At 34.1% G+C, this 115,343-nt stretch carries 84 protein-coding genes (2 of these 84 running past the window's edge); 35 read left to right on the forward strand and 49 right to left on the reverse strand.

Annotation, left to right across the window (positions count from 1 at the left end):
* A protein-coding gene (locus VB776_RS00775) for an AEC family transporter (protein ID WP_323325047.1) crosses the window boundary here: on the reverse strand, positions 1 to 225 show its beginning. 705 nt of this gene lie to the left of the window's left edge; only the first 225 of its 930 coding nucleotides appear in the window; it begins with the start codon at positions 223 to 225; the stop codon falls past the left edge of the window.
* Between the two features lie 35 nt (positions 226 to 260).
* Positions 261 to 1,442, reverse strand: a complete 1,182-nt coding sequence (locus tag VB776_RS00780) for a hypothetical protein (protein WP_323325049.1) — start codon at positions 1,440 to 1,442, stop codon at positions 261 to 263.
* Positions 1,443 to 1,754: 312 nt separating this feature from the next.
* Here VB776_RS00780 and VB776_RS00785 point away from each other — a divergent pair, with 312 nt between their 5' ends.
* Together VB776_RS00785 and nspC are read left to right on the forward strand one after the other, a co-directional pair.
* The gene (locus VB776_RS00785; RefSeq protein WP_323325051.1) at positions 1,755 to 2,969 is read left to right on the forward strand and encodes a saccharopine dehydrogenase family protein; all 1,215 of its coding nucleotides are present in this window, start codon (positions 1,755 to 1,757) and stop codon (positions 2,967 to 2,969) included.
* 147 nt (positions 2,970 to 3,116) lie between these two features.
* Complete coding sequence (nspC, locus tag VB776_RS00790; protein ID WP_323325053.1) at positions 3,117 to 4,253, forward strand: carboxynorspermidine decarboxylase; 1,137 nt, start codon at positions 3,117 to 3,119, stop codon at positions 4,251 to 4,253.
* A gap of 85 nt (positions 4,254 to 4,338) precedes the next feature.
* Here the strand turns inward: nspC and VB776_RS00795 are convergent, their stop codons facing one another.
* The 4 genes from VB776_RS00795 to VB776_RS00810 all read right to left on the reverse strand — a co-directional run bounded on the left by VB776_RS00795 (position 4,339) and on the right by VB776_RS00810 (position 10,224).
* A complete protein-coding gene (locus VB776_RS00795) occupies positions 4,339 to 6,021 on the reverse strand; it encodes a RagB/SusD family nutrient uptake outer membrane protein (protein WP_323325055.1) in 1,683 nt (560 codons plus the stop codon).
* 72 nt (positions 6,022 to 6,093) lie between these two features.
* A complete protein-coding gene (locus VB776_RS00800; RefSeq protein ID WP_323325057.1) occupies positions 6,094 to 9,174 on the reverse strand; it encodes a SusC/RagA family TonB-linked outer membrane protein in 3,081 nt (1,026 codons plus the stop codon).
* 34 nt (positions 9,175 to 9,208) lie between these two features.
* Positions 9,209 to 9,436 (reverse strand): hypothetical protein, encoded by a 228-nt coding sequence (locus VB776_RS00805; protein WP_323325059.1) that lies wholly within the window; start codon positions 9,434 to 9,436, stop codon positions 9,209 to 9,211.
* A gap of 206 nt (positions 9,437 to 9,642) precedes the next feature.
* The gene (locus VB776_RS00810) at positions 9,643 to 10,224 is read right to left on the reverse strand and encodes an RNA polymerase sigma factor (RefSeq protein ID WP_323325061.1); all 582 of its coding nucleotides are present in this window, start codon (positions 10,222 to 10,224) and stop codon (positions 9,643 to 9,645) included.
* Positions 10,225 to 10,532: 308 nt separating this feature from the next.
* On the opposite strand from VB776_RS00810, the gene VB776_RS00815 reads away from it, so the two are divergent.
* Both VB776_RS00815 and VB776_RS00820 read left to right on the forward strand, forming a co-directional pair.
* Positions 10,533 to 13,601, forward strand: a complete 3,069-nt coding sequence (locus tag VB776_RS00815; protein ID WP_323325063.1) for an amidohydrolase family protein — start codon at positions 10,533 to 10,535, stop codon at positions 13,599 to 13,601.
* Between the two features lie 114 nt (positions 13,602 to 13,715).
* The gene (locus VB776_RS00820) at positions 13,716 to 15,020 is read left to right on the forward strand and encodes an amidohydrolase family protein (RefSeq protein ID WP_323325065.1); all 1,305 of its coding nucleotides are present in this window, start codon (positions 13,716 to 13,718) and stop codon (positions 15,018 to 15,020) included.
* Between the two features lie 72 nt (positions 15,021 to 15,092).
* On the opposite strand, the gene VB776_RS00825 is transcribed toward VB776_RS00820, so the two are convergent.
* Both VB776_RS00825 and VB776_RS00830 read right to left on the reverse strand, forming a co-directional pair.
* Positions 15,093 to 15,770, reverse strand: a complete 678-nt coding sequence (locus VB776_RS00825; RefSeq protein WP_323325067.1) for a uracil-DNA glycosylase family protein — start codon at positions 15,768 to 15,770, stop codon at positions 15,093 to 15,095.
* 70 nt (positions 15,771 to 15,840) lie between these two features.
* On the reverse strand, positions 15,841 to 16,941 hold the full coding sequence (locus VB776_RS00830) for a Fic family protein (protein WP_323325069.1): 1,101 nt from the start codon (positions 16,939 to 16,941) through the stop codon (positions 15,841 to 15,843).
* Between the two features lie 211 nt (positions 16,942 to 17,152).
* Here VB776_RS00830 and VB776_RS00835 point away from each other — a divergent pair, with 211 nt between their 5' ends.
* Entirely contained in the window at positions 17,153 to 19,546 is a 2,394-nt protein-coding gene (locus VB776_RS00835) for an alpha-L-rhamnosidase-related protein (RefSeq protein WP_323325071.1), read from the forward strand.
* 64 nt (positions 19,547 to 19,610) lie between these two features.
* On the opposite strand, the gene VB776_RS00840 is transcribed toward VB776_RS00835, so the two are convergent.
* The 5 genes from VB776_RS00840 to VB776_RS00860 form a co-directional block, all read right to left on the reverse strand.
* Positions 19,611 to 20,507 carry an Rpn family recombination-promoting nuclease/putative transposase gene (locus VB776_RS00840; RefSeq protein ID WP_323325073.1) on the reverse strand — a complete coding sequence of 299 codons (897 nt, stop codon included), beginning with the start codon at positions 20,505 to 20,507 and terminating at the stop codon, positions 19,611 to 19,613.
* A gap of 135 nt (positions 20,508 to 20,642) precedes the next feature.
* Positions 20,643 to 23,351, reverse strand: coding sequence for a T9SS type A sorting domain-containing protein (locus tag VB776_RS00845; RefSeq protein ID WP_323325075.1), 2,709 nt, complete (start codon positions 23,349 to 23,351; stop codon positions 20,643 to 20,645).
* Between the two features lie 14 nt (positions 23,352 to 23,365).
* Complete coding sequence (locus VB776_RS00850) at positions 23,366 to 23,599, reverse strand: hypothetical protein (protein WP_323325077.1); 234 nt, start codon at positions 23,597 to 23,599, stop codon at positions 23,366 to 23,368.
* 155 nt (positions 23,600 to 23,754) lie between these two features.
* Positions 23,755 to 25,275, reverse strand: a complete 1,521-nt coding sequence (locus tag VB776_RS00855) for a DUF4394 domain-containing protein (RefSeq protein WP_323325079.1) — start codon at positions 25,273 to 25,275, stop codon at positions 23,755 to 23,757.
* A 277-nt stretch (positions 25,276 to 25,552) separates the two neighbouring features.
* Positions 25,553 to 26,902: an FAD-binding protein gene (locus tag VB776_RS00860; RefSeq protein ID WP_323325081.1), complete on the reverse strand. Its 1,350-nt coding sequence runs from the start codon at positions 26,900 to 26,902 to the stop codon at positions 25,553 to 25,555.
* Positions 26,903 to 27,063: 161 nt separating this feature from the next.
* On the opposite strand from VB776_RS00860, the gene yidD reads away from it, so the two are divergent.
* From yidD to VB776_RS00875, 3 genes are all read left to right on the forward strand, one after another.
* Complete coding sequence (gene yidD, locus VB776_RS00865; RefSeq protein ID WP_323325083.1) at positions 27,064 to 27,315, forward strand: membrane protein insertion efficiency factor YidD; 252 nt, start codon at positions 27,064 to 27,066, stop codon at positions 27,313 to 27,315.
* 61 nt (positions 27,316 to 27,376) lie between these two features.
* Entirely contained in the window at positions 27,377 to 29,899 is a 2,523-nt protein-coding gene (locus VB776_RS00870; protein ID WP_323325085.1) for a M14 family zinc carboxypeptidase, read from the forward strand.
* A 242-nt stretch (positions 29,900 to 30,141) separates the two neighbouring features.
* Entirely contained in the window at positions 30,142 to 30,753 is a 612-nt protein-coding gene (locus tag VB776_RS00875; RefSeq protein ID WP_323325087.1) for an HPP family protein, read from the forward strand.
* 52 nt (positions 30,754 to 30,805) lie between these two features.
* Here the strand turns inward: VB776_RS00875 and VB776_RS00880 are convergent, their stop codons facing one another.
* Positions 30,806 to 32,437, reverse strand: a complete 1,632-nt coding sequence (locus VB776_RS00880; RefSeq protein WP_323325089.1) for a M1 family metallopeptidase — start codon at positions 32,435 to 32,437, stop codon at positions 30,806 to 30,808.
* Between the two features lie 140 nt (positions 32,438 to 32,577).
* Positions 32,578 to 33,516 carry a hydrogen peroxide-inducible genes activator gene (locus tag VB776_RS00885; RefSeq protein ID WP_323325091.1) on the reverse strand — a complete coding sequence of 313 codons (939 nt, stop codon included), beginning with the start codon at positions 33,514 to 33,516 and terminating at the stop codon, positions 32,578 to 32,580.
* Between the two features lie 193 nt (positions 33,517 to 33,709).
* Between VB776_RS00885 and VB776_RS00890 the strand changes: the two genes are divergently transcribed.
* Both VB776_RS00890 and VB776_RS00895 read left to right on the forward strand, forming a co-directional pair.
* Positions 33,710 to 34,252: a peroxiredoxin gene (locus tag VB776_RS00890; protein ID WP_309922808.1), complete on the forward strand. Its 543-nt coding sequence runs from the start codon at positions 33,710 to 33,712 to the stop codon at positions 34,250 to 34,252.
* Positions 34,253 to 34,315: 63 nt separating this feature from the next.
* Positions 34,316 to 34,900, forward strand: coding sequence for a carboxymuconolactone decarboxylase family protein (locus tag VB776_RS00895; protein ID WP_323325093.1), 585 nt, complete (start codon positions 34,316 to 34,318; stop codon positions 34,898 to 34,900).
* 58 nt (positions 34,901 to 34,958) lie between these two features.
* Here the strand turns inward: VB776_RS00895 and VB776_RS00900 are convergent, their stop codons facing one another.
* The 9 genes from VB776_RS00900 to rpe all read right to left on the reverse strand — a co-directional run bounded on the left by VB776_RS00900 (position 34,959) and on the right by rpe (position 48,575).
* Complete coding sequence (locus VB776_RS00900; RefSeq protein WP_323325095.1) at positions 34,959 to 35,999, reverse strand: hypothetical protein; 1,041 nt, start codon at positions 35,997 to 35,999, stop codon at positions 34,959 to 34,961.
* Positions 36,000 to 36,174: 175 nt separating this feature from the next.
* Positions 36,175 to 37,578, reverse strand: coding sequence for an MBOAT family O-acyltransferase (locus VB776_RS00905; protein ID WP_323325097.1), 1,404 nt, complete (start codon positions 37,576 to 37,578; stop codon positions 36,175 to 36,177).
* 1 nt (position 37,579) lies between these two features.
* Positions 37,580 to 40,231: a hypothetical protein gene (locus VB776_RS00910; RefSeq protein ID WP_323325099.1), complete on the reverse strand. Its 2,652-nt coding sequence runs from the start codon at positions 40,229 to 40,231 to the stop codon at positions 37,580 to 37,582.
* A gap of 27 nt (positions 40,232 to 40,258) precedes the next feature.
* Positions 40,259 to 41,362 (reverse strand): UDP-galactopyranose mutase, encoded by a 1,104-nt coding sequence (gene glf, locus VB776_RS00915; protein WP_323325101.1) that lies wholly within the window; start codon positions 41,360 to 41,362, stop codon positions 40,259 to 40,261.
* Positions 41,363 to 41,376: 14 nt separating this feature from the next.
* Positions 41,377 to 42,117 (reverse strand): glycosyltransferase family 2 protein, encoded by a 741-nt coding sequence (locus VB776_RS00920; RefSeq protein ID WP_323325103.1) that lies wholly within the window; start codon positions 42,115 to 42,117, stop codon positions 41,377 to 41,379.
* A gap of 250 nt (positions 42,118 to 42,367) precedes the next feature.
* Positions 42,368 to 43,489: an acyltransferase family protein gene (locus tag VB776_RS00925; RefSeq protein ID WP_323325105.1), complete on the reverse strand. Its 1,122-nt coding sequence runs from the start codon at positions 43,487 to 43,489 to the stop codon at positions 42,368 to 42,370.
* Positions 43,490 to 43,605: 116 nt separating this feature from the next.
* Positions 43,606 to 45,627, reverse strand: a complete 2,022-nt coding sequence (locus VB776_RS00930) for an OmpA family protein (protein WP_323325107.1) — start codon at positions 45,625 to 45,627, stop codon at positions 43,606 to 43,608.
* Between the two features lie 177 nt (positions 45,628 to 45,804).
* The gene (locus VB776_RS00935; protein WP_323325109.1) at positions 45,805 to 47,817 is read right to left on the reverse strand and encodes an OmpA family protein; all 2,013 of its coding nucleotides are present in this window, start codon (positions 47,815 to 47,817) and stop codon (positions 45,805 to 45,807) included.
* Positions 47,818 to 47,918: 101 nt separating this feature from the next.
* Positions 47,919 to 48,575, reverse strand: coding sequence for a ribulose-phosphate 3-epimerase (rpe, locus tag VB776_RS00940; protein ID WP_323325111.1), 657 nt, complete (start codon positions 48,573 to 48,575; stop codon positions 47,919 to 47,921).
* A gap of 256 nt (positions 48,576 to 48,831) precedes the next feature.
* Here rpe and ligA point away from each other — a divergent pair, with 256 nt between their 5' ends.
* The 4 genes from ligA (at position 48,832) to VB776_RS00960 (ending at position 52,904) form a co-directional block, all read left to right on the forward strand.
* A complete protein-coding gene (gene ligA, locus VB776_RS00945; RefSeq protein WP_323325113.1) occupies positions 48,832 to 50,835 on the forward strand; it encodes an NAD-dependent DNA ligase LigA in 2,004 nt (667 codons plus the stop codon).
* A 159-nt stretch (positions 50,836 to 50,994) separates the two neighbouring features.
* Positions 50,995 to 51,876: a 4-hydroxy-tetrahydrodipicolinate synthase gene (gene dapA, locus VB776_RS00950; RefSeq protein ID WP_323325115.1), complete on the forward strand. Its 882-nt coding sequence runs from the start codon at positions 50,995 to 50,997 to the stop codon at positions 51,874 to 51,876.
* 256 nt (positions 51,877 to 52,132) lie between these two features.
* Entirely contained in the window at positions 52,133 to 52,435 is a 303-nt protein-coding gene (locus VB776_RS00955; RefSeq protein ID WP_184135611.1) for a Dabb family protein, read from the forward strand.
* Entirely contained in the window at positions 52,416 to 52,904 is a 489-nt protein-coding gene (locus tag VB776_RS00960) for a hypothetical protein (RefSeq protein WP_323325116.1), read from the forward strand. The genes VB776_RS00955 and VB776_RS00960 overlap by 20 nt, the downstream gene beginning before the upstream one ends.
* Positions 52,905 to 52,997: 93 nt before the next feature.
* Here VB776_RS00960 and VB776_RS00965 read toward each other — a convergent pair whose 3' ends face one another.
* The 3 genes from VB776_RS00965 to VB776_RS00975 form a co-directional block, all read right to left on the reverse strand.
* The gene (locus VB776_RS00965; RefSeq protein ID WP_323325119.1) at positions 52,998 to 53,678 is read right to left on the reverse strand and encodes a hypothetical protein; all 681 of its coding nucleotides are present in this window, start codon (positions 53,676 to 53,678) and stop codon (positions 52,998 to 53,000) included.
* A gap of 389 nt (positions 53,679 to 54,067) precedes the next feature.
* Positions 54,068 to 54,568 carry a peptide-methionine (R)-S-oxide reductase MsrB gene (gene msrB / locus VB776_RS00970; protein ID WP_323325121.1) on the reverse strand — a complete coding sequence of 167 codons (501 nt, stop codon included), beginning with the start codon at positions 54,566 to 54,568 and terminating at the stop codon, positions 54,068 to 54,070.
* A gap of 403 nt (positions 54,569 to 54,971) precedes the next feature.
* Positions 54,972 to 56,261 (reverse strand): MFS transporter, encoded by a 1,290-nt coding sequence (locus VB776_RS00975; RefSeq protein ID WP_323325124.1) that lies wholly within the window; start codon positions 56,259 to 56,261, stop codon positions 54,972 to 54,974.
* A 351-nt stretch (positions 56,262 to 56,612) separates the two neighbouring features.
* Here VB776_RS00975 and VB776_RS00980 point away from each other — a divergent pair, with 351 nt between their 5' ends.
* Positions 56,613 to 57,329 (forward strand): SDR family oxidoreductase, encoded by a 717-nt coding sequence (locus VB776_RS00980; RefSeq protein WP_323325126.1) that lies wholly within the window; start codon positions 56,613 to 56,615, stop codon positions 57,327 to 57,329.
* A gap of 65 nt (positions 57,330 to 57,394) precedes the next feature.
* Here the strand turns inward: VB776_RS00980 and VB776_RS00985 are convergent, their stop codons facing one another.
* The 7 genes from VB776_RS00985 to VB776_RS01015 form a co-directional block, all read right to left on the reverse strand.
* Positions 57,395 to 64,336 carry a T9SS type A sorting domain-containing protein gene (locus tag VB776_RS00985; protein WP_323325128.1) on the reverse strand — a complete coding sequence of 2,314 codons (6,942 nt, stop codon included), beginning with the start codon at positions 64,334 to 64,336 and terminating at the stop codon, positions 57,395 to 57,397.
* 88 nt (positions 64,337 to 64,424) lie between these two features.
* A complete protein-coding gene (locus tag VB776_RS00990; protein ID WP_323325131.1) occupies positions 64,425 to 65,492 on the reverse strand; it encodes a hypothetical protein in 1,068 nt (355 codons plus the stop codon).
* 138 nt (positions 65,493 to 65,630) lie between these two features.
* Positions 65,631 to 66,005, reverse strand: coding sequence for a LytR/AlgR family response regulator transcription factor (locus VB776_RS00995; RefSeq protein WP_323325132.1), 375 nt, complete (start codon positions 66,003 to 66,005; stop codon positions 65,631 to 65,633).
* A gap of 365 nt (positions 66,006 to 66,370) precedes the next feature.
* The gene (locus VB776_RS01000) at positions 66,371 to 67,138 is read right to left on the reverse strand and encodes a response regulator transcription factor (protein WP_323325135.1); all 768 of its coding nucleotides are present in this window, start codon (positions 67,136 to 67,138) and stop codon (positions 66,371 to 66,373) included.
* A gap of 295 nt (positions 67,139 to 67,433) precedes the next feature.
* Complete coding sequence (locus VB776_RS01005; RefSeq protein ID WP_323325137.1) at positions 67,434 to 69,764, reverse strand: glycoside hydrolase family 65 protein; 2,331 nt, start codon at positions 69,762 to 69,764, stop codon at positions 67,434 to 67,436.
* Between the two features lie 282 nt (positions 69,765 to 70,046).
* Positions 70,047 to 70,694 (reverse strand): beta-phosphoglucomutase, encoded by a 648-nt coding sequence (gene pgmB, locus VB776_RS01010; RefSeq protein WP_323325138.1) that lies wholly within the window; start codon positions 70,692 to 70,694, stop codon positions 70,047 to 70,049.
* A 128-nt stretch (positions 70,695 to 70,822) separates the two neighbouring features.
* Complete coding sequence (locus VB776_RS01015; protein ID WP_323325139.1) at positions 70,823 to 72,727, reverse strand: alpha-amylase family glycosyl hydrolase; 1,905 nt, start codon at positions 72,725 to 72,727, stop codon at positions 70,823 to 70,825.
* 237 nt (positions 72,728 to 72,964) lie between these two features.
* Here VB776_RS01015 and VB776_RS01020 point away from each other — a divergent pair, with 237 nt between their 5' ends.
* Genes VB776_RS01020 through VB776_RS01030 form a run of 3 tightly spaced genes read left to right on the forward strand, consistent with a single transcriptional unit; the run spans position 72,965 to position 77,121 of the window.
* On the forward strand, positions 72,965 to 74,872 hold the full coding sequence (locus VB776_RS01020; protein ID WP_323325140.1) for an alpha-amylase family glycosyl hydrolase: 1,908 nt from the start codon (positions 72,965 to 72,967) through the stop codon (positions 74,870 to 74,872).
* A gap of 58 nt (positions 74,873 to 74,930) precedes the next feature.
* Positions 74,931 to 76,232 (forward strand): MFS transporter, encoded by a 1,302-nt coding sequence (locus tag VB776_RS01025; protein WP_323325141.1) that lies wholly within the window; start codon positions 74,931 to 74,933, stop codon positions 76,230 to 76,232.
* Positions 76,233 to 76,239: 7 nt separating this feature from the next.
* Entirely contained in the window at positions 76,240 to 77,121 is an 882-nt protein-coding gene (locus VB776_RS01030) for an N-acetylmuramoyl-L-alanine amidase-like domain-containing protein (protein WP_323325142.1), read from the forward strand.
* 24 nt (positions 77,122 to 77,145) lie between these two features.
* Here VB776_RS01030 and VB776_RS01035 read toward each other — a convergent pair whose 3' ends face one another.
* Complete coding sequence (locus VB776_RS01035) at positions 77,146 to 78,522, reverse strand: aldehyde dehydrogenase family protein (protein WP_323325144.1); 1,377 nt, start codon at positions 78,520 to 78,522, stop codon at positions 77,146 to 77,148.
* Between the two features lie 279 nt (positions 78,523 to 78,801).
* Here VB776_RS01035 and VB776_RS01040 point away from each other — a divergent pair, with 279 nt between their 5' ends.
* Together VB776_RS01040 and mog are read left to right on the forward strand one after the other, a co-directional pair.
* Entirely contained in the window at positions 78,802 to 79,380 is a 579-nt protein-coding gene (locus VB776_RS01040) for a TetR/AcrR family transcriptional regulator (RefSeq protein WP_323325146.1), read from the forward strand.
* Between the two features lie 267 nt (positions 79,381 to 79,647).
* Entirely contained in the window at positions 79,648 to 80,181 is a 534-nt protein-coding gene (gene mog / locus VB776_RS01045; protein WP_323325148.1) for a molybdopterin adenylyltransferase, read from the forward strand.
* A 37-nt stretch (positions 80,182 to 80,218) separates the two neighbouring features.
* On the opposite strand, the gene VB776_RS01050 is transcribed toward mog, so the two are convergent.
* Positions 80,219 to 81,196, reverse strand: coding sequence for a helix-turn-helix domain-containing protein (locus tag VB776_RS01050; protein ID WP_323325150.1), 978 nt, complete (start codon positions 81,194 to 81,196; stop codon positions 80,219 to 80,221).
* A 242-nt stretch (positions 81,197 to 81,438) separates the two neighbouring features.
* The gene (locus tag VB776_RS01055) at positions 81,439 to 83,061 is read right to left on the reverse strand and encodes a S8 family peptidase (protein WP_323325152.1); all 1,623 of its coding nucleotides are present in this window, start codon (positions 83,059 to 83,061) and stop codon (positions 81,439 to 81,441) included.
* A 499-nt stretch (positions 83,062 to 83,560) separates the two neighbouring features.
* Here VB776_RS01055 and VB776_RS01060 point away from each other — a divergent pair, with 499 nt between their 5' ends.
* From VB776_RS01060 to VB776_RS01085, 6 genes are all read left to right on the forward strand, one after another.
* Positions 83,561 to 84,808: an MFS transporter gene (locus tag VB776_RS01060; protein ID WP_323325154.1), complete on the forward strand. Its 1,248-nt coding sequence runs from the start codon at positions 83,561 to 83,563 to the stop codon at positions 84,806 to 84,808.
* 4 nt (positions 84,809 to 84,812) lie between these two features.
* Positions 84,813 to 85,955, forward strand: coding sequence for a MalY/PatB family protein (locus VB776_RS01065; protein WP_323325157.1), 1,143 nt, complete (start codon positions 84,813 to 84,815; stop codon positions 85,953 to 85,955).
* 139 nt (positions 85,956 to 86,094) lie between these two features.
* A complete protein-coding gene (locus tag VB776_RS01070; RefSeq protein ID WP_323325159.1) occupies positions 86,095 to 87,813 on the forward strand; it encodes an IlvD/Edd family dehydratase in 1,719 nt (572 codons plus the stop codon).
* 446 nt (positions 87,814 to 88,259) lie between these two features.
* Positions 88,260 to 90,242 (forward strand): S9 family peptidase, encoded by a 1,983-nt coding sequence (locus tag VB776_RS01075; protein WP_323325161.1) that lies wholly within the window; start codon positions 88,260 to 88,262, stop codon positions 90,240 to 90,242.
* 123 nt (positions 90,243 to 90,365) lie between these two features.
* Complete coding sequence (locus VB776_RS01080) at positions 90,366 to 91,454, forward strand: carboxypeptidase-like regulatory domain-containing protein (protein ID WP_323325163.1); 1,089 nt, start codon at positions 90,366 to 90,368, stop codon at positions 91,452 to 91,454.
* A 34-nt stretch (positions 91,455 to 91,488) separates the two neighbouring features.
* A complete protein-coding gene (locus VB776_RS01085; RefSeq protein ID WP_323325165.1) occupies positions 91,489 to 92,256 on the forward strand; it encodes an SDR family NAD(P)-dependent oxidoreductase in 768 nt (255 codons plus the stop codon).
* Between the two features lie 109 nt (positions 92,257 to 92,365).
* Here the strand turns inward: VB776_RS01085 and VB776_RS01090 are convergent, their stop codons facing one another.
* Positions 92,366 to 95,167 (reverse strand): outer membrane beta-barrel protein, encoded by a 2,802-nt coding sequence (locus VB776_RS01090; protein WP_323325167.1) that lies wholly within the window; start codon positions 95,165 to 95,167, stop codon positions 92,366 to 92,368.
* 300 nt (positions 95,168 to 95,467) lie between these two features.
* Between VB776_RS01090 and VB776_RS01095 the strand changes: the two genes are divergently transcribed.
* Positions 95,468 to 96,694: an alpha/beta hydrolase family protein gene (locus VB776_RS01095; RefSeq protein ID WP_323325169.1), complete on the forward strand. Its 1,227-nt coding sequence runs from the start codon at positions 95,468 to 95,470 to the stop codon at positions 96,692 to 96,694.
* Positions 96,695 to 96,904: 210 nt separating this feature from the next.
* The gene (locus tag VB776_RS01100; protein ID WP_323325171.1) at positions 96,905 to 97,315 is read left to right on the forward strand and encodes a hypothetical protein; all 411 of its coding nucleotides are present in this window, start codon (positions 96,905 to 96,907) and stop codon (positions 97,313 to 97,315) included.
* A gap of 45 nt (positions 97,316 to 97,360) precedes the next feature.
* Here VB776_RS01100 and VB776_RS01105 read toward each other — a convergent pair whose 3' ends face one another.
* Entirely contained in the window at positions 97,361 to 98,263 is a 903-nt protein-coding gene (locus VB776_RS01105) for a histone deacetylase family protein (protein WP_323325173.1), read from the reverse strand.
* Between the two features lie 23 nt (positions 98,264 to 98,286).
* Positions 98,287 to 99,207, reverse strand: a complete 921-nt coding sequence (locus tag VB776_RS01110; RefSeq protein ID WP_323325175.1) for a LysR family transcriptional regulator — start codon at positions 99,205 to 99,207, stop codon at positions 98,287 to 98,289.
* Positions 99,208 to 99,301: 94 nt separating this feature from the next.
* Here VB776_RS01110 and VB776_RS01115 point away from each other — a divergent pair, with 94 nt between their 5' ends.
* Positions 99,302 to 99,898: an NAD(P)H-dependent oxidoreductase gene (locus tag VB776_RS01115; protein ID WP_323325178.1), complete on the forward strand. Its 597-nt coding sequence runs from the start codon at positions 99,302 to 99,304 to the stop codon at positions 99,896 to 99,898.
* A gap of 12 nt (positions 99,899 to 99,910) precedes the next feature.
* Entirely contained in the window at positions 99,911 to 100,201 is a 291-nt protein-coding gene (locus tag VB776_RS01120; RefSeq protein WP_323325180.1) for a putative quinol monooxygenase, read from the forward strand.
* Positions 100,202 to 100,274: 73 nt separating this feature from the next.
* Here VB776_RS01120 and VB776_RS01125 read toward each other — a convergent pair whose 3' ends face one another.
* The 6 genes from VB776_RS01125 to VB776_RS01150 all read right to left on the reverse strand — a co-directional run bounded on the left by VB776_RS01125 (position 100,275) and on the right by VB776_RS01150 (position 106,544).
* Positions 100,275 to 101,057, reverse strand: a complete 783-nt coding sequence (locus tag VB776_RS01125; RefSeq protein WP_323325182.1) for an L-fucose dehydrogenase — start codon at positions 101,055 to 101,057, stop codon at positions 100,275 to 100,277.
* 41 nt (positions 101,058 to 101,098) lie between these two features.
* Positions 101,099 to 101,926, reverse strand: coding sequence for an amidohydrolase family protein (locus tag VB776_RS01130; RefSeq protein WP_323325184.1), 828 nt, complete (start codon positions 101,924 to 101,926; stop codon positions 101,099 to 101,101).
* Between the two features lie 155 nt (positions 101,927 to 102,081).
* A complete protein-coding gene (locus VB776_RS01135) occupies positions 102,082 to 102,936 on the reverse strand; it encodes a fumarylacetoacetate hydrolase family protein (RefSeq protein WP_323325186.1) in 855 nt (284 codons plus the stop codon).
* A gap of 6 nt (positions 102,937 to 102,942) precedes the next feature.
* Complete coding sequence (locus VB776_RS01140) at positions 102,943 to 103,611, reverse strand: SGNH/GDSL hydrolase family protein (protein WP_407653771.1); 669 nt, start codon at positions 103,609 to 103,611, stop codon at positions 102,943 to 102,945.
* 16 nt (positions 103,612 to 103,627) lie between these two features.
* Positions 103,628 to 104,392, reverse strand: a complete 765-nt coding sequence (locus tag VB776_RS01145; RefSeq protein ID WP_323325188.1) for an SDR family NAD(P)-dependent oxidoreductase — start codon at positions 104,390 to 104,392, stop codon at positions 103,628 to 103,630.
* Between the two features lie 475 nt (positions 104,393 to 104,867).
* Positions 104,868 to 106,544, reverse strand: coding sequence for an amidohydrolase (locus tag VB776_RS01150; protein WP_323325190.1), 1,677 nt, complete (start codon positions 106,542 to 106,544; stop codon positions 104,868 to 104,870).
* 816 nt (positions 106,545 to 107,360) lie between these two features.
* Between VB776_RS01150 and VB776_RS01155 the strand changes: the two genes are divergently transcribed.
* Complete coding sequence (locus tag VB776_RS01155) at positions 107,361 to 108,131, forward strand: TerC family protein (RefSeq protein WP_323325192.1); 771 nt, start codon at positions 107,361 to 107,363, stop codon at positions 108,129 to 108,131.
* A gap of 140 nt (positions 108,132 to 108,271) precedes the next feature.
* Here the strand turns inward: VB776_RS01155 and VB776_RS01160 are convergent, their stop codons facing one another.
* The 3 genes from VB776_RS01160 to VB776_RS01170 form a co-directional block, all read right to left on the reverse strand.
* Complete coding sequence (locus VB776_RS01160) at positions 108,272 to 109,594, reverse strand: DEAD/DEAH box helicase (RefSeq protein ID WP_323325194.1); 1,323 nt, start codon at positions 109,592 to 109,594, stop codon at positions 108,272 to 108,274.
* Between the two features lie 321 nt (positions 109,595 to 109,915).
* Positions 109,916 to 111,640: a GMC family oxidoreductase gene (locus VB776_RS01165; RefSeq protein WP_323325196.1), complete on the reverse strand. Its 1,725-nt coding sequence runs from the start codon at positions 111,638 to 111,640 to the stop codon at positions 109,916 to 109,918.
* A gap of 54 nt (positions 111,641 to 111,694) precedes the next feature.
* Positions 111,695 to 112,243 (reverse strand): gluconate 2-dehydrogenase subunit 3 family protein, encoded by a 549-nt coding sequence (locus VB776_RS01170; protein WP_323325198.1) that lies wholly within the window; start codon positions 112,241 to 112,243, stop codon positions 111,695 to 111,697.
* Positions 112,244 to 112,566: 323 nt separating this feature from the next.
* Here VB776_RS01170 and VB776_RS01175 point away from each other — a divergent pair, with 323 nt between their 5' ends.
* From VB776_RS01175 to VB776_RS01190, 4 genes are all read left to right on the forward strand, one after another.
* Positions 112,567 to 113,100, forward strand: coding sequence for a 30S ribosomal protein S16 (locus tag VB776_RS01175; RefSeq protein WP_323325200.1), 534 nt, complete (start codon positions 112,567 to 112,569; stop codon positions 113,098 to 113,100).
* Positions 113,101 to 113,232: 132 nt separating this feature from the next.
* Entirely contained in the window at positions 113,233 to 113,760 is a 528-nt protein-coding gene (gene rimM, locus VB776_RS01180; protein WP_323325202.1) for a ribosome maturation factor RimM, read from the forward strand.
* 15 nt (positions 113,761 to 113,775) lie between these two features.
* Complete coding sequence (trmD, locus tag VB776_RS01185; RefSeq protein ID WP_323325204.1) at positions 113,776 to 114,462, forward strand: tRNA (guanosine(37)-N1)-methyltransferase TrmD; 687 nt, start codon at positions 113,776 to 113,778, stop codon at positions 114,460 to 114,462.
* A gap of 401 nt (positions 114,463 to 114,863) precedes the next feature.
* Positions 114,864 to 115,343 carry the 5' portion of a glycosyltransferase family 2 protein gene (locus VB776_RS01190; RefSeq protein WP_323325206.1) on the forward strand. The gene runs 516 nt beyond the window's last position, so only the first 480 of its 996 coding nucleotides appear in the window; it begins with the start codon at positions 114,864 to 114,866; its stop codon lies off the right edge, out of view.

Here is a 115,343-nt window from a genome sequence, read left to right on the forward strand (position 1 = left end):
CGTAAGCAATGAAAAGCAAAAAGAAATAACTGGCAGTAATAAGAGGTTAAATTCAAAATGCACACGTTTCATCGTTAAAAACATCAACGCTGGAAAAGTAGTGTGCATTAATAATTTAGAAACAATTTTTCCTTCTTTTTCAGAAACAATATTTTGGCGTTTCAAAAAATATCCGACCAAAATGATACTTAACGCAGTAATAAAAACAGTATTGGTTTGATTCATGGAAATAAGAAAGAAAATAAAGCGTATTTAGTGAATTAATATTTCTGAGAAAAATGAACAAACCAACTAAAAGCTTCTATTTTATATAAACTCAATAATAATGAATAAGTTGGTGTTAAAATATTAACAAAAGCAATGAAATAAATAAACCTACTTGCTTTCTCTTCGATTTGTCCAACCATTAAATACACCACAAAAACAAGTAAAAAAGCATAAGCCAAACTTCTTGTAACATCTTCAACAGCTGTACTTACTAAAAAACAAGTAATAAAAATTCCAATAAACCACAAAGCTACAAAATAATATTTCTTTTTGATTAAGTAAAAAGACGCTGCTAGAATCAGTAATATATTCAACTTTAATGAAGAAAAAATGGCAAAAGGAATTTTTGCCCCATGAATAAAACCTAATCCTAATGAGACACCACTATCTTTTCCAATGGGAGTATTTAAATGATAATTCTTGTAAAACAAGATTCTAATAAAAACATAAATCAACACACTAATACAAACCATCCAAAATGATTTATTCTCGGTAATGAATTTCCGAAACGTGGTTTTAAAATCTTGTGCAGTTTTCTGTAAAGGAAAATTGGTTAATCCAGCAAATAAGGGAATAATTAAAGAGGGAGCAATACTTCTTTCATCAACAAAATAGCTTGCTAATAAAAATAAAATACTTGCTGGACTTTTGTAAAAGTACAGTGCAATCAATAAACCAAGATAGGCGTAAGAATCGTAAAAAAGCGTATCGTAATTAAACGAATTTCCGACATAAGAAAACAGTAATGCAATAGTTCCCCAAAAACTAACAGCAGCATTCTTTGTGACTCGGTTAATTATTTTGATTGAAAACCAGATAAAAACTGGGAGTAATAAAATCTGAAGATAAAATAATCGAAGGGAATTTAAGCTAAATACATTTGCCAACAAATATGGCGTAATTCTGAGATCTCGCTTTCTAAAATGATCTTCAGGAGGAAAATTCAAAGTAGGTTGTAAAGGTTTTTCAATTTTATTATTAACAAATTCTTGCACTGAAATGTCAATAACTGTCCAATCGTCATGCACTCTTTTCCTGATAATTTCTGGAAAATATATAAAAGAAAAGATGAGAAAAATCAGTAGGCAAATGACGACGTACCAATACTTATTTTGCAAATACTTGATGACAAAATAATTGAATTTAGTAAAGAGGAGGCTAATATTTGGAAGCATATTGTAGAGGAGGTTAAAATTTTTAATGATAAAAATCAAGAAAATGAAAACTTACACGTACAAAACTTTTAATACTGACATAGGCTATACTTAACAAAAATAAACTTTTTAAGTTAAAAACTACTCATTTTGTCAAACATTAACATTTAAATGTTGAAAGACAATTCATACAATTGCAATAACTCACCACAAATTTAATCTATATATCTCCCATAATTTCTCAGCTTTAACTAATTTTGCAGATATATTCTTGTTTGGCGTGAGTACATTAACGTATTTACGAATAACATCTAACAGATAACATCAAAAATAATGGGTAAGAAAGTTTTAATTATTGGTGCAGGTGGCGTAGGAAATGTAGTAGTGAAGAAATGTGCCATGAATCCAGAAGTATTTTCTGAAGTAGTTTTAGCAAGCCGTACAAAACGTAAGTGTGATGCTATTGCTGAAGAATGTGCTAAAATAGGTTTACCAACCAAAGTAGAAACTGCACAAGTAGATGCTGACAATGTTCCAGAATTGGTTGCTTTGATTAAGCAAGTAAAACCATTTATGGTTATCAATGTGGCTCTTCCATATCAAGATTTAACCATCATGGATGCTTGTTTAGAAACAGGAGTACATTACATGGATACTGCTAATTATGAACCTAAAGATGTTGCTAAGTTTGAATATTCTTGGCAATGGGCTTATCAAGAGCGCTTTAAAGAAGCAGGTTTAATGGCTTTATTAGGTTGTGGATTTGATCCAGGTGTTACACAAGTTTATACAGCTTATGCCAATAAGCACCATTTCGATGAAATGCACTATTTGGACATCATCGACTGTAATGCTGGCGACCACGGAAAAGCTTTTGCGACTAACTTTAACCCTGAAATTAACATTCGTGAGATTACTCAGAAAGGACGTTATTGGGAAAATGGTGAATGGGTAGAAATTGATGCTATGTCAATCCACAAACCAATTGAATATCCAGGAATTGGCCCTAAAGAATCTTATGTATTATATCACGAAGAATTAGAATCCTTGGTGAAAAACTTCCCTACTTTGAAGCGTGCAAGATTCTGGATGACTTTCGGTCAACAATATATTACACATTTACAAGTATTGGAAAATGTTGGAATGACTTCAATTACTCCAATTAAATTCCAAGGAATTGATATTGTTCCATTAGAATTCTTGAAAGCGGTACTTCCAGAACCAGGTTCTTTGGGTGAAAACTATACTGGAGAAACGTCAATTGGCTGCCAAATCAAAGGTATCAAAAATGGTGTAGAAAAAACATATTATGTTTGGAACAACTGTAAACACCAAGATTGTTGGAAAGAAGTACAAGCACAAGGCGTAAGTTATACAACTGGTGTACCTGCAATGATTGGAGCAATGATGATGATAACAGGCGAATGGATGAAACCAGGCGTTTGGAATTGTGAAGAATTGAACCCAGATCCATTCATGGCAATGTTGAATATTCATGGTTTATCTTGGAATGAAGAAATCAACGGAACACTTCCGCACGAGTATTAATAATACTCATTTTTTGAAGAAATAATAATTACATCAAAATGATAAAATCCATTGCCCGTGTTGAAAAATGCGGGCAATTTTAATAATTAAGAATTATACAATCAACGGCAAGTAAACTACTTTCCTGATAATCAATTTCAATTTAATATGATTGATTTCTCACAAATTCCTTCTCCGTGTTATGTACTCGAAGATAGATTATTACGAAAAAACTTAGAACTCTTACAATACGTTCAACAACAAGCTGGCATCGAAATCATCTGTGCATTGAAAGGCTTTTCGATGTTCTCTACTTTTCCAATGGTTCGTCAATATTTGGCAGGAGCTACGGCAAGTTCTTTACACGAAGCCCGATTGGCCTTTGAAGAAATGGGATCTAAAGCACATGTATATTCGCCTGCTTATTTAGAAAAAGAATTTGATGAGTTACTATCCTACTCTTCACATATTTCTTTTAACTCTTTGAATCAATTTGAAAAGTTCAAAGAAAAATCAATCGCAAACGGTATTAGTTGTGGACTTCGTATCAACCCTCAATATTCTGAAGTAGAAACAGATATGTACAATCCTTGTATTGCGGGTTCACGTTTGGGAATTACACGTAACCAATTAGGTGATACTTTACCCGAAGGTATTGAAGGTTTACATTCACATACATTGTGTGAAAACGATTCTTATACTTTAGAACGTACTTTGAAAGCGATTGAAGAACGTTTTGGCGACTTATTAAAACAAGCAAAATGGTTGAATTTAGGTGGAGGGCATTTAATTACTCGTGCTGACTACGAACCTGAACATTTAATTTCAGTATTAAAAGGATTGAAAAGTAGATTCCCGAATCTGAAGATTATTTTAGAGCCTGGCTCTGCGGTGGGTTGGAGAACAGGTTATTTAACTTCAACAGTCCTTGACATTCTTGATTCACAAGGAATTAATGTGGCAATTTTGGATGTAAGTTTTGCTGCACACATGCCAGACACTTTAGAAATGCCTTATAAACCAAAAATTTTGGGTGCGCATCAAGAACCAGTAGCTGAAAAACATACTTATCGTTTTGGTGGAATGACTTGTTTAGCAGGTGATTTTTATGGGGATTACTCATTTGATGAACCTCTAAAAATTGGCGATTCAATCGTTTTTGATGATATGATTCATTATACGATGGTAAAGACGACAACTTTTAATGGTGTAAATTTACCTTCAATTGGCATTTGGAGAGAAGATGATACTTTTGATTTGGTAAAGTCATTTGGTTATGAAAGCTTTAAAGACAGATTAAGTTAAAAGTATTGAACTTTCAGCTACTGAAATCAATAAAAAAACCTGATGCTTTCACATCAGGTTTTTTTACGTAGATTCAATTCAAAAATTAATAGCCAGGATTCTGAGAAAAACCTGTATTTCCTCCCTCTGAACGGTCAATTTGTGTTTGAGGAATTGGACGAACCAAGTTTGAAGCTTTCACGTTTGCCGCTGCTTGTGGATTGTATTTTTGAACACGCTCAACTAGATTACCCCAACGTTTCAAATCCATCCAACGAGTTTGCTCGCCTACTAATTCTCTTGCTCTTTCTTCTACAACCAAATCAAAAGTCATATCATTAGATGTTACTTCCATAGCACTTTGTTTACCAGGCCATGCAGCACGACGACGTACCATATTGATTGCATCAGTGGCAGCTTGTTTATTACCTGCTCCTAATTGAGCTTCAGCCAACATCAAATAAGTATCTGCTAATCTGAAAACGAAGTAATCACGGCTACCAGATTCATAAGTCATATCTGGACGTTTTGTATCAAAAAACTTACGTAAAGTTGGGAATAATGCTTCAGAGTATTTACTTGGCACTAACACTTGGTATTTCTTCTTAGCTCTATCTGCTTTAGACATTTCATAACCTGGAATAAAAATCGCCGTATCACCTGATGCAAAAGTTACACTCGTTTTCGAATCATCAAATGCAGTATTGTACGTTCCCGGTTTATTCGAATACCAAGTATCTTTGAAAGTTTTCTTATAACGTGAATCGTTTACTCTTTCACCAAACACAACATCTGTACAATAAGTAGTAGGGCGTAAACGCTTAAATGGACGACCATTTACGATGTCACGTTGCATACCTGCTTGTACGTCATACTGCATACCGTAAAATAAATGTAGGTTGTTTCCACCATTTACTGAACCTGTATTATTTGTTAAGTTTGTTAAAAGATCTGAAGTATATTGTACAGCAAAAACGATTTCAGAATTTTTCTGATTGTTTTCATCAAATACACTTGCAAAATCATCTAACAATTTGAACCCGTAGTTATTTATTACGCTAGTACACAAAGTAGCAGCTTTAGAAAAATCGTCCGCAGCTTTTTGTGCAGAATATGCTTTCGCTAAATAAACTTTGGCTAATGCCATTTCAGCAGCAGGCTTGGTCGCTCTTCCGTACTGCGTTGACGAATTTGGTAAATCTGCAATTGCTTCCGTTAAATCTTTAATAATAGCACTATACATTTCAGCCTCTGTTGCTCTTTTTGTAGTTTTAGTCGGACTCAAAGTTTCAGTCAATCTTAAGTCAACACCACCCCATTGTTGGAACAAAATAAAATAATAATGTCCTCTCAAAAACTTAGCTTCTGCTACTCTTACTTTTTTAATCGCATCAGTTACTGTTGCAGCAGGTGCTCTTCCAATAATGGCATTGCAAGTATTAACTCCACGATAAAGTTCATCCCAAGTATTTGCTAAATAGTCAACCGTTGGGTTAAGTTGTGTATCATAAAAGTGGAAACCTTTATAACCACCATCAGCACCAGTTGCGTAAATATCAGTACCGTACTCAGTCATGGTTAATCCTTGCTGTGTACCATAATAATATCTGAGTGTTGAATAAGCTGCACTTACTGCATCTTCAAAACCTTTAGGAGTATTGATATAATCGTTACCAATACCTGAAATCACTTTTTCATCCAATAAATCAGAACACGATTGCCCAGTTAGCATTAAAGTGGCAATACCTAAGATTCTTGCATGTTTAAATATTTTATATTTGATATTCATCTTTTTTTTCATTTAATGTTTAATACTTTTTTAGCTACAGTTTCTAGGCACTTAAGTGCCTCATCTTTTTGCTTAAAATTTAGCGTTGATACCTACAGTAAACACTTTTGTTGCTGGTGTAATACCATTGTTTACTGAAGTTCCAGATGTTTCTGGGTCAACACCATTGTATTTCGAAATAAATTTCGACCAAATAAATGGTTGTTGAATACTAGAGAAAAGTCTCAATGATTCCATACCTAATTTCTTCGCAACGCCATCTTTAAAAGTATAACCAAAGTTGATGTTTCTTAACTTGATAAATGAACCGTCGAAATACATTAAAGTAGTGTTATATTGAGGGAACTCTTGTGTGCTAAATGGACGAGGATATTCAGCACCTGGGTTGTTTGGAGTCCAGTAATCTACTTTGATTTGTTGGTAACGACCAGCCAAAGCATTGTTGTTTTGGTGGAAACCACTTACAATCATTTGTCCGAAGCGACCAAAGAAGAAGAACGACAAGTCGAAATTCTTATACGTAAAACGGTTAGTTAAACCTGCTGAAAAATCTGGTACATCAGAACCTAATAATACTCTATCTGAAGCATTAATTACACCATTTCCATCAGTGTCTTGTACTTTGATTTGACCAACACCTGCACCCAAAGCATTTCCTTTGTCACCAGGATAGTATTTAGCCGCTTGTTCTGCTTCGCTTACTTGCCAGATACCAGCTTTTTTATAGTCAAAGAATGAGTTTAATGGTTGACCGATGAACCATTTGTTACCAATATCATCTACAGCTCCGTTATAAAGTGAAACGATTGCTTCTTTATTTCTAGTAAATTGGAAATCTGTCGTCCATTTGAAACCACTTCCAGTATTAACATTTACTGTAGTAATTCCCAATTCAATACCTCTGTTTCTAGTTTCACCAACGTTACGTGTTACAGCACCAAAACCGATTGAACCAGGTAATTGGTCAGATAATAATAAATCGGTTGTGTTAGTTTGATATAATTCCAAAGAACCTTGTACTTTACCTTTCCAGAAACTAAAATCAAAACCAATGTTTGTAGTAGCTGAACTTTCCCATCTTAAATCTGGGTTACCAATTGTACTTGGACGATACCCGAAAGCACCTGAATTGTCCCAAGCATAAGAGGTTCTGCTTAGCAAACCTTGTGTTTGATATGGAGACACCCCTTGGTTACCTACTGCACCATAACCAGCTCTTACTTTCAATAAATCTAACCATTGAATATCTTTCATGAAATCCTCATTGCTCATATTCCATCCTAAAGCTACTCCTGGGAAATTACCATATTTAGAGTTCAAACCAAAACGGCTAGAACCATCACGACGCATAGTAACAGTCACTAAATATTTATCATTGTAATCATAATTGATACGACCCATATAAGAATTAATAGTCCAATCAACTAAACTACTACCCACACCTACTACTGTACTTGCATTACCTAAGTTATAGAATTGTTGTGTCTCAGCAGGAACTCCTTGTACGTTAGCACCATAAATTTCAAAACGATCTTTTTGAATAGATTGAAGTAAAGTAACATTCAAATTATGTTTACCGTACGATTTTGTATAGTTCAAAATATTCTCAAGCGTCCAGTTAAATCCAAAACGGTTTTCGTTACTTGCTTGTGCATCACCACCTTTTCTAGCATTAGTTTGTGCACCAATGAATCTGCCCCAACGTGATAATGTAAAATCTGGACCAAAGTTAACACGATATTTCAAACCATCCATGATTTTCACTTCAGTATAAATACTGTTGAAAATTCTGTACTTTTTGGTATTATCTACTTGAGCTCCAGGAACAATTTCAGCCAATGGGTTAGTCAATAAAGCATCATTTGTAGGAGTAAAGTTGATACTTCCATCAGCTTTATAAGCAGCACCTAATGGGTTTTGTTGAATTGTAAAACTGTAAGGGTTTAAGTTTTCACCATTTCTATCACTAAACATCATGTAAGATGATAAACCTACTTTCACCCATTTATTAATTTCATGGTCAATGTTAGCACGTAAGGTTGTTCTAGTATAATCTAAGCCTTCTGTAATCCCTTTATCCAAGAAGTAACCCGCAGAAATATAAAATTGCGTTTTATCATTACCACCTTGAATACCAATTGTATGGTTTTGTTGGAAACCTTTTTTAAGAATTAAATCTTGATAGTCTGTACTTCTTCCTTGTGCTAAACCTTCTACTACGTTAGGGTCTCCACCTAATACAGCAATTTTTGAATCAGCAACTGGGTCTGATTGACCAGTTGGAACGATTGCTCCTGCCGCATTTTTATAAATACCTGTAGCACGGTAGGCTTCTCTTACATATTCAGCAAATTCAGGACCGTTGAAAAGCGTCATTTTGTTTAAAGCTTCCGACTGACCAACATACATATCATACGTTACGGTTGTTTTGCCTTTTACTCCACCTCTTTTGGTTGTTATCAACACTACACCATTAGCACCTCTAGCACCATAGATTGCTGTAGCAGTAGCATCTTTAAGTACTTCCATCGACTGCACATCATTTGGGTTCATATCTTCATAACCAGCAGATAACGGAATACCATCTACTACATACAAAGGGTCATTCCCAGCGTTGAATGAACGACGACCACGAATCAAAATTTTTGGTGTTGTTCCCGGTTTTGAACCTGATTGCGAAACGTCAACCCCAGCAGTTCTTCCTTGTAATGCCTGCCCTAAGTTGGTAATTGGCATTTCAGCAATTTGTTTGGCAGACACTTGCGAAATAGCACCTGTCAATTGGCTTTTCTTTTGCGTACCATAACCAACTACTACCACTTCATCAATTGATTTAATGTCGGTAGAAAGTTTAATATCAATAATTGAACGATTACTTACTGCTACTTCTTGAGCATTGAAACCGATTGCAGAGAAAATCAAAGTTGAATTTGAACCTACTGCAATTTTGTAGCTACCATTGGCATCTGTAGTAGTTCCCCTGTTTGTTCCTTTTACAGCAACCGTAACACCCGGAATGCCTTGCCCGTCGTCGGCAGAAGTGATTTTACCAGTTACTGATCGATCCTGACCATAACCCGTGAATGTAATAGATAAAAGCAATAAACAAATTGCCCAACCTACATTACTTTTTAATTTAAGTAGAGATTTCATACCCATGTGTTTTTGATTGATTTAATTGTGATAGTTAAATTATTGAAATGGTTAAATTGATACGGCTCCAGAGCGATTCTACTTCATTTTCAGGCAAAATATTCTTTTCATGGCTGTTTAGAATAAATTTTGCTATTTCGATTTCTTCTTGCTTTTCAGGATATTTTTTCAAAAATGCTTGCCAAAAATTATTTTCGACTAGCTGATTTTCTGATTGTACCCATTCAATAAAGCAACTGTCTGACATAAAATCTTCAGACATAAAATCTTTGTACTTTGTGAATCGTTGCTCAAACAATTTTATAAATATTTTAAGTAAAACTTGTACTATCAGTAAAAGACTGGCTAAATACAGTTTCTACTCATTTATTAATATATTTTTTAAAAAATGTACTAATCTAATATTTTGACAAAAAAAAGAGCCAAAATCGGGCGATTTTGGCTCTGAATACAAAAAGTAAATTTATATCATGCGATTGTGAGTCTTTCTACGGAAATGTGTTCTTTTAAAATTTTTAATGCTCCAAAAATAAGGTTATAAACCGATTGCGGGTTAATACTCATCTTAGTAGAAATCTGGTCAGTATCCATATCATGAAAAAACTTCAGTGAAATTGCTTCACGCTGACGTTTTGTCAAATACTTGAATGACTCCGCCAAAGTATCACTAAAAGTCTGTTCCTCTTCAAAAGCAACCAAACGGTTTTCATGCGAAGTAATAAAATCAGGATTTTCAAGATAATATGCCTCTTGATGCTGGAAATGGCGTTGTTGAGTTTCTAAATGACGTACCAATTTTCTTTTGATAGAAGCCATCAAGTAATAACGAATAGAAGTTGTTTCACCTAAATTCCGATGATTTTTCCACAATTCTACAAATAAGTCGTGCAAGCAATCTTTGATCAATTCTCTATCTGCGGTAATACTTGTACTGTAATTGTACAATAAACTAACATAGTTATGATAAATTGAAGAAAAAGCAGCATGGTCTCCTGCTCTAAATTCATTCCATAATGCAACCTCGTCGATTATTTTTTTTGTAGTTATCATAGATAAAATAAGAGTATCTGTATAATTTTCTCTTAAAGATATATCAAATAAATATCACTTTTCAAGGTTTTTTTTGAATATTTTTCCGTAAACGTTTACGGAAACGTTTACAGCAAAACTTTTTTAAAAAAGAGTACTAATCAGTTAATTTCTGAAAGAATCTCTTGATGAATTATCACTTTTGTAAACCACTAAGCATCACAATGGCTTCTTTGAGCGAAAAAATAAAAGTGAAATAGGATATTTCTAATTTTGACTCTATTTTTAGACCTTATTATTTTTATCACACTCACAAAAATCAACAAAACATGAAAAAACTTTTTATTACCCTCATTAACATATTGCTGTTGGGGTCAATAGTTCATGCGCAAACGCAATTCTCCCCTCGCAATGGCGTGCAGGACGAAAGGCCTAATCTTTACGCTTTCACCAATGCAACAATTGTTGTAGATGCAAACACTACGCTTGAAGGTGCAACATTATTAATTCGTGGTTCAGTTATTGAAGCAGTTGGCAAAGGCATCAGCATTCCTATAGGAACTACCGTTACTGATTTAAAAGGAAAAAGAATTTATCCTTCTTTAGTAGAAGCTTATTCAAATTATGGTTTACCTGAAAATAAAAGTGAAGGTGGAAGAGGTTTCAGAGCTGACCCACAATTTGAATCTAAGAAAAAAGGAGCTTATAACTGGAACCAAGCTGTTTTACCAGAAGTAGATGCAGCAAATCTTTTTACAATCAACCCAACTGCTGCTGATGAATTCCGTAAAGCTGGATTTGGTGCTGCGATTAGCCACGTTCAAGACGGAATAGTGAGAGGTACTTCTACTTTATTGGCTTTGAGTGATGGTCGTGACCAAGATGCTTTATTGAAAAGTAAAGTTTCAGCTCATTACTCTTTCTCGAAAGGAACTTCAACACAAGACTATCCAAATTCAATGATGGGTTCTGTGGCATTAATTCGCCAGACTTATTATGATGCAGATTGGTTCAAAAAATCAAAAAACAAAGTTGAGTTTAATATTTCTTTAGATGCTTTTAATGCTAATCAGGGCATTCCACAAGTATTTGAAGTGGGTGATAAATTAGGAATTCTTCGTGCTAACAAAATCGCTAAAGAATTTGGCGTTCAATACATCATCAAAGGCATGGGCGATGAGTATCAACGTCTTGATGAAGTAAAAGCAACTGGTGCAACTTTAATTTTACCATTGAATTTCCCGACTACACCAGATGTTGAAGACCCTTACGATGCTTCGGTGGTTTCTTTAGCGGAAATGAAACATTGGGAAATGGCTCCAGCAAATGCTTCTTTATTATCAAAAGCAGGTGTGAGTTTTGTTTTTACGACTTCAAACTTAAAATCTAAAGCTGATTTTATGGCGAACCTTCGTAAAGCGATTGAATATGGTTTAGATGAAAAAATTGCTTTAGCAGCGATTACTTCTACGCCAGCACAATTGATGGAAGTTGATAATTTAGTAGGTTCATTAAAAGTAGGAATGTTAGCGAATTTCTTGATTACTTCTGATAATCTTTTCAAAGATGGAAACGTAATTTATGAAAACTGGGTAAAAGGGAAACGTTATGTAATTTCAAACATGAACGTTGTTGATGTTCGTGCAAATTATGATTTGACATTAGGAAGTAAAGCTGGTTTAAAATTGAATGTAACTGGAAAAGTTGAAAAACCTGATTTCCAAATCGTTGTTACAGATTCTATCAAAGTAAGTCCTAAAGTGACTAGAGTTGGTGAAAATTTCACTTTGAGCTTCAAATTAGATCCTAAAAAAGACAAAGGAGATACTCGTATCAGTACTTATTTCGATGGAAAGAATTTTAAAGGTGATGGTTTAGATGCTAATGGACAAGCGGTTGTTTTTACGGCAACTTTCAAAGAAGCGATGAAAGAAACGCCAGCAAAAGTTGACACTGCGAAAAAAGCTATTCCAGAAATTGGAAAATTATCATATCCATTCACTAGCTATGGAACTGAAGAAAAACCAAAAGTTGAAACAATTCTAGTAAAAAATGCTACAGTTTGGACAAACGAAAAAGAAGGAATCATCGCAAATACAGACGTGCTTTTACAAAATGGTAAAATTGCGAAAGTAGGTAAAAATCTTTCGGAAAGCGGTGCAAAAGTAATCGACGGAACTGGAAAACACTTAACAAACGGTATTTTTGACGAACATTCGCACATTGCTTTATTGTCTGTCAATGAAGGAACACAATCTGTTACTTCTGAAGTAAGAATGGAAGATGTTGTGAATTCAGAAGACATTAACATTTATCGTCAATTAGCAGGTGGTGTTACTTCTTCTCAATTATTACACGGTTCTGCAAACTCAATTGGTGGACAATCAGCCATCATCAAATTGAAATGGGGCGAAGCACCAGATGCTTTGAAAATTCCAAATGCAGATGGTTTTATAAAATTTGCTTTAGGCGAAAACGTAAAACAAGCTAACTGGGGCGACCGTGCTAGAATTCGTTTCCCACAAACTAGAATGGGTGTTGAGCAAATTATGATGGATGCTTTCTTGAGAGCAAAAGAATACGAAAAAGCAACAAAAGCAGCGGCAGCAAATCCTGCATTAGCACCAGTAAAACGTGATTTAGAATTAGATGCTTTAGTAGAAATTTTGAACAAGAAAAGATTTATCACTTGTCACTCTTATGTTCAATCTGAAATTAATATGTTATTGAAAGTTGCCGATTCATTAGGCTTTAAAGTAAATACTTTCACACACATTTTGGAAGGTTATAAAGTAGCTGATAAAATGAAAGCTCACGGTGCAAATGCTTCTACTTTCTCTGACTGGTGGGCTTATAAAATGGAAGTAAAAGAAGCGATTCCTTTCAATGCTGCTTTGATGACGAAAGTTGGGGTGAATACTTCTATCAACTCTGATGATGCAGAAATGGCTCGTCGTTTGAACCAAGAAGCTGCCAAAACAGTAATGTATGGCGGTATGACTGAAGAACAAGCTTGGAAAATGGTTACTTTGAATCCAGCAAAAATGTTGCATTTAGATAATCGTTTAGGAAGTATCAAAGTTGGTAAAGATGCAGACGTAGTGTTATGGAATAATAATCCACTTTCTGTTTACGCTAAACCTGAGAAAGTAATTATAGACGGTGCTACTTATTTCGACCTTGAGAAAGACAAAGAATTACGTTTAAAAATTGCTGCTGAACGTAATCGCATTACTCAAAAAATGTTGAATGCTAAAGCGGGCGGAGCTGCTACGGTAAAACCAGAAGTTAGAAGACCAAGATTATTCGTTTGTAATTCTGAAGGTGACTTAACTGAGGAAACTGGTGCTTATAAAGAAACTGGTGTATCTCAATCTGAAGGTCATGACCATGATTAATAGTTGTGATTGAGTGAATAGCGAATGAGTGATTTACAGCATTACATTTACTCATCAACTTTAAACTCATGAACTCATAGACTGAATTAAAACATTTTTTCAAAAGAACATACAATGAAAAACATAAAATACATATATAGCCTTGTATTCCTATTGCTGGCGAATACAATATTTGCCCAAAACCAAGCCGCAGGTTCTCCCCAAACAAAAGCCATAGCTTTGACGGGTGCTACGATTCATACAGCCTCAGGAAAAGTAATTCAAAACGGAGTAATCGTTTTTGATAAAGGAATTATTACTGCCGTTGGCGATGCTAATACGACTTTTAATAAATCGAATACAGAAGTAATTGACGTAGCTGGAAAAAGTGTTTATCCAGGTTTAATTTCACCTGCTAACCAATTAGGAATGGTTGAAATTGAAGCTGTTCGTGCAACGGACGACCAAGCTGAAATTGGACCATTCAACCCACACGTTCGTGCTTTGATTGCTTATAATACAGATTCAGAATTGATTCCAACAGTAAGAAGTAATGGTATTTTGTTGACACAAGCTACTCCACAAGGTGATATTATTACTGGAATGTCATCAATTATGCAATTGGATGGTTGGAACTGGGAAGATGCAGTCTTGAAAAAAGACGATGGTGTTCATATCAATTGGATTGGCTATTTCAAACGTGAATTTGATTTTGCTTCTTTCACTGCAACGACAAAAAGAAATGATAAAAGAGATGAATTATTAAGAGAAATCGACAAAACTTTTGATGATGCCATTGCATACGCTCAAGTAAAAAAACCAGCGGTTATTAATGTGAAATTGGAAGCGATGAAAGGACTTTTTGATGGTTCAAAAAATCTTTACATTTCTGCTGATTATGGAAAAGAAATCATTGAAGCAGTTCAATTTGCTAAAGCTAAAGGAGTAAAGAAAATCGTAATTATCGGTGGTGAAGAATCATTATTAGCGGCTGATTTCTTGAAAGAAAACAACGTTCCAGTTATCGTCGGAACAACGCACCGTTTGCCAAACAAAGTGGATGACGATACTGATTTACCTTATAAATTGCCACAATTATTACAGCAAAAAGGTGTTTTAGTTGGCTTAGCTTATATCGGCTTAAACTGGAGAACTCGTAATTTACCTTTCGTAGCGGGAACTGTTGCTGGTCACGGAATGGATAAAGAAGATGCTCTAAAATTAATCACTGCCAACAATGCAAAAATCTTAGGTATTGATAAATATGTAGGTACTTTAGAAGTAGGCAAACATGCAACTTTGATAGTTTCTGCTGGCGATGTATTGGATATGCGTACTGCGAAAGTAGAACAAGCATTTATCCAAGGTCGCAAAGTAGATTTAGACGACAAACAAAAACGTTTGTATAAAAAATATACTGAGAAATATGGCACAAAGTAGATTTCATTAAAAATAAAGAAAGCCTCTTCTCTAAAATGAGTTGAGGCTTTCTTTATTTTTAGAAGATACATATTAAATATTTTCAAAAATAGTATTACCTATTCTATCTTTATCTTCATTTGAAGTAAATGAACCACTCGGATGTGGAATACCAAACACTTTTATTCCGTTTAGCTCACCTTTAACTACTAAACGCTTTTTTCCTTTAAGTATCACTTGCGACTTTATATTTAATCTATCGAAACAGCTTGTACCAAGACAAATGATAATTTTAGGTTGAATAACATTAATCAATAAATCTTTGGTTAGCTCAACATTCTTTTTAAAAATTGCTGACCCATTTTTTCTACGTAATAAATCATGAATATTTGGCGTATTGAAATAAATGAGATTCATCAACATATAATCATTGAAAAACTCGTACTTTTCAAAAAATCTTTTGAGTTTTATCCAGACTTTCCATGTTTCTAATTTTTCTATATCAGGATTAGCTTGTATAAATCGTTCGGGAGTCATTCTATTATGTTCTATCAAATTCCAAATAGGATTTTTGTAAAGACTTTCATAAGGGTATGCTTTTCCTCCAGGGTTAATTCCTAAGAAAATTACATTAGGTTTATACTTCGGGGCTGTTTGAAATGCATAAAATGATAAGTCTAATTCCTTATTTTCAGGATTTGTTACAACTGTGTGTAAATAATCAACAGTATTTTTTGACCATTCTAATAATGCTTCTTCAAATTCATTCATGTTGTATTATATTAATTTAAGTAAATTAGTTTTTATGTAAGTTTGTATAAGTATATCCTGTAAATAATCATCATTGTTGATTCAACCAATATCGTGTGCTTTTCAACGTTCCAGTTTTAGTTAATGCAGTTATATTTACTAATTCTTGTAAATCACGAGTAACAGTTGCGTTAGATGCCCCTGAAATCGTTTTATAATTACCAGCACTCAAGCCTCCTTTGAATCCTTCTACTCCTGCTTCAAACATTCTTAGTATAACTTTGCTTTGTCTTTCATTCAATAAGTCTTTGTACTGATTAAAAAACTTTGTCTTAAAAATTAAAAAACTAACCATTCGTATGGTATAATCTTGTGCTTGCAAAGTCAATTCTGCAAAATATGTTAAATAAGCGTCTATGTTCAATTGATGATTGCAGGATTGTATCGCTTGGTAATAGGCTTTTTTTTGTGAGTCGATTACTTTTGCAAACGAAGTAAGTGCTGGTTTTCCTATTCGTTGCGAAATCGCTTTAGCTACTAAAGCTCTGCCGATACGTCCATTTCCATCTTCAAAAGGGTGAATTATTTCAAAATATAAATGTGTAATCCCTGCAAAAATAAAGGTTGAAACTTTTTGATTATTAGTTAAATTCTCCTGATACCAATTCAAAAATGTATCCATTTCAGCCTTTACTTGTCCAGAAGGCGGTGCTTCATAAAACACTCGTGGAGCAGACAAATTCCCTGATATAATTTGCATCGGTTCTTCATGTGTCCGATAGCTACCAATAGTTTCTATATCACGTCGCCCATTCATTAACATTTTATGCCATTTAAAAAGCATTTCATGGTTGAGCGTTTTATCATAATTCACATACAAATCCACCATCATTTCGGCTACGCCAGCAGCATTTGGTGGAACTTGTCGAAAATCTGTTTTCAAACCTAAATGCTTTCTAATAGAGCTTTGTACAGATTCTCTACTAAGAATTTCCCCCTCAATACTTGAGGTAGAAACAGCTTCTTGCGATAGAATTTCTACTTTTAAATTTTCTAATCCTTCGGCTTCAATATGCTGAATAGCTCCCCATATTTTACCAGTGTTACGTTCAAACTCCAACTCATAAATGAGTAGCTTTGATGGGTCATATTCAAAATTAGCCCAATTTTTATCTTGCCAAATCCAACGCATGAGCGATAAGTTTTACTTTTATAACTCAAAAATACTACATTTCATGAGTTATAAAAGCTTTTTTTATCGCTCATAGCAATACTTGTAAAATTATTTATCTTTTGACAATCAAGGATTTTCGCTATTTATTCCTTAACAGGTAAGAACAGGCAAACATTCTTCTTCAAAAATTGTATTTTCGTTTGAATATCCATAATCAACACAAACGAAAATGAAAGTACTTCAAGCTTTACTCTTTTCATTACTTTTTTCCATCTCCCTTTCAGCACAAAAAGCCAGTCAAAAGGTTTTAACACAGCGTTGGCAAGCCGACTGGATTGCTCCACAAAATGTCAATCTGAAAGATTTTGGAGTATTCCATTTCCGAAAAAATTTTGAATTAGCTCAAAAACCTGCTCAGTTTATCATCAATGTATCTGGTGATAATCGTTATAGACTTTTCGTGAATGGACATTTCATCGGAACGGGTCCGGCCCGAAGTGATTTAATGCACTGGAATTTTGAAACTTTTGACATTGCCCAATACCTCAATCAAGGTAAAAATACCATTGCTGCCGTCGTTTGGAATTTTGGAGAATATATGCCTGCTGCACAGATAAGTAATAAAACAGGCTTTATTGTACAAGGAAATACGGAACTGGAAAGCGTTGTAAATACCAACCAAACATGGAAAGTATTTCAAAATCAAGCTTATAAACCTATACCAGTGGATGGCAGAAAGCTTCGTACCTATATTGTTGTTGGTTGTGGCGAAGAAGTAGAAGCAGATAAATTTCCTACCAACTGGGAAAAACCATCATTTGATGATAGTCAGTGGACAAATGCACGTACTTTAGGACATGGTTATATTACTGGTACAGGTTCTGGAGCAGAATGGTATTTAGTACCAAGGAGTATTCCGCAAATGGAGGAGATTCACCAAAATATTAATAGTATTAGAAGATATGAAAGTTCTAAAACATTAACAATCAATGATAATTGGTTGAAAGGGAAAGGTACTTTAACCATTCCTGCTAATAGTAAAACTACTATTTTATTAGACCAAACTTTTGAAACGGTGGCTTATCCAGAAATAATTGTCAGCGGAGGAAAAGATTCAAAAATTAACTTTACTTATGCCGAAGCGTTGATTGATGATAAATGGGTAAGAGGCAACAGAAATGAAATTGAAGGAAAACATATTATTGGCATTCAAGATATATTCCGTCCAGATGGACAAGCCAAAAAAAGTTTCAGACCGCTTTGGTTTAGAACTTATCGCTACATAGAAATCACGATTGAAACCAAAGAACAAGCTTTAACAATCAATGATTTTTATGGTATCAAAACGGGTTATCCTTTTGAAGAAAAAGGTAATTTCACAAGTAATGACCCAAGTTTACAAAATATTTGGAAAGTAGGCTGGCAAACGGCTCGTTTATGTGCTGGCGAAAGTTATTTCGATTGCCCTTATTACGAACAATTACAATATACTGGCGATACCAGAATTCAGGCATTAATTTCATTATATGTTTCGGGCGACGACCGTTTGATGCGTAAAGCATTGACAGATTATGATAATTCAATGACTTCAGAAGGTTTAACACAAAGTCGTTATCCTTGCAATACGCCTCAAATCATTCCTACGTTCTCTTTGTTTTGGGTTTCTATGACTTACGATTATTGGATGCACCGCAAAGATGATGCTTTTGTTAAATCGCTTCTACCGAATATAGAAAAAGTATTAGGTTGGTACGAAAGAAAAATTGATCCACAAAAAAATATGTTGGGTGCAATGAGATGGTGGTCGTTTGTGGATTGGGCAAAGCCTTGGAAATGGAATCCAATATCAGACATCGGCGGTGTTCCAGATGGAGCTACAGATGGAAATTCATCAATTATTAGTTTCCAATACGCTTATACTTTGCGACAAGCTGCCGCTATTTTTGAAACTTATGGAGACAAAGACAAAGCTATTTATTACCGTACTCTGGCAGATTTAATCTCAAAATCAAGCTACGAACAATGTTGGGATGAAAGTAAAAATGAAGTAGCCGACACACCCGAAAAAAAGGCATTTAGTCAGCATGCCAATATTTTCGCCATACTTGCTAATGCCGTGCCAAGAGCCAATGAAAAAGCAATTATGGATAAAATTTTGAAAGACCAAAGTCTGACTCAAGCTACTTTTTACTTCCGTTTCTATCTAACGCAAGCTTTAAAAAAAGCAGGAAATGCCAATTTATATTACAGTACTTTAACACCTTGGCGAGATATGTTAAATATCGGTTTAAGTACTTTTGCAGAACAAACAGACCCAACTCGTTCAGATTGTCACGCTTGGTCAGCATCTCCCAATTATGATTTTTTATCGACGATTTGTGGGATTATGCCAGATGCACCGGGCTTTGAAGAAGTACGCATTCAACCAGCTTTAGCGGATTTAGAAAACGTATCAGGAAAGGTACCACACCCATCAGGAGAAATCACAGTTAAGCTAAAACGTAAAGGTAAAACAGGTATTTCTGGAGAAGTAAACCTCCCTTCTAACCTTTCAGGAAGATTTGTTTGGAATGGTAAAAGTATTGCCTTGAAAGGCGGTTTGCAAAATGTAGATGTAGATTAATTTTTTAGTTTTGTCAACTTTTTGAGATACTGTGGCAACTTTTAAAAAGTTGTCACAGTATAAGCTATACCAAACGGTTAATCTCCTCTTCTGAAAGACCAGTTATTTGAATAATCATCTCGACAGACATTCCCATAGCAAGCATGTTTTGGGCAACTTCTATCTTTCCTTCAATTTTCCCCTCTATCTTTCCTTTGATGATTCCTTTTATTTCCCCTTCCATTTCACCTTCTTCTCTCGCTGTATCTAAAGAGTTCTTTAAATCTCTGTAATACTTCAAACTATCTTCATAAGATAATACTTGAGCAGGTGTGAATTTAGCTATTTCAGCTGTTTCAAATACTTTTTCAAAGATTTGTTCTCGTAAACTTTCGGGGATTCTATCTAATTTATTAAGGTTACTGATAACATATAACCATTTATCAAATCTCGTTTCTAATTCATCTATCGTTTTTTTGAACTTTGGCATTTCTAAGTAGATAAAAGTCAACTTATCATAGAATATTTTATTAGTTTCTATGTCCTTCAACTTTACATCGTACCTAAATTTATCAGGTTCATTTTTATCTGCTTCAAATACAAAGTCAAGAATTGCGATGGTATAAACTGCTTTTAATTCATAATTCCAATCTGCTCTTTTAGCTTGCTCTCTGATGGGAAAAGTTGAGTAATAGACTGTTCTATCTTTAAAGAAATTCTGCTTCGATTTCTGTAGCTCTACAATAAATTTCTCGCCACGTTCATTTTCACAATACAAATCAAAAATTGCTTTTCTATCTAGTTCTGTTAGACCAAGATGCTCTGTTTTTAGATATGTTAATTCCTTAATTTGCCCTTGTTCTTCTTTTAATAATTCGTTCAGAAAATCCAATAACAAATCCTTGTTCAACTCTTCGCCAAACAATTTCTTAAAACCATAATCGGTAAAAGGATTGATATATTTCTCTACAAACTCTGCCATTTGTCTATAATTTTAAACAAAGATACAATTTTCGGAAAACTGATAGATTAAATCTTTATTCATAAAAATCAATCATATAAAACTCAAAATATTATTTAGTACTTACGCTAAAAGCTTGTGCTAATTGATTAGGGTTTACTTCAAAACAGCAATTTTTAAACTTTGCTTTCCTTTATCAGTCTCCAACAGTAAGATATAAATACCATTATGAATATCCTTCACCGATATAATATCTTGATTTTCTACTTGTTTAATTACTGAGCCTTTATCACTCAATAAAGTTAGTTTAAAGGGTTTAACAGGAACTTTGACTTGCAAATTATCATAGGCAGGATTAGGATAAGCAATAAAACTCTTTTCTATCAATGCTTCATTTCCTAAAATTGTTATGACTTCTAATGATGCGGGTAATGAATAAATCTGGAAACACTCATTTTTAAGCAAACATCTGTATGAATTTGAATTCTGTGAAATATTGGTAGATTTTATACTCAAAGTATTAGTCTGCTGTCCACTGTAAAGAGTATCTTGGCTTGAAATCTGCTTCCAAGTCAAAGCAGAATCAGTACTTACTTCCCATTGATAAGTTGATGTATTGGATGACCTAACAACAAACTGAACACCGCTCTTTTCCAACGTTGATTGGTTATTAGGTTGTTGTATAATTTGTATTTCAGGACATTGTTTTACTGTTAGGATAATCGTATCTGAGGTAGCAGTGTTGCATTGGCTTGATATTTGGCAACGATAAGAATATCCATTTTGTGCTTTGTTAACTGAATTAATTGCCAAAGTATAAGTTCTTTGACCAGAATAAGTAGAATCAAAATTCGTAATACCCGTCCAGTTACTTCCTTTATCTTTACTTACTTCCCATTGATAATTCGTAGCATTGTTTACATTAACTTCTAATGATGTTGACTGTGTTTCTAAAACTGGATTCGCCTTTGATTGTGGCTTAATCTTTAAAGGAATGGATTCGTTACAATTGGTTGTTAAAGAAAAAACTCCAGCCTTAAAAGTACCAAACCAAATCTTTCCATCTTTTGACTCACTCATCGTTACAATACTATATGGTAAATTTGGTGTATTAGATTTATTGTAGGTCGTAATCTTATTTTGGTTGTTAGGTTCAAACTTTTGGATTTCACTTCCTGAACTAGATTCATCATTAAAACTCCAAAAATTCCCTTTAGAATCGATAATGAAGTTGTAGTAATTTTTTACTTTGAAGTCACTGGGAAATATTATTTTCTCAAAATCAACTCCGTTGTACTTAAAAATATTTGCAGTACTACCCAATTGATTGTATTCAAGAACCCAAAGGTTGAATGAGGGGTCAACATATATGCTATATATTCGTTTAGGTAGATTTGGCGCATTAATTTTTTTAAATGCGACTCCATCAAATACTCCCAGACCATTATCTGTAAGTACCCAAACCCCTCCTCCTGCTTTAGGTAAAATTGTTTTAATATTTTCGTTTATACTAAACCAATTCCAAACTTCATCTTTAAACCATGCGAGTGTTTTTAATTTACCATAAATGTATATACTTACCCAAATTTGTTTTTTGCTATCCATTACGATTTGCTTAAAAGCATACCCTAAATTATACTCCTTCACTTGTAAACCACTATCCTGCTTACATTGCAATATTCGATTTTGAGAACCAAGCCAAAAATCATTCCCTTCACCTTGACAAAACTCACTCGCAGAGAATGGTAATACTAATGTTTCCTTTTTAGTTTCATTCATTCTAACAACTTTCTCTCCTCCATAAGGACCAATCCAAATATTATTTAATGCATCAGTGCCAATGATTGGGATGAAATTTGAAGTCAAACTCATTTCTGGTTGTTCTAATGGAATAAGTGTTTTTCCATCATAATAAATATTTTTATACTCATAATTATAATCAGAAAAAGACGCTTCTGCAATCTGATAGTTAATTAATATATTTCCCTTTATATTTTGTTCAAGAGATATAATATATGTGTAAACTTTGGTATCTAATTCGAATAAAAATATAAGTCTATCATTATAGTATTCATACACTTTTCCATTGTTGCCGAGTAAGATTTTATCATCAGCCGTATTACCCAAAGTAATATCAAGACCACCTAAAAGTTTCCTTGTTTCATTAGTCTTAGGGTAGAATTTTATTATTTGATCACCATTTTTGAAGACTATACCGCTATCTTTATCAACAATTAGCTTATTCTTATAAATATAAATAAATGGCAAAGAACTATTATTGTTATCGTAGCTTTTCCATGTCTTCCCATCAAATTGTAATAGTTTATAATCATCAATTAGCCAAATATTACCTGATTTATCCTGTGCAATAGGAATATTCGTAAACCTTTTTAATCCATTGTTTCCCAAATCATAGCTGGTATAAACTGAGTCCTTTCCAATTTTTACAAACTTTGTACCTCTGTCATAGCTAATCCATTTTTCATTATTGTTTGAATAAAAAAGTATTGGTTTTTCAGCAATTATCATTAAACCAATTTTGTTAGACTCTAACCATACTTTCCCATCAAAAACATAGGTTTTCCGTTCATCACTTGCCCATATTCTATCCTTTACATCAAGTGCTAAAGATACGACATTGCTGTCAAGACCATTTGAATTATTAAAAGCTTCAATTATTTTGTAATTCTTATCGTAATGAATTACCCCACCTCTAGTTCCAACCCATGAAGTAGAATCTTTCATGTTCAAAGAACAAGTAGTATTTGAATAAGATGTGTAATGTTTCCATTCTTGTGCTTTTGAATCATTAGAAAAGCAAGACATGTAGATGCAAACAATAAGTGTTTGTAAAAATTTATTCATCGATGTATGATAGATTAAGTTAATACACAAAAATAAGGTATAAACTTGAAGGAAAAACCTCTTGGCAAAACAAAAATAAAAATCACAGAACTACCCACCATTCCATCCAAAAGACAAGCAAATCCATCTAAAACATCCACCAATCCATCTCCGAGATAGTAAAACCTATCTTTTTGATGGAACGAGCTATCTCGGAGATAGGTCAATCTATCTTTTTTGCGGTTTTTTGCGTGAAAAAGATAGGACATCCTATCTCTGAGATAGGTTAACCTATCTTTTTCACGCAATTTCCCGTATAAAAGTGAAGAAAACCGCAAATTAGTTTAGACGATTCTGGACAAAACAAAAAACCCAAAAAGAAATTTCTTCTTGGGTTTTAACAAATAAGGAATTAAGTCAACTATTAAAAGCCTGTGCCAATTGTAAAAGCACGTACTGTATTTGGTAAATCTGCTAATTTCGTTGCAACGCCTGTTGTGATATTAATGCTATAAATTGCAGACTTATCCCCTACTTTCAAAGCAGCATAAGCCATGCCTCCTCGGCTAGTTATATCAAAACCTCCAACAGTTTCAACATTAATGCCCAATGCACCCACTTCTACTAAAGTTCCATTGTTTGGTGGATCTTGCTTGTACAATTTATCAGTCATATTGTCGATATTGAACAATACTGTTGATGTTGCTCCTGCAAAGTTATTCGTGTATGCCGAAGATGTTACTGAAGGTACTCCCGGGTTTAAAGCACCATCTACTGCTGCAATTGCACCAGTTTCAGGATGTAAACGTAAATTCTGACCAGTATTACTGATACAACGAATTCTATCAACAGTTGGGTTAAAGTCAAAACCAAAAGAAATACCCGCTAAAGTAGTTGCAAATGGTGCAGACCCAACTACTGCCGCCGCACCCGACGAAGTATTCAATACATATAATCTACTAGAACTTCCCAAAGCAAATAATTGACCTGTTGCAGGACGGAAATCTATGCCTAAAACCGTTTCACCTGTTTGTAAACCTGTAATTGCCTTGGCAACTGGTGTGCCAATATTCAAGTAATTGAAGGTTAACAAATTATTACTTTCGTCAACTGCATAAGCAACTGGTGCGGTTGGAATCGCCAAACCATTGATATTACCAGTTGGTAAATTTCCTAATTTTGTTAATTTCCCGGTTGTAATATCTACTTGGTGTAATTCCCATTTTCCTGAAACCATCACCGCTGTCAAGGCAACATCTCCAGCAGGATTAATATCAAAACCTGCCGAAGCACTAATATCAATACCAAGATTTCCTACTTCTACCAAAGTACCATTATTGGGTGGGTCTTGTTTGTATAATTTATCAGATTTGGCATCAATATCATACAAAACTGTAGTACTTGCACCCGCAAAATTATTAGTATAAGCTACCGATTCAATTACTGGACTTGCTCCGCCATTAATACTTCCGTCGGTCGCTGCTACCGCTCCCGTTTCTGGATGTAAACGTAAATTTTGCCCCGTGTTAGTTACTAATCTGATTCTATCAACCGTTGGATTAAAGTCTAATGCTACGGCAGAACCATTCACAATTGGGTTTAAAGCAGTTGTACCAATTACTCTAGCTGCTCCAGTTTCTTGATTGATTACATAAATTCTGTTCATTGCACTTACTCCATACAATTCACCAGTGGCAGGTCTGAAATCAATGGATAATAAAGCATCGTTTGTCATCAAACCTGTGATGGTAGTGGTGCTAGTTGCCATTTCTGAATTCATGGCGTTGATTTTCATTAATTGCTTGCCATCTGCTAATACAAAGAAAGTTTGGTCTGGTTTAATAACGGTTGGCATAGTTGCTTCATCGTCTTTGCAAGAAGACAGACCAAAGCCAACAACAAAGGCGGAGGCTGTTAAAAACAGTTTAAGTTTATTTGTGTACATATTGCTAATAGTTTTATGTGGAAATTTTAGCAGATATACGTGAGGAATGTTTTTTTGGTTTTATTGAGATTCAAGAAAATTGGAATAAAGTATATTTTTATTGAATAATCATCAAAAAACAAAACCCCGAAAGTAATCTTTTCGGGGTTGAATGGAAGCAAAACCACTTTATCAGATAAAGCTTTTGAAATGAATCATTTTTCTATTAGCAAGTGAATTAATTCACCTGCTAGTAGAAAAATCAGGAAAGTTTTAAACAGCTTTATCCTAAAATAACTTACGAGAAAATATTTTTCTTCAAGAATTCATTTTGGAATTTACCGTTTGGGTCATATTCTTTTATTAAAGTTTTGAAATCGTTCAGCTTTTCGATTCTGCCATGTAAAACTGATGCTTCCATTGTAAAGAGTTTTGCCCAATGCGGACGAGCATTAAATGGTGCTAATGCTGCTTCAAAAAGTGGGAGAATACCCATTACAGTTTCTACTTCTTGTTTCCAAGTAGTATGCAATGCAATACAAGTTTTTTTATAACATGGACTCATCCATAAATCATCTGCTTGAATCGCACGGATTTCTGAAATAAAAATATGTGGACTTATCTTTTCATGCAGTTTTTCAATCGCCATCATAGCTTCGTAAGCATGTTCGATAGGAACAAAGTATTCTGATTGCAATTCTTTACCCGCACTTGGTGTAAAACCCATTTTAAAATGTGGCATCCTTTCGTACCAAACGCCCGGAACTCCTAATTGTTCGGTACAGTTTTCAGCTGATATTTCTTCAATAGGATGAAGATTTTGAGTAGCTAATTTTGCTCCAAATAATTCCGCAGGAATTTCGGTAGTATCACCTTCCTCTACTTTACTTTTTACCCAAACTTCGTTGATATTTTTATTTTTCCAATCAGTAAATAAACTAACACTATAACCGCTCGACATGATGGTTTCAAAATTCTTTTCCAAGGCACTCATCGGTAAATTTCGATAAACCACTTGTTTCATTTTGAAACTAGGCTGAACTGCCAAAGTAATTTTAGTCACCACTCCCAATGCTCCTAAACCAACTACTGCTCCATTGAATTTTTCTCCATCTTTTTCTTTAGATAAATTCACAAGCTCACCAGCTGCATTGACAAATTCAAAAGCAACAACAGCAGTTGATAAATTTCCATTTTTCACTCCTGAACCATGTGTCGCCGTGGCACAAGCACCTACTACCGAAATATGAGGTAATGAGGCTAAATTATGAAGTGCGTAGCCATTTTCTTCTAAATAAGGAGCTAATTCTCCGTATTTAATCCCTCCTTCTACCGTTACAGTATTGGCTTTTTTATCAAGCGAAACTACTTTATTAAAATCTCTGAGTGAAATTTGATTTACTTCACTATCAGCAATTGTATTGAATGAATGGCGAGAACCTAATGCTTTTAGGCTATCACATCTCTTTACAATTTCCTGTACTTCTTCAACCGTTTTTGGATAATAAACGTTTTCAGCACTGTATTCTAAATTTTCTGCCCAGTTTTTCAAATTTGTTTTGGGTTTTGTTTGGCAAGCAACAAATCGTGAAAGTACGACGCCACTTACCAACATTGATGTTGTTTTTAAAAATGTTCTTTTTTTCATAGTTATAAGTTTTGATTTGTTTTGGATATTGAGGCAATTTAAAACTTATTTATAATTCTTCTTCATAAATTTAAGAAGTAATCAAATCAACATTTTAACGATTTTCAAATCGCTGATTATTATTTTAAATGAGCTTGTTACCTTTGAGGAAACAAAAAACAATGACCAATCTTCCCAGTAAAATTCTTATCGTTTTAGTACGAGTATATCAAGGAATTATTTCGCCATATTTTCCGAATTCCTGTCGTTATACGCCTACTTGTTCGCAGTATATGATAGAAGCAATTCAGATTTGGGGATTTTGGAAAGGCTTTCGTTTAGGAATGAAACGTTTTGCTTCTTGCCATCCTTGGGGCGGTAGCGGTTATGACCCTGTACCTCATAAATCTTGTTGCGAAAAAAAGGATATTTGATTTTTTAGGAAGCTTTTTCTTTCTATTTTTGGTTTGAATCCATTCATCAAACCTTAAAATCATGCTCAAAAATCTATTACTTCACGCATTTTTGCTGTTAAGTATCTGTGCATCAGCACAAAGTAAGCTACAATCTCCCGAAGAGTTCCTTAATTTCAAAAAAGGCGAACGTTTCCTCAGACATCACCAAGTAGTGAGTTATTATGAATATGTGGCTCGTCAGAATCCAAATCAAGTAAAATTAATTCAATATGGTTCAACCAACGAAGGTCGCCCATTGATGATTGCTATCTTGGCTTCTCCTGAAAATTTTGCTCAATTAGAGGAAATCAGAACCAATAATTTAAAATCTATTGGTTTATTAGAAGGGAAACCGACCAAAAAACAGCCTGCAATTGCTTGGTTGAGTTACAATGTTCATGGAAATGAATCTTGCGGAACAAGTACTGCTCCTTTTACTTTGTATGAATTAATGAATGCTTCTAATGAGCGTTCAAAAGCTATTTTGGCAAATACTGTGGTGATATTAGACCCAAGTATTAACCCAGATGGATATGACCGTTATGTAAACTTTTACAATCAAAAAGTGGGTGCGGTTTATAATCCAAATCCTGCGGCGATTGAACACAGCGAACCTTGGCCAGGTGGACGTTTCAATCATTATTTATTCGATTTGAACCGTGACTGGGCTTGGCAAACACAAAAAGAATCTCAAGAAAGAATGACAATGTATCGTCAATGGATGCCACATCTTCATGCAGATTTTCATGAGCAAGGCGTAGAAAATCCATATTACTTTGCTCCTTCTGCAAAACCATATCATGAAGATATTACAGGCTGGCAAAGAGAATTCCAGAAAATTCTTGGCGATTATAACAAACGTGATTTTGATAAAAATGGTTGGTTGTATTTCTCTAAAGAACGTTTTGATTTACTTTATCCATCTTATGGCGATACATATCCAACTTACAACGGTGCATTCGGTATGACTTATGAGCAAGGCGGTGGCGGAAGAGGTGGTTTAGGCATCACAAAAAGAGATGGCGATACGCTTACACTAAAACAAAGAATTGACCACCACTTTAGTACTTCCTTTGCTTGCCTTGAAGCTATTTCGGCAAATGCAGATAAAGCAGTAACAGAATTCATTAAATTCTTTGACAACGCACAGAAAAGTCCAGTTGGGCAATACAAATCGTTCGTCTTCAAAACAAAAGGCAATGAAAGTAGAACTCGTGAGTTTTTAAATTTTCTTGACCGTGAAAACTTCCAATATGGAATTGCTGGCAAAGGTTTAGTAGCCGCAGGTTATAGTTATCAAGATGATAAAAATGTAGGTTTTAGCATAGACCCAGACGATATTGTGATAAACCTTTTCCAACCACGTTCTACTTTCTTAAAGATTTTGTTAGAACCAAAAACAATGGTAGAAGATTCTGTAACGTATGACATTACTTCATGGTCATTGCCTTATGCTTATGGTTTAAGTGCTTTTGCGGTAAAAGATAAAATCACGCCAGCACCAAAACCACAGTTTACACCAGCCACTGCTAAAGTTGAAAAACCTTATGCTTATTTGGTAAAATGGCAAGCTTTCAGCGAATTGAAATTATTAGCTTCTTTGTTGAAAAAAGGTATTAAAGTACGTTCAGCAGCTAAAGCTTTTGAAATTGAAAATCAAACTTATAATGAAGGAACTTTAGTAATTACTCGTTCAGGAAATGAGCGTTTGGGAGATTCATTCGATAAAATTGTGCGTGCAGAAGCTGAAAGATTACAAGTAAATCTTTACGCTGTTTCTACTGGAATGTCAACAAAAGGTTCTGATTTTGGTTCAGACAATGTGGCTTATTTGGATGCTCCAAAAGTAGCAATTGTTTCAGGAGATGGCGTTTCTCCTACTTCTTTTGGCGGTACTTGGCACTTCTTCGATAAGCAAATTGAATATCCTGCTACCATCATTGGTGAGAATACTTTAGGAACGGTTGATTTATCAAAATTTGATGTATTGATATTAGTAGATGGCAGATACAACAAAATTTTAGACGATAAAAACCTTAATAAAGTAAAAGACTGGGTTCGTGCTGGAGGTAAGTTAATTGCTATTCAAGGAGCTTTAAATGCGTTGGCTGGCAAAGATGGATTTGAATTAAAACACAAAGAAGAAGACAAGAAAAAAGATAAAGAAAAGGAAAACGAAGTACCTAAATTGAAAGTTTATGCGAATGCTGAGAGAGAGTCTGTTTCTGAAGAAACACCAGGAAGTATTTACAAACTTTCGATGGATAATACGCATCCTTTAGCTTTTGGTTATGATAAATCGTATTACAGTTTAGTACTTGAAACGACAGACTTCCAATACCTAGCAGATGGCTGGAATGTTGGCGTAACCAAAACCAAAGATTTGGTAGCGGGTTATGCTGGTGCAAAAGCACAGGATAAACTTAAAAATTCACTGATTTTTGGCACACAAGATTTAGGTCGTGGGCAAATCGTTTACTTAGCAAATGACCCAATTTTCAGAGGTTTCTGGCAAAATGGTAAATTGTTATTTGGAAATGCTGTGTTTGTAGTAGGAAATTAAAAGCTATAAAATCATAAACCAAAAGAGCCTTTATTCGTGATGAATAAAGGCTCTTTTGGTTTATGATAATTATAGCCATTTTTAAAATGTTCATACAGCTAAGTTTAACGCTGCACAATAATTAAGTATAAATACTCAAAAATATCTCATTTTGTACTAATTTTGAATCAATTAAAGAAACAAAACTCATAAGACAATTTACTAAATCAAGCTTTCTTAGGCTGAAAATTAAGAACAAGCGAATGGTTAAACAAAAATTAAAACGAAATTTAAGAATTTCGAGGTACATTATTTACAGAGAAACGTTAGTAGATTACAAAGAGCATTTTTGGTCATTTATTGGTGCATTTATTGGTATTGGTCTCATTGCATTTTTACAAACTTTTCTACTAACAAACAACGACAATATCTTTTTAATTGGTTCATTTGGAGCATCATGTGTATTGATTTTCGGAGCGATTCAAAGTCCTTTGGCACAACCACGTAACCTTATTGGAGGACATTTGATTTCAGCTTTAATCGGAATTAGTATTGAGCAATTTTTACCGAACATTCTTTGGCTAACAGCTCCATTAGCAGTTTCACTTTCGATTGTTTTAATGCAAATAACCAAAACCCTTCATCCTCCAGGCGGAGCCACTGGATTACTTGCAGTAATTGGATCAGAGAAAATTAAAAGTTTGGGTTATTTTTATGCTTTGTCTCCAGTACTTTCAGGTTGTTTAATTCTCTTTGTTGTAGCACTTATCTTTAACAACATGACACCCAATAGAAAGTATCCAACAGATGAAAGATTTACGAATTCCTTAAAAAGAATGTTTATTAAAAGACAGAAAAAAGTGGCACAGCATTAAATACAAAAGCCCCATTCAATTTCTTGAACGGGGCTTTTGTATATTTCTATGTCTATCCTTTCTTCACATTCACATAAAAATTTTCATCAATCTTTAGCTCTGTGATACCTTTAAGGCTTTTCCATTCCGTACTTGGGTGAATAAACTGATATTTCCCTTTAGCATTTTCAACCTTGATTGGCATGTTGAAACCATCAACACAGGTCGTCCAACGATAAGTAATTCCTCCATTTTCTACTTTATATTCTAATGTCGGAATTTTAGTATTTCTCAAATATTGGTCAAATACTTTACTTAAATTAATTCCTGCTTTTTTACTGATATAATTTTCAATTTGTTTGGTATCGACAGTTTGATGATAAAAATCTTTATTGAGTCCAACCAAAATTTGTCTCCATTTTTCATCATTATCAATAACCTGACGAATCGTATGCAACATATTTCCGCCTTTGTAATACATATCACCAGAACCACTTTCATTTACTTCATAATCTCCAATAATTGGTTCTTGATTACCAATTAGTTTTCTACAACCTCTTACATAAGCCGCTCCTGCTTCTTTTCCAAAATGATATTCTGTAAAAAGACTTTCAGAATAATTGGTAAAACTTTCATGAATCCACATATCGGCAATGTCTTTGTCTGTAATATTATTAGCAAACCATTCATGCCCTGACTCGTGAACAATGATAAAATCCCATTTCAAACCCCAACCTGTTCCCGATAAATCTTTCCCTAAATATCCATTGGCAAATTTATTTCCATAAGTAACTGAACTTTGGTGTTCCATTCCCAAATACGATACTTGAACTAACTTATAGCCATCTTCATAAAATGGATAAGGTCCAAACCAATGTTCGAAGGCTTTTAGCATCATTGGTACTTGCTTGAATTGTACTTTTGCTTTTTCTAAATCTTCTGGTAACACATAATAATTGCAGTCTAAATCGCCTTTTAAGCCTTTATATTTTTCTGAGAAATGTACGTAATTACCAATGTTGATATTAACGCCATAATTATTGATTGGATTGGCAACAAACCAATCAAAAGTACGAGTATCATCAGCATTATCCGTTACTTTCAATAGCCTTCCGTTTGAAATATCTTGTAAATCTTTGGGAACAGTAATTGATATTTTCATACTATCGGCTTCGTCGTACATGTGGTCTTTGCATGGCCACCAAACACTTGCACCCAAACCTTGGCAAGATGTAGTAATAAACCATTTTCCTGAAGAATCTTTCTTCCAAGAAAAACCACCATCCCAAGGCGGGCGACGAGCAATTCTTGGTTTTCCTTCATAAAATACTTTGATGGATTCTGTTTTGCCAACTAGTTGTTTCTTTTGTAACTCAACAAAAAAAGCATTACCATCTCTTTTATAATTCAAAGCTTGTCCATCTTGCTCAACTTTTGTGATTTGCATTGGGTTTTGCAAATCAATTTGTATTACTTGTGCAGGCTTTAATACTTTATAAGTAATTAAATTATTACCTGAAATAGTACTATCTGATGGCTGTACTTTAACGCTGAGGTGATAATACTGTAGATTCCACCAAGCTCTTTCTGGTGTAATACTTCCACGAAGTGTGTCTTGACGAGTGTACGCTTTTTTAGGTTGAAATAGCTGTGAAAATCCAAAAAAGCTTTGGAGTATCAAGCATAGTGTGATGATGAATTTCATTGTTTTTAGTTTATTGATTTGAAAAGTAGCAAGAGTAAAGACAAAAGATACAAGAAAAATATTGTGCTTGAAATATCTCTTTACCTTATTTCATTTTTTATTTATCTTGCTTCTTGTGTCTTGTATCTTACTTCTTCAGTCTAAGCAACCTCAATTATATTTCTTTTCTTTTCTATTGTTAATTCTTTAGGGATTGCTTCAAGAATACTTTCTTTTAATGCTTTTAAAATCCCCAATTTTGCAAAGTTTTTATGAGCAACCAAACTTACTTCTCTGACGGGTGCAGGAGATTTAAAATGACGAATTAAATTCAATCTATCTTCATCAAAATCCATCGTCGCTAATTCTGGTAAAATGGTAATTCCCTGATTTCTTTCGACCATCTTCCGAAGTGTTTCTAAACTTCCAGCCTGATATTCAAATTGATTTCTCCCGATTGATTTTCGTTTTAATTCACAAAGATTTTCAATTTGAGAACGCAAACAATGTCCTTCTTCCAAAAGCCATAATTCCTTTGGATTAATATCTTCCGAAAGTGCATATTTTTTCTGGTAAATCGCATTTTCTTTAGAAACATACAATACTAATTCTTCATAAAAAATAGGATATTCTACAATATTAGGCTGTTGAAGTGGCGTAGCAATTAAACCCAAATCAAAATCGTCATTTTTTAAACCATGAACAATTCTATCAGTTGTTAGCTCTTTGATTTTCAATTCCACATTTGGATATTTCTCAAGAAAACTAGCCAGAAAAAGTGGCAATAAATACGGAGCAATAGTCGGAATTACTCCTAAACGAACTTCACCCGTTACATCATGTTTTCCTGAATTTACGGCGTCTTTAATTTTATAAAATTCAGCAATAGTGATGCGAGCCTGTTGAATAATTTCCAAACCAATTTGAGTGGTTACGACTGGCTGACGGCTTCTATCAAAGATTTTTACACCAAGTTCATCCTCTAATTTTTGAATTTGCATACTCAAAGTAGGTTGAGTCACAAAACAACTATCGGCAGCTTGCACAAAATTTCGATGATTTTCTACGGCAATTACATATTCTAATTGGGTAATAGTCATGTTATTAAAAGAAGTTATAAGGAATCTCTATGTAAATATCAATATTATCAATTTGTTTACAAAGAGATTAGTGACCAACTTTGTAAAACAAAATAAATATTACTTTTCAAATACGATAATACTTAATTTGATTCAAAAAGAAATAAAAATTGTACAATTTCAATATTTAATTTAAACAGAAAACAACAAAATCATGTTATCATTAGGTTCAACATTTCCAAAATTCCAAAAAACAGCAGTAGTATCTCTTGAAAAAGGTAAAGAATTTTACGATATTACTTCTGAAGACCACAAAAATGCTGACAAATGGTTAGTAATGTTCTGGTGGCCAAAAGATTTTACTTTTGTTTGTCCTACAGAGATTGCTGCTTTCAATGCAAAATATGATGATTTCTCTGACCGTGACGCTATTCTAATCGGTGCTTCTACTGACTCTGAATTTGTTCACTTAGCTTGGAGAAACAATCACGATGATCTTCGTGGATTAAAATTCCCAATGTTAGCTGATACTTCTAAATCTTTAGCTGAAGAATTAGGTATTTTAGAAGCAAACGAAAAAATTGCTTACCGTGTTACTTATATTGTTGACCCACAAGGAATTATTCGTTGGGTATGTGCTAACGATTTATCAGTTGGTCGTAACGTTGACGAAGTATTAAGAGTTTTGGATGCACTTCAAACAGACGAACTTTGTCCTTGTAACTGGAAACAAGGCGAAGAAACTTTATCAGTTTAATTTCCTGATTCAGAGGCTTTATTGATTAAAGCCTCTGAATTTTTACTCCCACAAATAAAAATCATGTTCGGAACAGTTAGTGAAACTAAAAATAATTTGTTGGCAGAAGTGAATCTTCCTTCAACATTCGAAAGTCTATTTCTTGATCGCTTAAACGCAGCCGACCACCGTTATATCAAAGATCTTAAAATTAATGTTTCTAATGCTTTGAAAGCCCAAACTTTGAAAGAAAAAGAAGCAATCTTGTTAGCACTTGCTGTCGCTATCAATGAAAAATCAAGTACTTTGATTACCGCATTGGAAGAACTTGCAAAAAGCAAAGGTGCTGAAGAAAAAGAACTTTTGGAAGTTGCTTCTTGCGTGTCTTTGATGAATGCAAACAATGTATTGTATCGTTTCCGCCATTTTATGGACAAGGAATCTTACAATAATATTCCTGCTGGCGTTAGGATGTCAATCATGATGAATCCTGTACTTGGCAAAGAATTCTTTGAACTATTGAGCTTAGTCATCTCAGCGATTAATGGTTGTGAAATGTGTGTTACTTCACACGAAGCTTCCGTAAAATCTCATGGTGCTAGCGAACAGCGTATATTTGATGCCGTTCGATTAGGAGCCGTTATCAAGAGCTTTATTACTTTATTGTAATTACTATAACCACTTTATACATAACCGCTAAATAGGAGTCAGACGAAAGTCTGGCTCTTTATTTTTTCAGGTTATTTTCTACGATAATCTGCTGATTAATAATATCTAACCAAATATTTCTGCCAGCACAATTCCAGTGTGTATCACTTTTTAAATAATACTTTTCAGGATTTTTCTTGAAGATTGTATAAGTATCAATCACTGGAACTTCGAGGGCTGAATGATTTTGAATTCGCTCTATTAAATGATTGTATTTTCCCAAATCGGGCGATTGTACACTTACTTTGTTCGGAATAATTGACAAATAAACTTCATCAAAACCCGCTTTTAAATACTTTTCTCTACTCCTATTTGCATGTGTAACAAAGGTATCAATTTGTGCATCTGTAACAGGAAAAAAGGCAGAACGTCCATGCGTACTGTCGGCTTCTTCCATGTAATACAAATGTTTTTTATCTTTTGATAGAATCACTTTTGGCTCAATTCTATCGAATAAAATTAAATTCATTTTCGCTTTCAATTCTCTAAACCATAGAAAAAAATCATAATTGAAAAGCGTATGTTCAAGGCGTTCTTCTGTTCCTGGTGGAAATAATACTGGACTAATTTCTTCCCATCCATGAACTATTTTTTTTCGAAAACTAAGATTAGGATTCTCTGTATTTTTTATTGGTTTTGCAATGCTAAAATTATCAACATCCTCAGAAAGATGTTCTTTAGCGGCTCTTTCTACTGATTCTAAAATCAGAATATTCCTTTTTGTACTGTCTAATTGAATATAGGCATCGTTTGCCCAATGTGTGTAAAGATATTTGCTTGTATTAAAATCTGTTTTGTTTACTCTTGCTTCTTCCGCAAAACTATCGCCAATTATGTACAAATTCACCTGAGAAGTATCATTCGCTAACGATTTTCCTTCTTCATGACAAGCAATAGTTCGCTCTTTAAACTGAGGTAAATAAGAAAGTCGGTATAAATCTCCAAACCGATAATCGTCTGGAAATAGTTTTGTGTTAGAATAAATAGCAGGAAAGTAAGCTTGCAACCATAAGAAAATGGCAACCAATAAAACTGTATATTTTAATGCACTTTTTAACATAACACTTGGGATGTCGGATTTGGGATGTCGGATTTCTGATTTTGATCTCAAAGCATTGGAGTTACTCAGTCCCAATTATTGGTTTTTGGATGTCAGATTTTAGTTTTAATTACTAAATCATTAGAAGCCAGAAATCCAAAATCAGACATCTGAAATCCAAAATCATAAAACCTCTTTAAAATTGAAAATAGATAAAATTATTGGTGTTGAAAACTCCAAAGAAATACACCAAAATCATCACTAGAGAGATTAAACTGTAAAATCTAACATTACTTTCTGTGTTGATATAAAAATATTTTAATTCTTTCCAAAGTAATAATCCAATCAATCCCAATGAAAATAACATTTCAATATTATTCAGTGGAGATTCCAACGAATCGTTGATTGAAAAGAATGATATTTTTCTTAAAATCAATAAAGCATCTCTGGTGTCTTTTGCTCTAAAAAATACCCAAGCTAACATCACCAAGACAAAAGTTGAAATAAGATTAATCGCTTTTCCAAAAACATTTTCGGGCAAGACTAATTTTGGAAAATACTTATTCCTTGCGGCAGCTACAATCAAGTAAAAACCGTGCAATGAACCCCAAATCACGAAAGTCCACTGAGCACCATGCCACAATCCACTGACCATAAAAACAACAAATTGGTTGAAATATCTTCGCCATTCAGCTACTCTATTTCCGCCTAGAGGAATGTACAAATAATCACGAAACCAAGTAGAAAGTGAAATGTGCCATCTCCGCCAAAATTCGGAAATTGATGTTGAAAAATAAGGGCTTTTAAAATTTCCCATCAATTCAAAACCCATTACTCTAGCCGAACCCAAAGCAATTTCTGAATAACCAGAAAAGTCACAGTAAATCTGAAAAGTATAAAAGAAAGTGGCTACTAAAAGTGATAAACCTGTTTTTTCGGAAGGATTATGATAAGCCGAATCCACGACCATTGCTAATCTATCAGCAATGACCACTTTCTTAAATAAACCCCAAGCCATCATCATTAATCCACTTTTGGTTCTCTCCCAATTGAATTGATGTTTTTCATAAAACTGATGAATTACATTTTGCGGTCTTTCGATAGGTCCAGCTACCAATTGCGGGTAAAACATTACATAAAGTGCATAAATCCCAAAATGGCGTTCTGCTTTTTGATTACCACGATATACTTCAATGGTATAACTCATTGCCTGAAAAGTATGGAAAGAAAGCCCAATTGGCAGTAAAATCTTGAGATAAGGAGCTGGATTTCTGACTTCGATCAAATGTAAAAGAGCTGAAATATTGGTATTGAAAAAATTATAATATTTGAAAATGGCTAGAATTCCAATGTTAGAAATTAAACTGACTATCAACAATAATTTTCTGTTTGAACCTTTCGATTGTTCAATATAAATTCCAGCAAAATAATCAATGATAATCGTAAAAAAAAGTATTAAAATATAGATTGGCATAAAAACCATGTAGAAATAGCAACTCGCAAAAAGTAATAATCGCCAGCGACCACTCCAACCCAAAGACCAATAGCCAAGTGTAACAATGATAAAGAAAATTAAAAAATGAATAGAATTAAAAAGCATATTAACGAAGTTTCACCGACCAATTTTCTAAAGCAGCAGGCGTTGTGATGTCAATGATTAATTTTTGATACGATTCTGAATAAGTAAGTATTGGATGATAGGTTGAAATTATTGGCATTCCGCCGATATAACTTCCATTTTCATCGAAAAACCGATAAGCAGTATAACTGTTCGTCAAAGCAAAATACTTCCCACCAACGCCCAAGTTATAATATTTCAAACGTTTTACGCCAAAAGTTTCCTCTTTAATCGTAAACATTTCTCTTTCTGATTTATCAATTACCGTTACATCTTTGCCATCACTTCGCATAATTACCCAATCTGTATTGCGTTGGTCGGCACAAAGAAAGAATTTACTTTCAAAATTCGGACGTAATAATTGTTTCTTTTCAACAATTTTACCTGATAAATTCACAGAAAATAATTCACCGTTTTCACTCAATACTTTAATATGAATTCGTTCATTTGAACCTTCCAATAAAGCAGGATCATTAAAAGTACGATTCAGTGTAATCGGAAAACCATTTGCTACATTTCCACTTGCATCTTGTAAAGTCAGTTTTCCTTTTTTATCCAGCAAAATTGCATATTCAACTCCCTTGATAATAACAGTTGAAATTGGCAAAATATGTGGCGTAGCATTTTTAGGTTTAAAATGTACACTTAAAGTAAGCGTTGTTTTATCAATTTTATAAGAAGTGGAATTAGCAGAAAAAAGCGTCAAATTTTGCTTTTTATCATTCTCTGCATCAAAAATAATAAAATCATGAATGGCTAATCCTGTATTATTTGGAATTGTTTTCACCTCAAATCCTTGAGCATTTCTGCTAAGAATATAAACTTTATTGGCGCTAGCTATCAACAATTGTTGCTGAGTATTTGGTAGAATCTTTACATTTTTAATTTCCCCCACAATTCTACCAGATAATTGATAAGACCAAACTTTTTTACCAGCTTTCACGTAATGAATTTGATTATCAGCACCTTGCACAAAAGTTTCTTGCTTTTTGGTTAGTGGATTGGTAAAATAAAATGGTTTTGAAGAAGAATCAACCTCAATACTTGCCAGTTTTATCCATTTATTTGAATACTTCTTCGATGATTCTACCAAAGAGATATTCTTAAATAATCTAAGTTCTGTTTTGTCTTGAAGTATTTCAAAAATACTTACTCGAATACGGTTTAACTGGCTTTCATTCTCAGCAAATTTATTCGCCCAAGCATTTACTAAAGACTTTTTAAAACCTAATAAAGCACGATTCGTTTCTGAAATTAAGGTTAAATTAGAAGTTTTACACTTTTTAACTAAGGCTTGATTTTTAGCAGAATTACTCCAAACATCACCTTTACTGATTGCCAATAAATAGCTTTGCATGGCAGACAAACTATTCGTAATAATTAAATAATTTTTGTATTCTGTAAAATAACATTCTTCAAAACCAGCAAAATATTCACCAAAAAGCATTGTGGGGAATTCTCTGATTCCTAAAGATTTAATGGTATAACCGCCATATTCAACACTTACCACATTGGCATTTTTTTCTTTTGAAACTTCAACAGAAGTATTTTTTAAAATATCGAAGAGTAATTTATTTCTTAGAATTAAAGCTTTGCCATTGAAAGTTTCATCGCCTTCATCAAAACCTGTTAAAAGAATTTCACCTTCAAGATTTTGATAAATATCACTAAAATTCAGTTTGAAAGCGGCTTTTACTGTATTTCTTAAGATGTTTAACTCTTTATTTTTAGAGAAATATTGTTGGAAACTTTCTTCAAGTTTAGCGGTATTATCAAAAGGAATGTGAAGTAAAAAAGAAGAAGTATTAGGAATCATGCTTAAATCTTCCAGCTTTTTTGGACTTTGTCCTTCAAAAAGATTAGCATCTTTCAGTACACCAAAGGCCTTAATAACAGATTCATCTGACTGAAAACCCGTGAAATTATCAGAAAGTAAATTGACAAACTGCTTCGCTATTTTATTTTTATCAACCGAAATCTTGTTGATAAAGCTAGCAATTGCCTGTTTGTTTAGATGAGTAGCTGTAATTGTAGAATCGTCTTGCAGCGTAAGTTTATTCGCAATTTCTTTAATCCATGAATTTTCACTAGGCAAAATTGCCTCTTCGATTAAAATACTTGAAGAGCTAAAAATGATAATATCATTCTGAATAAAAAAAGACAAAACCGATTTAGCAGAACTATCAATTACTTCGGCAATTCTTTGTCCACGAGTAGTATGATAAATAATTCGGCTACCTGAAATATTTTCTTGCAGTCTTTTAATTTTATTTACTAAAGCAGAATCACTTTGATTCAGTGGCAGATAAGTGATATAATTCAAATCTTCTTTTGCTTCAGGTAATAAAGCAAAATATAAGGTTTTCTCTTTTATTAAATCTTGAATCTCTTCTTTGGAAAGTCCTATTTCTTGCAATAAATAAAATTGATTTTCAACCCGTGAGAGTAAAGGAATTTGTGCAAAAACATGAGATTGAGGACTATCAGTTATCTCATTTGTTTCTAATAGTAATAAAGTATTATCTGGAACAAAACGTTTTAATGTGCTTAAATAAGGGTTTTTCTTTTGAAAAAAAAGATAAGTAGCTATTCCTAAAATGGCTATTACAAGGAAAAGTATTGCCTTATTTTTCATAGTTTTAACATTTTTATGGACAAAGAATTATCCAAAAATTGATTTCACTCTCACTAAAGCAGAAGCTACCACTTGGTGCATATCATAATACTTATATTCCGCCAAGCGACCACCAAAAATCACGTCTTTTTCTTCAGAAGCTAGTGTACGATAAAGCTTAAACATTTCCGTATTTTTATCATCGTTGATTGGATAATACGCTTCCATTCCTGAATTCCATTCGCATGGATATTCTTTAGTTACAACTGTTTTAGACTGTTTCCCAAATTCAAAATGTTTGTGTTCAATGATTCTGGTAAATGGAATATGTGCTTCTGTGTAATTGACAACGGCATTTCCTTGATAATTCTCTTGGTCGAGTACTTCATTTTCAAAGCGTAAACTTCTGTACTCTAATTTACCAAAACAATAATCATAATACTCGTCAATATGACCTGTAAATACAATTTTATCAGCAATTGCTTTAAAGGCTTCACGTTTTTCAAAAAAATCTGTTGAAGTTTTTACTTCTATTCCATTCAATAAACCCTCGGTCAATTTATTATAACCACCAATCGGAATACCTTGGTATTTATCGTTAAAGTAATTGTTATCAAAAGTAAATCTAAGCGGAAGTCTTTTGATGATAAATGCAGGAAGTTCAGTTGCTTTTCTTCCCCACTGTTTTTCAGTATAACCTTTAATTAATTTATGGTAAATATCTGTACCAACTAAAGAAATTGCTTGTTCTTCAAGATTTTGTGGATCAGTAATGCCCGAAGCGGCTACTTGTTCATTGATTTTATCTTGAGCTTCTTGTGGTGTTTTTACTTTCCATAATTGATAAAAAGTATTCATATTGAAAGGTAAATTGTACAATTCACCTTCAAAATTAGCCAATGGAGAGTTGGTATAACGATTAAATTCAACGAATGAATTTACATAATCCCAAATAGATTTATCGTTGGTATGAAAAATATGCGCACCATATTTGTGTACGTTGATACCTTCTATTTCTTCACAATAAATATTACCGCCCAGATGATTCCTTTTATCAATTACCAGACACTTTTTGCCTCTTTTGTTAGCCTCATGTGCAAAAACAGCACCAAATAGTCCAGCACCAACTATCACAAAATCGTATTGTTTCATAAATTTAGGTCTTCCTATTTCAAGTTTTTAATGTTAGTATTGAGTGCAAGACGGAAATCCAATAATTCATTGAACGATTGCCAACAAACTTTAAGCAATTTCATTTTACGGATTGAAACTTCGCCCGTAGCTCTTTCTTTGTGTACGATTGGAATATTGAATAATTCTTGTCCAGCTTTTTTAGCCATGATTGCTAGAAAAATATTTGGAGCAAATGGTACAGGATTTGGTAATTGAGCTAATAATTTCTTCAAGAAATTACCTTCAATTAATCTAAAAGGAATATTTGAGTCCATGATGAAAGTACCATAAACAAAAAACATACTATATCTTAAAATTCTAGTAATTAATAATCTGAATGGGTCATCATGTCTTACTTGTCTATGACCTAGGATAAATTTTGATTGATGACGCTTCTCCCATAGCAATTTTACATCTTCAGGAATAAACTGATCATCTGAATCTGTTTGGAAAATATATTCAGCACCTAATTCAACCGCTTTACGATAGGCATGAACTACAGCATTACCATGTCCTCCATTAGGTTGATGAACAACAACAAGTTTAGGATAGAGAGGTTTTAATTCATCTAAAATTTTACCAGTATTATCTTTGGAACCGTCATTCACTACAATAAGACGAGTATTTTCTGTTGCAAATTCACTGTCTAAAAGATCCGACCAGATTTTTACTACTTCAGCCATACAATCTTGTTCATTGTAAGCAGGCATGACAATCGCTAATTTGATACTCATTCAGTTGTTGGGGGTAAAGCTAGATTAAGTAATTAAAATTTTAAAAAAGCTAAAAGTATTTACAGTAGGATATTAAAAAATAGTTTTGTGAATTAGTCTGTATAAATCAGCACTTTAAATTCACAACTTATACTTGTTATATCAATAAGGCTTAGCTTTCAAACCACAAAAATATCTAAAGCTAGGCACAAAACCGATTTTAGTTTAATACTTTATTGTTAATAAGCTTGTTTTGATGATTTGATATGAATTAATAAGTAAAATACTTTTTCAAATAATTGATTGGTTTCTCCACACAATACCAAGATAAACTAGCTAGCATTATGGTAAGTATTAGAAAATATAATAATTCAAAGCCTAAATTCAGGGTAAAGTAAGGAATAATTCTTTGAATTTTATGAAGACCTCTCAACACTATACTTGTCTGTGGCGTATGATAATAATTATAGACAAAATTATGATACAAATAAATTCCGTAGCTTATACGTCCCAAATATTGAAAAACTGGATTTTCAAAAAACCATTTTACAAAGCCAGAATAGCCTGCAACTGCTTTGGCAATTAGGAAAAAACAGAAAACAGCAGCAAAAAATCTTTCAGCGACAAGGTTACCAAAATTATAAATCTGATGTGTTTCTTTTTGTTGGATTTGCGTTAGAGCAACACAAATAGCATAAACCACAAAGCTCAATATGACCAACCTACCATTTGCAATTTTCTCGAAGACTTCATCTTTTTTGAAAGTAAAATAATAAGCCATTAATCCTCCTAAACCAAAACAATCTAATGCAGTAGGCATTAATACATATTGTATTAACCACGGACTTCCATGAAAATAAAAGTAAAGCCTGAATCCAATTGAAATGACTATCATTATCCATAATAATTTCAGATAATTGCGAGTCGGAAGAAAGAGAATTAGATAAGGAAAAACTAAATAATACTGTTCTTCAACCGCTAAAGACCAAAGGTGGTCTATTGTACCCATCCAATGCTGATTGATAGCAATGTATAAATTGGTACTGTAAGTAAGACACCAAGCAAGGGTTTCACGAACGGGAGGAACATCAAAATAATATAAAGCAAAAATCGACAGAAAGTATATTGGGAAAATCCTAATGCTTCGGCGGATGATAAACTGTTTTACAGAAAACCAATGGCTTCTTCCGAACTGGTCATCTTTTAATTTACTTTGAATCAAAATTCTTGTTATCAAAAATCCACTCAAAACAAAAAACATTGTAACACCAAGATGTCCTAAAGGAAATGGATTTCGCTCAGTCAACCAATGATCTACCAGTACTAAAGCTACTGCTAAAAAGCGTACTCCATCTAATTGTGAAAAATAGGTTTCTTTTTTTTCTTGAGACATATTAAGTTTGTTGAAGCTCAATAAATACAGAAGGCTAATGAATAAGGGTATTAATAAAACTAAAGTCGTTTAAATACAAAAGTAGCTCCTTTTTAAACCTTACCCAAAGAAATAGGCTATTTCTTAGTGATTGTAAATTCTACTCTCCTATTCAGACGACGACGTTCTTCGGTAGCATTGCTGGCTAATGGACGAGTTTGTCCCCAGCCCTTTGTAGTAATTCTATTCGGTGCAATCCCTTGACTAATAATGTATTTTTTTACAGCATTCACTCTATCTTCAGATAATTTAAGGTTCAACTGAAAATCTCCCTGATTGTCGGTGTGTCCTTCAAATAGAATTTCTAAACTTGGAAATTCATTCATCACTTGAATAATTCTGTCTAAATCTCTCATCGCTGAAGCCTGTAATTTGGCATCTCCTTGCTGAAAAGTCAAACTATTTAATATGCCCTTATTTCCTATTTCTAAAGGCAATAAGTATAAGTCTTTATTAATTTCTCGATAGCTTTTTACGTTAGTCAAATCCATTGTTTCACTGATACCTAAATACCCTCTTGCCACAGGTACAAAATCTACTGCTTCATGCAAAGGCAGAATAAATTTAAAGTTTCCATTTGCTGGTTCATACTTTTTTTGTTCTGATTTTAAAGTAGCATTTCTTGGAATCATCATAATTGTACAAGCGATAGCTTCTTTATCAGTACTACTCAAAACATTTCCACTAATAATTGCTACAGGTTCTGGCTGGGCTTTTTTAGGTAAAGTAAATTTAAAAATATCTTCCTTGTTATTACCATTGTAAGAACATACATAAGCAAATTCTCCAGAGGCTGGTAAAGTAAAATATCCATCCCAATAAGGAGTATTAATGGCTTCACCTAGATTTTCAGGTTCAGACCAAGTTGTCCAAGTATCATCCAATCGCTGACTTTTAAAAATATCGTTATCGCCAAAGCCCGGGAAACCACGAGTAGAAAAATATAATGTTTTGGTATCAGCCGCTATAAAGGGCGTCATTTCATGTTCGATGCTATTAATTGTGTTTCCTAAATTTTTGGGTTCTGTCCAAGTACTGTTACTTTTTTTGAAAGAAACATATAAATCTCTTTTACCAACTGTATTTTTTCGTTGAATAGACATAATCATAGTGTTTCCATCAGCCGACAAAGTAAATTCTGCATTCTGACTTTGATTATAATAATTATCTATTTTTACTTCTTCAGGAAAAGTCCAAGTTTCTCCATTTTTGAAAGAACGAGAAATTCCAGACGATAATCTTCCATTTTTATGATACTTATTCATCAATAACATTTCTGTTCCATCTGTAGAAATGGCAAAAACAGCGTTTTTATCTTTGGTATTGATAGGCACTCCAATATTTTTGGCTTTAGTCCATTCTTTACTTTCATTCAATTTGCTCAGCCAAACATCCTGATCTTTTTGTTTGCCAAAAAGACTTAAATAATTTCTAGTAAAATATAAAGTATTGCCATCACTAGAAATCACTGGGGCAAATTCCTGATGCCTTGAATTTACTCCTTTACCAAGGTTTTCTTTAATTACTTTTATTGGTGCATCTTTAGCAACATGAATATTGGCTTGAACTGGATTTTCAAGCGTTGAAATACCGATGGCATCCAACTGAATTAATTCGTTGTGTTTTCTTTTACTGATAAATACGCCAATAGCAAAGACCTTGAAAGAGGTTTTTTCAGACAATATAATATTAAACATTTCTCCTTTTTCAAGGGTTTTTAAAGAATCTTTTTCTTGAAAAAGGACATGAGATTGCATTAAAGAATCAAAGGCTATTACTTTTTCGATTGTTGCTTCTCCAAAATTTTTCGCAATACTTATTTGCTGAATGGCAAGGGTAGTATCAAAACTTACTTTAATAAATTCTTCACTGTCTAAAGTTTTGAAAGCTGGTTGCCAAGCTAAACCACTCGCTACAAATTGAGGTAATACATTTGGTTTGCCAAGTATTTGATTGGCTCTATTGGCGGAAGGTTGAAAAGGGACGATGTTTTCGGAAGAAAATTCCAATACTTTACTTGCCCAAAATACTTGTTGAGCAGTAATACTGAATGAAAAAGAATATAGTAATAAAAGTATGGCTAATGATTTACTTTTCATTTAAACGCTATTTATTCCTTTTCCAAAACAAAAACAATACCAATTTGCAGAAATTAAATAGATTTACGAAAGACTTATCTACAAAAAATCTTTTAATTACTCGGTAAAATACAAAATCTCTTTCCATTAGTAATACTAACGAAAAGAGATTTCATACTTTATAATAAGAAAAGCAGATTAGTTTTTAATAATCATAAACTCTACTCTTCTATTAAATTTCCTTTTTTCTTCCGAATTATTACTTGAAACAGGTCTGGTAGAGCCATAGCCTTGCGTTTGAATTCTCCTCATGTCAACGCCTTTGCTTGCCAAGTATTTCTTTACTTCTTCTACTCTTTGCTTTGATAAAGTTAAGTTGGCATTCCAATCGCCTTGGTTATCAGTATGTCCTTCCAACATGATTTCCATCGTTGCATTTTCTTTCATTACTGCAACAATTCTATCAAGTTCAGGATATGAGTTCGGCAAAATATCATATTTACTTTGTTCAAAAAATACGCTGTTTAGCGTCATTCTTTGACCAGCCTCTATCGGAACTAAATAAATATTTTTCTTGATTTCTTTGAAAGTATTTTCTTTAGAAAAATCTAAGGTTTCTGAAAACGTCAAAAAACCTTTTTGTGAAGCTGTTAGAGTATATGTTTTTTGCACTGGAAGCATTAATTTGTAATCGCCCGTTTCTGGATCAAAAGTAACACAAACTGTATCAGCAGTATTCATTGTTTGAAGAGTAATTTTTGCTTTAACAGGTTTATTAGTAACGATATTAAATACACTTCCCGTCAATTGAACTACCGCATTAGGTTTGATAGACTCTGGCACTTTGAATTTGAAAATATCTTCTTGTCCAATAGCATTTTCTCTGGAACTATAGTAGGCAAAATCACTTAAAGCTGAAATAGAAAAATAGCCATCCCATTCAGAAGTATTAATGCTTGAACCTACATTTTCTGGTTCAGACCATTTCAACCAAGTATCGTCTAAACGACGAGTCACAAAAATATCGCTACTTCCATAACCACTAAAACCATAAGATGAAAAGTATAAAGTTGTGCCGTCAGCCGCCAAAAAAGGAGAGCTTTCGTCATCAGCTGTATTGATAGTTTTTCCTGCATTTACAGGTTCTGACCATTTCCCATCAGCTTGTAAAAAAGATAAGTAAATATCTTTCCCTCCTTGTGTTTCTTTAAATTGCCCCGTCAAGATTAGTACTCTACCATTAGCAGAAAAACTGTATTCTGAGAATTCAGACTTATTTTTAAAGTTTTTGATTGATAATGCCTCAGGAAAATTCCAGCCTTTTTCACTCTTTTTCGCAATTGAAACGCCATTCGCCATTCCTCCATCTTTCAGGTAAACATTGTTTAATAAAATTGTTTTCCCATCTGGAGAAATCGCACAAAGGGCATTGTGTTCAGTATTATTGATGGGTGCAGGCATCGAACGAGCCATCCCCCATTTATTATCTTTTTGTAATTCTGAATACCAAACATCTTGATTTTTATCTTTACCAAGATTTTCTGGATGTTCCCAACGAGTGAAATACAATGTTTTTCCATCTGGAGAAATCACGGGTGCAATTTCACGATAAAGAGAATTCACATTTTGTCCAAGATTTTCTTTAATGATTTGCTGAGGAAGATTTTTAGCGAGATTTACCGATGCTTTAATTGGTGTTGTAGATTGGGAAATACCGATGGCATCAATTTGATTCCAACCTTTTACTCTAGCAGTGTTCAGCACTAATTTTATACTTCTAACTCTATAAGATGTTGGTTTTGTAAGCACCAAATTTAACATTTTACCAGTTTCAGAACTTGGTGCTGTTTTATTCGTCCATAGCAGTTTTAAATTATCTTGTTCATCAAAAGCTTCAACACGTACAATACAACCTTGCCCATAATTTTCGGCAATGGCAACTTGCTGAATTGACATGAGTGTATCAAAACTTACGATTAAAAACTCTTCTTGTGGATTATCTTGCGTGAGCGGCTGCCAAGCACAGGGAGAAGTACCAACCATTGGCAATTTACTTGGTTTTCCTAAAGCTTGTGTAGCTCTGTTTTCTTTAGTTGTTTTAGCATCTGAATATTCAGAAGAAAAAGCAACTACCTTACTTGCCCAAAATGTTTTTTGTGCAGTAGTAATGTAGGAAATGAGAAAGAATAATAAAAAAGCGAATATTCTCATTATCAATAGTTTAATGAAGCGATTAGTTTTTACTGATAAAATTAAACGAAAATTGTCTTTTTTTATTACTCTTCCTAAAATTTGCTAATTAAAGCAACGTATTATTTGATTTTTTTAAGATTAGCAATTGTCTCAATTGGGTCTTTTGCACCAAAAACATAACTTCCTGCAATCAAAATATCTGCTCCAGCATCTACTAATTTCTGTCCAGTTTCTTGGTTAACACCACCATCAATTTCAATCAAAGTATTCAATCCTTTTTCCTGAATCATTGTGCGAAGTTTACGTACTTTATCATAAGTAGATTCAATGAATTTTTGTCCACCATAACCAGGATTCACCGACATCAACAATACCATTTCACAATCTGGCAAAATTTCTTCCAATACTGACACTGGCGTAGCAGGATTCAACACAACTCCTGCCAAACAACCTAAGTCTTTGATTTGCTGTAGTGTACGATGCAAATGTGTGCAAGCTTCATAATGAACTGTAATATTAGCAGCTCCTAACTTTTTGAATTCAGCCAAATAACGCTCTGGCTTTTCAATCATCAAATGTACATCAAGCGGTTTTTTAGCATGGCGATTAATCGCTTCGATTACGGGCATTCCAAAAGAAATGTTCGGCACAAAGTGACCGTCCATTACATCAATATGAAACCAATCAGCATCAGAGGCATTTACCATTTCAATATCTCTCTGAAGATTTGCGAAGTCTGCTGCAAGCAAAGAAGGAGCAATAAGGATATTATTCATGAATTAATAGCGAAACGTTGATCTATTTTCAAAGATTTCAATCAAACGTTCGTCTTTTTCTTTAAATTAATTTTTGTTTTTGGCTCGACACTCATTGAAAGCATCCTTACAAAATTACCACATATTATACTTAGGCACAAAGGCAAAAGTAAAAAGCCTAAAAAACTTTGATAGACAAAAAGAGAATTTTAGCCTAAAATTTTAAGATTACTTATATTTTGGCGGTAAATTCGGTAAATTTTTAAAGCTTATTGGAATGAACCCACAGGAACAAATCAACCAACTAACAGATAGGTTGAATGAACTGAACCATCGATATTATATCACTGCTGATTCAGAAGTATCTGATTTTGAATTTGATAAACTTCTTGAACAATTACAGCAATTAGAGAAAGAATTCCCTGATTTTGTCAGAGCTGATTCTCCAACTCATCGGGTTGGTGGCGCAGTTTCTAAAGAGTTTGAAGCAGTAAATCACCGTTTCCCAATGCTTTCTTTAGGAAATACTTATAATGAAGGTGAATTAGCAGATTTTGATGAAAGAGTAAGAAAAGGGCTCAATAATGAACCTTACGAATATATTTGCGAATTAAAATTCGACGGGGTGGCACTTTCTGTTTGGTATGAAAATGGCAAATTGGTACGTGGCGTAACTCGTGGAGATGGTGTGCGTGGCGATGATATTACGGCGAACATTAAAACCATTCGTACTTTGCCATTGAGTATTAATGCTGAAAACTTACCTGCTGTTTTTGAAGTACGTGGCGAAGGTTTTATGCCTTTAACTTCTTTTGAATCGTTGAATAAAGAACGGGAAGATATTGGTGAAGCTTTATTGGCAAATCCTAGAAATGCGGCTTCTGGTACTTTCAAAATGCAAGATTCATCGGTAGTAGCCAAAAGAAAAATGGATTGCTACTTGTATCAGTTTTTATCGTATGACGAAGTTTTTGAAAGTCATGAAGAAAGTCTTCATTGGATGAAAAAAGCAGGTTTCAACGTTTCTCCAACATGGGAAAAATGTAATAATATTCAAGAAGTATTTGCATTTATTGAACATTGGGACAAAGCTCGTCATGATTTACCATTGAATACCGACGGTATTGTTATCAAAATTAATTCTTTTGCTCAAAGAGAAATATTAGGTTATACAGCCAAGTCTCCCCGCTGGGCAATTGCTTATAAATATAAATCAGAATCGGCATCAACATCCTTAGAAACAGTAAGTTATCAAGTTGGTAGAACAGGAAACGTTACGCCTGTTGCCAATTTAAAACCTGTTTTATTAGCAGGAACAGTTGTAAAACGTGCTAGTATTCATAATGCTAATGAAATTGAACGCTTGGATTTACACATTGGTGATACTGTTTTTGTAGAGAAAGGCGGAGAAATTATTCCAAAAATCACAGGCGTTGATATTAGTAAAAGAAGTTTGACTTTTGAAAAAGTACAATTTCCAACTACTTGTCCAGAATGTGACACGCCTCTTATTAGAAAGGAAGGCGAAGCCAACCATTATTGTCCAAATGATAAGGGCTGTCCACCACAAATTAAAGGAAAAATTGAGCATTTTATTCAACGAAAAGCGTTGAATATTGAAAACTTAGGAACCGAATCAATCGATTTATTCTATCAAAAAGGCATCATAAAAAGTCCTGCGGATTTGTATGATTTGACGAAAGAAAAACTAGCCAATCTGGAAGGTTTCAAAGAAAAATCTATCAATAATATTCTTACTGGTGTTGAGAAATCGAAAGAGATTCCATTCAAACAAGTATTATTTGGTATTGGGATACGTTTTGTCGGTGCTACAGTTGCTGAAAAATTAGCTTCATACTTTAATAATATTGATGCCATTGCGAAAGCAAGTTATGAAGACTTACTACAAGTACCAGAAATTGGTGATAGAATTGCACAAAGTGTTGTCGCTTTCTTTCAAGATGAGGATAATCAAGCTTATATTGCTCGTTTGAAAGAGGCTAAGTTGCAATTTATCCATGAAACCACCGAAATTGTTGTAGAAGGGAACAGTTTAGAAGGAAAAACTTTCGTAATTTCGGGAACTTTTCAAAATTTCGAACGTGATGATTTGAAGATAAAAATTGAAGCAAATGGTGGAAAAGTATTGAGTGGCGTTTCTGGAAAATTAAACTTTCTAGTTGCTGGCTCAGAAGCTGGTCCTTCTAAATTGCAAAAAGCTGAAAAATTGGGTGTTCAAATTATTTCAGAAGATGATTTTTTAAGTATGTTGGAAGGATAAGTTATAAGCCTTGAGCTATGAGATTTGAGCTTTTATTAATTAACTGAATGTTGGTGAACATTCCTTTATTTTCAAATCATCACACTTTCAAATTTTCAAATTACCACAGACCAATAGTTTTTAAATATAGACGATTATATAATCGTAAAATTTCCAAAAATGAGACCAAAATTCCACGGCGTAGCTCCAGCTTTAGTAACCCCAATGTTTGAAGATGGAAGTATTGATTATGAAGGGTTAAAAAGATTAGTACAGCACGTAAGCGAAGGTGGCGTTGATTACTTGGTAGTTCAAGGAACAACGGGTGAATCTGCCACGACAAGTACCAAAGAAAAAATTGCGATTTTAGAATTCATTAAGGAAAATAATTCAAAGAATTTACCAATCGTTTACGGACTTGGCGGAAACAATACGCCAGAAGTAATCAAAGCTATTCAAGCAACTGATTTTACAGGTATTGATGCCATCCTTTCGGTATGTCCTTATTATAACAAACCGGGTGCTCGTGGCGTAATTGCTCATTATTCTGCCATTGCTGATGCTTCGCCAGTGCCAGTAATTATGTATAATATTCCTGGTCGTTCGGGCATCAATATGTCGGCAGCAACTACTTTAAAATTAGCAGAACATCCAAACATTATCGGTGTAAAAGAAGCATCTTGTATCATCGAACAATGTATGGAAATTTATAAAGACAAGCCTGAAGACTTCTTGTTAATCTCTGGCGACGATGTTCAGGCTGTACCAATCATTGCTTGTGGTGGTGTTGGAGTAATGTCTGTAATTGCTAATGCTATTCCAGCAAAATTCACTAAAATGATTCATGCAGCTTTGGATGGTGATTTTTCGACTGCTCGTAATTTATTAGGACATTTCTTAGCTATCGACCCTCTTTTATATGAGGAAGGTAATCCTGTAGGTGTAAAGAAAATTCTTGAATTGAAAGGAATTAGTGGTTCAGATGTACGTTTGCCATTAATGAAAGCTTCAGATGAATTAGGCGAAAGAATGGCTGTTATTATTGAAAAAGACAATTTATAATTTCCAATTTTAGTTTTAATCTCAAAAAATAATATTTCCTATTGTAAGACCTTACTTTTCTTGTCTTGATACAAGAAAAGTAACCGCAGCGGCGGCGGCAAAAGAAAATCAAGAAATTCCAAAATCGCTTCGCTCAAACAGTGGAATTTCGGAAAATGCTTACGCCAGAAAATATTATGTATTGGTTAAAATCATACTAGATTTTATATATTCTTAGGTTACTAAATCTTATTTTTACTCAAAATTAAAATCAATCATGTTTGTTCACGTAGTAAATTTTTGGTTAAAGAAAGACTTGTCAGAAGCTGACCGTCAGAAATTTGTAGAAGGAGTAAAAACTCTTGGCAATATCGAAAGTATTAAAACGTTTAGTGTAGGTCCTCCTGCAGCTACAGATCGCCCAGTAATCGACCGTAGTTATGATTTCTGCGAGCTTACTGTTTTTGATGATGCGGCTGGACACGACGAATACCAAGTACATCCCCTTCATCTAAAGTTTATAGATGATTGTAAACATCTTTGGGAAAAGGTTTTAATTTATGATTCGGAAAGTATCTAAGTGGACTAAGACAACGGTAGGTTTTGTTTGTTTGTCATTTTTCTTAACAAATTGTCAGCCAACCAAAACCTTTCAACCTACTTCTTACTATAGTCCAAACTACCAAAATGGTGGTTATGATCAACATACAGGTTTAGGCTTTAAAATTCCTGACAAATATGCAATTGACATATTGCAGGGAGATGAACAGCCAAAAGAAAGCTTCGAAGAAATGGAGAAACTAACCATTTCAGAAGAATTTCCATTGACAGCCAACCAAGAGTACAAAGGTAGAATGCTGAAACGTGGAAATGACCAACAGGAAAAAGAAGCGATTTTAGCCAGAATGGTAGCCCAAGCACAAGATTTGGGTGCAAGCGGATTGATGAAAGTAAACTATAAAGTATTTTCAACTGCTACTACTTCAGGTTATATTTTAACAGGAACGGCTTTTAAATACGTTTTAAAAAGAGCTGTTAGAGAAAACTAATAATTTAAAAAGGGACGTTTGAAAACTCAAACGTCCCTTTTTAATGCTAAAACTTATTGTTGTTTATCTGTTAAGTTTTTTGAAGATTACGTTTTATATTCTCATAATTTGGTCAACCTTGCTCTGAATATTATCTATACTTCCGAAGAAAGGCACTAAATCTGGATCTATCCATTCAACGAGATTGTATAGTTTACATTTAATGTCCAAAGCAAAGGAACAATCTAAATTTGGTCCTGAAAAACATAGAGGCTCGCAATGGTTTACTCGATTTCTAAAATTTTTAATATTATCAAGTTTATCATATATACTTGCTCTATTTTCAGCTGAGGGTTTATTCGGAAATATATGAATTGATTGTCCATGAACCAATGAGTAATGATGAGATAAGAAAAATGCTACCCAAAAACCGAAAGTCTGGTCTGAAATAATTTTACCACTTGTTATCGGTATTCCCCTTGCCATTAGTTTATTTTCAGTCTTTTGGACTGACTTCTTCAAGAAATAATGTGATTGCCTCAGTGACTGATGCCTCATAAACCCATTCTTTTGATTAATTATCCAGTCCACATCAGCAAAGTGATTTGTCAAAACAATATTTAGGCTGTTACGTAAAACAACTTCAAACTGGCTTAATATTGGATGAAATGCTTGAGCCAATCGTATGTTTGCGTTGTACAACTTTTTGGCTTGATGAGTGTTATTGGCTGTAGCATTTAAATACCTATTGAATCTAGGTCTTGATAAAAATTTATATCGTAGTTCAGTTTTCATTTGATAATTTGTTGAAAATATTTATATTTGTAGCATATAGACTTGGTAAAGCCTCTTTCTTCCGTAGAAACGTAATCAAGTAAAAGAATTAAGGATTCATTGCGAATCCTTTTTTTATTTAGGGTAGTAGATTTTAATTCTACTTTTACTGTTCTGAATATTTTATTCTAAAATACTCTTTTCTCAAACCAATCCAAAATGCTATTCTTAACAACTACCCAAAAACTTATTAAACGGCAAGTTTTCTTGCGAGAATACAATTCTTGAAATACATCAAATCAATACTCCTGAGTATCATTTTGATGCTCGCTTTAATCAAATGAAAAACAAAAAAGGACAATCTGATAAATCAAATTGTCCTCTCTTTATAAAAGCTCATCGCTGAAACCTTACTTTTTGCTCATTTTCTCATCTTTCTCAAAATCCAACGCTAACGAATTTAAGCAATATCGTAAGCCTGTTGGTTTAGGTCCATCTTCAAAGAGGTGTCCTAAATGCGCACCACAACGGCTACACAAAATTTCTACTCTTTCCATCCCAAAACTGTTATCAACTACTTCTAAAATAGCATCTTTATGAATGGCTTTGTAAAAAGATGGCCAACCCGTTCCCGATTCAAATTTTGTTTGAGAATCAAAAAGAGGAAGCTTGCAACAAACACATTTATAAATCCCTTTTTCATGGTTTTTCCAATATGCTCCTGAACAAGCTAATTCAGTACTTTTTCTTCTGGTTACTTTAAATTGCTCTGGTGTTAAAATTTTCAACCATTCAGCATCTGTTTTCACAACGGTAAATTTATGATGAGTAACTCCTGTACTTTCATCTTGAGCAGTACAATTCGTTAAAATTGCCAAGCAAGTAATTAATGTTATTAAGACGGTTTTCATTTTCTTTTTTTGTGTTTAAATGTCATTCAATTTAACTACGTAAAAATGCGATGAAATAGTTTGTTGGAATGTCAGAAAAAAGACCTTTTATCTAATTATGAATTGATAATTATGAGTTATTATCTATTCAAACAATTTTCAGAAGCCTTTGTTCAAAGCCATATTTAGTAAAATCAATACTTCCCATCACAGTTCATTATTATGAGTTACGATTCTAGTCCAAACATTTTTTAGAAGAGAATATTTGAAATTAATTTTAGAGAAATCAATACTTCTCTCACTAATTCATCATTATGAGTTATCGTTCTTTTCAAACAATTTTTAAAAGAGGATGTTTAAACTAGCTTTGAGAAATCAATACTTCTCTATCAATTCATAATTCAGAACTCATATCTAAAAAAACCTATCTATAAATCTTTTGTGAAGGTACTCTTGATAAAATCACTAAACCGATGATAAAGAAAACCGTCAAGAAAAGTACACTCATTCGCATACTTCCTGTTAATTGATTCACCAAGCCAAACATAAACGTACCAATAACGGTAGAAAGTCGGTCGCAAACATCATAAAAACTAAAGTAAGAAGCGGTATCATGCGTTTCTTCGGGAATTAATTTAGCATAAGTAGAACGAGAAAGCGATTGAATCCCTCCCATTACAAAACCAATACCAGTCGCTAAAAAGTAAAATTCATTACGAGTAGTTACAAAATAAGCAGCAATACAAATAAAAACCCAACTGATTACAATGATGGAAAGCGATTTGGTATTACCCACTTTCTCAGAAATTTTCGCAAATAAATATGCCCCTACTATGGCAACTAACTGAATCAATAAAACCGTTACAATCAGTGCATCAGAAGGTAATTTCAATTCTTCACTTCCAAACAAAGCACCCAAATACATAACAGTTTGCGCACCCATATTGTAGAAAAAGAAAGAAGTTAAAAATCGCTTGGTGATATTTAGATTTTCTAATTCATGGAATACTTTTTTCAATTCTTTAAAGCCATTGAAAATCCAATTTCCTCCTTGTTTCTGTACTTTAGAATCTTTCGGCAAATAGTAAAATGAATATTGTGCAAAAACAATCCACCAAATTCCGACTGTTAAAAACGAAATACGAGAAGCTTCACCTCCGCTAATTCCACCGTACCATTCAGGTTTTAACACCATGGTTAAATTCTGAATCAGCAAAATAACACTTCCTAAATAACCCATGGTAAAACCTCTGGCTGATAATCTATCATATTGGTCTTCCGTAGCAATTTCGGGCAAATATGAATTATAAAAAACGATACTCCCGCCCCAGCCTACTATCGAAAATAAGAAAGCAAAAGTGCCTAGGTAATATCTTCCTTCTTCAAAAAAGTACATCAACATACAGCTAATAGCACCCAAATAGCAATACATTTTCATGAATACTTTCTTCTTACCTGTATAATCAGAAATAGCCGAAACAAGAGGCACAGAAAACGCTAATAACAAAAAGCCAATCGAAACAGCATAAGAATACAAAACGGTATTTTCAAGTTGAAGACCAAAGAAGTCTAATTGTCTGCTTTTTGACGGCAACATAATTGCGGCAATCGGAAAGTAAATCGGAAAAATAGCGGAAGTAATGGTAAGCGAGTGAACAGAATTTGCCCAGTCGTACATTGTCCAAGCGGTTAAGGTTTTAGGATTATTTTTCATGGTTTATTTAAAATATGAATATAAGCTGCTTGATTTTTATGGAGTATATGGCAAATATAGTTGAATACCTCTAGTTTTACTTAAAACAAGGCTAACGTCTTCATTAATTTATTATCAATAATCTTCATTTATCAAGTGCGATAGATAGTAGTCGTTTCAGCAATATGTTATAAAAAATTAAATTAATAGTTTAAATAGTCATCAATTTTATTGAAATAAAAATATACTTGAACAGAAACAAATTCAATGCTCAGAAATATTTCTAGGTAATAAGGATAATAAGTATTTTGACTTATATTATTTTAGCCACAGCGTTATTACCCGTTCGTATTTTATAAACAAAAACAAATTATGTCACTTCAAAATAAAACCATTTTAGTAACTGGAGCAAGCAAAGGGATTGGTAGAGCATTAGCTTTATTATTAGCAGATAAAGGCGTAAATCTTAGTCTTGTAGCCAGAAGCGAAGCCGAACTTATTACTTTAAAAAGCGAAATTGAAGACAAAGGTGCTAAAGCTGAAATATTTGTAGGTTCTGTAGGCGATGAAGTATTTGTAAAAGCTTGTATTACTTCAACAATAGAAATCTTTGGAAAAATTGATGCTTTGGTCAATAATGCAGGCTTTGGAATTTTCAAACAAGCAAGCGAAATCAGTACCCAAGAATGGGATTCCATTTATGAAACTAATGTAAAAGGTACTTTTTTATTTTGTCGTGAAGCTATTCCATTTATGAAATCTGCTGGCAAAGGACATATCATCAACATTGCATCTGATGTTGCTAAACGTGTTTTCGATGGTGGTTCATTATACTGTTCTTCAAAATATGCTCAAGATGCTTTCTCGATGGCATTGAGAAAAGAAGTTCGTAAAGATGGCATCAAAGTATCGGTAGTATATTCTGGTTTGGTTGATACTTATTTCCATACTCGTGAAGAAGGAGACCCTTATCAAGCAAAATATTTAACTTCACAAAACATGGCTGATACCATTACTTATATTCTTGAAGCCCCAAAACACGTAGTAATTGATGAGTTGATGATTCATCCAATGAGTCAGGATTATTAACAAGAAGTCTATTAAAATTTAGGGTAACCCAAATTTGGATTACCCTAAATTAAACCAATAATAATTTATTCTAACAAAACCTTACCTGTTTTTCTATACTCCTGATATTGAATCAAGTAATAATAAGAACCTTTACTTAGGTTAATTAATGGAATCTTTGTTCTCTTGACAAAAGTACTCTCGAAAACTTGCTGACCAATGATATTATACAATTGGAAAGTAGCTTCGCCATCTAAATCAGTTTCAACATTTAGTTCATCCGTAGCAGGATTCGGGAAAACCTTAAACTCAATCCTTGCATCAGGCTTTGAAGAATTTGCATCCAACCTAGCAGCCTCATACATTGAACTTGTGCTAGTAGTCGTCAAATCAGGATTTACTTTAATCGCATTACTTACCCCACTCACACAACCATTTACTGTACAAGTAGCAGTATAGGTCGTGGCTGTACTTGGGCTTACGGTAATACTGTTTGTGGTTGCTCCATTACTCCATGTTACTGTACCTGTACAGCCAGAAGACGAGACTAACATTATTTTTTGATTGATTGGACCAGTATTAGGATTACAAATAGAAGCTTTAACAATCCAATAATCCCACGAAGTTCCTTGAGAAGCTTCTGACTTGTCTCCACTTATTCCTGAAATAGAAGAACCTCCTACTATAAATCCTCCATCTGGAGTGCTTATCATAGTTGACTGATTATCATTATAATTTCCTCCAAAAGCTTTATCCCACAATTTGCTACCCTCAGCATTAATTTTAATTACCCAATAATCGTTTGATCCTTTAGATATATCTGTTCTATTTCCACTAATACCAGAACCAGAATTTCCTCCCAATAGATACCCACCATCACTTGTTGTTAGTATATTATTAAGATTATCATCAAAGCTACCACCAAGTGTTTTATCCCAAACCTTTATTCCTTCAGCAGTAATTTTAATTACCCAGTAATCACCATATCCTTTCATCCATTCAGATTTATCCCCACTTGCACCAGATGATGACCCACCACCTAATAAAAAGCTACCGTCTTTTCCCATCGCCATACTTGAAAGATTATCATAGCCACTTCCGCCAAAAGTTTTATCCCAAATTTTTTCGCCTTTTGAATTTGTTTTTACTACCCAAAAATCATCAAGACCTCTAGTATCTTCAGATTTATTTCCACTAATCCCAGAAGACGATGACCCTCCTAATAAAAATTCACCATCAGAAGTCATTAATATTTTATCAAGGCTTTCGTTTTTATTTCCTCCAAAGGTTTTGTCCCATATTTTTACTCCACTGCGATTAATCTTAATTAACCAGAAATCGGAATCACCTAAGATTGAAGAGGAAATATCTCCTCCAGAGCCTTTTGATGTTAGAGTCCCTCCCAATAAGTAGCCTCCATCACTAGTCTCTACCATACTATACAGAAAATCATTATTCCCACCGCCAAAAGATTTATCCCATAACTTTGAACCATTGGCATTAATTTTCACTACCCAATAATCATAATTACCTTTTGAAGCTTCGGATTTATCTCCACTTATACCTGAAGAAGACCCCCCTCCCAATAAAAAGCCCCCATCAGAAGTTGTAATAATACTTTCTAGTCCTTCGCTACCACTTCCTCCAAAAGTTTTGTCCCAAACTTTTGTTCCATTAGCGTTAATCTTTACAATCCAAAAGTCTGTCTCTCCTTTACTTGCTGCTGATTTATCACCTCCAATACCAGAAGATGATGTACCTCCCAATAAATATCCACCATCTTTTGTTGAAACTATTGAGTACAAATTCTCAAATAAACTCCCTCCCAAAGTTTTATTCCATTGTACTAACACAGGATTATTACAAACCACATTTGACATAATTAAAGGAGCATTTGGTTTTGAAACAACTGTAAGTTTTGTCGCCAAACTTGAATCACTTTTGCAACCAGCTATGTTACAAAGAGCCTTGTAAGAAGTAGTTTTTGTTGGTGAAACGGTAATTGAACTACCCGTCAAACCGCCCGTCCAAGTTAATGTTCCGCCTGTGCAAGCCGTGGCTGTTAAAACTGAACTGCTGCCTAAACAAATATTGGCATTGCTTGCGGTAATTTTTGCTTGCACTGGTTTAGCAATTACTGTAATCGTTGTCGCCAAACTTGAATCACTTTTACAACCAGCGATAGTACAAAATACTTTATAAGCTGTAGTTTTTGTTGGGGAAACTGTTACAGAATTTCCTGTCAAACCGCCAGTCCAAGTTAATGTTCCACCCGTGCAAGCCGTGGCTGTTAAAACTGAACTGCTGCCTAAACAAATTGAAGCATTGTTTGCAGTAATTTTTGGTTGAGTTGGTTTAGCAATTACTGTCACCGTCGCCGCCACACTAGAATCACTTTTGCAACCAGCAATTGTACAAATAGTTTTGTATGAAGTAGTTTTTGTTGGGGAAACCGTAATTGAACTTCCCGTTAAACCACCCGTCCAAGTTAATGTTCCCCCTGTACAAGCACTTGCTGTTAGAACAGAACTACTTCCCACACAAATCGAAGCATTACTTACGGTAATTTTTGGTTGAGTTGGTTTAGGTAAAACAGTAATGGTCACGGCAACACTTGAATCACTTTTACAACCAGCGATTGTACAAAGAGCCTTGTAAGCTGTAGTTTTTGTTGGTGAAACTGTAATTGAACTTCCTGTCAATCCGCCAGTCCAAGTTAAAGTTCCTCCTGTACAAGCCGTGGCTGTTAAAACAGAAGTACTTCCTAAACAAATATTGGCATTGCTTGCCGTGATTTTTGGCTGAACTGGTTTTGGTAAAACCGTAATCGTCGTTGCTAAACTTGAATCACTTTTACAACCAGCTATTGAACAAAGAGTTTTGTATGAAGTAGTTTTTGTTGGGGAAACAGTAATTGAAATCCCAGTTAAACCACCAGTCCAAGTTAATGTTCCTCCTGTGCAAGCTGTGGCTGTTAGAACTGAACTGCTGCCTAAACAAATATTGGCATTGCTTGCGGTGATTTTTGGTTGTAATGGTTTTGAGATTACTGTTACCATTGTCGCCAAACTTGAATCACTCTTACAGCCAGCTATCGTACAAAGTGTTTTGTATGAGGTAGTTTTTGTTGGGGAAACAGTAATTGAATTGCCTGTTAATCCACCAGTCCAAGTTAATGTTCCTCCTGTACAAGCTGTGGCTGTTAAAGTTGAACTACTTCCCACACAAATCGAAGCATTTGAAGCTGTGATTTTTGGTTGAGTTGGTTTTGTGATTACTGTTACCGTCGTTGCTAAACTGGAATCACTTTTGCAACCAGCTATGTTACAAAGAGCCTTGTAAGAAGTAGTTTTTGTTGGTGAAACGGTAATTGAATTGCCAGTCAAACCACCCGTCCAAGTTAATGTTCCGCCTGTGCAAGCCGTGGCTGTTAAAACTGAACTGCTGCCTAAACAAATATTGGCATTGCTTGCGATGATTTTTGGTTGAACTGGTTTTGAAATGACTGTAACCGTCGTTGCTAAACTGGAATCACTTTTACAGCCAGCTATTGAACAAAGTACTTTATAAGCTGTAGTTTTTGTTGGGGAAACTGTTACAGAATTTCCTGTCAAACCGCCAGTCCAAGTTAATGTTCCTCCTGTGCAAGCAGTGGCTGTTAAAACTGAGCTGCTTCCTAAACAAATACTCGCATTGCTTGCTGTGATTTTGGGTTGCGTAGGTTTTGTGATTACTGTTATCGTTGTCGCTAAACTGGAATCACTTTTGCAACCAGTGATGGTACAAAGAGCCTTGTAAGAAGTAGTTTTTGGTGGTGAAACAGTAATTGAATTGCCAGTCAAACCGCCCGTCCAAGTTAATGTTCCGCCTGTACAAGCAATGGCGGTTAAAGTTGAACTGCTTCCAACACAAATATTGGCATTAATGCTTGTAATTTTTGGTTGAGTTGGTTTTGCAATTACTGTTACCGTCGTTGCTAAACTGGAATCACTTGTACAACCAGCGATTGTACAAAGTACTTTATAAGCTGTAGTTTTTGGTGGTGAAACTGTAATTGAATTGCCTGTTAATCCGCCAGTCCAAGTCAATGTTCCACCTGTGCAAGCTGTGGCTGTTAGAACTGAACTGCTGCCTAAACAAATATTGGCATTGCTTGCGGTGATTTTTGGTTGGGTTGGTTTTGAAATTACTGTTATCGTTGTTGCTAAACTGGAATCACTTTTACAACCAGCAATCGTACAAAGTACTTTATAAGCTGTAGTTTTTGTTGGTGAAACGGTAATTGAATTACCAGTCAAACCACCAGTCCAAGTCAATGTTCCACCTGTGCAAGCTGTGGCGGTTAGAACTGAACTGCTGCCTAAACAAATATTGGTATTGCTTGCGGTAATTTTTGGTTGTGCTGGTTTTGAAATTACTGTTACCATCGTCGCTAAACTGGAATCACTTTTACAACCAGCTATTGTACAAAGAGCTTTGTATGAAGTAGTTTTTGTTGGGGAAACAGTAATTGAACTACCCGTCAAACCACCAGTCCAAGTCAAAATTCCGCCAGTACAAGCGGTTGCAGTTAAAGTTGAACTGCTGCCTAAACAAACCGAAGCATTGCTTGCGGTAATTTTTGGTTGAGTTGGTTTTGGAATTACTGTAACCGTCGTCGCTAAACTGGAATCACTTTTACAACCAGCTATTGAACAAAGAGTTTTGTATGAAGTAGTTTTTGTTGGGGAAACAGTAATTGAAATCCCAGTTAAACCACCAGTCCAAGTTAATGTTCCTCCTGTGCAAGCAGTGGCTGTTAAAACTGAGCTGCTTCCTAAACAAATACTCGCATTGCTTGCTGTGATTTTGGGTTGCGTAGGTTTTGTGATTACTGTTATCGTTGTCGCTAAACTTGAATCACTTTTACAACCAGCTATTGAACAAAGAGCTTTATAAGCTGTAGTTTTTGTTGGGGAAACTGTTACAGAACTTCCTGTTAAACCACCTGTCCAAGATAATGTTCCACCTGTGCAAGCGGTGGCTGTTAAAGTTGAACTACTTCCCACACAAATCGAAGCATTTGAAGTCGTAATTTTTGGTTGTGCTGGTTTTGAGATTACTGTAACCGTCGTCGCCAAACTTGAATCACTTTTACAACCAGCGATGGTACAAAGAGTTTTGTATGAAGTAGTTTTTATCGGAGAAACTGTTACAGAACTTCCCGTTAAACCACCCGTCCAAGTTAATGTTCCCCCTGTACAAGCACTTGCTGTTAGAACAGAACTACTTCCCACACAAATCGAAGCATTACTTACGGTAATTTTTGGTTGAGTTGGTTTAGGTAAAACAGTAATGGTCACAGCAACACTTGAATCACTTTTACAAGTATTTAATGTACAGAGTGCTTTATAATTACTGCTTTTTGTTGGAGTTACAGTTACAGAACTTCCCGTTAAACCGCCTGTCCAAGTAACTGTGCCTGAACAACCTGTTGCTGAAAGAATCGCACTTGCTCCCTGACAAATTAGATTATTTGATACACTAACTGCTGGCAGAGTAGGTTTTAAAATCAAACTTTTAGGGTCACTTATCCTAACAGGATTTGTACTAACTATTCTTACCTTATAATTATTACCTGTTAAATCCGCAGGTAAATCAACTCTTATCATACCGTTTTTTGTTGAAGTAAGGCTGCCTAATTGTATAGGAGATTCTTGAAATAGACCACTTGTATCCGAAAGTTCAGCCGTAAATACATTATCACTTCCAAAAACACCTTCAATCGTATATGGAATATCTATTTTATTAAGGGTACAATAAACACTTGGAAGAGAAGTTATTTTAACAATCTCATTACTAAGCACAAAAGTCTTTGTACCTACTGTTCCCCAAACACCATTGGCATCTTTGGCTCTTAAATGCAAAAAATGAGTTCCTTTAGATAGTCCAAGTGCGTTTAGATTAACTTCAAAATTAAAGTTATCAATCGTCTGACCACTTTTAATAGTAAGCGATTTCCCTTTGCCCAAACCAGGGTCTTTATCAATAAAATATTCAGCAGAAACAATATTAGGAAGTATTGAAGAACTTTGTTCTATTTTATCTTTGAAAAAAGGACGAACTGCTGATACACTCCAATTCCCTAAAGCATCTTTGTAACGAATCGTAATAAAATGAAAGCCATCTGAAATACTTGCTGGCAATACTATTGTGAAATTATGATTATTGATATTTGTTCCCGAAGTTATGGCTATTGATGTTCCTTTACCAAAACCGGGGTCTTTATCAATAAAGTATTCAGCAGATACTACGTTGGGCAAGGTTGTAGAACTTTGTTCTATTTTATCTTTGAAAAAAGGACGAACTGCTGATACACTCCAACGTCCTAAAGCATCTTTGTAACGAATCGTAATAAAATGAAAGCCATCTGAAATACTTGTTGGCAATACTATGGCGAAATTATGATTATTGATATTTGTTCCCGAAGTTATGGCTATTGATGTTCCTTTACCAAAACCGGGGTCTTTATCAATAAAGTATTCAGCAGACACTACGTTGGGCAAGGTTGAAGAACTTTGTTCTATTTTATCTTTAAAAAAAGGACGAACTGCTGATACACTCCAACGTCCTAAAGCATCTTTGTAACGAATCGTAATAAAATGAAAGCCATCTGAAATACTTGTTGGAAGAGCTATAGAAAAGCTATGATTACTAATAGAAGCACTAGCCGTAATTGGGATGGATGTACCCTTTCCAAAACCGGGATCTTTGTCTATGAAATATTCTGCATATACAATGTTTTCATCTGCAAAATATGTTTTCATTTTGTCAACTAGCTCTTTTGCAAAAGCTAGATTATTAGACCAAATGCTTTTATTATGGGCTTGACGAATATTCTTATCAGATATTTTTATTGTTGCTATCCTTATTTGAACATCACGCAAGGAAATTTTACTTGCGTAATTGGTATTAATATTAGGATTTGCCATTCCCGAAAGGCAATAGCAAATCACTAACATTAAACTTAGGAAAATACGAGTTTTCATAAGATAAAATGTTATCGTTGGACGAGAAAAATCAAAGAGAAAGCATATTGAATTTAGCTCATTACAATCAGCTAAACTCAATATGCTATTAATTACTTGAACGAACGCTTGTCATAATATTCAATGGTGTTGTGGTCGTTCCAAAACCGCTACTGATAAAAGTAGTGATAACAGGAGTATTAGGAATACCTGAAGGTATATACGGACGACTCCCCGCATAAGCACCGATAGCAGTACTACCTGCTCCAACAGTTTTGGCAGGAGATTTATCGGCTAATTGAAGATTAGAATCAATAAGTGGTAATCCAGTCTCTGGTGAATACCAAGGGTTTGCTACTTTAAAAATTATTGTTGCGTTAGCTTTATTAACATTTCCTCCACCAGTTGGCAAACCCGTAAAAGTAGTACATAAATTATTAGATATTGTTGAACCTGTAACATCAGAATTCACTACTTTAAAATCTTCACTACCATCTCTGGCATCTATTATATTATTACTAAAAACACAACCAATTGAATAATAAAAAATCGTTGAGCTACTTTTAAAAGTGTTATTACTGATTACAGAATTAAAGAGATTTGAAAGACCTCCTTGAATTATATTGTTAGAGATTGTACAATTATTTCCTAAATCTTTATTGAAATAACCATATAAACTCCCAATTTGACCTACTAAACATTGAACAATTATTGCCTTATTACCATAGCTATAGATTGAACCATCATTAGAATTTTGACTAAATCCTAAATATACTGCTCCAGTTTTACAGCGACTAATATTGATACTCTCATCATTTACTGAAATAACTCCTACATCAACTCCCATGATTGTACTCTTGGCACTTCCAAAATCAAAGGATACTCCTGATAATTTAGGCACTCTTTTATCAAAAAAAGGATTAGCTATGTTATCAAGGTCGTAACCAATCCCTAAAATTGTAAGTTTTTTAGTAACTGTCAAATCTCCATAATTAGGATTATCACTTGGTTCTAATTGAATAATATCGCCATCTTTGGCGGCATCATGGGCTGCTTGAGCTGTTGCATAAATGGCAGGATCATTAAGTCCTGAGGTATTGTTTACTCTACGAATTGTTTGTGACAAAACAGCAAAATTAATAAATAATAAAGCGAAAATTAGTACACATTTTTTCATGACTTGGGAAGTTTAGTAAATAATATTGATAGCTTAAATTAAACAGTTTAATCAATTGATTTTTAAGATATTATACTTAAAATCAAAAACTCATTATTGTATTTCTTTAAAATTATTAACCCAAAAGCCTTTAACAGCCTAATGAAACTGACTTTTTCTTTGCGTTTCAATTCTTTTTTTTCGCTGTGAATAGTACATTCTAAACTGATTTTTACACCTTCTTGAGATGGAAGCTTTGATGGTATTACTCAGCACAACATAACTATTCACAAAACTATAATCAGTTAGGTATTCTGTATTGATAATATACGAACGATGGATGCGTAAAAAGCTATCTTTCTCACAAAGGTCTTCGTAGCTTTTTATTGTTTTTGCTGAGAGATACTGTTTCCCATTATTCAAATAAATAATCGTGTAGTTAATGGTAGCTTGTAACATGACAATCTCTGAAACTTCAATTTTATCAACTCCTACATTCACGATTTCTCTTTCTGAGGCTTTTTGATTTTTCATGGTTTACTATTCTATTGATTGATTCAAAACGATGGAGATTATTAGTAGAACGTTTAAGTATTTGTGAGGCTTTCTATCTATCTGTTTTTGGTAAAGTTAGTTTTATAATAACACTTGGAAAATACCCAGAAATGGGTATTTTAACGAGAATCAACTTCATTTTCAAACTAAATAATTTAAAACAGAAATATTGAAAATGGCAGATTCATACGTTCACTCAACCATCAGAAAACCAAGAACTCAAATCACTAAACGTATGATGTCGTAATTGATAATGTTGGATGACTAAGTGATTTTATTCAACAAATATAGAATCACTGTTTCTTTTATAAAATACCGCATATGTGGTATTTATACCCGAAAGCTTATAAAAAGTAAGCATAAATAGATAATTGTGATGCTTTTTTACACTCAAGTTTGGTCATGATATTTTTTCTATGAGTTCTTATTGTTTCATAAGAGAGACAAAGATGGGTTGCGATAAGCTTATCAGTCATCCCGTGAATAATTAAGCCCAAAATTTCTCTTTCTCTTTTGGTTAGTTTTAAATAGTTTTCGGTGTGCTTTTGTGTGAGTTTTCTACTTCTAAGCAATTTATTAAGCATAAAAAGATATTCACTTAAATCTTCACTATCAATGGTAAGCTCTATGCGTGTTTTATGAGGAATTACGTCATGTAGAATTTTAATTTCAGGTGGTTCAGGTAAAGGTTTAGGAGTATTATCAGACTTAAACATCCATTCAACTGCTTCTTCTTTATTGACAAAAAAATGTGGTCTAAAACCCGTTTGTGAATTCTCAAAAACATCAACTACTGAAAGATGAGAAGCAGTATCAGTACTGATAACAAAACCAAGTTTAGGAGGAACATAAAGTTGATTTAGCTTTTGCCAATCTGGCATATTCAAAAAACTGTCAACCCATTTTTGTAAATCTGGGGGGATGGCAAAAGTAAGATTGGTATTATCCCATAATGCTTTACTAATACCACCAACATTATCGAAATGCACCCGATAATCTTTGATGATACCTATAAAATCATCAGCACTATTGCAATTGACAAATGAATTGAAGGAGATTCCTTCTTTTTCAAGGTAATCAATTTGAAATTTGGGTGTATCGTAAATAATCATTGTTTTCCCCTTTAAAAATGATTAATCATGTTTTTAATAATATCCCTTCTATGCTCAGTTGGTTACATTTTGTACTGCTAGAATTTTAAAATAAATAATACCAAAGATGAATTCTAAGCACCATAAAATTACTTTAATAGCCATTTGAATGAATAATTACTCCTTAATTTCTGCATAAAAATTTATTTTACGGTAAGCTAGAAAAGTTATCAACATTATTCCTTGTTATTTTGGGTAAAACAAAAAAGCCCTCAAAAGAAAATCTCTTGAGGGCTTTTATAAAATTAGTTGTACACTAAGCTATTGCTTCAACGCTTTTTTGTTCAATACTTACTGTTGATTTTGCTTTTAATACAACGGCATTGTTATGTACAAAAATTGTAGTATCATCTCCCGATATATTTTCAATCAATACTTCATGGGCATACGTTTTGATGTTCAACAAATTGCCTTTAAAACGAATTTTAAACGAGAATGAAGTCCAGTTTTCAGGAACAAATGGTGCTAAATATACTTGTCCATTGCGTACTCTCATTCCTCCGAAACCCTTTACAATTGACATCCAAGTTCCTGCCATTGAAGTAATATGACAACCATCTTCAGTATCATTATTATAATCATCCAAATCTAAACGAGCAGAACGTTGATAGAATTCGTAAGAACGAGCTTTATCGCCTAACTTCGCCGCAATAATTGAATGCACACATGGACTCAATGATGATTCATGTACCGTCATTGGTTCATAAAAATCATAATTGCGTTTGATAGTTTCAGCATCGAAATCATCTTCAAAGAAATAGATTCCTTGTAAAACGTCTGCTTGTTTGATAAAGCAAGAACGTAAAATTCTATCCCAAGACCATTTTTGATTAATTGGTCTTTCTTGAGCAGACAGATTACTTACTTTGATTAATTCTTTATCTAAGAAACCATCTTGTTGTAAGAAAATACCCAATTCTTTATCCTCGCCCAAGTACATATTACGAATAATATGGTTGAATCTATCAAACTCATCCGTTTCGTTAAGATTCGTCAGACTTGCTAATTCATTATAACGTTCAGGATTAGAAGCTTTGATTTTTTCACTTACTTCAATCAAATACTTCATACACCAAACCGCAAAATAACTTGTGTACCAGTTATTATTAACGTTGTTTTCGTATTCGTTTGGACCTGTAACACCTAGCATTACATATTGTTTTTTCGCTTCCGACCAGTTTACTCTTTGCGACCAGAAACGAGCGATGCCTAATAATACTTCAAAACCGTATTCAGCTAAATAAGCTTCATCACCCGTATAATTTACGTAATCATAAATAGCATAAGCAATGGCACCATTTCTATGAATTTCTTCAAAAGTAATTTCCCATTCATTATGGCATTCTTCACCATTCATCGTTACCATCGGATACAAAGCAGCACCATCTTTGAAACCCAGCTTCTGAGCATTCTCGATAGCTTTTCCTAATTGTTTCCAACGATATATCAATAAGTTACGAGCAACTTGTTGGTCGGCAGTAGCTAAGTAAAAAGGAATACAATACGCTTCGGTATCCCAATAGGTTGAGCCACCATATTTTTCTCCAGTAAAACCTTTTGGACCAATGTTCAAACGAGCGTCTTCACCAGTGTAAGTTTGGTTCATTTGAAAAATATTGAAACGGATACCTTGTTGAGCAGCTACATCGCCTTCTATAACAATATCATTAGTTTCCCATTTAGCAGCCCATTTTTCAGCTTGTTCTTCTAGCATTTTATCGAAACCTTTAGCTTCGATTCTTGCTAAATAAGCTTTTGCTTTAGGAAGCAAACTAGCCACTTCATGGTTTTCAGAAGAAAGATTACAAGCATATTTAACTAAAACAGTTGCTTCATTTGCTTTTACAGACAAAGCAACTTGGCTTGCAACGTATTTTTCTGCTTTTAGTGGGAAACTTGTAAATTCAACAGCTTTACCATTTTGGAAAATCTGAAATTTCTGACCAGTAATTACATGGAAACCTGTTTTCTTGGTAACCATTTCTACATAACCTTCAGCAAAAGCTGTTTCTTTATGTACTTCATCCCAGAATTTTTCATCGTAATTGGCATCCTTATTTTTAATGTCGCCATCAATAAAAGGAGTCAAAACGATTTTACCATCAAAATTAAGAGGAGTAATTGAATAAGAAATCGCTCCAGCCTCATCATCAACAATTGAATTGAAACGAATGGTATTAATTTGTACTTGTCTGCCAGAAGCCAAAGTAGCGATGAAAGAACGTTGTAAATAACCTTCTTTCATGTTCAACACACGTTTGAAATCGGATACTTCTGCTGTATGTAAATCAAGAATTTCTTCTTCTATTTCTACTTTAATGCCAATCCAATTGGCAGCATTCAACACTTTTGCAAAATACTCAGGATAGCCGTTTTTCCACCAACCTACACGAGTTTTGTCGGGGTAATATACACCTGCTACATAATTTCCTTGAAGTGTTTTTCCGGTGAAAGTCTCTTCAAAATTGCCTCTTTGTCCCATTCGACCATTACCTAGTGAACAAACAGATTCAGTAATTTCGTTGAACTCACGGTTGAATCCCTCTTCAATGATACACCATTCATCGTGTTTAAGATAATTTTTCATATTTCGTCGTACGCAGTTTTTGTTTATAAAAGAAAGATTCTCTTCTTTTTCATGAATCCCAATCAAAATCAACTGATTATCAACAGCTTAATATTTAATTAATAAAAATGGTTAATGGTAAATTAAAGAACTATTCTTGACTTTTTGATAAAGCCAGCATTATTATTTAGAAAAGTAATTAGAATAGTACAATTATAATCGCTATAATTTTTATTTACCTTGCAATTTAGGAGAGAAAAACAAAACATAATTTACTATGCTAAGCTGTCTTTTCTGGAAAGATTAAAAGTTTAATCTTTCCAAAGTCATTTCATCAAAAGTAGCAATCACAAAATCTGCTTCTGTTAAAACATCAGCAGAACCTACTCCTATCGCTTTCATTCCTCCTGCTTTTGCTGCTTGAACACCTGCTACGGCATCTTCAAAAACAACACACTCGCTTGGTAAAGCATTGGTTGCTTCTGCTCCCATCAAAAATACTTGTGGGTCAGGTTTTCCTTTTGTGATGTTATTTCCATCGATAATAGCATCGAAATAATCTAACATATTGATTCTTTCTAAAATCAATTTTGAGTTTTTACTTGCCGAACCCAAAGCGATTTTAATTCCCGCTTCACGAAGATCAGTTAAGAATTTAGCTACTCCTGGCAATACTTCATTGGGCGTCATTAACTTCACTAAATCTAAATACCAATCATTTTTACGAGTTGCCCATTCTACTTTTTCGGCTTCGGTTAAGCTAACATTTCCCCAGTTTAGAATCAATTCTAAAGATTCCATTCTTGAAATGCCTTTTAATTGTTCATTTTGATGTTCGGTAAAATCAAAACCTAATTCGTTCGCCAAGCGTCTCCAAGCTTGAAAATGATATACTGCTGTATCAACAATTACGCCATCTAAATCGAAAAGGCAAGCTTTAATCTTTGTCATGTGGATTTTTAGTTAGTGAATTGTGAATTAGTAAATTGTGAATTAGTGAGTTTCTAAATTATCCATTCACAACTAATTCACAATTCACACAATCACTCATTCACAATTAAACATTGTAAGGATATATTTTATTTTTGTAATTCTAGTACTGTAATAGACATTGCTGGGATTTTCAAACTTTTCAAATCTCCAACCGATGAATCTGTCATGATATTTTTTGCTGAAGTAAAATCTGACATTCTTTCGGCAAATCTTTGGGTATCAAGGTTTTTATCATCTTTACTTTGGCTCATAATTACCATCACTGTTTGGCTATCTGTATATCTAAAGTACACATAAATTCCGTCTTGTGGTAAAAATTGTGTTAATTTTCCTGTGGTGATGGCTTCGCTGGTTTTCCTGTAATTGGCTAATTTCTTCACAAAATCAAAAGCTTCGTTTTCTTTTTCAGTTCTACCTGAAGCTAAAAATTTGTTTATTTTATCGTCTGCCCAACCGCCTTCAAAATCTTTGCGTACTTCTGCATCTGATGGATTTTTGAAATTCTTCGTCAAGTTTTCAGTGCCATAATATAAATGCGGCACGCCACGAGTTGTCAATAAAAAGCCAACGCCTAATTTATATTTATTGAAATCTTCACCGATGACAGAGTAAAATCTGTCCATGTCATGATTATCCAAGAAAGTCATGTTCAAGTTCGCATCTTCATACAAAGCATCCATTGCTAAAGTTGAATACAAACGATTAAATCCTTTTCCCCAATCAAAACCTTGATTGAGTGCATCGTTAATTGCGTTGAAAAGTACAAAGTCATTCGCCGAAGGCAAAGTACTTTTAAAAGGTACATTCAAATTATTTTTGGCAAAATAAGCTTGCGAATAAGCACTTTGTACGGAGTTTTCTCCTGTGATAAACATTTTTGGATATTCTTCAGCCAAAGCAGCATTACAACGATTCATAAAATTCAAATCATTGTATTGATAAGTATCAATTCTCCAGCCATCAATACCAAAATTTTCAACTGTCCAAAGTGCATGTTGAATTAAAAAATTGGCAACAAATTCATTTTTATGATTCAAATCTGGCAAGAAAGGTACAAACCAACCATTCTGCTGTACTTTAAAATCTGCGGCAGAACCATGTAAAATATCAACAACGGGTTCGTCACGATAAGAAGTATTCGTATAAGTATCCCATTGATTCAACCAATTTTTCATCGGTAAATCTTTCAAAATCCAGTGATTAATCCCAACGTGATTATAAACCGCATCTTGAATAATTTTTAAACCTTTGGCATGAGCCGCTTCGATTAATTTCTTGTAAGCTTCATTGCCACCCAAACGTTTATCTACATTATAATGGTCTGTAAAACCATAACCATGATAAGCCGAACGCATTGCTTCTCCTTCATTGGTTTGTGGCTGGTTATTTTCAACCACAGGATTCAACCAAATCGTTGTTGCTCCTAATTCTTTTATATAATCCAAATGATTTTGTACTCCTAACAAATCTCCACCATGACGTAAAAAAGGATTTTTTCGGTCGGATTCTGGGTCAGCCATGTCAGCAAATTTATCGTTACTTGGATCTCCATTAGCAAAACGGTCTGGCAGAATTAAATAAATAAAATCTTTTGAATTGATTTCCTGATGTTTTTGGTCACGTACTTTTAGTTGAAATGGATAAGTAATTTTCACCATTTGGTCAACGACAGATTTCTTTCCTTTTTGAACTTTAATGTTTTTTGACAATTCAATTAACATTTGTCCAGCTTGTGTATTTGGGGCGATATTTAAATCAAGAAATAAGTAATTAGGATTTTCAACTTGATTAACTTTTTCTAACGTTACTCCTTGATAATTGATTTTTACATCACTACCAGCAATGTTCTTTCCGTAAACTAACAGTTGTAATTTAGGGTTTTTCATACCAACCCACCAATTACTTGGATTAATACGCTGAACACTTGGTGTTTGAGCGAACATACTTGTCAACAAGCAAGTGAAAATAATGAAGAGAATTGTTTTTTTCATGTGTTTTGAAATGGTTAATGGATATACAATGAAACTGAAGAAATACAGACAAAAAATGATTTTTTCATTCAGAATTCTTAGTTTAAAAGAGTATCGCTGATGCAATTTTTCAAATAATTTCAAGAATTTCCTAATAATAAAATCATAAATTATGAGCAATTTTATGCAAAGATAAAATAAAGCTAAAAGAAACGAATCTGTGCTAATCTGTCCTAATACCCAAATTTTATTCTAAAAATGTCTCAAAAATCAATCAAAGTCGCAACTTTATTAGGCTTCATTTTTGCCTTTTTGGGTGTAAATGCACAGACGAAAAATCCTGCATCAACAAGTGCAAAACAAAATGCTATTGCCAAAACCAAGAATTATAGTAAATTCAAAAATATAGTCCCGAAAACCAGCAAAAAAATAGTCCCGAAAAATATGACAAATAGCAAAAACGACAAATTAGTAATCTTACAAATGATGTTTCACCTTTGGGGAAACAAGAACGCTACCAACAAATTCAATGGTTCGGCTGCTGAAAATGGCGTTACTAAATTTTCTGATATTAATGATTTAGCCTTGAAAAAACTTAAGGATTTTGGTTATTCTCATTTGTACATGACAGGTTTGATTGAACATGCCACGATGGAAGATTTGACGGCTTATGGTATTCCAAAAGACCATCCTGATGTTGTAAAAGGTAGAAGTGGTTCGCCATTTGCCATTAAAGATTATTATGATGTAAATCCATTTTTTGCTGAAAAGCCTAAGAAAAGAATGGAAGAATTTTCGGCGATGGTTGATAGAATTCATCAGAATGATTTGAAATTAATCATGGATTTTGTACCAAATCACGTGGCAAGAGTATATCATTCTGACATGAAACCGAAAGGAGTAAAAGATTTTGCAGAAACCGATGATACTACAAAATCATTCGACCCACAAAATAATTTCTACTATTTACCAAATACGCAGTTTCAAATTCCAGCAGGAGTAAATTCTCCAGTAAAAGCAGATGCACCATACTTAGAAAGTCCAGCGAAAGTTTCAGGAAATGATGTTTTCTCTTCACATCCAACCATTGATGATTGGTTTGAAACTGTAAAACTCAATTATGGCGTTGACATCCAAAATGGACGACAAAAACATTTTGACCCAATTCCAAATACTTGGTTGAAAATGGTTGATATTTTGAAATACTGGGCAGCAAAAGGTACAGACGGTTTCCGTTGCGATATGGCAGAAATGGTTCCTTATGAATTCTGGCAATATGCGATTGTAGAAGTAAAGAAAAGCTATCCAGATATTATTTTCATTGCTGAAATTTATAATCCAAACGAATATCACAATTATATCAAAATCGGTGGTTTTGATTATTTATACGATAAAGTTGGTTTGTATGATGGACTTCGTCATTTAGTAGAAAATAAACATGATGTCAGTGTAGAAAGTATTACCCGTGTTTGGCAACATGAGTCTGGTGATATTTCAGAACACATGTTAAGATTTTTAGAAAATCATGATGAAGTACGAATCAATACACCAGCTTTCTCTAAAGGGTATCCAATGGCTGCTGTGCCAGCAATGGTTGTAACGGCTACGCTTCATACAGGACCAATTATGATTTACTTTGGGCAAGAATTAGGGGAATCTGCCAAAGAACCAGAAGGCTTTAATACTGCCGACGACCGTACTACAATGTTCGATTTCTGGGGAGTAAAATCGCATCAAGCTTGGATGAATAATGGCAAATTTGATGGAAAACTTTTGACAGAAGAACAAAAGAATTTAAGAAAATTCTATGGCGATTTAATCAAGTTTGTGAATACTTCAGAAGCTGTAAAAACAGGTTCTTTCTTTGATTTACAATATATTCAGCAAGGTAATTACGATCGCAAAAAAGTGTATAGCTATCTCCGCTATTCTGGCAAGCAAAAACTTTTATTCGTTTGTAATTTTGACCATTTCCAAAGTAAAACATTTGATTTAGTAATTCCAGAAGGTGCTTGGACTTCGATGGGTCTAAATCCAAGTAAAGAATCAACATTCAAAGGAAAATTCAATCAGAAAGAACAGTTCAATCAAAATGCTAATCAAACAATTCCTGTAACAATTCAACCAAACTCAGCACTAATTTATGAAATTTCTCAGAAAAAATAGAATATATTTTCAGTATTTTATTAATTTGAAGGATTAAAATTACATCATTAACCATTTTATGACAAAAGAAAACAAACCCCGCCTTAGCCTTGGTCAAATCATTAACATGAGCATTGGCTTTATGGGTATTCAATTTGGTTTTGCACTGCAAAATGCCAATACAAGCCGTATTTTTTCAACTTTAGGAGCTAATCCTGATGAAATCCCTATCCTTTGGGTAGCTGCTCCGCTTACAGGATTATTAGTTCAGCCAATTATCGGCTACATGAGTGACCGCACTTGGCACCCGAAATGGGGACGTAGAAGACCATTCTTTTTTGCAGGAGCAATTTTAGCAACTATTGCATTGATTGCCATGCCACAGTCATCAGTACTTTGGATGGCTGGTGCTATACTTTGGATGATGGACGCTTCTATCAATGTTTCAATGGAACCCTTTAGAGCTTTTGTGGGCGATATGCTTCCAAAAGAGCAAAGAACTACTGGCTTTTCAGTACAGACCTTTTTTATTGGTGTTGGTGCAATGATTGCCTCTGGACTTCCCTCTATTTTAGATTACTTTGGCGTACAAAACACCGCTCCAGAAGGAATCGTGCCAGATACTGTTAGATGGTCGTTTTATATTGGTGCTTTTGCTTATTTTGCTTGTATTCTTTGGACAATTCTAAAAACAAAAGAATATCCACCTGAAAACATGGAAGAATTTCAAAAAGAAAAAGATGAAATGAATTTCATGCACGGAGTAAAAGAAACGATAAATGGTTTGTTCAAAATGCCAAAAGTAATGAAACAATTGGCTGTCGTTCAGTTCTTTTCGTGGTTTGCCCTGTTCTGTATGTGGATTTTTACTACCAATGCTGTAACAAAAAATATTTTTGGAACAAGCGATACCAGTTCGGAAATCTATAATCAAGGTGCTAACTTTGTCGGGATTTGTTTCTTGGTTTATAATGGTGTTTCAATGTTTTTTGCACTGTTTTTACCAAGTTTAGCAAAAGTATTTGGTAGAAAAGTAACTCATTTAATTTGCTTAACTGCCGGAGGATTAGGACTTATCTCCATCATGTTTGTTACTTCCAAATACGCTTTATTGCCATCTTTTGTAGGAATCGGCTTGGCTTGGGCAAGTATTTTGGCGATGCCTTATGCCATGCTTTCAGGGAGTTTACCTGCCAATAAAATGGGATATTATATGGGAGTTTTCAATTTTTTTATTGTAATTCCACAAGTAATTGCCAGTTTGGGTTTACCAAAATTCATGAAACTTGTACAATTAGAACCAATACATATCGTTACTTTAGGAGGAGTATTAATGATTTTGGGGGGCTTGTTCACCCTTCGAGTTGACGATAACGATTAAATAATACATGAGAAAAATTAATTTTAGTAGCTTAAATCAAAACCTTGCAAGCTTCATAAAACCTTGCAAGGTTTTTGTGTTTTCATCAGTATTGGTACTGGGAAGTAGTTTTCAACAACCACTATCAGATGAAGAAATTTATCAAAAGAAAATTCAGCAAGCACAAGGTAGCAATATGCACGAGTACACACTCAATATTGCGAAAGGTTTCCTAAACAGACCTTATAAAGCCTACACCTTAGAAAGTAAAGATGAGGAGAAATTAGTGGTAAACCTCAAGGAATTTGACTGCTCAACTTTTGTGGAAAGCTGTGTGGCAATGGGTTTGACTTATCGAAAAAAGGATATTTCTTTTGATAATTTTCAATATTATTTGAAGCGACTGCGCTATTACAATAAAGGACAAATTAAAGGCTATGAGTCTAGGATTCATTACTTTTCTGATTGGATTTATACGCATAACCAAGACGGACTATTAGAAGATATTACGCATAGTTTGGGAGGAATTCCATTGAAGAAAGATATTAATTTCATCAGTGCAAACTGGGATAAAAATCCTAATGCAAGCAATATTGAACTTCAAGAAAAAATTAGGAAAGTAGAAAATAAAATCAGTAACCAAGATTTTTATTATATCCCTAAAGCAAAAATCAGAAGTATTGAAGACAAACTCTTGAATGGCGATATTATTGGTATTACTACAAATATTGATGGTTTGGACATTACTCACGAAGGTTTTGCCATTAGGTTACAAGACAGACGAGTATATTTATTACATGCTTCCTCTGAGTTTAAAAGAGTAATGGTAAGTGATAAACCACTAGCAGAATATATGGCTCCGAAAAAAACACAAACTGGAATCATGGTTGCTAGGTTCAAAATTGAATAACTAACCAATCTGCCAGTTTCAATATTACTTCCTAAAAATCAAATTCTTATTTTTTAAGAATTTCTTAAATGAATCAGTTCCAATATTTTCCGCCTTGATTTCAAGGGAAGTATTGGAACTTTTTTGATTCCCGTAAAATCTATTTTCCAAGTAAGCATCATTGATAGTAACCGTTTTACTTTTCAATTTATGAGCAATTTTCATTGTCTCGCTATCTTTTCCTGCAAAAACTGAACAAGTGAACGGACTGATAGAATCATTGGCTAAATCCAAGGCTTGTGCTTCATTTAAGAAAGACTTTACTGGCAAAATTGGGCCATAAGTCTTTTCTTTCATGATTTTCATTTGGTGATTCACATTGGTTAAAATCGTTGGGCGACAATAATATCCTCCTTTTTGTACAAGACATTTGGCTGCTCCCGCTACAACCACTGCCCCTTTTTTAACTGCATCAGCCAATTGTTCATTAATCAAAGTAGCTTGTTTTTCAGAAATGAGTGGTCCGATTTCTCCATGATTAATATTCGGATACGCCAATGTTAATAAATTACTTTTACCAACTAATCTTGATAAAAACTGAGAATGGATATTACGATGTACATAAACCCTTTCGATGGCATCAGCCGACTGACCTGCATTAAAAACACCAGCCCACAAAATCGCTGAAGAGGCGTGTTCTATATCAGCCGTTTCAGTGACAATAGCCGCTCCTTTTCCTGCAAATGATAGTGTTGATGGAATAAAATGCTTTGCACTTGACTCATATACTTTTCTTGCATTCACTTCTGAACCAGTATAGCAAATAGAATCAGTAATGGCACAAAGTATTTCCCCAGTCTCTTTCCCACCTTCCACAAAATCAATAAGATTATTAAAATGTAAAATCTCGTTAATCGTTTTTTCAATTACTTTAATAAATCTTGGTGTTTTTTCGGAAGGCTTTACCATCACGGCATTACCAGCCAATAAAGCAGGAATAACTTGTATGAAAACATTCTGTAAAGGAAATTGCCAAGTACCAATGATACCAACAAGTTCAAAAGGCTCTGAAAATTCTTCAATATGATAAGTATTATTATGAAAAATTGTCTGTACTCCTGGTTTGAAATAAGTATGTGCTAAATCACAAAACTGATCAATGGCAGCCATTACTAAATTGATTTCCGATTCGGTTTCAATTTTTCTGCCTGTATCAATTGTTAATGCTTCTGTAATTTCTTCAAGGTGTCTTTCTAATGCCTTTTTCCAACGCTGAATTGTTTTTATTCTTTGCTCAATACCAATTACTTGCCAGTTTTTCTGAGCCTGACGCATTGCATTGGCCTTTATTTGGAGTGTTTCAAAAGAGAGTGGAGAGATTTCATAATCATATATACCTGTTCTTGGATTTCTTACTTTCATTTAATTATAAGGCTTAAAATTCATGCAACACAATTTACAAAATTGCATTTTTCAAATATACTGTTTTAATTAGTTTTTAGTTTTTTATCAATCGCTTTTTATTTAAGTTAAGCCAAAAGATTATGCCAAAAAGCTAAAAATAATAAATTACCATAGATTAACATTAAGAAATTCATAGAATTACTTAATTATTCCCAATTTTAATCTATATTTAAAGCCAAATTTCAAAAATCACTTACACACGCTTAAAACTCAATTTTACCTTCCTTCCACTATTTTATGAATACTGTTAAAGATTTCGACAAAAAAGAAGCCATCTTTCAAGCAACCCTAGAACTTATTTCTAAGCATGGATTCCACAGCTCGCCCATGTCTGAAGTAGCTAAAAAAGCAAATGTAGCAGCAGGCACTATTTATCACTACTTTAAAAGTAAAGATGAACTCATTTGTGCATTGTACGTTTATAAACGTGAAAAATCTATTCAGAATATTTTTCGTAACGACGACCCCACCAAACCTTTCAAAGACCGTTTTCGTAGTTTTTATCTTCAAATGATTAATTACTACTTTACTAATCCAAAAGAGTTTTATTTCTTAGAACAGTTCATGAATTCGCCGTACATTGGCATGCTCAAAAAAGAGGATATTACTCGACTTGAACAACCCATTTATGATTTTCTCAGAAAAGCAGTTTTCACACAAGTAGTAAGAGATATTCCTCCTAAAATACTAATTGCGATGGTTACTGGAAGTGCAAGTTCATTGATTAAGCTTCGTTTGTCAGGAGAGTTTCTAATGACTTCATCAGACCTAGAAATGGCTTTTTTTACCTGTTGGGATGGCATTAAAAAACCTTAACTTTACTTTTTATTTTTATTGAAAATCTTGAAAGCAATATACAAAGCACCCAATAGTAATATTAGAAACAATAATGAGAATAGTTTCTCGGCACCTTCGGGCAATTTTGATTGTAAAAAAACCATATCGTTGTTGAGTAATTTTAAATAAAAGAAAAAATCTAATGCGTAATTTACAAATTAACTCATCAAACGCTATTCCTCAAAAAATTTTACACTATATTTAAAATTTTGAAAGAAAACGCTTTGAGAAGCATATCTAAAATTTATGCAAGAACTTATTAAAATTGGAGTTATCAATATTTCAGACAGAGCTAGTGCTGGAATTTATGAAGACATTCCGGGAAAAGCTGTCGTTGAAACGCTAAAGGATTACTTAGTCTCTACTTTTGAAACTGTTTATAAAGTAATTCCTGATGAACAAGATTTAATTTCAGCGACCTTAATTGAAATGGCTGATATTGAAAACTGTTGTTTAATTGTAACAACTGGTGGAACTGGCCCAAGCAAAAGAGACGTAACCCCAGAAGCTACAGAAGCCGTTTGCGATAAAATGATGCCCGGTTTCGGTGAATTAATGAGGGCAGAAAGCTTAAAATATGTTCCAACTGCTATTTTATCCAGACAAACTGCTGGGCTCAGAGGGAAATCTTTAATTATCAATTTACCCGGAAAACCAAAGGCGATTCGTCAATGTTTAGACGCTGTTTTCCCAGCTGTTCCATACTGTATTGATTTACTTGAAGGGCCATATCTCATTTGTAATCAAGAGATTATGAAAGAGTTTAGACCTAAACAATAAATTAAAAATCCACAAAACTTATTTGTGGATTTTTAATTTACTTCAATTGATTAAGCTCTAAACTCAATTCTTCTATAAGTGATTTAGCCCTTTCTAAGGATATTCTTGGTTCTGGTAATTCTTTACTCATAAAAGCAGATACTTCCCAAATTTCAGCAATTGATTTCAAAGAGATTTCAAAACTTGGAATCGAAGAATCATCAGAACTGAGCAACAAAGTGCCTTTTACTTTAATCTGATTATAAACTCTTCTGTAAATAACACCCTGTTGGGGAGTGATTAAAATGTAAAATTTTCCATCCAGAATATTCGTCCAATGGTCAATGGCATTGCCAATTACAATTGAATTTTGTAAAGGGAAATCGCTTCCCATTTCAAAAGCTCTACTCTTTTCCGAATTCACAAAAGGCATGGAAAAAGTAGCCAGCGTTTTGATGTATTCAGTTTTGGTATAATTCGCTAGATAATCTTTAATCTGTGTTCTTTTTACGTAAGGAATTCTGATTTCAAAACTTTTGTGAGGAATTTCATTCAGCGATTTATTATTGTTATTATGCTGATTTTCAGAAAATGACGAAAAGTTTTGCTCAGGAATTGTATAATTTACTCGATTATGAACAAATTGATTTTCGTTTCTAATCGGCTGCTCTTCCTCCTCTTTTTGAAAATACTCATCAATAATTTTAGCAATTGGCAATGGCTCTTCTTTCTTCTGAAAAGTACTTACAGCATCATTCACAGGCACTTTTACTTGCTCCATGATACCCGTAGTACTTTGCCCTAAACTAATGCCGGGCGTTTCACGAATTTTTCTAATATCAGTCTTAATCAATGAATCGACAGAAGTACCAAATACTTGTGCTATGGTTTTGAGGTTTTCTAAATTCGGATTGGCTCTTGCTTCTTCATAAGCCCCTAACAACGAGCGCTTAATGCCAATTCTTCGAGAGAATTGTTCTTGAGTAAGTCCATTTAATCGACGAAGATACTTTATATTATTGCTAACGATAGACATGGTTTGACGGTTAAATCTGTAGCGCTTGTCTTAATTAACATTCTGCAAGGCAATAACAGTTTTAGAAATATTTTTTCTGTGATTCAAAATAATCAAGCAAATCTTGATGAAATCCATTTAAAATTTCGAACAAAAGATTTCGTAAAATAACGATAATTTAGATAAAATGCCAATTATGGATAGAGAATATAAAATCTCATTCTGGCACGCTAAATAACTTTTGTATCCTGAACTGTTAGACTCTAATTTTTCAATGCGTCTTTCTCTAATTTTTCTGCCAATTTAACGGCTTCATAAGCATTTACAATTCCTCCACTTGAAGAAAGCTTTCCAAACTCAACTAATTCTGAAGAACCCGGACGAGCAACTTTCAATTGTGCTAATTTGATGGAAGATTCTAAAATAATTTGTTTGATTTGCTTATAAGTAAAAGTTGGATAAAATGAAATCAATAAAGCTGCCAAACCCGAAACAACAGGTGCAGCCATACTTGTGCCACTCAAATCTTCATATTTTGAACCCACAACAGTCGATTGAATATCTACTCCTGGGGCAAAAACATCCACAGTTTTTTGTCCATAATTAGAAAATTCAGCCACTGTATTGGTCGATTGCATCCATGAGGTTGCTCCTACTTCAATCCAATTATCAGCTTCACTTCCATCCAAAAGATGTTTTGTTGGATAATTTTCTTTCGTATCAATATCTTGATTTTCATTTCCTGCCGCATGAATCAACAAAACGCCTTTCGATTGTGCAAATTTAACGGCTTCATCAACCGCTGATTTTTGAGGAGAAACAGTTTTTCCAAAACTCATATTAATTACTTTTGCTCCATTTTCAACCGCATACAAAATCGCATTTACTACATCTTTATCACGTTCGTCTCCATCGGGCAAAGCTCTAATCACCATAATCTGAACATTGTCAGCCACGCCAGCAATGCCAAAATCATTGTTACGATTTGCTGCAACAATTCCAGCAACATGAGTTCCGTGACGAGCATCAGGACCTTTCACTTCATTGTTTCCATAATTTCTGTCTTGGATATTATTTACATCATCACCAACGATTCCTCTGGGATTATAAGTAAGATTTACACCATAATTCAGTTGAGTGTCATAATATTCGTATGCTTCTTGAAGCTTGGTTTCATCTTGTCCTAAATCCAAAATCAATTCAAATACTCTTTTAGCTTTCTTTAGTTCCTCACTATCCTTACTCGTGATTTTAGCCAAATCAGCTTTTGTAATTTCTTTTACAGACAAATGTTGCGTTAATAGAAGCTTCGAATTGATGAATTTATGATATAAGTTAATCACAAAAACACCTTGCTCATTTACATCTTTTAACTTGCTATCATATTCTTGTTTATATTTTTTGTATAAATCGTACTCTTTTTTATCCTCAGCAGCAAGAGCTGTCGTTTCATTAAAGTGTTCATATTTTTTTTGAAGACGAGCAAATTCTCTGGTAATTTCTAAGCTTTCCTTAGCGATATCTTCTCCATTTTTTCCACCTAAAAAATCCCATCCATGAATATCATCAATGTAGCCATTTTTATCATCATCAATGCCATTATTAGGAATCTCCTTTGTGTTTACCCAAATTTTATTGGTTAAATCTTCGTGAAGAATATCAACACCTGAATCAATAATTGCGACAATAACGGGCTTTGATTTTTTATTTTTTAAAATATTACGATAGGCTTTTTCAGTACTAATTCCCCTTACTTTATCGTCTGAAAAATCTAAATTAAACCAATTAGAAGGAGCGTGTTCGAGTGAAGGTTCAAGATATTGGGCATTGGAAGTATTGAAAAGGAAAAGCAGCCAAATCAAACTGAGTTTTGGTAAAATATTCATGGCGGTTATAAAAAATTAAGGATTATATGCTGTTGATGAATGAATTATCTGTAAATCTAAGAAAAAGCAAATTCAGATAAAAATGGCTATTTGTAAAGAAAAAGCTAAAACCTAAATTGAATTTTGTTTTTTCATCAAAAACACTTGCACAATTTAACATTTTAGACATAATTTCTTTTACTTAGTCACCTCTTCATGTGATTTAAAATTAAAGATTCTTCAACAAGCGTTGACTATTTGACTGACGAATCAATTAATCAACTGATTTACAATATAATCTGCTGTGGTTAGTATTTTCAAATATTAAGTAACGTGTAAAAATGCAATATACAATAAGTACTACAATCTGTTTATGTATATTCCAAGAATATTTTTTTACATTTTAAGCATTTTTTTTATTTACGGCATTTCATCATCAAAAATGAACCTGTGATACAATGGAATAGTTTACAGATATGATGTACATACATTAAATTTGAGTATCTCCATAAATTCAGAAATGATGAACAAAATCCTTTACGAAAAGAATAATTTTTACCCTTGGCTCATTTGTTTTTCTGGATTATTGATTCTAGTTGTCATCAACGGACTTACTACAACTTCTCTTTCTGTTTTCGATAAAGTTTTTATCAATGAATTTCATTGGAAACGTGATGAATTAAAACTTAGAGAATCTATCACCAACAGCGTTACGCTTTTTTTTATTTTAGTTTCGGGTATTATCATCGACAAAATCAGAGTAAAAAAAATGATGCTCTTCGGTAGTTTTGTTTTAGCCGTCGCTTTGTTTTCATACAGTTTTGTCACCAACAAGTATCAAGCCTATTTTATTCATTTTCTGTTGGGTCTATCCATGATAACGGCTGGTTCTGTTTCTTGTATTATTTTAGTTTCTTCATGGTTTAAAGAGAAAAAGGGCTTGGCTTTAGGTATCGTTTTGATTGGAACAAGCTTAGGAAGTGCCATCTTCTCTCCTTTCAACCATTACTTATTATGTGAATTCGGCTGGCGACAATCGTTTATGATTTTAGCAGCTTTTCCAGCTTTAATTTTGGTTTATATTTACTTTGTGGTAGAAAATTCACCAAGTGATATTTCCGTCAAAGCACTCGGCAACGAAAACACAACAAGTAATTTACTCATAGAAGGAATGACTTACCAAGAAGCTACCCGAACACATCTTTTTTGGTTAATTTGTCTTTGCGGCTTCATTACTTTTTACTGTTTGGTTGGCACAATTGCCAATGTATTTTTGCATTTAGTCGGACTAGGGTTTACCGAAACTCGTGCAAGTTTTTACCTCAGTTTATACTTTATCATGGCTGGTTTAGCCAAATTATTTATTTCTATTTTTTCAGATTACATTAATCCTTACTTAGTATTTTCGATTTGTTGTATCATGATGATGATGGGCTGTTTTGGTCTTTCTATGATGAATACTCAATTCATATTTCCTTCAATTGCCCTCATGGCTATAAGTTGGGGAGGAATATACTCTTTGTACAATCTGATAGCTATCAAAACCTTTGGCTTAGCTGCTGCTGGAAAAATTAACGGAACAATTAATATGTTTGAAGGCGGCGGTTCATTATTAGGACCAGTCATGACAGGACTCGTTTTTAGTATCAATCATTCATACCAATTAGCATTTACCATCAATGCAGGATTGATGTTTATTGTATTAATTCTTTCTTTGAGATTCAAGGCATTTATGCTAAAACTTCAGAAACCAATCTCCCCTCAATAAATACATGAAATATAATTTTGACGAAATCATCAATAGAAAAAACACCGATTCTCAGAAATGGGATATGTTCAATGACCCTGAGAATGTCATTCCTATGCCTGTGGCTGATATGGATTTTAGATGTCCTGAACCTATTTTAGAAGTACTTAATAACATTACAGAACACGGAGTATTTGGTTACTCTATTGTTCCTGAAAAGTTGAAAGACCTTTTTCAAGACCGTCTAAAAAATCTTTATAACTGGGAAACTGAAAAAGAATGGCAAGTATGGATTCCCGGTTTAGTTCCTGCTATTTATGCTACTTGTAAAGCCATCGGCGAAGCTGGTGATGCTGTTATTACTGCTATTCCTGTATATCATCCTTTTCATTTAGCTCCAGCTTATGTCGATAAAAATTTGCAGACGTTCCCGATGATTGAAGCTGATGGACGATGGACTTTCGATTTTGAAGCTTTGGAAGCGACAATTACTACTGAAACAAAATTGTTTATGCTGTGTAATCCGCATAATCCGGGCGGAACAGTTTTCACCAAGGAAGAACTAGAAAAATTGGTTGACATCTGTGAAAAACACGACATTGTGATTTGCTCTGATGAAATTCACGCTGATTTAATTTTAGATATTCAGAAAAAACATATTCCCACCGCAAGTTTAAGTAAAAAAGCAGCCGACAGAACCATTACTTTGATGGCTCCTTCTAAAACTTTTAACATTGCGGGCTTGGGTTGCTCAGTTGCGATTATTCCTAACCCTGAACTTCGTAAGAAATTTGAAAAAGCCAAACATGGATTTTTCCCGCCACTTACTCGTTACTCACAAGAAGCCGCATTTGTGGCTTATCGTGATTGTGAAGATTGGCGTTTGGCTTTGGTTGATTACCTCAAAGAAAATCATGATTATTTGTACGAAGCCTTGAATGGCTATAAAGGGTTAAAACTTCTTCCTTTAGAAGCCACTTATTTGGCTTGGATTGATGCCAGAGACACAGGTATCGAAAATATCCAAGAGAAATTCCTTGAAGCGGGTGTAAGAATAATGGATGGAAAGATTTTCAAAGGCGAAGGTTTTTTCAGATTAAACTTCGCTTGTCCGAAAGCCACACTCGTTGAAGCCGTTGAAAGAATTAAAAAATCATTGGCTGAATAAATCAAAAATCCCTCCATTTCTCACTAGACTGGAGGGATTTTTTTACTTTTAAAGCTCCTTTAAAAATATCAGGATAAAAATTCGGTATAATTTTAATAATTTCCGCTTTGGAAAATAAACTATTTACATTGAAAATATCATGGAAGAAAATAAAGCTTTACGCTCGCAAAACTGGTTTGGGAAAACAGGAAAAGATGGATTCATTTATCGTGCTTGGATGAAAAACCAAGGTATTCCTCACGACCAATTTGATGGTCGCCCAGTAATCGGGATTTGTAATACTTGGTCGGAACTTACTCCTTGTAATGCTCATTTCCGTGATTTGGCAGAAGCCGTAAAGATTGGCGTTTATGAGGCGGGAGGTTTTCCTGTTGAATTTCCAGTAATGTCTTTGGGCGAAACTTTGATTAAACCTACTGCCATGTTGTACAGAAATTTGGCAAGTATGGATGTGGAAGAATCTATCCGTGCCAATCCTGTTGATGGCGTAGTATTACTTTGTGGTTGCGATAAAACGACTCCTTCTTTGGTTATGGGAGCTTGTAGCGTAGATATTCCAACGTTAGTAATTTCGGGTGGACCAATGTTGAAAGGACATTTCAAAGGAAAAGATATTGGTACTTCTGACGTTTGGCGTTTTGCTGAGGCTTATAAATTGGGACAAATATCACAGTCGGAATTTGTGGAAGCTGAGGCTTGCATGGCTCGTACACAAGGACATTGTGCCGTTATGGGAACAGCTTCTACAATGGCAACAATGGTTGAGGCACTGGGTTTATCACTTCCAAATAATGCTTCGATTCCTGCGGCTGATGCTCGTAGAAAAGTAATTTCTCAGTTTTCGGGCAGACGCATCGTAGAAATGGTAAAGGAAAATTTAACACTTTCAAAAATTCTTACTCGTGAAGCCTTTGAAAATGCCATTATGGTCAATGCTGCGATTGGCGGTTCAACCAATTTTGTAATTCACTTATTGGCAATTGCGGGTAGAATTGGGGTTGATTTAAACATTGAAGACTTTGATAAATTCTCTCAACATATTCCATTATTGGCAAATCTTCAACCTTCGGGTGAACACTTTATGGAAGATTTGTATTACTCTGGTGGCTTACCAGCGGTGATTAAAGAAATGCGTGAAGTACTTCATAACGATGCTTTGACAGTAAACGGAAAAACTATTGGTGAAAACTGTGCCGATGCAGAAGTATATAATAGAAATATTGTGGCGACGATGGAAAATCCATTCAAACCCAATTCTGGCATTGCGGTAGTAAAAGGAAATCTTTCTCCGAATGGAGCTGTGTTGAAACCTTCGGCAGCTACGCCTGAATTAATGGTTCATCGTGGTAAAGCAGTAGTTTTTGAAACGATAGAAGATTATCACGCAAGAATTGAAGACCCTGCTTTAGACATTGACGAAAATTCAGTGATGGTGTTGAAAAATGTTGGACCAAAAGGCTATCCCGGCATGGCAGAAGTAGGCAATATGGGAATTCCTAAAAAGCTTTTAGAAAAAGGCGTTCATGATTTAGTAAGAATTTCTGATGGTAGAATGTCAGGTACTGGTTTTGGAACGGTTGTATTGCACGTTTCGCCAGAAGCTGCGGCTGGTGGAAACTTAGCCTTAGTTCAAAATGGTGATTATATCAGTTTGGATGTGCCGAACAGAACGTTAAATTTAGAAGTATCAGATGAAGAATTGGCTGAAAGACGTAAAAATTGGGAAGCCATTGATATGAATATTACTCGTGGTTATGTAAATCTTTACATCAATCACGTTGAACAAGCTCACTTGGGTGCTGATATGGATTTCTTGAAAGGAAAATCAGGAAGTACCGTTACCAGAGATTCTCATTAATACTACAATGATACTCACGAGTATTAAAATGATGTTCGTGAGTACTAAAACGATACTCATAAGTATCAAAACAAGATTAAAGAGTATCAAAACGATGCTCTTTAGTCTCAAAATAAGACTCAAGAGTATTAAAATGATACTCTTAAGTATCAAAACAAGACTCAAGAGTATTAAAAAGATACTCACAAGTACCAAAACGATGCTCAAGAGTATTAAAATGATACTCTGTGTCAGTAAACAGATTTTGTAGCGGCAAACCCTTGCGGTTGCCGCACTCAACACGGCAACCGCAAGGGTTTGCCACTACAAAAAATACGGTTTTAAGAAATTGTACCAAATTGTTCCTTTCATAAAGTACTAATTCAAAATTTATAATTCATATCTCTCAAAAATCCTTTGGGGAATTTTCTTATCTTCGATTTCATTCATAAATCTTCAACAACAACATGAAAAAACATTTATTATTACTCTCGCTTTGTTTTTGGGCGAGTTTCAATTTGTCCGCTCAAAATCCAGTAAAACGTGCTTTAAAACCTTCGGATGTTTATCGCTTAAAAACTGTAACAGATGCTAAAATTTCGCCTGAAGGTAATTGGGTAAGTTACACACTTTCAACAATCGACTCAGCCAAAAACAAAAGAAACGCCGACGTTTACATGGTTTCTTGGGATGGTAAAGAAACCGTTCAATTAACGCATACGCCAGATGGTGAATCGCAAGCTCGTTGGAGTCCAGACGGGAAATACCTATCATTCGTTTCTTCAAGAAATGGTTTAACCAGTAGTCAAATCTGGCTAATGGACAGAAGAGGTGGCGAAGCCAAACAATTAACAGACCTAAAAAAAGGTGATTTAGAAGAATACGCTTGGTCGCCAGATGGGAAAAAAATTGCTTTAGTCATTAAAGTTTCGGCAGATACTTCTAAATCAAAAGCACCCAAACCAATTGTTATTGACCGTTTTCAGTTTAAAAAAGATGTTGAAGGCTATATCACCAGAAGCTCGACACATTTGTATTTATTTGACATTGAAACCAAAAAAATTGATACTTTAACCAAAGGAAATTTTGAGGAAGAATCACCAGTTTGGTCACCAGATGGTTCACAAATTGCCTTTTTGAGTAATCATTCTGAAGACCCAGACAAAAATTCAAATTCAGATATTTTTGTAATGGATGCCAAAGCTAATGCTCCAGTAAAGCAATTAACAACTTGGACGGGAAGAGATTACTCCCCCGTTTGGAGTCCAGATGGCAAACAAATTGCTTACTTGAGAACCACTTCTTCGGAAGCCTATATCATGTACGACCAATCTATTTTATGCACCATTTCAAAAGATGGAGGCGAACCAAAACTATTGACGAAAGCGTTAGACAGACCTGTTTCTTCGCACAAATGGACAAAAGACGGTACGGCATTAATCGCTTTGGTAGCTGACGACCGTACAAGATATATCGCTCAGTTCAGTGCAACAGACGGGAAAATTAGCAAACTCCTTGATGGAGAAAGAAGTTTTACAACTTTAGAAAGACATCCTTCTGGCACTTTTCTAACAACGATGAGTAATCCTCAAACTCCTGCTGAATTGTATGTTTTTGAAAACAATGCCATTAGAAGATTGACTAAACATCATGATGCGTTCCTTGCTCCTTTGGCATTAGCAAGTGTTGAAGGTTTTACCTCAAAAAGTAAAGATGGAACTTTGGTTTCAAACCTTTTGTATCGCCCAGCGAATGCTTCAAAAACAGAAAAATTGCCAACGATTTTCTTTATTCATGGCGGTCCAGTGGCACAAGATGAATTCAGTTTTGATTTGAGTCGCCAAATGCTGGCTGCCGCTGGTTATAATGTAGTAGCGGTAAATTATCGTGGTTCAAACGGTAGAGGTTTAGCGTATTGCAAAGTAATTTCAGGTGATTGGGGTAATAAAGAAGTAATGGATATTTTGGGAGCAACCGATTATGTTGTAAACAATGGCATCGCTGACCCAGAAAAATTAGGTATTGGTGGCTGGAGTTATGGCGGAATCTTGACAGATTATACCATTGCAACAGATACTCGTTTTAAGGTAGCATCAAGTGGTGCAGGTGTAGCAATGATTTCATCAATGTACGGTGCAGACCAGTATATTTTACAATATGAACATGAATTAGGTGCTCCGTGGAAGAATTTTGATAAATATATCGCACTTTCGTATCCATTCTTGAAAGTAGAAAAAATCAAAACACCAACGCAATTTATGGTAGGTGAAAGTGATTTTAACGTACCAGCCATCGGAAGTGAACAAATGTATCAAGCTTTCAAATCAGTAGGAATTCCAACCGAATTGATTATTTATCCAGGTCAATTTCACGGTATTACAAACCCAAGTTTCCAAATCGACCGCTTTGAGCGTTATTTGAAATGGTTTGGGAAGTATTTGAAAAAATAATTAACAAAACAAATAAGCCATCATCTGGGAATGTCTGTATTATTTTATACTTTCATTCTCAGATTTTTTTATGTTCATTTTTTCAAATACACATCAAAATAAACCTAAACGATAAAATACTTCATGAACAAAATATTTTATCAATCCGTCTTTTTATTACTGTTTATCTCTTTCGCATCATTAAGCCAAGTGGCGATTAAAGGCAAAGTAATTGACGAAGAGAACAATAAACCATTACCTTTTTCTACGGTTTTTGTGGTAGGCTCATCTATTGGAACAATTGCTAATGAAAATGGAGAATTCTCGCTAAACGTACCTTTTGGCACTATACAAATCGGAGCTTCATTTATTGGTTATAGTACGATTAGCTCCGTTTTTGAGAGTAAACAATTAATTGCCAAAACACTTACTTTCAAACTGATGCCAGTCAGTAAAGAATTGCTCGAAGTAAAAATTGAAGGCAAAGTAAGCAGACAGTGGCTCAGAGATTATAGAGTTTTTAAAAGAGAATTTCTGGGAGAAAGTGAAAAAGATGAAGATTATGAAATTGAAAATAGAAATAAGATTCGGTTGTTTTGGGAAGAAAATACACTCTTTGCCAGTTGTGAAGAACCGCTACTTATCATCAATCGTAAACTTGGGTATAAGGTATTTAGTACATTGAAAGAATTTCAATACAAAACCAACGGAGATGTTTCATATCTGGGCATTACTCGTTTCGAAGTCTTGAAAGCACCCACTGAAGCTGAGCAAAATACTTGGATTAAAAACCGTAAAGAAGCTTATAGGGGCTCACCTAATCATTTTTTCAAGTCATTGATTAGACATCAACTAAAAGAAAATAAGTTTTTAGTCATTAAAGATACTTTGGTTAATTACAACATAAACGATTTTTATCAAAAATTGGCAAACAAAGCTTTTCAGATAAATGTAGATAACATGGTTGAACCAGATTCTGTCAATCATCAGTATTTTCTCAGACTCAATACTCCTATCGAAATTGTATATGAAGGAAAAAATAACCAACAAGCCAATCATCGTTATCGCTATTTACGCTTTGAACATACCAACATAGATATTTCCAACAAGAATGAAGTAAAATACTTAACTTCACAAGGAGAATTGTATCCTCCACAATCCTTAAAATTTTCGGGAAGTATGGGTAATTATCGTATCGGAACGGCTTTGCCTTCAGATTATGAACCTGAGTAAAACATTAAATCAGTCCGAAACAAAACATAAGAAGATGATTGAACAACGTTTCCAAAACCAAGTAGCGATTGTTACTGGTGCGGGTATTGGCATTGGTTTCGAAATTGCAAAGCAACTAGCAGAGCAAGGTGCAAAAGTAATGCTGAACGATATTGATGAGGATTTGGCAGAATCTTCGGCAAAAATAATTCGAGAAAATGGAGGAATTTGTGAAGCTTTTGGTGGAGATGTTTCTGATTTGAAAAGTATTCAACAACTAATTCAAAAAACAATAACAAGCTTTGGCAAAATAGATATTTTAATTGCCAATGCTGGTATTACAACCTTCGGAGATTTCTGGGAATATCAGCCTGAATCAATGCAGCAAATTTTACAAGTAAACTTATTCGGTACTTTCTTCTTAACCCAAGCAGCAAGTAAACAAATGCTAAAACAAGGACATGGCGGAAGTATTTTACTAACGTCTTCTGTAACTGGGCATCAAGCACACAAATATTTGGCGGCTTATGGAATGACAAAAGCGGGGATAGAACAACTGGCTAAAAATTTAGTGGTTGATTTATCCCCGCATCAAATTAATATCAATACTGTTGCTCCGGGTGCAACACTTACAGAGCGAACGTTAAGCGATGCTAATTATCTTGAAACTTGGTCAAGGATTACTCCTACTGGTCGTCCTGCTACTGTTCAAGATATTGCCAATGCAGCACTTTTCTTAGTTTCTCCACTTTCCAGACAAATCACTGGACAAAGTTTAGTAGTTGATGGTGGCTGGACTTCTGTTGGACCTTCGCCTTATTAGTTGTGAGTTGTGAGTTAAAAACTTGCTTTACTTTAAAACCAAGTTCATAAATACTCCTTTTTGACAGTTTCAGAATATAAAATTCATAATTCATAACTCATAACTACTTCTAGCTTTTCCAATATTTCTTCAAATTGTAGCTAAACGTCAACATAAAAAATTGTTGAAGTACATTCGATTGATTGTCTTCGATATAAGTTGTTGTTACGTTTCTTTGAATACTTGTGTTTAATTTCAACAAATCGAATACTGACAGGCGAATTTCTCCTTGTTGTTTTTCAAACAATTTCTTCGCTACAGCCATGTTCCACAATGTGTAAGATTGATTGAACGAAGACGAAAGTCCAGAGTTTGAATAATAAGTAGCATCTGTGTTAAACACAATTCCTTTCCAGAAAATAATATTCAAACGCAACTTTACATTTTGGTTGAAGTAATTATTGTTCAAAGTATTTGAAATGGTATTTTGAACAAAGCTAATATTCGAATTCGAAGAAATCGTAAAGTCAACATTTTGGCTAATATTACTACTTAACACTAAACCAAAAGCGTAACGTTGGGAATCGCTATAATTCAAAGCAGTATTAATTAAACCGGGCGTTCTTGAAAAACTAGCCGTAAGGTTTGTATTAATATTTGACTTGATGGCTTTTACAGGAAAACCATAAGACATAAAACCTCTCACAGAATACTGTCCATCTAAATTCACAGGACGAGAAAGTTGAGAACCAGCTTTTAAAGTAATGTCTTTGCTGATTATTGTATCTCTTGTAGCAATAAAACTACTATTTGTAATATTTCCCACCACAAAACTAGCATTCATTAAAGTGACAAAATTTGAAAAAGTAGTTGGGCTAGTAGCCGTATAACGTAACGAAAGTTGATGCTGATATTCTTGAGTCAAAGAAGAATTACCAGTCGATAATCTTAATGGATTATTATTATTGACTACTTCTTGCAATTGACTAATACTTGGTTGCTGCGTTTGTGTTTGATAATTGAAACGCACAGATTTAGCATTACCATTGATATTATAACGCATTGAAAAAGAAGGCAAAATATTATTAAAGCTTTTATCTAAATTATAAGTTTTAGGAAAAATTTGTTCGTTCATCAAATGTGCATTTTGATAACGTACTTCGGCAGAAATATTCATATTTCTTGAAAACTGACGGAACCCCGTACCAATTCTATAATTATAATAGTCGCTATTAAAAACATTACTCAATAAAGTATCTAAACGATTGTAAGATTGTTCTGAATCAGAAAAATTATAAGCATATTTTTCTGATTGGTTTTCATTGTAACCAAAACTTGTACTCAAGAAAACCGCACTTTGTTTACTGACAGGCTCTGAATAATATAAACTTGTAGAAAGCCCCAGTCCATTCGCATCAGTATTTGAACGCTGATTCAAAATTCTAGCAGATGGATTCGTTCCGTAGAAATTATTGACAGATTTCAACGAACCTTCCGCATTTCTGTCGTTATAAGTAGTAGTTACATTGAACGTCAACGAACGACCCATTTTAGCAAAACGGTGTCTGAAAAGTAAATTATTTGAGAAATTAATGGCATTATTATTACTTGCATTTTTATTCAAAACATCGTTGAGTTTACTACCATTCAGGTTAGTAACACCATCATAACCAGAACTTGCATCAGTCGTTTGAAAACTCAAATTAGGTGTCATCACTAATGAATTGTTATCATCAATTTTGTATTCTAATCTAAAATATGCACGATGATTCAAGCTCTTTGTACTTGAGTTACTGTTTTCAGCATACGTTTGTCCAGCATTTGAACTTTGAATATATTGTTGAAAACTATTTTCTACGATAGAATTACTTGATTGATTTAAGAAATAACTTCCTTGTAATTTCAATTTTGTTCCCCATTCATTCGAGTAATTTAAGCCAAAAGCGTTAGTTTTATTATAACCTGGTTGATTATTCACCAAAAAGTTGCTAGAGTTATCTCCACCGCCACCAGCACCGCCGCCACGGTTTCCACCGCCGCCACCACCTCTACGAGATTGTGCACTTCCACTTGCTACACCAGTAAGGTCTTCCGAAGAAAAGTTTTGTTGATTAATATTATTCGATTGAAACAAAACTGTTAGGCGACTGCTTCCTTTAAAACGGTTGATACTTGAAGCGGCTCTATAAGAATCGTTTGTACCAATACCAGCAGAATTACGACCGAAAACACCATTTCTCATATCTGGACGAGTTGTAATATTCACGGTTTTAGTCGTGTTACCATCATCCAATCCAGTTAATTGTGATTGTTCACTTAACTGGTCAAATACCTGAATTTTATCAATTACCTCTGCTGGAATATTTTTCATGGCTGCTGTTGCGTCTTTTCCGAAGAAAAGTTTTCCATCAATCATTACTTGTTTTACTTCCTCACCTTGAATTTGCATTTTACCATTTTCTACAACCGCACCTGGTAATTTTTCAATTAATTCATCAGCATTGGCATCAGGATTTACTTTATAAGCTCTTGCGTTGAATTGCAAAGTATCTTTTTTCTGAATGACACCAGCTACTTGTCCAACCACTTTTACTTCGTTCAGGGTCTGGCTATCTTCAATCAATAGCATTGTCCCTAAAGCAATACTTGGCTCACCTGCAACTGTAATATTTTGTCTGAGTTCTTTATATCCTAAGAAGCTTACACGGATAGAATAATTTCCTCTTCTTACTTGAGCAAATTGAAATTTTCCTAAATCATTGGTGGGAATGGTTCTTTTTCGGGTAGAATCTGCAAGATTGACAAGTGATACATAAGCACTTTTTAAAGTTTTTTGGGTAGCCATCTCTCTAATTTCTCCGCTAATTACTGTTTGAGCATAGAATTTCGTACAAGATAGGATTAGGGCTAAGAGGATAAATATTTTTTTCATAGCGAAAGTTTGTTTTTATTTTAACACAAATTTAAAAAAACGTAGTCTAAGCACTCAGATTTGAGACAAGCACGAATAATTGTGCGACTTATCTGTAATTAATTTCTTTTATGGTAAATTTGAATTTGTAAGGATTGTTTATCTTTGATAATTCATATAAATGCCTTAGATTCCGTTCAATGATAATGGTTTAATGATAAAATTTATTTTTTTTGAATCCCTTAAATAAATACCAAATTTTGAACCTCATTTCTTAAATAATTCACTGTCTTCATCGTTAATAACCCAAAAACAACAACCATGAATAAACCTCAACAGAAAAAAATAGTATTGTATTTCCTAATCACTTGCATTGGCATTTGGTTTGCAAGTTGTAAAAGCAACGACAACAATAATCCTGACCCTACGCCTAGTAATCAGTACTTAGTAAGTAGCACACTGATTGGTACCTATTCAAAAGATGTATTAAAAACCAGAACGGATGTACTAACGGGCGGAATCAACGACCCACTTGTAGCAATATTCATTAGCGGTTTGTTGAAATATGACATCAAAGCTTATAAAATTGTTTACAAAACCAAGAATACCGACGGCACTGAAATTCAAGCTTCGGGTGCTTTGATTGTACCACAAACTACTGAGGCGATACCATTAATCAGCCAACAACACGGAACCATTCGTTCTGATGCTGATGCTCCATCAAACTATGGAACAAGTAGCGAATCTTATACGATTGCTTCACTTTTCGCTTCAAATGGTTATATCATTGCCTGCCCTGACTATATTGGATACGGAACTTCGAAAAGTATTGTTCATCCTTATGAACATCGTGAAAGTTTAGCACAAGCAAGTTTGGATATGATTCGTGCCTCTAAAGAATTTATTACAACTGAAAAAGTAAACTGGAGTAAAAAATTAATGATTACGGGTTACTCACAAGGAGGTTTCGCTACGATGTCTTTACAAAAGAAAATTGAAGAACAATTTCCCACAGAATTCAATTTAGTGGCTTCTTCTTGTGGTGCTGGCGCTTATAATAAAACGGCTTTTATGAAGTATTTGATTAATGAAACTACTCATGCAATTCCAGAGTACAATCAACTTTATATTTGGGTTGTTCAAACTTATAATCGTATTTATGGACTCAACAGAGCAATGAATACTTATTTCAAAGAGCCGTATGCTACAGACATTCAAAATAATGGGAATAATGCTAATGTGCCAGTAAGTTTCAACCTTGCTTTTTCGGATACTTTCAAGAAGAATATTAATGATGGAACTGATACCCAATTTTTGAATGCCGTAAAAGACAATGATGTTTTTGATTGGGCACCTAAAACTGAAATGCAATTATATCATGGCGATGCCGACCAACAAGTATTTTACTTAAATTCATCAACAGCCGTTACTGCCATGAAAGCAAAAGGCGGAAATGTTACTTTAATTACAAAGGCTGGCGGAACACATGGCTCAACTTTACAAGATTATGCCATCGGAACTTTCAACTTTTTCAATGGCAAAAGATAAATAAATGCTAAAAATGGTTTTGAGAATACAAGTAAAGATGATTGGCTTGCATTTGGGAATAAATGTCGTTATTAATTGAATTGAAGTACTAAATATCAATACTTAAAATTCATAATTCATAAATAATAATTCATAACTCTTGCTAGGCTATTGAAAATTTGAATTATTGTTTTTAATTTTATCAAAACCATTAAAATCCCTTAAAAATCAATGCAACTTTCGCTAATTTCTGAAATGCCCGAATTAGAGAAGAAAATCTTCTTGGACATTTACGCTAAGGTGTACTTTGATACTCGTCGTAACCGTCCGAGATTAAAAACCATTGATGGACAAGCTATTCCATGTGACCTAAAAATTGGTTGCCCTACAAAAATTATTGCTGATTTTCCTGAAGGAACAATTTATAAATTAGATGCCCGTTTGATTCAAAAGAATGGTCGTCAGCCGTATTTCTTGACAATCAATAAAAAGAAAGTACAGCGAGCCATTGAATTTTTTGAACATAATTTACAGATTCAAAAAGGCTTAAAAACAGAATGTAAAACCAAGAAAGTAACTTTTGAAAAAGTAAAAAAAGATAAAAAGGCAGATACTTTTAAAGACGATATTTCTATTTTTTAAAATAAAAAGGCTGACAAAGATGCTACTCTTGTCAGCCTTTTTATTTCAAAAAAACATTTTTTGTGCCAGCCTGAAAGTATTACAATGAGCTTCTACAATGTCTATAATTTTTGGAGAATATCCTCCTCCCATTGATACTACAATTGGTAACTTATTTTTGATAGCTTGTTCAAACACAAATTCATCTCTCCTAAGACATCCTTCTTTAGAAACACTCAGCTTTCCCAATTTATCAGTTTCCAAAATATCAACCCCCGAAATATAAAAGAGAAAATCAGGTTTCTGTTCTTCGATTAATTTAGGCAATGTTTCAAAAAGTATGTTCAAATACTCATCGTCTTTAGTGTATGTTTGCAACTCAATATCCAAATCAGATTGCTCTTTATGCAATGGATAATTTTCTTTTCCGTGCATTGAAAAAGTATAAACAGTTGAATTATTTTGGAAAATTTCTGCCGTTCCATTTCCTTGATGAACATCCAAATCAATGATGAGTATTTTTGTCGCTAAATGATTTTCCAGTAAATAATTTGCCGCAACCGCCACATCATTCAATAAACAAAAACCTTCTCCTTTGTCGGAATAAGCATGATGTGTTCCACCAGCAACATTCATAGAAATGTCATTTTCTAAAGCAAAATGACAACAATCTATTGTTCCTTGCGTAATAATAGTTTCTCTTAAAACCAATTCTTCTGACAATGGAAAACCAATCTTTCGAATCATTTTAGGCTCAAGTCTCAAGTACTTCAAATCTTCCCAATATGCTTTTTTGTGGGTCTTTAAAATCCATTTTTCATCTACTGGTTCAGGTTGAAAGAAATTATCCTTGTTACAAGTACCCTCATACAAAAGTTGTTCAGGAATAAGCTCATATTTTAACATCGGGAAACGATGTCCTTCTGGCAATGGATGTTGATATATTGGTGAATAAGCAATTTTTAGCATAAAATAAAAATATTCAACTGTTTCTATAGGTTTAAATTACTCCAACTATTTCCCATTTTGCTCGCAATACTTTCTTTAATTAAAGCAATTTCTTTATCATAAATTGTCTTTTTACGATGGGCAAAATGGATGGTGTTTTTTAAAATACTTTTTCCCTCCCAGATTAACTGAATATTGCCTTTATCAATTTCTTGCTGACATAAAAAATCTGGAATAATTGCCAAGCCTTGTCCTTGTTTCAGACATCGAATAATGGAATTCAAATTAGGAACAATATAATTCGGACGAAAATCTGGATACTTATTAAAATTCAATTGCCAGAAATGTCTCAAATGTTCCATATCCCCAGTTGTCCCGTACCATTTCTGACTTTTAAGCCATTTTTCCAGCATTTCGTCATCGTTAGTTGCCAGTACTTCATTAAAGGCTTCTAAATCTGTTTCGTTTCCACCGACCATAATGATTTTTTCAGCAGAAAAAGGAAAGTATTCGATACCTTCTTTTTCTAATACTTGTGGCGTAACGATTAAATCAATAATACCTTTTTCTAAATTTTCAATCATCAAAGGATATTCTCCAAACTGAAGAATGATATTAAAATCAAAGCTTGGAATAAATTCCTCTAAAGCACTCTGAAAGGTTTCAAAACACATTCCCAAGCTAATAGTTGGAGTATGTTTTTCAGTACTTTTCTGAAAATTCTTCTCGGCTTCTTCTAATTTACTCAAAGCTTCAATGGTAAAATTATAGAGTACTTTACCTCTTTCTGTCGGAATCATTTTTCTCCCAGTTCTATCAAATAATTTATAGCCTACATAATGTTCCAGCGAACTTAAATGTAAGCTTACTCCTGGCTGAGAAATAAATAATTGCTCTGCTGCTTTGGTTAAAGTTCCTGTTTGATACACTACTTTGAAAGTTCGATACCATTCTAAGTTTACCATTTGCTATTATTTTAATGATACTTTCCTATAAATCATCTTATTTTTTTAATACATATTCGCCTTCTACTTTTGTTCCATCAATAACGAAGAAATCATGACAACAAAAGTTTTTATCATCAATGGCGGACAAAAGTTCGGTCATTCTGGCGGAAGATTTAATGAAACAATTTTCCAAGAAAGTATTAGTTTTTTCAATCAACATGCTGATTTCGAAGTAAAAACTACGAACATCAACGAAGAATATAATCCTAAAGAAGAAGTTGAGAAATATGTTTGGGCTGATGTAATTATTTATCATACTCCCATTTGGTGGTTTCAATTACCACACGATTTGAAAAAGTACATTGACCTTGTATTTACTGAAGGCTATAACAAAGGTATTTATCATAGTGATGGGCGTTCTTCGGCAAACCCTGCTATCAATTATGGTACTGGAGGAATGTTAAAAAACACAAAGTATATGTTGACGACTTCATGGAATGCACCTAAAGAAGCATTTACTTTACCAAATGAGTTTTTTTTGGAGAGAAGTGTAGATGATGGACCATTATTTGGTTTTCATAGAATGAATGCTTTTACTGGAATGACGCCACTTGAGAGTATTCATTTTCACGATGTGGAGAAAAATAGTAATATTGCAAGAGATATGAATCTTTATCAAGAACATCTCCGTAAAACTTTTTTAAACTAACATCCTTTCAAAATGAATATTTACCTAACGGCCATCGTAAAAAGTAAACCTGAACATGTTGAAAAAGTAAAAGCTATTTTAACAAACTTAGTAACTGAATCCAGAAAAGAAACAGCTTGTATTCAATATGATTTGCACCAATCTATTAATGTGTCAAATCTTTTTACTTTTCATGAAATTTGGGAAAGTATGGCAGGCTTAGAAAACCATAATCAGCAACCTTACATTGGTAATTTCGTTGCTCAATTTGATGAATTATTGGAAGAACCTGTGACGGTTTATCAAGCTGAGAAAATTGCTTAGGGAATAGAATATACATAAAACGTCCTCTATTTTGGAGGACGTTTTATGTATTATTAACAAGAAAATTAAAATCCTACAATAAAGCTCTATCTAAATGGGTATAGCCACCATCAACATAAATTAATTGTCCAGTTGTATGGCTTGAACGTTTTGACATCAAAAATGCTACCATATTTGCAATTTCTTCTGCGGTTGTCATACGTTTTCCTAATGGAATTTTATCTGTAATTTTCGCTAATGTTTCTTCTGGATTCGGAAGTGTTTTAATCCAACGGTCATACAATGGCGTGTAACATTCTGCTACAATTACCGCATTTACACGAATACCATAAGGTAATAATTCAACAGCCCATTCACGAGTAAGTGCATTTCTTCCTCCGTTTGATGCCGCATAAGCAGAAGTTCCACCTTGACCAGTTTCAGCTGTTTTAGAACCAATGTTTACAATCGCTCCTTTTGATTCCTTCAAGTAAGGTAAAGCATGATGCACCAATAAGTAATAGTGAATTAAATTACTGTGTAATGATGCTACAAAACGTTCGTAGTTTCCGCTTTCCAAACCTACACCATCGTTTACACCAGCATTGTTCACGATTCCGTCAATTCTGCCAAATTTAGCCACTACTTCATCAATGGCTTTTTTACATTCGTCTGGTTGAGATAATTCTGCTACGAACGACCACGCCTGTCCGCCCGCTGCTTGAATTTTCTCAATGGCTTTTTGATTATCAGCGTCATTTCTGCCTACAATCGCCACATAAGCTCCTTCAGTAGCTAGTACCCCAGAAATGCCTTCGCCAATTCCTTTTGCACCGCCCGAAACGATAATTACTTTTTCTTTAAGTCCTAAGTTCATGTTAAAGATTTACCAAAAGCTTAATGAGGCTTTGGTAAGGTTTAAATATTATAAAATTTGAGAGCGTTCGCACCCATGACCTTTTTCTTTTCTAAACTAGAAAAAGCAGAAAAATACTCATTAATTATTCCTAATTGTTCTTCATATTCTGCTGCAACTAAACAAACAGGCCAATCAGAACCGTACATGATGCGTTCTGTACCAAAAGCTTTTACAACAGTATCTAAATAAATTTTAAAATCAGATACTTTCCAATCCTTCCATTCGCCTTCGGTAACCATGCCTGATAATTTGCAATGTACATTTTGATGCAAAGCCAATTTCTTGATATTAGTTTGCCATTCAGCGTATTCACCAGACTTAATATCTGGCTTGGCAATATGGTCCAACACAAATTTTTGGTCAGGGAAGAATTTGGCTAATTGAATGGCTTGGTCTAATTGATAATGATAAATTAGAATATCATAAGTAAAATCAAAAGCACCTAAAGCCGTGATTCCCGCTTTAAATTTTGGTCTCAACATAAACTCAGTATCTGCTTCTCCCTGAACGACATGCCTAAAGCCTTTTACCACTTTATGTTCAGCATATTGTTCTAAAGTATCGTCAACATCAACTGCACGTAAATCAACCCAACCTACTACTGCTTTAATAAAATCATTTTTATTGGCTAAGTCAATCAAGAAATCAGTTTCAGCCAATGTTTGGTCTGCTTGTACTGCTACACAACCTGAAATATTATTTTTGGCTAAAATTGGCGCAAGATCATTTGGTAAAAAGTCTCGTTGAATAACTTTCATTTCTTCCGAAATCCAATCATGTCTTTGTGCGTCGTATTGCCAAAAATGTTGATGTGAATCTATCATCATAAGATTTGTCTTTTATTTAAAAATTAAAATAGTTTGAAAACTTGAAAAGAGGTAAGCTTTACATTACCTAAAGATAAAACACAAAGCTTAAAACTCCTTTGCATTCTCTCCATTTTCAAATTTTCAAACTACATAACTTATTTTTAAATAAAAAATTATGCTTTCCAGTTTTTAGCTGTTTGTTTTTGTGTTCCTAAACCTTCGATTCCTAATTCAACAACGTCGCCTTCTTTCAAGAATACTGGAGGATTAAATCCTAAACCTACTCCCGGAGGTGTTCCTGTTGAAATCACATCGCCCGGCACTAATGTCATGAATTGACTTAAATATGAAACTAAAGCTGGTACTTTGAAAATCAATTGGTCGGTATTACTGTTTTGAACCATTTTACCGTTTACGCTCAACCACATTTTCAAATTGTTTTCGTCTTCAATTTCTTCTGTAGTTGCAAGGAATGGTCCAAGCGGTGCAAATGAATCACAACCTTTTCCTTTACTCCAGTTCCCTCCTCTTTCAATTTGGAATTCTCTTTCCGAAACATCGTTATGTAAACAATATCCTGCTACATAATTCATGGCATCAGCTTCGTCAACATATTGTGCTTTTTTGCCAATTACTAAAGCTAATTCTACTTCCCAGTCAGTTTTTACTGAATTTTTTGGAATGATGATGTCATCATTTGGTCCAGAAAGTGCAGTTGTCGCCTTAAAGAAAATAATTGGTTCTGCTGGAATCGCTGCACCAGTTTCACGAGCATGATCTGCGAAGTTCAAACCAATACAAACAATTTTTGAAGGACGTGGCACACAAGAAGCAATGCGTACTCCTGCTGGGATTTCTGCTAATTCATTTTGTTTTTCTACTAACAATAAACTTAGTTTATCTAAGCCATCATTTTCAAAAAAAGCTTCGTTATAATCTTGAATATATGCCGAAACATCTAACCATTTTTCTTCTAAGATTACACCAGGTTTTTCGTTACCTACTTCTCCAAATCTAAATAATTTCATAACAATTTATTTTGTAATTAAAGGGAATAATTTATCGGCAACAAACTGATTTCCAAGCTCGTTCAAATGAACTCTATCAGTTGTTAAAATGCCTTTGTCTTTATTTTCTGGATTATTATTCAAATTGTGTGCAAGAAATTCTTTTCTTAAATCACAAAGTGGAAGATTATTCTTCGTTGCCAAATTTCTGATAAAATTACTGTACTGATTCATATCACCATCCTGTTGATTACTGAAATCAGTTTTTTCGCCAATGGTTGCAGGTGTACATAAAATCAATTTTGCTCCACTTGCTTGAATCTTATTGATTAATGCTTGATAAAATCTCATAAATTTATCTGGATCTGTTCCTGTTCCAGAAGTTGCTTTATGCCAAACATCGTTTACACCCACGTAAATTACTACTAAATCTGGCTTTTTGCTCAATACATCATCTTCTAAACGTAAGTATAAATCATATACTTTATTGCCTCCGATACCCGCACCAATTAATTCATACTTGGCTTTATCACCTTTTTTGTCAATCATTTCTTGCAGTTGAGAAATATAACCTTTGGGCTGTACGCCAGCTTGCGTGATGGAATCACCAAAGAAAATAATTTTTTTAGGTTTTTCTTGTTGAATAAAAGAGGTCATCGACCAGAATAATACCGATAATAGCAATAGTTTTTTCATGAGTATTGTTTAAAATTTAGTTATTCAATCTAATAAATCCTCCATCAATCGGGTAATCACAACCTGTTACAAAACCTGCTTCGTCTGAACATAAGTATAATGCTAGAAAAGCGATTTCTTCTGGTTTAGCCATTCTACCAATTGGTTGTGAAGCCGACAGTTTTTCAAACATTTCTTCGATATTATTCGGATAATTCTTTGCTAAAAAGCCATCAACAAAAGGTGTGTGTACTCTGGCTGGTGAAATACAATTACAACGAATGTTATCTTTTAGATAATCTTTGGCGATGGATAATGTCATGGTTAAAATTGCTCCTTTAGACATAGAATAGGCAAAACGATCTGAAATTCCTACTGATGAAGCTACCGAAGCCATGTTTAAAATAACACCTCCTTTTACTTCTTTCATCATCGGAACGGCTGTGTATAAACAATTATAAGCCCCTTTTACATTTACGTTGAAAATTCTATCAAAATCTTCTTCTGATGTTTTTTCAAGATTACCAACATGAGCAATTCCTGCATTATTAATCAGAATATCTACCTGACCAATATTAGCAAATACTGTTTTTACAACATCTTGATTGGTTACATTACAAGCATAAGCATTGGCTTTGCCTCCTTCTGAACGAATCTCTGCTACGGTATCTTGTGCGGCGGCTTCATTGAGTTCAAGAATATTTACTGTTGCTCCTTGTTTGGCAAATAATAATGAAATTGCACGACCAATTCCCGAACCTCCACCTGTTATTACGACTGACTTGTTAGTTAATGAAAACATTGTTTATGATTTTTTCTTGATTGTTTGGCTTCTTCTATTGAAAAAAAGTAATCAGAATGTATAAGTAGTTTATTACGGAAACATACCCTATATTTTTCTAATAATTATTGATAAACATAAAAAAAGACAACTAAAATAGTCGTCTTTTTCTTTAATCAAGCAATTTTATTTGTTAATGTACTCTAATTTCTTTCTGATGATAAATTGTAGCGGTAACATTTACGGTTACCGTTTTTTGTATCTGTACTTTACCAAACGGTAACCGCAAGGGTTACCGCTACACGTATTTTTCTGTATTACAAAAGTTAACAGGCAAATCTATTAAGCATTTGCTTATTATTAATCACGTTATCTTAAACTCAAAATTGTAGCGGTAACCTTTACGGTTACCATTTCTTATCTCTTCATTTGCCAAACGGTAACCGCAAGGGTTACTGCCACATACACTTTTCTTTATTAGCATCTGCATGAATGCTTAATTCCCTCCGCTTTTTCCTGTTGTTGCATTGTTTTCTACCGATGAGGTTTTACGAATTGTTGGATAAGTAATTCCTAATTGTTCCATATAGCTTTTATATTTGGTAGGGTCGTAATATACTTTCTTCATTTCTGGTCTAAACTTTGCCATAATCTGCTGATTCAAATTGATAGCAGGTTTATCCGTCGGCGAAATCAAAGATTCATATTTTACATCTTTGGTTTGTTCATTTTTATAATAATCCCACGCTTTAGTAATCAAGTCAGGTTTTACTAACATATCTAATAAAGTAAGTGCTTCTACCTTTGCTCCTGCTGTTACTCCTTTATGAGCAATCGGAGTTGCCATTGAAATAGCATTAGCCCAGTGATGACCCGGCAAACCTGGAATATTAGAAGGATAGCGTAAAACTACTGTTGGAAGATTCCAAGAAATATCAGCGATATCATCCGAACCTCCACCCATACTAACTAAAACAGGCTCGATGGTTGTATCTATTTTCATTGCCAAACCCTTTTTCTCAGGTGACTTCAATTCTGCTTGTAATGAAGTAGCTAATAATTGGTCTTCTTCCGACCATTTTGGCAAGCCTACTCTTTTAATATGTTCAAAAACATTTTCTGCAATGGGTTTATTGAAATGTCCGGGCCAAGCACTTCCTAGTACTTCATAAGACATCGTAGTTCCCGTCATCATCGTTGCTCCTTTGGCAATGGCAACACCTGCATCATACAATTCTTTGATTTTCGGGTAAGTTCTTTCACGGAAATAATACCAAACAGAAGCCTTTGAAGGCACAACATTGGGTTGGTCGCCACCATCAACAATAACATAGTGCGAGCGTTGCGAAGGATATAAATGTTCTCTTTTAAAGTTCCAGCCGATATTCATTAATTCTACAGCATCCAAAGCACTTTTCCCTCTCCAAGGTGCGCCTGCCGCATGAGCGGCTTCTCCTTCGAAGCTAAATTTTACAGAGACCAAACCATTCCCTCCATTATCGCCCCATTGAACACCCAAATTATTGGCAACATGTGTAAAAATACAGGCATCAATATTTTTAAAATGCCCATCACGTACAAAAATAGCTTTAGTTCCAACCAACTCTTCTGCAACGCCAGGCCAAAGAACAAGTGTCCCAGCTATCTTTTCACGCTCCATGATTTTCTTAATTACTAAAGCAGCAGTTATATTAAGAGCTTGTCCAGAATTATGTCCTTCACCATGTCCCGGTGCGCCTTCAATAATTGGATCATGGTAGGCAACACCCGGTTTTTGTGATGCTTTTGGAATACAATCAATATCAGAGCCTAAAGCGATAACAGGCTTGCCACTTCCCCATTTAGCAATCCATGCCGTTGGGATACCCGAAACGCCTTTTTCAATGGTAAAACCTTCTTTTTCGAGAATATTAGTGATATAATTAGAAGTTTCATACTCTTGGAAGCCTAGCTCACCAAAACTAAAAATCATATCGACCATTTGCTGAGAGAACACTTGTTTCTTGTCGATTTCTTCTAATATTTCTTTGCGGAGTTTTTCTAATTTTTTAGCATCAATTAAAGTAACTTCAGTACTTGCAGTGGATGCTTTTTTAGATTGAGCAAATGTGTTTGGTTGACATAGCCAAAAAAGAAGCATTAGCTTGAATAATGCGTAAACGTTTTTTTTCATGTTGATGAGTAATTGAAGATAGTTTGGTTTGAAGATGAATGTTTACAGACAACTCAATTAAATTTAATAATTTTCAATGATAATTTTGATAAAGAAATGTTAAAAATGTTATCATTAGAGGGTTTCTGCTTAGCTTTATTTTGTTTTTAGTAGCTTTTACTTATAACTATGATTTATACGTGATTAACTCGATGAACACCCTTCTTGTATCTAAAATTTTTACTCATTTCTTCAATGTAGTTCTGTCTTTCTCAACTGTAGATGGTTGTTTCTAAAATGTAGTTGACCGTTTCTTTATTGCAGTTGGCTATTTCTAAAATGTAATTGGCTGTTTCTCAATTGTCAGCAACCATTTCTTCATTGTAATTGGCTGTTTCTCAATTGTCAGCACCCATTTCTTTATTGTAAGATACTGTTTCTCAACTGTCAGATACCGTTTCTTTAGTGTAAGATGCTGTTTCTCAACTGTCAGATACCGTTTCTTTTGTGTAAGATACTGTTTCTCAACTGTCAGATACTGTTTCTTTAGTGTAAGATGCTGTTTCTCAACTGTCAGCACCAATTTCTTTAGTGTAAAATGCTGTTTCTCAACTGTCAGATACCGTTTCTTTAGTGTAAGATGCTGTTTCTCAACTGTCAGATACTGTTTCTTTAGTGTAAGATGCTGTTTCTTAATGGACAATATTTGATTATCAAAAGCTTTTAAAACCCTTTTACAACCCTATTAAACCAATCAAATTAATATTCTTGCTTGCCTTATCTTTTAGGCATCAAAGTTTGTAACTTTGAGAATATTTTGAACACAAAACAATATTTATGGATTTTTTGCATCAAATTTTTGGTAATGATTTAGGCGCAGCGGCCTTGGTAGTGGGAAATTTAATTCTAATTGAAAGTCTCCTTTCCGTTGATAATGCAGCAGTTTTGGCAACAATGGTAATGGATTTATCGCCAGAAAAAAGAAAGAAAGCATTAAAGTACGGTATTATTGGTGCATATTTTTTTAGAGGTCTTTGTCTTTTATTTGCTTCGTACTTAGTACAAGTTTGGTGGTTGAAACCAATAGGTGGTTTGTATTTATTATTCCTTACTTATGATTACTTCAAAAAAGAAGCAACACCACAACAAGATGACGATTTATTAGACAAGAAAAGTAATTGGCTTTATCGTGTTACTTTAGGGGCATTAGGGCCATTTTGGGCTACCGTTTTTTTAGTGGAAGTAATGGATTTAGCTTTTTCAATTGATAATGTTTTTGCAGCAGTAGCTTTCACAGATAACATTTATTTGATTTGCATTGGTGTATTTATCGGTATTTTAGCGATGCGTTTTGTGGCACAAGCTTTTGTGAAATTAATGGAAAAGTATCCTTTTTTGGAAACAGCAGCCTTTTTAGTAATCGGTGTATTGGGTTTAAAGCTGACTTTATCTTTACTCACACATTTTCTACCAGAAAATCCAATTGCTAAATTCATGGAAAGCGAAGAAGCTGATGCTTATGTATCAATGTTAACGGTTGGAATTTTTGGTATTCCATTGCTTACTTCTTATTTCTTTAATTATCCGCATCATAGCAAGAAGAAATAATATTCCGTCCCTAACGGAATTATAATCAAACAAAAAAGCGGTCTAAAAACTAATTTTGACCGCTTTTTTGTTTTTTAATCAATATCTCAAACCATATCCGACAGACAGCTTATCATTCGCAATTAGTTCATCACTCTTGCTTACTCTCTCTTTTTGTATGCTCTTCCGTACTTCTTTTTCATTTCTTCGGCATGATTTCTTCTCACATTTACCTTTTTATTCTTTTCAGATTTCTCATGAAAAGCTGGACCTACATCTTCACGTTTGGTTGCTTTCACTTGAATAGTTTTCATAGATACTCTCTCGATTTCCTCAGGTAAAATCTTAGTTGAAAGTGTTAAATCTTCTGGTAAATCGAGCATTGGAATTTGGTAATTCATCAAATTCTCAATTTCCGAAAGATATTCTTTCTCTTTTTCTACCACAAATGAAATTGCAATGCCTTTTCTTTCTTTTCTACCTGTTCTACCAATTCTATGAATATAGTTTTGTGGTGTTTCGGGTAAATCAAAATTGATAACGTGCGTTACTTCTGCTACGTCCAATCCTCTTGCAATAATATCAGTAGCAATTAATACTCTGCATTCGCCAGATTGGAATTTAATTACGCTATCAAAACGATGTTTTTGTGCTTTATTTGAGTGAATCACGCCAATTGATTCGCTTTGTTCTGGATTCATCTGCTCATACAATACATCTGCTAAATGTTTCGTAGAAACAAAAACCAGTACTTTACTCATCGTTTCATCTTTCTCTAATAATAAATTTAAGAAATTAACCTTTGAATAAAAGTTGGGTACTTCGTAATACGATTGACTGATGTTTTCCAAAGGTGTTCCAACAGGCGTTGCTTCTACACGAACGGGGCTATTGAAATAATCTTCAATTAATTGTTCTACTTCTTCATTAAGCGTAGCTGAAAAAAGTAAATTTTGTCTTCTTTGAGGTAATCTTCCAAAAACAACTTTCAATTGCGCTCTGAAACCAAGGTTTAACATTTCATCAAATTCATCAATCACTAATTTCTTGACAGATTTTCCTGTAAATGCACCTACAGATATTAAATCGACCAATCTTCCAGGTGTTGCTACTAAAATATCAGCACCTTCTAATAATTCAGCGACTTGTATTTTTGTATTTACGCCACCATATACTCCCAAAACTTTGAAACTCATGTAAGTAAGGAGTTTTTGGGCTTCTTCAACAATTTGTACTACCAATTCACGAGTTGGAACGATAATGACTAATTGCGGATCTTTTTCTTTTGAGAATTTCAACTGACGAAGGCAAGGCAATAGATAAGCATAAGTTTTCCCTGTTCCAGTTTGTGCAATTCCACAGACATCTTTACCAGACATCACTACCGAAAAAACTTTTTCTTGGATAGCTGTTGGGGAAGTAAAGCCCAAATCGTTGAGGGCATTCAATAATTGTTTATTAAGATTTAATTCTTCGAAAGTCATGACCGTAAATTGATTATTATCACAAAGGTAGGTTGAAACTTTCTGAAAGATAAATTAATAGACAATTATCGTTGGATTGTTGCCCGCTTTAGGCGACAAGCTTTATGTTTTTAACAGGAAATAATTTGTAAAACAATTTTATATTATTCCAAAAAGCATTCATGAAACAAAGAGTATTTTATGTGAATTAAAATTTTCAATTCACAACTCATCACTCACAACTCTTACTTATTAAACATAAAGTCCCCAATTAATTAAAATTGAGGACTTTATGTTTAATGATATTTACTTTTCTGAAATCAGACATCAGCAATCCGAAATCTATTTCAAATCACCTTTTTTCAAAGCATTAACGGCATAATCGGCTGCTCTAGCTGTTAAAGCCATATAAGTAAGCGAAGGGTTTACACATGAAGCAGAAGTCATTGCAGCTCCATCTGTTACGAATACATTATCAGCACCCCAAACTTGGTTGTTTTTGTTCAACACAGAGTTTTTAGCATCTGTCCCCATACGAGCAGTTCCCATTTCGTGAATACCAATTCCTAAGTGTTTAGATTGGTCATCATAAGCAACAATGTTTTTCAAACCTGCTTTTTCTAACATTTCAGCGGCATCGTTTTTCATATCGACACGCATTTTTAATTCGTTGTCTCCATAAGCTGCATCAAACACGAATAATGGCATTCCCCACTTATCTTTTTGAGTTGGGTCTAATGTCATTCTATTTTCTGGATTTGCTAATACTTCACCAAAACCACCGATATTGAATGTCCATTTACCCGGATAACTTAAAGCATCTTTAAAGTCAGCACCAACGCCTTCTTGTCCAGCACCACGACCAAAGTCTTCACGAGAAGCACCACCTTGATAACCGAATCCACGTAAATAATCACGTTTGTCAGTTCCCCAGTTACGGTATCTTGGAATATAAATACCATTAGCACGACGACCATAGTAATAATCATCTTCCATCCCTTCAAATTCACCTCTTGCACCAACCGCTAAGTGATGATCCATGATATTACGACCTAATTGATCTGATTCATTACCTAAACCATTTGGATGACGTTGAGATTTTGAGTTCAACATAATTCCTGTACTTCCAAAAGCAGAAGCATTCAAGAAAATGATTTTTGCAAAATACTCAATTGATTGTAAAGTATTTTGGTCAACAATTCTTACACCAACAGCTTTACCCAATTTATCGTCATAAATTACTTCTTGAACAATAGCATCAGGACGAAGTGTTAAATTTCCAGTTTTTACTGCTGCTGGTAAAGTTGAAGATTGTGTTGAGAAGTATCCGCCGTAAGGACAGCCCATCATACAACGGTTACGGAACTGGCATTGCGAACGACCTAAATCATAAGCAATTTTAGATTCGCCCGTTAAGTGAGCAGTACGCCCCATGATGAAATGACGTGAAGAAAATTCTTTTTCAATTCTTTTCTTCAATTCTTTTTCCAAAGCATTCATGTTCATTGCTGGCAAATAATGGTCGCCATGCGGTAAAACATCAATACCATCTTTATTACCACTGATACCAGCAAATTTCTCAACATGGTCATACCAAGGAGCTAAATCTTTGTAACGAATTGGCCAGTCTGTACCAATTCCTTCTTTGGCATTTGCTTCAAAATCAGTTTCATTCAAACGATATGATTGACGACCCCACATCAAAGAACGACCACCAACATGGTATCCACGAATCCAGTCGATTGGTTTTTTCTCAACGATTGGATTCTCCTTATCGTTTTCAAACATATCTCTCCAAGGTTCATTAACAGTGTAACCTGTACGAACACCGATGTAATGTTCTTCGGCAGATTTGTTATCTACACGACCACGATGTTCAAATTCCCAAGGAGCTTTAGTAGCATTCGGATAATCTTGGATATGTTTAATATCACGCCCTCTTTCAAGCATGATTACTTTTAAACCTTTTTCACATAATTCTTTGGCAGCCCAACCGCCTGATATTCCTGAGCCAACAACAATGGCATCGTAGGTATTTGCTTTATTTCCTGTTCCTGTAATTTCCACTTTCGTATTGATTTGAAATTGAATGAATTAATATTTGACTTCTTTCGAAAACAATTAGCTCATAGCCCAAGCTTTTTGTCCTTTTTGTAATTTGATTGGTTCATACTTACCCGGTACTTCTAAAAACTCTAAAGCTTTGGTAGCTCCAGGTTCAGAGGTAAAGTATCCCAAAATCGTCAAATCTTTCATTGTTTTCCAGAATTCAGAGCGCTCCTTCGCCGAATCTTCAGCTTTTATCAAAGCCAGTTTTTGCGCTGGTGTCGATTTAGAAAATTCTGTATTATTAGCCTTTTTAGCATCTTCATCCAATTTAGTTAAACCATCAAAGAAAGCCTTTTGTTGGTCTTCTTTGTAGCAATCCTTCAACATCATTTGGATAAATTCTGGCACTTTTGCATCAATTGCACCAGGCGTTTGTGTGCGAGGTAAAATAATTTCAGCAATTTCAGCAATCATTGCACTTTGTTCAGGAGAAAAACTAACACCTGTAGCCACCGATGAACTGCCTGATTTACAGCCTTCTAAAACTGTTGCCAAAGTACCAGCAGATAGAATTCCTCCCATCGTTAAGGCCATTCTGGCAATTGCGTCTCTTCTTTTCATGTATTTATTTAAGTTTTGTTTATATTCATCTGAACGTAAAATTACATTTATATTGCAAAAACTTGCATTATTTTTCGCTAAAGTACTTTTTGTTAACCATGTAAATCAGTGCAGAAATAATTCTAAGCAAATGTTGAGTAAAAATGTTTTATCTGATTAAATGTTAATGCCAACAATAAACTCCCAATTGTATTCTTTTTTTATATTGTTAAATATTTTATCAATCTACCATTGTTAAATCCTTAATTTTAACTATCTTTGCACTCCAATTTACAAATACCATAACCGAGGGACGGGTTCCTTCACTAAAACGTAAATAAAAAATGGCTGTTAAAATTAGATTAGCACGTCGTGGACGTAAAAAATTAGCGATGTACGACATCGTTATTGCTGACGCAAGAGCTCCACGTGACGGTAAATTCATTGAGAAAATCGGAACGTACAATCCAAACACAAACCCTGCTTCAATCAATTTGAACGAAGAAAGTGCTTTGAAATGGGTTTTAAACGGTGCTCAACCAACAGATACTACTCGTGCAATTTTGTCATATAAAGGTATATTGTTGAAAAAACACTTGCAAGTGGGTGTTAACAAAGGTGCTATCTCTCAAGATATTGCTGATTCTAAATTCAATGACTGGAAAACTAGCAAAGATTTAAAAATCTCTGGTAAAGCTGATGGTCTTGATGCAAGTAAAGCTGCTGATAAAGCTGCTCGTTTAGCAAGAGAAGTAGAAATCAATGCTGCTCGTGCTGCTGCAATTGCTAAGAAAAACACTGTAGAAGAAGTTGTTGCAGAAGAAACTGAAGCTCCAGCAGCTGAAGGTGAAGAAGCTACTACAGAATCTGCTGAGTAATTTTCTCAAAGAAATTTCTTTAAAAATGATACAAAACTCTTTTGATAAGTTGTTTTGTATCATTTTTTATTTGTACTCATTCGTTCATTCTAACAAAGACAGCAAGTATCCGACGATACCGAAAATATAGCAATGACTAAAGAAGATTGTTTTGAACTTGGAAAAATCACTAAAACACATGGACTAAAAGGTGAAGTAATCCTTTGGTTGGATGTTGATTTTCCTGAAGATTATGAAGATTTAGAAAGCCTTTTCTTGGAAGTAAAAGGAGAATTAGTTCCTTATTTTATTGAAAGCTACCGCCTTTCTGGCAATCGTGCGATTGTACATTTTGAAGATATTGATACTTTTGAAAAAGCAGAAGCAATGATTAATCTTCAAGCTTTTTTGCCATTAGATGAACTTCCTGAGCTTGAAAATGACCAATTTTATTATCATGAAATCATTGGTTTTCAAATAGTTGACAAAAATTTAGGTAATTTAGGAACAGTACAAACTGTGCATTCTATGCAAGCCCAAGATTTATTGGTAATGGATTATAAAGGCAAAGAAGTATTGATTCCTGTGATTGATGAAATTGTATTACAAGCAGAAAAAGAACAGAAAATACTTCATGTAAATTTACCAGAAGGTTTGTTAGAAGTGTATTTAGAAGACTAATTCCAGATTCCGACCATGCGAATAGATATTATTTCGGTAGTGCCAAAATTGATGGAAAGTTTTTTTGCTCACTCCATTTTAAAACGTGGACAAGAGGCTGGTCATGTAGAAGTAGTACTGCATGATTTAAGAGATTATTCTCTTTCAAAACAACGCCAAGTAGATGATTATGCTTTTGGTGGAGGTGCAGGAATGGTGATGAGTGTAGAGCCAATTGCTCGTTGTATTCGTCATTTGCAAAGTGAAAGACATTACGACGAAATCATTTACATGACGCCAGACGGTGAAACTTTCAATCAACAAACAGCTAATCAATTGTCATTACAAGGAAATCTTCTATTTCTTTGTGGACATTATAAAGGTGTTGACCAAAGAGTACGAGATATGTTTATCACCAAAGAAATCTCAATTGGTGATTATGTACTTTCTGGTGGAGAATTGGCAGCAGCTGTTTGTGCGGATGCTATTATCAGATTGATTCCGGGCGTATTAAATGATGAAACTTCGGCATTGACAGATTCTTTTCAAGATAATCTTTTGGCACCCCCAGTTTATACTCGTCCTGCCGAATTTGAAGGAATTGGCGTTCCATCAGTACTTTTATCAGGACACGAAGCCAAAATTAATGAATGGAGATTCGAACAATCAATCGAACATACTAAAGCGAGAAGACCAGATTTGTACCAAAAAAGTGGCTTGTAGCCATCATTTTGGGTGATTTAAGATATTGATAAAGCCATTTTTCATGAAAAATAAAGGCGAAATCAAAAAAAATAAATAATTCTTGCAAATAATTGTATTATATGTTTATTTATTTGGATTTTTTATTATTTTTGTAACGAAGAGAATATGTGAGGGAGATACAATTTAATAAAGATTCAAAGACAATAACATTAAATAAAGTAAGGATTATATTTAGAAAGCCTGATGTCTGTGGCATCGGGCTTTTTTGTGTGCTTACATTTTCAGAACTATCAATCAAAAGTTTTAAGGAAATAACAGACTATTCATAAATTACTCTATCAATAAACTTAAGCCCCAACTGAATTAATTGTAATTTTATAAAAAATTAGTCCTTAGAATTTTCAAATAATCAGTTTCGCATGGATGTTTCGATTATCATTATCAATTATAAATCAGCAACGTTAACAGTCAATTGTATTAGTTCTATCAAAAAATTTACGCAAGATGTTACTTATGAAGTAATTGTGGTTGACAATGATTCACAAGATACTTCCGAAAACATTGTCAAATCTGTTCATCCAGAAATCGTTTGGGTGGCAAGTACTTATAATTCTGGTTTTTCGAGAGGAAATAATCAAGGAATGGAAGTTGCCAAAGGAAATTATTTTTTATTATTGAATGCCGACACCTTACTTTTCGATAATTCAATTTTTAAAGCTTGGCAAAAACTTGAAGCAAATCCTGATATTTCAGCAATTGGAGGAATACAAGTAACGGCAGATTTGGTAAAAATGCCTTATTTCAGGAATCGAAATGAATTTCTAAAATTCTTAATCATTGCACCCAATTCATTGAATAAGTATTTAGAAAAGATTTTTCCTGAACCACAATTTGAAGAC

It is taken from the genome of Arcicella gelida, from assembly GCF_034931025.1.
In the GTDB taxonomy this organism is placed as follows: domain Bacteria; phylum Bacteroidota; class Bacteroidia; order Cytophagales; family Spirosomataceae; genus Arcicella; species Arcicella gelida.

Coding starts and splice junctions, on each gene's coding strand:
- VB776_RS01070 (WP_323325159.1), top strand. CDS start 86,095: ATGGAAGAAAATAAAGCTTTACGCTCGCAAAACTGGTTTGGGAAAACA.
- VB776_RS00920 (WP_323325103.1), bottom strand. CDS start 42,117: ATGAGTATCAAATTAGCGATTGTCATGCCTGCTTACAATGAACAAGAT.
- VB776_RS00955 (WP_184135611.1), top strand. CDS start 52,133: ATGTTTGTTCACGTAGTAAATTTTTGGTTAAAGAAAGACTTGTCAGAA.
- VB776_RS01155 (WP_323325192.1), top strand. CDS start 107,361: ATGGATTTTTTGCATCAAATTTTTGGTAATGATTTAGGCGCAGCGGCC.
- VB776_RS01150 (WP_323325190.1), bottom strand. CDS start 106,544: ATGAAAAAAAACGTTTACGCATTATTCAAGCTAATGCTTCTTTTTTGG.
- pgmB (WP_323325138.1), bottom strand. CDS start 70,694: ATGACAAAGATTAAAGCTTGCCTTTTCGATTTAGATGGCGTAATTGTT.
- VB776_RS01065 (WP_323325157.1), top strand. CDS start 84,813: ATGAAATATAATTTTGACGAAATCATCAATAGAAAAAACACCGATTCT.
- VB776_RS00885 (WP_323325091.1), bottom strand. CDS start 33,516: ATGACTATTACCCAATTAGAATATGTAATTGCCGTAGAAAATCATCGA.
- VB776_RS01075 (WP_323325161.1), top strand. CDS start 88,260: ATGAAAAAACATTTATTATTACTCTCGCTTTGTTTTTGGGCGAGTTTC.
- yidD (WP_323325083.1), top strand. CDS start 27,064: ATGACCAATCTTCCCAGTAAAATTCTTATCGTTTTAGTACGAGTATAT.
- VB776_RS01005 (WP_323325137.1), bottom strand. CDS start 69,764: ATGAAAAATTATCTTAAACACGATGAATGGTGTATCATTGAAGAGGGA.
- VB776_RS00800 (WP_323325057.1), bottom strand. CDS start 9,174: ATGAAATCTCTACTTAAATTAAAAAGTAATGTAGGTTGGGCAATTTGT.
- rimM (WP_323325202.1), top strand. CDS start 113,233: ATGACTAAAGAAGATTGTTTTGAACTTGGAAAAATCACTAAAACACAT.
- VB776_RS01175 (WP_323325200.1), top strand. CDS start 112,567: ATGGCTGTTAAAATTAGATTAGCACGTCGTGGACGTAAAAAATTAGCG.
- VB776_RS00890 (WP_309922808.1), top strand. CDS start 33,710: ATGTTATCATTAGGTTCAACATTTCCAAAATTCCAAAAAACAGCAGTA.
- VB776_RS00880 (WP_323325089.1), bottom strand. CDS start 32,437: ATGAAATTCATCATCACACTATGCTTGATACTCCAAAGCTTTTTTGGA.
- VB776_RS00990 (WP_323325131.1), bottom strand. CDS start 65,492: ATGAAAAAATGTGTACTAATTTTCGCTTTATTATTTATTAATTTTGCT.
- VB776_RS00935 (WP_323325109.1), bottom strand. CDS start 47,817: ATGAGAATATTCGCTTTTTTATTATTCTTTCTCATTTCCTACATTACT.
- VB776_RS01125 (WP_323325182.1), bottom strand. CDS start 101,057: ATGAACTTAGGACTTAAAGAAAAAGTAATTATCGTTTCGGGCGGTGCA.
- VB776_RS01055 (WP_323325152.1), bottom strand. CDS start 83,061: ATGAATATTTTACCAAAACTCAGTTTGATTTGGCTGCTTTTCCTTTTC.
- VB776_RS00995 (WP_323325132.1), bottom strand. CDS start 66,005: ATGAAAAATCAAAAAGCCTCAGAAAGAGAAATCGTGAATGTAGGAGTT.
- VB776_RS01160 (WP_323325194.1), bottom strand. CDS start 109,594: ATGACTTTCGAAGAATTAAATCTTAATAAACAATTATTGAATGCCCTC.
- VB776_RS01140 (WP_407653771.1), bottom strand. CDS start 103,611: ATGAAAAAACTATTGCTATTATCGGTATTATTCTGGTCGATGACCTCT.
- trmD (WP_323325204.1), top strand. CDS start 113,776: ATGCGAATAGATATTATTTCGGTAGTGCCAAAATTGATGGAAAGTTTT.
- VB776_RS00830 (WP_323325069.1), bottom strand. CDS start 16,941: ATGCGTTGGATTTGGCAAGATAAAAATTGGGCTAATTTTGAATATGAC.
- VB776_RS01040 (WP_323325146.1), top strand. CDS start 78,802: ATGAATACTGTTAAAGATTTCGACAAAAAAGAAGCCATCTTTCAAGCA.
- VB776_RS00835 (WP_323325071.1), top strand. CDS start 17,153: ATGAAAGTACTTCAAGCTTTACTCTTTTCATTACTTTTTTCCATCTCC.
- VB776_RS00925 (WP_323325105.1), bottom strand. CDS start 43,489: ATGTCTCAAGAAAAAAAAGAAACCTATTTTTCACAATTAGATGGAGTA.
- VB776_RS00875 (WP_323325087.1), top strand. CDS start 30,142: ATGGTTAAACAAAAATTAAAACGAAATTTAAGAATTTCGAGGTACATT.
- VB776_RS00895 (WP_323325093.1), top strand. CDS start 34,316: ATGTTCGGAACAGTTAGTGAAACTAAAAATAATTTGTTGGCAGAAGTG.
- VB776_RS00985 (WP_323325128.1), bottom strand. CDS start 64,336: ATGAAAACTCGTATTTTCCTAAGTTTAATGTTAGTGATTTGCTATTGC.
- VB776_RS00980 (WP_323325126.1), top strand. CDS start 56,613: ATGTCACTTCAAAATAAAACCATTTTAGTAACTGGAGCAAGCAAAGGG.
- dapA (WP_323325115.1), top strand. CDS start 50,995: ATGAGACCAAAATTCCACGGCGTAGCTCCAGCTTTAGTAACCCCAATG.
- VB776_RS01090 (WP_323325167.1), bottom strand. CDS start 95,167: ATGAAAAAAATATTTATCCTCTTAGCCCTAATCCTATCTTGTACGAAA.
- VB776_RS01100 (WP_323325171.1), top strand. CDS start 96,905: ATGCAACTTTCGCTAATTTCTGAAATGCCCGAATTAGAGAAGAAAATC.
- VB776_RS00785 (WP_323325051.1), top strand. CDS start 1,755: ATGGGTAAGAAAGTTTTAATTATTGGTGCAGGTGGCGTAGGAAATGTA.
- msrB (WP_323325121.1), bottom strand. CDS start 54,568: ATGAAAACCGTCTTAATAACATTAATTACTTGCTTGGCAATTTTAACG.
- VB776_RS01020 (WP_323325140.1), top strand. CDS start 72,965: ATGTCTCAAAAATCAATCAAAGTCGCAACTTTATTAGGCTTCATTTTT.
- VB776_RS00900 (WP_323325095.1), bottom strand. CDS start 35,999: ATGTTAAAAAGTGCATTAAAATATACAGTTTTATTGGTTGCCATTTTC.
- VB776_RS01115 (WP_323325178.1), top strand. CDS start 99,302: ATGACAACAAAAGTTTTTATCATCAATGGCGGACAAAAGTTCGGTCAT.
- VB776_RS00850 (WP_323325077.1), bottom strand. CDS start 23,599: ATGTCCTATCTTTTTCACGCAAAAAACCGCAAAAAAGATAGATTGACC.
- VB776_RS00810 (WP_323325061.1), bottom strand. CDS start 10,224: ATGATAACTACAAAAAAAATAATCGACGAGGTTGCATTATGGAATGAA.
- VB776_RS00780 (WP_323325049.1), bottom strand. CDS start 1,442: ATGCTTCCAAATATTAGCCTCCTCTTTACTAAATTCAATTATTTTGTC.
- VB776_RS01170 (WP_323325198.1), bottom strand. CDS start 112,243: ATGAAAAGAAGAGACGCAATTGCCAGAATGGCCTTAACGATGGGAGGA.
- VB776_RS01085 (WP_323325165.1), top strand. CDS start 91,489: ATGATTGAACAACGTTTCCAAAACCAAGTAGCGATTGTTACTGGTGCG.
- VB776_RS00870 (WP_323325085.1), top strand. CDS start 27,377: ATGCTCAAAAATCTATTACTTCACGCATTTTTGCTGTTAAGTATCTGT.
- VB776_RS01035 (WP_323325144.1), bottom strand. CDS start 78,522: ATGAAAGTAAGAAATCCAAGAACAGGTATATATGATTATGAAATCTCT.
- glf (WP_323325101.1), bottom strand. CDS start 41,362: ATGAAACAATACGATTTTGTGATAGTTGGTGCTGGACTATTTGGTGCT.
- VB776_RS00930 (WP_323325107.1), bottom strand. CDS start 45,627: ATGAAAAGTAAATCATTAGCCATACTTTTATTACTATATTCTTTTTCA.
- VB776_RS00845 (WP_323325075.1), bottom strand. CDS start 23,351: ATGAATAAATTTTTACAAACACTTATTGTTTGCATCTACATGTCTTGC.
- VB776_RS01000 (WP_323325135.1), bottom strand. CDS start 67,138: ATGATTATTTACGATACACCCAAATTTCAAATTGATTACCTTGAAAAA.
- ligA (WP_323325113.1), top strand. CDS start 48,832: ATGAACCCACAGGAACAAATCAACCAACTAACAGATAGGTTGAATGAA.
- VB776_RS01080 (WP_323325163.1), top strand. CDS start 90,366: ATGAACAAAATATTTTATCAATCCGTCTTTTTATTACTGTTTATCTCT.
- VB776_RS00805 (WP_323325059.1), bottom strand. CDS start 9,436: ATGTCTGAAGATTTTATGTCAGACAGTTGCTTTATTGAATGGGTACAA.
- VB776_RS01030 (WP_323325142.1), top strand. CDS start 76,240: ATGAGAAAAATTAATTTTAGTAGCTTAAATCAAAACCTTGCAAGCTTC.
- VB776_RS00840 (WP_323325073.1), bottom strand. CDS start 20,507: ATGGCAGAGTTTGTAGAGAAATATATCAATCCTTTTACCGATTATGGT.
- VB776_RS01130 (WP_323325184.1), bottom strand. CDS start 101,926: ATGATGATAGATTCACATCAACATTTTTGGCAATACGACGCACAAAGA.
- VB776_RS01110 (WP_323325175.1), bottom strand. CDS start 99,207: ATGGTAAACTTAGAATGGTATCGAACTTTCAAAGTAGTGTATCAAACA.
- VB776_RS01145 (WP_323325188.1), bottom strand. CDS start 104,392: ATGTTTTCATTAACTAACAAGTCAGTCGTAATAACAGGTGGAGGTTCG.
- mog (WP_323325148.1), top strand. CDS start 79,648: ATGCAAGAACTTATTAAAATTGGAGTTATCAATATTTCAGACAGAGCT.
- VB776_RS01120 (WP_323325180.1), top strand. CDS start 99,911: ATGAATATTTACCTAACGGCCATCGTAAAAAGTAAACCTGAACATGTT.
- VB776_RS00815 (WP_323325063.1), top strand. CDS start 10,533: ATGAAAAAACTTTTTATTACCCTCATTAACATATTGCTGTTGGGGTCA.
- VB776_RS01025 (WP_323325141.1), top strand. CDS start 74,931: ATGACAAAAGAAAACAAACCCCGCCTTAGCCTTGGTCAAATCATTAAC.
- VB776_RS00910 (WP_323325099.1), bottom strand. CDS start 40,231: ATGAAAAATAAGGCAATACTTTTCCTTGTAATAGCCATTTTAGGAATA.
- nspC (WP_323325053.1), top strand. CDS start 3,117: ATGATTGATTTCTCACAAATTCCTTCTCCGTGTTATGTACTCGAAGAT.
- VB776_RS01105 (WP_323325173.1), bottom strand. CDS start 98,263: ATGCTAAAAATTGCTTATTCACCAATATATCAACATCCATTGCCAGAA.
- VB776_RS01095 (WP_323325169.1), top strand. CDS start 95,468: ATGAATAAACCTCAACAGAAAAAAATAGTATTGTATTTCCTAATCACT.
- VB776_RS01050 (WP_323325150.1), bottom strand. CDS start 81,196: ATGTCTATCGTTAGCAATAATATAAAGTATCTTCGTCGATTAAATGGA.
- VB776_RS00855 (WP_323325079.1), bottom strand. CDS start 25,275: ATGTACACAAATAAACTTAAACTGTTTTTAACAGCCTCCGCCTTTGTT.
- VB776_RS00960 (WP_323325116.1), top strand. CDS start 52,416: ATGATTCGGAAAGTATCTAAGTGGACTAAGACAACGGTAGGTTTTGTT.
- VB776_RS00825 (WP_323325067.1), bottom strand. CDS start 15,770: ATGAATGAATTTGAAGAAGCATTATTAGAATGGTCAAAAAATACTGTT.
- VB776_RS01060 (WP_323325154.1), top strand. CDS start 83,561: ATGATGAACAAAATCCTTTACGAAAAGAATAATTTTTACCCTTGGCTC.
- VB776_RS00820 (WP_323325065.1), top strand. CDS start 13,716: ATGAAAAACATAAAATACATATATAGCCTTGTATTCCTATTGCTGGCG.
- VB776_RS00860 (WP_323325081.1), bottom strand. CDS start 26,902: ATGAAAAAAAGAACATTTTTAAAAACAACATCAATGTTGGTAAGTGGC.
- VB776_RS00975 (WP_323325124.1), bottom strand. CDS start 56,261: ATGAAAAATAATCCTAAAACCTTAACCGCTTGGACAATGTACGACTGG.
- rpe (WP_323325111.1), bottom strand. CDS start 48,575: ATGAATAATATCCTTATTGCTCCTTCTTTGCTTGCAGCAGACTTCGCA.
- VB776_RS01135 (WP_323325186.1), bottom strand. CDS start 102,936: ATGAAATTATTTAGATTTGGAGAAGTAGGTAACGAAAAACCTGGTGTA.
- VB776_RS01015 (WP_323325139.1), bottom strand. CDS start 72,727: ATGAAAAAAACAATTCTCTTCATTATTTTCACTTGCTTGTTGACAAGT.
- VB776_RS00795 (WP_323325055.1), bottom strand. CDS start 6,021: ATGAATATCAAATATAAAATATTTAAACATGCAAGAATCTTAGGTATT.
- VB776_RS00965 (WP_323325119.1), bottom strand. CDS start 53,678: ATGAAAACTGAACTACGATATAAATTTTTATCAAGACCTAGATTCAAT.
- VB776_RS00905 (WP_323325097.1), bottom strand. CDS start 37,578: ATGCTTTTTAATTCTATTCATTTTTTAATTTTCTTTATCATTGTTACA.